Source organism: Janthinobacterium sp. PLB04 (assembly GCF_021165895.1).
GTDB classification, from domain to species: domain Bacteria; phylum Pseudomonadota; class Gammaproteobacteria; order Burkholderiales; family Burkholderiaceae_D; genus Janthinobacterium; species Janthinobacterium lividum.
On sequence record NZ_CP088968.1, the window covers coordinates 5,650,819 to 5,766,161 of the forward strand.

A 115,343-nucleotide genomic window follows, 5' to 3' on the forward strand; every position below is an offset into this window, starting at 1 on the left:
CACTGGGTTAACAAAAGAATACGCAAGGGGTTCCTTTTCCGTGAACGGGCTTATGCCTTCTTCCACACCACGCGATTAACGTAGTCGGTATAGCTATGAATAATGCGCAGCACTTTTTCCGATACGTTTGGCATGCTGTAATCGGCAATCTGGCGCAAATTGCGCTGCGCGCCACGAGATTGCGTTTCCAGAATCGCCAATGCCTGCAAGATACGCTCGCCATCCAGGCCGGTCATCATCACCGACGCTTCTTCCATGCCTTCGGGACGTTCATGAGCCTCACGAATATTGAGCGCAGGGAAGTTCAGGATCGAAGACTCTTCGGTAATAGTGCCGCTATCAGACAATACAGCACGCGCACGTGCCTGCAGATGGACATAGTCCTTGAAGCCCAGCGGCTTGAGCAAGCGCACCAGCGGATGAAAGACAAAACCCTTGGCATCAATGCGCTTTTGCGTGCGCGGATGCGTCGATACAATGACAGGCAACTGATAGGTTTCCGCCACCAGATTCAGTGCCTGCATCAGCTTGAGAAAATTGACATCCGAATCGATATTTTCCTCACGATGTGCGCTGACCACAAAATACTGTCCCTCCTCCAGGTCGAGGCGTGCCAACGCGTTCGAGGCATCGATGCCCGGCATATAATGGTGCAGGACCTCAAACATCGGGCTGCCAGTCTTGATGATGCGGTCGGGCGGCAAACCTTCGCGTAACAGGTACTCGCGTGCGATATCGCTATAGGTCATATTAATATCGGCAGTATGGTCGACAATCTTGCGATTCGTCTCTTCTGGTACCCGCTGATCGAAACAGCGATTACCCGCCTCCATATGAAAAATAGGGATCTTGCGACGCTTAGCAGGAATCGCAGCCAGACAACTATTCGTATCTCCTAAGATCAACACGGCATCCGGTCGTTCCTGCTCCAGCACCGCGTCCACCGCGATGATGACTTTTCCGATGGTTTCTGCCGCGTTGCTTCCTGCAGCATTCAAAAAATGATCGGGCTTGCGCACTTCCAGATCCTGGAAAAAAATCTCATTTAGCTCGTAATCATAATTCTGTCCAGTATGCGCGATCACATGATCGCAATGCCGATCCAGTACGGCCATGACACGCGACAAGCGAATGATTTCCGGACGTGTGCCAACCACTGTCATTACTTTTAATTTTTTCATCTTTAAACCTTGTACGTGATAGTGTCTGGATGTGCCCGGTCAAATATCTCATTCGCCCACAGCATCACGATCATTTCCTCCTCACCGATATTGGTAATATCGTGCGACCATCCAGGAATGGTTTCCACAACTTGCGGAGTCTCGCCGTCCGTGAGCAGCGTGTAGGTTTCGCCAGTATCGATCTGACGGAATCCAAACCGTGCACGTCCTTTTATGACAAGAAATTTTTCTGTCTTGGTATGGTGATAATGTCCACCACGGGTAATCCCGGGATGTGCCGTGAAGTAGGAAAATTGCCCAGCATCGCGGGTTTTGAGCATCTCGACGAATACGCCGCGCGGATCCGCATGGCGGACCAAAGGATATGCAAACTGCTCCGGGGTGAAATAACTGATATAGGTGGAATACAAGGCGCGTATCAGACCTGTTCCCACAGCCTCGATGACCATGGACGTACGGCTGTCACGAAACGCCTGCAGCTGTTGAGCAAGTGCACCCACAGTAATTGCATAGACAGGCGCGACCTCGCGCTCCCCGGCCCCTGGCTGAGTATCGAGTACGCGCAAAAAGTCAGTAATCACATCATCGACATACACCAGCTGCAACGGCACGGCCGGGTCATTGATCTGAATCGGCAAACCATGCGCAATATTGTACGAAAATGTCGCGACAGCAGAATTGTAATTAGGGCGGCACCATTTACCGAACACATTCGGCAAGCGATATATATAGATTCGCGCCAAGCCCTCAGACGACAGCGTCCGCAACGCATCTTCCGCGCTACGCTTGCTGACGCCATACGGATTGTCGCGGCTGGCCTGGGAAGACGAGGTATACAGGACAGGGACACCACGTCCATCAGCGCGTACGATTTCGCAAAGGCGCTGCGTCAGGTCGGCATTTCCCTCGACAAACTCGGCTTCATTTTGTGGCCGATTTACGCCAGCCAAGTGAAAAATGAAGTCGGCCTCGGCCACCTTCTCTGCCAAGGAAGACAGCACTTCCCCACGTACGAAAGTGAGGACATCAATGTCGCCGCGCTCGCGCAAGCGGATCAACAAATTCTTGCCGATAAACCCATTTGCGCCAGTAACAAGTACTTTCATGGCATCAGCTTTCTGCAACAGCATTTTCGCCGCGGACAATACTCTTGATGAATTCCAGTTTCATCAGGAGTGCCTGCATGCCCTTCACGTCAAGGCGGTGCGTATTGTGCGAGTTATAGTCCTCTGCGGTCGAAATCTTCTGCTCGCCGTGCTCGACAAATTTTCCGTAATTCAAATCCCTTAAATCAGGGGGAACACGGAAATAATCTCCCCGATCCTCCGCCGCAGCCATTTCTTCACGGCTGAGTAAAGTTTCGTAAAGCTTCTCTCCATGGCGCGTGCCGATGATATCCACCTGATGGCCAGCCTTGTCCAGCAATCCCAACAATGCTTGCACGAGTGTATCAACTGTGGCAGCTGGCGCCTTTTGCACAAAAATGTCACCATTGCTGCCATGCTCGAAAGCGTACAGCACCAAATCAACGGCATCTTCCAGGGTCATCATAAAACGCGTCATCGCCGGGTCAGTAATCGTGAGCGCGGCCCCGGCCCGTATTTGATCGACAAACAACGGAATAACGGAACCGCGCGATGCCATCACATTGCCGTAGCGGGTACCGCAAATGACCGTCTTGGCATCATCCACATTGCGAGACTTGGCTACCATGACCTTTTCCATCATGGCTTTGGAGATGCCCATGGCATTAATCGGGTAGGCAGCCTTGTCCGTGCTGAGACAGACTACGCGGCGTACGCCATTCTGAATTGCCGCCTCCAGCAAGTTTTCAGTTCCGATGATATTGGTCTTGACAGCTTCCATTGGATGAAATTCACACGATGGAACCTGCTTTAATGCCGCAGCATGAAAAATAAAATCAACCCCACGCGTGGCATTGAGAACACTGGAATAGTCACGCACATCGCCAATATAAAATTTCAGCTTCGGATGATTGTACTTCTTACGCATGTCATCCTGCTTCTTTTCATCTCGGCTGAAAATCCGTATCTCACCGATAGACGTATCCAAAAAACGCTTCAACACAGCGTTTCCGAATGAACCCGTTCCGCCAGTAATCAACAAAACCTTGTCTTTAAACATAATATTTTTCTCTATAAATAATTAACATGACACGTCAGGTACGGTTGCGCATACGCGCCACATATATCACCGACACCCATAAAATAATCGCAATCACTGGCTGGAAAAAATTCCCACTTGCAAAAAGCATATTCAGCATGGACATGAGGAAAATCAGCACTGTCGCTTTTCGATCTACATCAGCGCTCATCAACGTGTCGAAGTAATAAGTTGCTTTATAAATCAACGTGATGAAATAAATCAACAAGGCACTAAACAAAGGCAATCCTGCAATTGAAATTATATCAAAATATGCATTATGCATCATTGGCAAATCGGGATAACCGAGAGAGCCGGAACCACCAAATACACCCATGCCCCAGAACAGCCTGTTCAAGCCGTAAAAATCGAAGACAATACCAGGCAATTCAATGATGCGATCAAATGCACTTTGCAAGAGGGATACGTCGGATTGAACGTCCTCACCAGCGGCACCTAGCGAACTCTTAAATCCTACTTCAGCAATATCATATAGTCCTGTGCTCCACAAAACAACTGCACCAATAACTAATACAATCACGCCAATCTTAAACAGCTGCTTAAAGGAAACTTTTTCAATTATCGCAATACCTACCGCTGCGATGAAAATATTTGCAATCGCAGCTTTCTGCAGAGAAATAAAGCCGCCAGAAACAATTATGGCTATCAGCAATATTCTTTTCCATCCCTGAAAATAAAAATAGCTCGATATTATGGCCATCCCACAAATTACTCCGTACACGGTCAGGCTTCCTGCGAGTGATGCATATCGAGAAAAACCAGCTCGCTCACTTGACTCAGCAAACCAGTCAATGGGACCGAAGATAAATTGAAAATATAATGACAGGGCGCACAATGCCATGAACTGACTAAAAATCATCCAAAACACATCGACTTTATCGCTCCGGACAACCATTAATGCACTCAAAAATGCCATAATCAAGCTTGAGAAACGGAATATACCGAGTGCAGCACCACCATAATCATCATTGTAAATAACGGACAATAACAAAACATAAAAGAATACACAGCAAAGTATCGCAATAGCAATAACATCACTCTTTGTCAACTTATAGCTCACATAAAACCAGGCACAAGTCGCAAAAAAAATAATGCCCTGAATTGCAACATATGCACTATTTACGTTTCTCAATAAATGAAGGAAAAATGACCATATGAGCAACGATATCAATACATTATAGACTTTAGTCATACCATCCCGCCCCAACACTGGCCTGCGTCAGGCGATCCTCACGCGACCTGACTCCGGCGAGATAATTGCATAGCAACACATAACGATATGCTCGTGAAAAATAGAAATTTCTTTTTGCATCTGTTTTTTTCAAAAATAACTCAACGGCACGACAAAAATATCGATTAAACAGAATCGAGAAAAGGGTTCTTGCCAATACAGTCGAAATTCCTTTTACAGAATAGATCGTCTCGATCATCCTCAGTTTTCGATGCGAATGCACGATTTCTGGTGCCAAGCATGAGAGCATGTACATTCCATCACGTGCCGTGCAAAATATTTTTCGTTTATATTTGACAATATCACCATCATATTCGTGATGATCAATACAAAACCTTCCCATCCTGATTTTCATCCCGGCCTTGAGTATACGCCATGGAAATTCGTGATCCTCGCAACCGTAACCGATAAAACGCTCATCATAAAACAAACCTGCCTGTATCAAATCTGTCTTTTTTGCCACCATATTCATGGAAACAAAACTCCACTGATCCAGCTCCCGAAATGGCCGAGATGAAAAAGTAGGATGCTTTGAATCCCGATAACGATAATAATTACTGCCTCCTACCAGACTGGCAGGGAATCGAATTTCGCCACACAATATGACGCCTGGATTGTTACCCACATCAAGAAAAACATTCTTCAAGTAGTCAGCTTGCGGAACACAGTCATCATCAAGAAAAATCAACAAATCATGACGAGCCTCGCGGATGCCGACATTTCTTTTTTGGGCAACAATATTTTCACATTGCAAATGACGGATATTCAAACACGGATGAACTTCCTGGGCGCGCATGATGATTTCTTCAATTTGTCCGCCACTATGGCTGTCACATACCAAGACTTCAGCCTCTACGCCGGACGGTATCTGTTCAGCCAGACTGGAAAACATCAGTTCTATCTGTTTTTCACGTTTCCAGTAAGGAATAATTATTGATATATTCATTTTCCTTGCTAATTCCTAATTTTTATAGCTGCGTATGCGTAATGCCATACAGATGCCCACTACCAGTTCTACCGCCAGCAATGTCACAGCGCCACCCGTTTCTTTGAGATAGTATGCCGCCGGCGCCACAATTACCAAACTCACTGCTGCTCCAGAAAAAATCGATCCCAGATAACCTTTCATATCGCCGCGAGGAATCATGAACAACAATCCCATCACCGAATTTATCAGAATAAAAAGTGGTGCAAAGGCAAGCACTTTTAATGCCGGGATAGCAGCCAAATACTTCACTCCAAATGCTTTTTCAATGAGAATTTCCGATATGAAAAATAAAACCAAAGAAATCACAAGCAGCATCAATGCCATCCACTTTAATATCTTTGTCGCCAGCGCTCGAGACACCTCCGGCTGATCAATATATAAGGCGTTCACTTTGGGGAAATATGCTTGCAAAATGGGAGAAAATAATCCACACACCGCCTGCTTGACGGTATTTGCGACATTCAAGTAGCCGACCGATTCCGGTCCGGCAACAAATCCGACTACTACCGGCGTCATCAGCGTATACATACTGGTTAACAGTGTCGATGAAAATACCTGGACACCTTCCAAAAATGATTTCCGAATTTCCAGAAATGAAAATTTCACCCAAAACACAAGACGTTCATTATATATCGTCAAGATCGCAAATATTCCGGCCAGTACATTAGGAACAGCCAGCAAGAACATCGCCATATTGATGTCGCCTTCGCCGTTCACCAAGAAATAAAATGATATCAATACGCATGCACGTGACAAGATGGAAAAAGCGGTAATTGAACCCATCTTTTCCAGCCCTTGAAATAACCAAATGGGGTATATTACTGTGCCAATTACCGCTATAAAATTTATAAACAGCAACTCTTTGATTGCACTGTAAGCATCAAATACCGCAATCAAAAACAGCATCACAAATAATGAAATGACACTTAATATTGCTTTCGCCCACATGGTGCGAAAAAAGACATCCGAAATAATACGCTTGTCTTTTCCCGCTATTGAAATACTTTTTGTCGCGCTATAATTAAAACCAAAGTCGGTCAACAAGATCAAAAACTGCATTGTAGCCAAAGAAAAACTAAGAATACCGAATTTCAATGGCCCCAACGTATGCATCAAAAATGGGAAAACCAAAAGCGGCATCAAATAATTAACGCCCTGATTCCCCATAAGGTATACAACATTCAACTTCTGTCGGGAAATCACATCCAATCCCCGTAAAAAAAAGAAATCATTAATTTTATTTTTTTCTAAATGCAAAACCGAATCATCAACACTAGAAAATCACTCTATTTATAATGACTTGGTGTTGCGTAATATGTTACGGGCTCTTGATGAATTTCCGACACGAAAATCGTAATTGCCTTTGGGTATAAACCATTGCCGCTTTAGTGCATCCCATACCTGCAAACGCTCCCGCGCAATTGTCAACTCCACAGTTCGTTGCTGGCCGCTCTGCAAATGCACCTTCTCCCACCCTACCAGACGCTGCGGCGGTTCACCATCGAAGGGGATGGATGCATAAATTTGCATGACTTCAGCGCCGCTGCGACTGCCAGTATTTTTCAGACTAAAGCTGATCTTCACGTCACCATTCTGAGCTAACTCAGTTTTCAGATCCGTATAATCAAAGCTGGTGTATGACAATCCGTAACCAAATTCGAACAATGGTTCGATCTTGTGATGATCGTACCATCGATACCCCATCATCAGCCCTTCGTTATATCTGACACTTAAATTGCTTGATGAAATATTTTTCTGAGGTAAATCTTGTTCCATCTTGGGGAAAGAGATAGGTAACTTTCCCGAGGGGTTAACATCACCAAACAAGATATCAGCGATGGACTCGCCTCCGCTATCTCCTGGATACCACGAAGCCAGCACCGCAGAAACGCTATTCAGCCATGGCATAGTCACTGCGGTACCGTTTTCCAGTACGACCACAGTACGAGGATTCTTTTTCGCCACAGCCTCGATCAATGCGCGTTGATCGTAAGATTGATTGGCGGGATCGGTATGCTGGTCAGGCAACGCCAACGAAACCAGATCCCGCCCTTCGCCGCTGAACTGTGAAGCAAAAATAATTGCCACGTCAGCAGTCGCCGCGGCATCCGAGGCCGCACGAGTATCATTGCCATCAAAATAACGAACTTGAGCAAGCCCAGCCTTGGCCTTGATTGCCTGCAATGGCGATGAGGACGAATATGGAGCACACTCCGAAAACATTTTTTCAGGCAATAAGCAGGCCACAGGATTGTTCACTGAGGCAAAAGGACCACCGGAGCCACCTCCTGCCATTACGCCCACAGAAGCGTGCGCACCGATGACGACGATAGATTTGACAGCCTTGCTATCAAGCGGAAGAAGTCTTTTGGCCTCACCATTTTCGCCTTGATTTTTTAACAAAACAATAGAAGCGTCGGCCACTTTTTTGGCGACTGTACGTCCATCGGCGCGATTTATGATGCCACCAGGAACGGGTGGAGAATCCATAATGCCGACCTGAAACAGCGTTCGCAGCTTCCGTGTCACCATATTATCCAGCCTGCTCATGGAGACGAGGTCAGCAGCAATTGCAGATTTCAGTTTCTGATTAAAGTACGTAGGCTCTCCACCAGCGCCTACAGCATCATCCAGCGAGCCTGGTTGCTCTTCATCCAATCCAGCGTTAGCCGCCCTCACGGTATCACTGACAGCGAAACTCCAGTCGGACTGCACGTATCCCTTGAATCCCCATTCATTTTTCAACACGGAATTCAGGAGATAAGAATTTTCACATGCCTTGACCCCATTGACATAGTTATAAGCACACATGACATTGCCAGGCTGCCCATCCTTGATCGCTATTTCAAATCCGAGCAGGTATAGTTGCCGCATAGTCCGCTCATCGACCACCGAGTCCGAAGTAAACCGGTTTGTTTCCTGGTTATTCAATGCAAAATGCTTGACCGTAGCGATAACCTTCTGCTGCTGCGTACCTAGCGTGCGCTGAGCCAAAAGATACCCAGCCAGTACGGGATCCTCGCCCAAATATTCAAAAGTACGACCGTTCCTTGGCTCCCGGATCAAGTTAATGCCGCCCCCAAGCCCCTCAGCGAAGCCCAACGTCCGCAACTCTCGCCCGATTAAAGCGCCGTACTCAAATGCCATATCCCGATCCCAGCTGGCAGCGAGAGCCAATGTCGATGGCATCACCGTCGCATTCACATTGGCAACCCGGACGCTGGTCGAAGAATCAGCTATGTTGATATCTGGAATACCAAGGCGCTTGATACCAGGAATATAGCCCGCGCCATTCAACGGCGAGGCACCGGGCCCGACCCCATGAACCAATTGGATTTTCTCTTCAATCGTCATTTTCTGTACCAGAGCGGTAGCCCGAGCATCAGGGTTCCCTTCCGCCACACGAGGAACTTCAGCATTATTGTTGCCACACCCCAGGAGAAAGGTAGCAATAAAAAAAACGGCTGACGAAGAAAAACCCGAGGACTGCATTGTTGTTTAACCCTTCTCTATTATTAGTATTGACAATACACATGAAAATTCAATCTCACGCTATGTCCTCCGATGACGGCATTTCAAGTACTCGTTGATCTCTCGAATTTCAATAAAAATAGCTTCAAACGGCAATAAATAGCAGGTCTCGAAGCGGGTAACGGAGGCGACATGAGGAACATAAGGGCATGCAAATGATTGAAACGTCGCTGCTCACCCTTGACAAGAAAACCTCAAAATTGAAGGGCTTGACATTTTATACGAAAATACAGACCCCGATCACAAGCGATTTACATTATTGTATTATTTCCAAAATGGCAAGAAAAATACATAAACAATAAAAGCTTGAAAATAGAATCTCAATAATATCAATAAAATACTGGAATATAATGACAGGAATTATTGATAAAAGTTATTACAAATGAAACTATCGAGGTGCAAATCATACTACCTGCATAATATCATGCAGGATAAACATGATTAGCAAACGCAAAGATAAATCTTACAATTGGATATATTTGTTACAAAGTGGGTTGGCACCGACGCAAACAATCCATACAGAAAATGCAGGCTCAAGTGGCGCATAGGCAGGCAAACTGAAAGTGGCTAGAACACCGATCAAACCGGCTGCGCGTCGTGGTTTGTAGCCAGCGATGCTCACTGTCTCGACGGCTGCGTACATTCGCACAGCTGCGCTTCTCTGCTACAGCTCACTGCCGCTTATCACGGTGCCATTAGGCGCTGCAAATCGATATGGCAGGAAAATATAGCAAATCCACTCTTTCCTGCCACTACCCACATAAAATGAGGACGAAAAGGAACTCAATGGAATAGCCGTATGGAAATACGGTTCCAAAAGATATCAGCTCTTCAACAACCCACCCAGCAACGCTGCCACCTTCTGCTTCGGCTTGGCCGCGACAGGCGCCATGCTGGCGGCAGCCGGGGCTGCTGCCTTGGCAGGCTCATATGGCTTCAGGAACCAGGGATCGGCCTTTTCGCGGCGGGCGCCAGGACCAAAGGCGGGACGCGCACCGCGCTCGGCGGAACGACTGTCGCGGCTGCTGTCGCCAGCATGGCGGCTCTCCGGGGCACGCGCGGGACGCGCCTCGCCACCTTCGCTGCGGCGCGGCGGACGGCGCTCGCTGTCGCTGCTGCGGGCGGGCGCGGGGTTGAAGCCCGTCAATTCACCGCGCTTGATGCTTTGCTTGATGAGTTTCTCGATGTCGGCCAGCAAGCGCTCGTCTTTATCCGAGTAGATCGAAATGGCGTCGCCAGAGGCGCCGGCGCGGCCCGTGCGGCCGATGCGGTGCACATAATCTTCCGCGTTGTACGGCAAGTCGAAGTTGATGACGCAAGGCAAATCGGAAATATCCAGGCCGCGCGCCGCCACGTCGGTGGCGACCAGCACGTCGATCTCGCCCTTCTTGAACGCTTCCAGCGCCGCCATGCGCTCCTGCTGGCTCTTGTCGCCGTGAATCGCCGTGGCGCTCATGCCTTCCTGTTCCAGCACGCGGGCCAGGCGCGAGGCCCCGATCTTGGTATTCGAGAATACGATGACCTGCTTCAGGTCGCGTTGGCGCAGAAGATGGGCGACCAGGGCATGCTTCTGGTCTTCCGTCACTTTATAGACCACTTGCGTGACCTTGTCGGCCGTCTGGTTGCTGCGCGCCACTTCGATCGTCAGCGGATCGTTGAGGAACGTGGCAGCCAGCTTCTTGATTTCTGGCGAGAACGTGGCCGAGAACATCAGGTTCTGGCGTTGCTTCGGCAGCAAGTTGATGATGCGTTGCAAGTCCGGCAGGAAGCCCATGTCCAGCATGCGATCGGCCTCATCCATGACCAGCATCTGCACCTGGCTCAGGCTGATGTTCTTTTGCTCGATATGGTCGAGCAAGCGGCCCGGCGTGGCGATGACGATTTCCACGCCGCCACGCAGGATGACGGTTTGCGGCTTCATGTCCATGCCGCCGAAGACGACGGTCGAGCGCAGCGGCGTGTGCTTGGCGTAAGCCTTGACGTTTTCGGCCACCTGCACCGCCAGCTCACGGGTCGGCGTCAGGATCAGCGCGCGCACCGGGTGGCGTGCCGGCGACATGCTGCTGCTGGCATGCGCCATCAGCAACTGGATGATCGGCAAGGAAAAACCGGCCGTCTTGCCGGTGCCCGTTTGCGCGGCACCCATCACATCGCGGCCTTGCAGCACCACGGGGATCGCTTGTTCCTGGATCGGTGTCGGATGGGTGTAGCCCTGGTCGGTCAGTGCGCGCTGGATTTCAGGCGCGAGGCCAAAGTCGGCAAAGGTCAGGCTGGGAGCAGCGGATACGGTAGGTGCTGGTGCAGGCGCAGCGGCGACGGGCGCCGCTTCAGGGGCAATCGCCGGGCTGGGCGTAGGAGTCGATTCGGTTTCAGACATAAATTTTCTGGTGTGCCTCCGCACTGCGGAAGCCATGCTTTCTCAATAAACAACATTTCGGGGCACAGGCAGCTCCGTCTTGCAAGCCATGGATCATTGTTCTTGCGGCACCTCCGTGCTCCGGGACATGCTGTATGGCGTATGCGGGAGCGTCGAAGAGATGTGCTGCGATGGCGGCGGAGATCGCGCCGGCGGAACATCGCGCGCAGAAGATACAATATCAGTGCTGTAAACGATACCCTAATTCACCGCAACTGTACACGGAAACCGTGATTTTTGAGCAAAAAGCGTTCCAGCAACGGCACGCCGGGATGCCGTATGATGGCAACTGCGATGCCAGCTCCGATACCTCTTCCGCCGCCCCCTGCCCTCACCATGCCCACCCCGCCTTTACCCCACGATCCGCAACCGCAAGCGCCCAGCAAACCGGGCAATGACGAATGTTGCCACAGCGGTTGCACCTTTTGCGTACTGGAAATGTACCAGGAAGACCTGGCCGCCTACGAAGAGGCCCTGAGGGCGTGGCAACAGCGCCAGCAAGCCGCTACCGCGCCCACCACTAAGGGCGTCAAAAAACCGCGCAAGCGCGCTTAATCAAAAGCTTTCCCACTCATCCACTGGCGCCGTGCGACGCGCCGTGTCGGCCAATTGACGCGGCGCCGCTGCCGGCGTCACGGCGGCCGGCGCCTTGCCGAGGACTGGCGCGCGCGGCCGGGTTGCGGCGGCACTGGCCACGTCGAGCTTGAAGATGCTGACCACTTCACTCAGGCTGGCGGCCTGCTCCTGCATCGATTCGGCCGCTGCCGCCGCCTCTTCCACCAGGGCCGCATTTTGCTGCGTCACCTGGTCCATCTGGGCAATCGCCTGGTTAACCTGCTCGATACCGGCGCTCTGCTCGCTGCTGGCGGCCGTGATCTCGCTCATGATATCCGTCACGCGGGTGATGCTGGCCACGATGTCATCCATCGTGCGGCCCGCCTGGTCCACCAGTTTTGACCCCGCCTCGACTTTCTCGACCGAATCGCCGATCAGGACCTTGATATCCTTGGCCGCGGCGGCCGAGCGTTGCGCCAGGTTGCGCACTTCCGTGGCCACGACGGCAAAGCCGCGCCCCTGCTCGCCTGCGCGCGCCGCCTCGACGGCTGCATTCAGGGCCAGGATATTGGTCTGGAAAGCAATGCCGTCGATGACGGCAATGATATCGACGATCTTGCGCGACGAGGCATTGATCGACGCCATCGTGCCCACCACTTCGCCGACGACCTTGCCGCCCTCGATGGCGATGCTCGACGAGGTCAGCGCCATGGTGTTGGCCTGGCGCGCATTGTCCGCATTCTGCTTCACGGTCGAGGTCAGCTCCTCCATCGACGAAGCCGTTTCTTCCAGCGAACTGGCCTGCTCTTCCGTGCGCGACGACAAATCCTGGTTGCCGGCGGCAATCTGGCTCGACGCCGTGGCAATCGTATCGGTGCCGCTGCGCACCTGGCCCACCAGTTTTTGCAAGCTGGCATTCATGTCTTTCAGGGCCTGCATCAATTGCCCCGTTTCGTCTTGCGATTGCACAACGATATGCGCCGTCAAATCGCCAGCCGCCACCTGGCGCGCCACGCCGACGGCCTCGATCAGCGGACGCGCCACGCTGCGCGCCACCCACAGCGCCAGCAGCATGCCGATGACGACGCTGCCCACCAGCAGGCCGATCAGGCTGGCACGCGAGGCCGCATACGTTGCATCAGCGCTGGCGCTCGAGCGCACGCCGCCATCCGTGTTAATCGACACCAGCTTATCGAGGGTCGCCATCATGTCCGCCATGACCTTGGCGGACGGCCCCACGGCCAGCGCGCGCGCCTCTTCCTTCTTCATCTCGCGCGACAGGCTCAGCATGGTTGCATGCAGGCGCATGAATTCATCGTTGAGCGCCAGGAAGCGCTCGAATACTTCCCGCTCGCCCGGTTCGGAAATCAGGCTGCGGTACTTGTCGCCGTCCACCTTCAGCTTGGCCTGGGTTTCCGTCATGCGCGTTTCGTTCTGCGCCATGTCGGCATCCTGCGCGGCCAGCATGTGCGCCAGTTCCCAGCGGCGGAAATCGCTGACATCGCTGCGCATGGACATGGCCGCCAGCACGCTGGGCATCCAGTTGGCGGACAGGTCCGTCGACGCGGTATTGATGCGCGCCATGGAAAAGATCGCCGACACGCCCAGCGCGGCCGTCAACAGCAGCACGGCGCCAAACGACAAGATCAGCTTGGTGGCAATTTTCAGATCAAAAAACCATTTCATGCGTTGCGTTCCTTCATTAGACGGGTAAACGGGACAAGATGGCCGCGCTCCGGCAAATGCACGGCGCGGGCAGTGAGGGCAGGCTGCAGCGGAAGTAAACAGTGATGGAGGGCAAGGACAGCAGCGCATCCCGAAACACCAGTCGAATTTCCGCAGCGCAACATCTTATCACCGTCGTACTGCAGTGCAGAGGGGTTTGATCAAGGTATGCGGCCAAAGTTCACGGGTAGCGGGCAAGGCGGCGTATTTTTTCCAGGCAACGTTGTTTCTACAGGGAAAAATGCAGCAGCAGGCGTAGGAGTCGGATGACACGAGGCAATGTTCCTAGCCTACATAAGCGCGTCGGCTCATCCGATGCCCGTCCGCGGCCCCTGGTCCTATAGTGGATACAAGATTCAGCACAACGCTAGCAAGCCAGAAAAGCAGCGCCATCCAACAAAATCAGAAGACGAGGCCCTACCATGTACAAAGCTTATAGCAACCTGACCCCAGCAACGAATAACCACGCCGCCGCCCAGCACAACTGGCAAGCCGCTCCCGCCACCCCGATGATCAGCATCACGGGCGCACAACAGAACGAATTGCTGCGCGCCTTGTCGCGCACCGATCTGGAGCGCCTGTTCTGCCAACTGGAATTGGTCGCTTTGCCTGCCGGCAAGCACCTGTTCGATTGCGGCGGCAAGATTGAATACACGTACTTCCCCACCAACGCCATCGTTTCCCTGTTGTATGTGATGGAAGACGGCGCCACCACGGAGATCGCCGTCATCGGCCGCGAAGGCGTGGCTGGCGTGGTGCTCTACGAAGCCGAGCGCGCCACCTGCACGGCCATCGTGCAAACGGCCGGCTACGGCTACCGCCTGAAAACAGCCTTCCTGCGCGAAGTGTTCAATGAAGGCGGCGCGCTGGCACAATTGCTGATGCGCTACACCAGCGCCATGTTCGCGCAAATGGCACAGAACGTGGTGGGCGGCCGTCATTGCAGCATCGAACAAAAACTGTGCCGCTGGCTGCTGGACCGCCTCGACCGTTCGCTGTCGAACGAATTAAAAGTGACGCAAGACACCATGGCCAACATGCTGGGCGTGCGCCGCGAAAGCGTCACCGTCACGGCCCGCAAACTGCAGGACGAAGGCTTGATCCAGTACCGCCGCGGCACGGTCGAAGTGCTCGACCGCGAAGGCCTGGAAGCGGCCGCCGGCAATTGCTACAAGGCAGCGCGCGCCGGTTTTGAACAGTTCCGCAGCGGCATCAGCGCACACAATTAAGCACGACGCTGGCAAACGGGCAGGCAAGCGGGTATCGTAGATATTCCTGACTACCCCGGAGACTGGCCATGAAACTGATCGGCATGCTCGACTCGCCCTATGTGCGCAGGGTCGCCGTCTGTTTGCAACTGCAGGGAATTTCCTACGAGCACTTGCCGCTATCCGTGTTCCGCAACATGGATGCCGTGCGCGAGATCAACCCCGTCATCAAGGTGCCGACCTTGGTACTGGACGACGGGCAAGTGCTGATGGATTCCACCTTGATACTCCACTATCTATCGCTGCTGCGTCCGGGCACCACCGTCCCCGCCCTCGCCGACAGCGTGCGCGCGCTGCGCCTGACGGGCCTGGCGCTGGCCGCCTATGAAAAAGCCGTGCAAATCGTCTACGAACGCAAGCTGCGTCCGCTCGACAAGCAACATGCGCCGTGGCTGGAACGGGTCAGCATGCAGCTGCATGCCGCCTGGAACGCGCTGGAACAGGAATGCGCGCACCTGCCCCTGCCTGGCGAGACTGGCAGTATCGACCAGGCGGGCGTGACCATCGCCGTCGGATGGAGCTTCGCCCAGCTGGAAACGCCCGATATCGTCAAACCCAGCGATTACCCGGCCATCCACGCCTACACGCGCTCGGCGGAAACCTTGCCCGCCTTCCTGGCCACGCCGCCAGTCTGACGCGCCGCAGGCTATTTGCCTGCGGCGCCCGGCCCGGGTACAGCGGCGGCTGGATCGAAGTGCCACCAGCCCGGCCTGACATCGTCAAACGAGTGATATTCGGGTGCAAAGGCCGCCTGGGCAGGATCGTCAAAACTGCCCACCAGCAAGGCCACCGTGGGCGCATCGTCGATGGCACCGATGGAACTGCCGCAAGCGGCACAGAAGGCCCGGCTGGAATATTCGGAAGAACGGTAGGTGGCAGGCACACCGGCCGACCCCGTCCAGCGCACTTGATCGCGCGCAAACTCCACCCAGGCCACCGTCGGCGCGCCCGTATGCTGCTGGCAATTTCGGCAGGAACAGCTGTGCGGATTGCCGCCCTCGCCTGTCACTTCAAAGCGCACGGCGCCACATAAACAGCCGCCTGTTTGCACCACATTCTCCATCGCATCTCCTCGTTTGCAGCGTTGCATGCCCTGCCTGCAGATACGTACCCGGTACAATATTGCCATAAACCCACCCTGGCGCAGCCCAATGTGCGTGGCGCCGGCACTATGAAAGAATGAATGGAAGACATCAATTGCGAAGGCTTGCCGCACATCCGCGTACTGGCAGGCGAAAACACCAAGGGTCCCGTGTATGAAACCCTGCCTGCGCGCCAGATCGACGAGCACGTCTACGAACTGCTGGCCTCGCCCGGCCTGACCCTGAACCTGGCGCGCGGCGACATCATCAACATTGCCAACCCGTTGGCCCCTGCCGAAGTACTGAAGCGCGGCGGTAACTTCTGCATCCAGATCTATGCCGACGACGTGTCGCAAGAGGCAGTGGACCAGCTCGAACGCGACGTGCAAAGCCAGTTGGGCGGCACGATGGATGGCCAGTACAAGGGCAACCTCACCTTCAGCGTGCCGGGACATCACGGCATCTACAACGTCAACGGCCCCTTCGACGCCTTCCGCGAAGCGACGGGCGTCGAATGGTACTTCGCCAATATCTACGTCAACCTCGACGACGACGATGATGAAACCTTGCTCAACTGGTGGGTGGATATGTAAGCCTATCAGAACCTGCGGCAGGGCAACCATGCGGCGCTCTTCATGCGCCAGGTACCTGGCGGCATTGAAATTTTCGGCCAATGGCGCAATCACAAACCCGGCGCCCGCGTGATCTACTTCGGCCGTTCGGCGGCGGGCATCGGATGAAGCCGCTGGCATTAGCCATGGCGGCCACGACGATGCGGCCCGTTGCCGCCGTTTCTTGTCCACAAGCAGCTCCCTCGACCTGGAACCTGCCCGCCGCCAGGCTCGACGGTGTGCGCATACTGTCCCATCCCGCGAATCAGCCGCCGGAGACCGCCGAAGCCTTGCCTATCCGCCCAGCGAAGGGACACGTGCCGGCACCTTGTATCAACGCTGGGCTATCAATTTTGATGCACCCCGCTATCTGTTTCTGGTGGACTGCCTGTATGCCGGTACCGAGCGCTACCTGCGCATGGATTTGCCAAGAGTCAAACAGTGCATCGAGGCCCTTGAACAGCGAACGAAAATGGTCAGGTTTCAGTGCAAATAGACGACTCGCTAGTACTCCTCAGCGCAACCGAACTCATCGCTACGTGCTACGATGCAAGACAAGTTCCTTTCAATGACACGCCATGAAATACAAGCTATTCCTGTTTGACCTCGACGATACCCTGCTCGACTTCCGGGCATCCGAAAAACGCTCGTTCCTGCACACCATGGACCAACTGGGCTTGCACGAGGGCATCGACGCGCTGTTTTCCCAATACCAGGCGATCAACATCGACCTGTGGAAACGTTTCGAAACGGGCGACGTGAGCAAGGATTTCCTGAAGGTAGAACGTTTCCGCAAGACGTTTGCATTGAACGGCATCGCCATCGATCCGGAACTGGCCAGCCGGCTGTATCTTGACTCCCTACCGGACACGGTCGTGCTCATCGACGGCGCCAAACAAGTGTGCGAAACCCTGTCGCGCATCGGCGAAGTGGGTATCATCACCAATGGCGTCGAATCCATCCAGAACCGCCGCATCGCCGCCTCCGGCCTGAGCGACTGCATCTCCTTCGTCGCCACCTCCGAAGCGTGCGGCCACGCCAAGCCGGACGTGCGCTTCTTCGAATACGCGGCCAACATGGCGCGCGCATGCAGCAAGGACGCGACCATCATCATCGGCGACCGGCTGGACGCCGACATCTTCGGCGCCAACCGCTACGGCATCGACAGTTGCTGGTTCAATCCGGATAGCATGGCCAATACCTCGACTGCCATCCCCACCTGTGAAGTGGCCAGCCTGCATGACATCGTACCAATGCTGGACATGATGCAAGTCAAACTGAAACAGGCTTGATCTACCACAAGCGCACCACCTGAAATACGCTGATAGCGGCACGAAAATACATCGCTGTTCGCGTACCATCAGGACTCGTCCATCCTGATACCTGCCCATGCCTTCCTGCACCGTCTTGCTCGCCATCGAGGCATTGACCCTGTTCTTTGCCATGCTGGCCAGGCGCCAGGCGGGCAAGCCCAGGCTGGTCGGCTACCTGGCCTTTCGCGATGCCACCGCCCACACACAGCAGGCGCTGCGCGCCGATGTCGGACAACTGCTCGCGCAAAAAACCGACGTCGTATCTGTCTGATTACGCCATCCAGACATCAATCGCGCGTCAGCACTTCCAGCAACTCAATCTCGAAGAGCAAGTTGGAGTTTGGTGGAATCAAGCCCACCTGCCGTTCGCCATACGCCAGTGCAGCCGGCACCCACAGCTTGCGCGTGCCACCGACCTGCATGCCATGCAAACCCAGAATCCAGCCCTGGATGACCTTGTTATTGCTCAACACACAGCGGAACGGTTCGCCCCGCTTGTGCGACGAGTCAAACTCCGTGCCATCTTCCAGCCAGCCCCGGTAATGGGCAGTCACCAGCGCGCCACGCGCCGCCGCCTTGCCGTCACCAACGACGATGTCTTCAATCTTCACTTCAGCCGTCATCTTGTTTCATCCTTCATCAATCGCAATGCAGCGATTGTACGACAGCATAAAAAAAGCCCCGGCAGTGGCCCGCCGGGGCTTCGATCACTACTGCAAATTCTGGTGGGCCTCCCGTGAGTCGAACACGGCACCAACGGATTATGAGTCCGCTGCTCTAACCAAGCATGAGCTAGAGGCCCGGGGACTGCGGCGTGGCGGCGCTGTTGAAGCCCGCCTCGCGCGGCCGTTTTGGAAACGGACACGCGAGGATAGGGGTATCAGGGGCGCGCGTCAAGCCCTATTGGCTTCTAGTTGCCTTCCAAGAAGCTTTTCAGCTTGTCGGAGCGCGATGGGTGGCGCAGCTTGCGCAGCGCCTTGGCTTCGATCTGGCGGATGCGCTCGCGCGTCACGTCAAATTGCTTGCCCACTTCTTCCAAGGTGTGGTCGGTGGACATCTCGATGCCGAAACGCATGCGCAGCACTTTCGCTTCGCGTGGCGTCAGGGAATCGAGCACGTCCTTAACCACGCCGCGCATGGAGGCGTGCAGGGCCGCGTCGGCCGGCGCCAGGGTGTTGTTGTCCTCGATGAAGTCGCCCAGGTGGGAATCGTCGTCGTCGCCGATCGGCGTTTCCATCGAGATCGGTTCCTTGGCGATTTTCATGATCTTGCGGATCTTGTCCTCGGGCATCTCCATCTTGATCGCCAGGGTAGCCGGATCGGGTTCCGCGCCCGTTTCCTGCAGGATCTGGCGGGAAATCCGGTTCATCTTGTTGATCGTCTCGATCATGTGCACGGGAATCCGGATCGTGCGCGCCTGGTCGGCGATCGAGCGCGTGATGGCCTGGCGAATCCACCATGTCGCATACGTGGAGAACTTGTAGCCGCGGCGGTACTCGAACTTGTCGACGGCCTTCATCAGGCCGATATTGCCCTCCTGGATCAGGTCGAGGAATTGCAGGCCACGGTTCGTGTATTTCTTGGCGATCGAAATGACCAGGCGCAAGTTGGCCTCCGTCATTTCGCGCTTGGCCTTGCGCGCCTTCATTTCACCGGCCGCCATCTGGCGGTTGATGTTGCGCAAGTCCGGCAACGGCAAGACGACGCGCGCCTGCAGGTCGATCAGGCGCTGCTGCAGTTCCTTGACGGTCGGAATGTTGCGGCCCAGGATGGCGCTGTACGCGTGTCCTGCGTTGACTTCGCCATCGACCCAGTCGAGGTTGGTTTCATTGCCCGGGAAGACCTTGATGAAGTGGGCGCGCGGCATGCCGCAGCGGTTCACGGCCACATCGAGAATCTGCTTTTCGATATGGCGCACTTCGTCGACCTGGCCGCGCAGGGTGTCGCACAGCTTTTCCACGACCTTGGCCGTGAAGCGGATGCCCAGCAACTCTTGTGAAATGGCTTCCTGCGCCTTGGCGTAGGGTTTCGAGTTGTAGCCTTCTTTCTCGAAGGCGCGGCGCATCTTGTCGAATTGCTGCGAAATGATGGCGAATTTTTCCAGCGCCGTGCGCTTCAGGGTTTCCAGCTGCTCGGCCGAGAAACCGGCTGCGCCGGAAGCGCTCGCCTCTTCCTCTTCTTCGACTTCCTCTTCTTCCGCTTCGCCTTCTTCCTCGTCTTCTTCGACGGGAGCAGCCACGACAGGCGCGGCGGCGACCGGTTCGTTTTCATCGACGAGGCCGTCGACGATTTCGTCGATCTTGATCTCTTCGTTGGCGATGCGGTCCGCGGCGGCGATGATCTCGGCGATCGTCACGGGACAGGCGGAAATGGCCTGGATCATGTCTTTCAAGCCATCTTCGATCCGCTTGGCAATCTCGATCTCGCCTTCGCGCGTCAGCAGCTCGACCGAGCCCATCTCGCGCATGTACATGCGCACGGGGTCGGTGGTGCGGCCAAAGTCGGAGTCGACGGTCGACAATGCGGCCTCGGCTGCCGCTTCCGCCTCGTCATCGCTGGTGACCACGGCAACGTTATCGGACAGCAACAACGTTTCCGCATCGGGCGCGTGCTCGTAGACGGCGATGCCCATGTCATTGAAGGTACCAATGATGCCTTCGATGGCTTCCGGATCGACGATGTTTTCGGGCAAGTGATCATTGATTTCCGCATAGGTCAGGAAACCGCGCTCCTTGCCGAACTTGATCAGGGTCTTGAGTTTCTGGCGCCGACGCTCGAGTTCTTCCTCGCTCGCTTCCGTGTCGGACGAGAAAGCGTCCTTCAGCAGCGCGCGCTCTTTCGCCTTGCGATCCTTCGCCTTGGCCTTGTCGACGGCCTTCAGTTCGGCCCGCTCGACGGCGTTCAGGGCGGCGACTTCATCATTTTCTGGCTGGAATTCTTTTGGCTTGCGGCCGCGGCGGCCTGGCACTTTTACCGACGGCAAGACATAACCGGACGTATCGATCGCCGCCAAGGTGGCGGCATCGGTGGTCTGGCTGACCACGGGCGCGCTGGTGACGCGCGCTTCTGGCCGGTCGAGCGCCTTTTCGGCTTTCGTGGTAACTTTAGTGGGCTTTACAGCCGCTTTGGATTCGGGTTTCTTGATTGGCACAGGCGCTTTCGATTACACAACGACTTGCTTTACGGTGGATTAGGATAAAGTTTGCTGCCAGTTCCCTGTCTACCTGCGGGAACCACCATCTTCGAACCTGCCGACAACGCAAATTCGACACTGTTACGTTACTTACACCTCATCGGCCACGATCCGCGGGAAGCGCAGCAATTCCTGTCCACCGGCTGTTGCCAGCCGTCTCGGCAAAAATTCCTGCATCGACCGCGTTGGGAGCGAGAGCCTGGCGCGGCTTGCCAGCGTCTGCGAGCCCTTGCCCGCAACGCCGAAAACGCCAGTTGGCTCTGGCTGCCGACACGATCCACCGCGCCGATCAAGAGCCTAACTTACTGAAAACAAATACTATTTACGAAACAGAACTAGCTTGCCAAAGCACACAATACTTAGCATTTAATTATAGCACGCGAAAAATGTTTTTCCAGTGCGCGCCATACCCTCAGAGCAAGGTTAGCGATTCACCAACTCGGCATCGCGCTCGCGCTCCAGGTCGCCTTGCTCCTGCATGATTTCGCGGTAGCGTACACCAATTTTCTCCGATGGCAAACCCGACGCGAACAATTGCTGCAATTCCGCCTTCAAGGCATTCAATTTGATCTCGCGGATGGTGCTTACCAGCCACGACAATTCGCTGTCGTAATCGGATTCCGTGCCGGCCGCGATCTCGCCGATGATCTCGTCGTATTCGCTGCCCAGCTCCTTCAACTGCTGCGCCAGCGCGGCGAAACTGCCGTGCTCGCCCAGCGCCTGGCCCACGGCCACCAGTTGCCCCAGGCTGTGCGCCGCATCGGGCCCCAGGTGCTGGAAGGCGGTGAGAGCGGCCTCGTCGATGCGCATGGTCAGGGGCGGATGCGCCACCAGCATGCGCATGATCTTCAATTCCAGGCCCACGGGAACAGGGCGGCCCGATTTCGGCGGCGCGCGGCGCGCCACGGCAACGGGTTTCGCCAGTTCGAACAGGGCTTCGATCTCGGCCGGCGTGGACTGCGTCAGCTGCGCCAGGCCGCGCACGATCTGCAGGCGCAGCGACGATGGCGCCATCAGCTGCAGCAGGGGCTTGGCGTCGAACTGCACGCGGGCGCGCCCTTCCGGTTCCGACAGATCATGCTCGCCCGATACTTCTTTCAGCAAGAATTGCGACAGCGGCATGGCTTCATGCACTTGCTGTTCAAAACCTTCGGCGCCGAATTCGCGGATGTAGCTGTCCGGATCGTGTTCCGACGGCAAGAACAGGAATTTGATGGTTTTATTGTCCGACACATGGGCCAGGCTCGCCTCCAGCGCGCGGCGGGCGGCGCGGCGGCCGGCCTTGTCGCCGTCGAAGCTGAAAATCACGTTATCGGTCTGGCGCAACAGTTTTTGCACGTGGGTGGGCGTGCACGCCGTACCCAGGGTCGCCACCGCTTGCGGGAAACCCATCTGCGCCAGCGCCACCACGTCCATGTAGCCTTCCGTCACCAGCACATAGCCGGCGTCGCGGATGGCCTGGCGCGCCTCGAACAGCCCATATAGTTCGAAACCCTTGGAAAACAAGGGGGTTTCTGGCGAGTTCAGGTATTTCGGTTCGCCATGGTCGAGCACGCGGCCGCCAAAGGCGATCACTTGCCCCTTGGTATTGCGGATCGGGAACATGATGCGCTCGCGGAAACGGTCGTAGCGCTTGCGGTTATTGCCCTCTTCATCAACCTTGTCGATCACGAGACCAGCCTCGGCCAATGCCACCACGTCGTAATCGGGGAAGACGGAGCGCAGGTTATCCCAGCCGCCTGGCGCAAAACCCATGCCGAAGCGAGCGGCCACTTCACCCGTCAAGCCCCGGTTCTTCAGGTAGGCGATGGCTTCCGGCGCGTGGCGCAATTGTCCGCGGTAATAATCGCACGCCTGCGTCATGGCGTCGGACAGGGCCATGCTTTGCGCCTGGATCTGCGCGCGCTGGGCCGGCGGGATCTTGTCATCCGCTTCCGGCACAACCATGCCCACGTTCTGCGCCAGGTCCTTGACGGCGTCGACAAAGCCCATGCCCGAGTATTCGATCAAAAAGCCGATCGAGGTGCCATGCGCGCCACAGCCGAAGCAGTGATAGAACTGCTTGGTGGGGCTGACGGTAAAACTGGGCGATTTTTCACTGTGGAACGGGCACAAGCCCATGAAATTGGCGCCACCTTTTTTCAGTTGCACATAGCGCCCCACGACATCGACGATATCGACGCGGTTGAGCAAATCGGAAATGAAGGATTGAGGTATCACTGGCTAGGGCGGGTCTTGTTATAGGTCAGACTATACTACCGCACGCGGCCTGAGGTTGAGCCAGGTCAACGTGTGGGCTGTTAACAGGCTGCCAGCGCGATGGCTGGCAGCCCTTGCTACTATTGTATGCTTACGCTGCCGGCGTCAAGGCTTTCTTGACCAGGGCGGACACCACGGTCATGTCGGCGCGGCCCGCCAGCTTCGGCTTGACGATGGCCATGACCTTGCCCATGTCTTGCGGACCGGCGGCGCCCGAGGCGGCCACGGCGGCAGCCACTTCGGCCGCCACTTCTTCGTCGGACAGGCCGGCAGGCATGTAGCCCGTCAGGTGCACCAGCTCGGCTTTTTCGATGTCGGCCAGATCGGCACGGCCACCGGCCTCGAACTGGGTGATCGAATCCTTGCGCTGCTTGATCATCTTTTCCACGATGGCCGTCACGTGGGCGTCTGTCAATTCGATGCGCTCGTCGACTTCCTTGCGCTTGATTTCCGCCAGCAACAGGCGAATCGTGCCCAGCTTGCCCGCTTCCTTGGCGCGCATGGCGTTTTTCATGTCTTCGGTAATTTGTTCTTTCAAGCTCATGGCAATCCTCGTGTTGGTAAGTGGGGTTCGATGCTCATGTGTGAACCAAGCAGGCGGCCACAAAAGCGAAAACCCGCTGCGGCGAACCGGAGCGGGTATGCGACTCATCTGAAGTATCACTCCAGGCGAATCAAAACAAAACCCGTGGCGAACAATGCGCCGAACTACCCGGGTTGGTTCTGACTGAACAGTCTTAGAATAATTTTTTCGGCAGTTGTTGGCTGCGGATGCGTTTGTAATGACGCTTTACAGCAGCTGCCAGCTTGCGCTTGCGCTCAGCTGTTGGCTTTTCGTAGAATTCGCGAGCGCGCAATTCGGTCAGCAGACCCGTTTTTTCGATGGTGCGTTTGAAGCGACGCATTGCGACTTCGAACGGCTCGTTTTCTTTAAGGCGAATAGTGGTCATGTAAAATTCAAACCGTTGAGGTGGTGTATAGGAAGAGATAGATAGTAGCAGCTTTTAATCGGAAAGGGAAGCCCCTCCCCCACTTGCGTGCGGCATGCAGCCTGAGATTGCTGCCCGGCTGTGGTGTAAACCACGCATCCTGGCAGCAGTTTACCTCAAATGGCGCTCTTGCGGCGGCGCGCCATGAAGCCCAGCAGGCCCAAGCCCGCCAGCAGCATGGCGTACGTGCCCGGTTCCGGCACGGCGCTGACGTTCATGCTGACGCCATCGAGGAAGGCCGAGGTATCGTAGGCATTGTTCGGGTTGATGCCGGCAAAGCTCAGGGTATGGCTGCCGGCACCGATGTTGAGCGCGTTCACGTTGAAGCTGGTCCAGCCCGTGCTGGTCACCGCGTACTGGCCCAGCAGGCTGCCATCGAGGCTGACCGTCACGGCCTGGCCCTGATCGTAGCCGGGACGCAGCGCCAGGTTGAAGGCGAACGAGTAGTCGGCGGCGCCCGAGCTGACGAAGCTTTGCGAGATCGATGCCGTATTTTGCAGGAAAGCAAAGGCGTTGCCCTCCTGCGCCACGCCATTCCACGCCGTGTAGCTGGCCGACACGCCGGCGCCGCCCGTGAAGCTCCAGCCCGGCGCCACATTGCCATAGACGTAGCCGCCACCGACGGAATTGTTTTCAAAGCCACCGTTGCTCAGCACGGGGGTGCTGGCAAAGGCGGCGCTGGTGAGTACGGTTGCTGCGACGGTGGCGATCAGGCGTTTCATGGCGACTCCAGGGCATGGTCAGGGGAATGCCTGACTAATTACCACCAGGCATGAAAAATGTCTAAAAATTAATTTACATGCCAAGTATTCAACATCACTTGATCGAAGTCAAGAACATTGTCACCAATAATCACTTGCCGCGCCAAAATGACAACTGATTATTACTGCAAGGCAATACCTGCCGCCACGCCGGAAGCCCAGGCCCACTGGAAGTTGTAGCCGCCCAGCCAGCCCGTCACGTCAACCGCTTCGCCGATGAAATACAGGCCCGGCACTTTATTGGCCATCATGGTCTGCTGCGACAGTTCGCGCGTGTCGATGCCGCCGCGCGTCACTTCCGCCTTGCGGTAGCCTTCGGAACCGTTCGGCACGATGGACCAGGCGTTGATGGCCAGCCCCAGCTTGCGCAGCTGCGCGTCGGGCATGTCGGCGATGCGCGCATCCGGCGCCAGGCCGTTGACGGCCAGCAAACAGTCGGCCAGGCGCTGCGGCAGCCATTGCGCGACGATATTGCCCAGCTGCTTCTTCAGGGTGCCCTTGCCTTCGATCAAGGTCTGCGCCACGTCCACTTCCGGCAGCAGATTGATGACGATGGGTTCGCCCGGCAGCCAGTAGCTGGAAATCTGCAGGATCGCCGGGCCCGACAGGCCGCGGTGGGTGAACAGCAAATCTTCGCGGAAACGCGCGCCCGTTGCCTTGCGGCCTTTCAGGCTGCCCGTCTCCACATCGACTTCCAGGGCGATGCCGGACAGTTCCGCGAACGGCGCCCAGCTGGCCGCATCGAACGTCAGCGGCACCAGGGCCGGACGGGGTTCGACCATCGTCAAATCGAATTGCCTGGCGATGCGGTAGGCAAAATCCGTCGCGCCGATCTTCGGGATCGACAGGCCGCCCGTGGCGATGACGATGCTGGCCGTCTCGATGTCGCCGCTATCGGTCTGCAGCACAAAGCCACCGTCATCTTGCTGGGCAACATTGTCGATCTTGCACGGCATGCGCCAGTGCACGCCGCCTGCGGCACATTCGTCCTTGAGCATGTCGATGATCTGCTCGGCCGATTCATTGCAGAATTGCTGGCCTTTGTGCTTCTCGTGGTAGCCGATGCGGTATTTTTTCACCAGCGCGAGGAAATCCTGCGGCGTGTAGCGCGACAGCGCGCTCTTGCAGAAGTGCGGATTTTCCGAGAGGAAATTTTGCGGCGTGGCGTTAATATTGGTGAAATTGCACCGTCCACCACCCGAGATGCGGATCTTTTCGGCCAGCTTGGCCGCGTGATCGATCAGCACTACGCGCTTACCTTGCTGGGCGGCAACAGCCGCACACATCATGCCGGCCGCGCCCGCGCCGATCACTGCCACATCAAATTGTTTTGCCATAAGAATTCCGGTCACCGCTGATTACAAAGACGCCATTGTAAACTGCGGCGACGCGGCTAGCGCGGCCGTGCTGCAATCTGCCGCGATGCCATCAGGCATTGCTCTACCTGCTCGGCGATCGATGGCGGCACGGGCACCTCACCGCGCAGCACGGCAGCGATCCAGGCGGCCGTGGTGGCCGCATCGCGCTCGGCCGGCAAATGCGGCAACTCTTCCACCAGCAACTGCTTTTCCACCAGCACCGTGCGCTCCACGCCATGGAACCAGTCGATCTGCTGCGCCTTGTTGGCGTTGGCTACCGTCTCGCCTTCCGTGCCGCGCATCAGGAATGCGTCGCCGCATGCAGGATCAGAGGCAGTCAGGAAATATTCACCCAGCATTTCCAGGTACTCCGGATGCGTGTACGACACCAGGCGCAGGGCCGGCCCGGCGAACGGCTGCATGATTTTCACCAGGGTATGCGTGGAATTGCGCACGCCCAGCACGCGCCGCAGGGACAGCATGTGCGCCAGGCGCGGCGCCAGCGCGGCGATGGGCAGGAAGACGGCTTCCCCGCGCGCCATGGCGGCCTCGGCTTGCGCATGGTCCGGCGAGGCGGGCACGCCCAGCGCGGCCAGCACTTCGGCCGTGGTGATGCGGCCCGGATCGCCGGTCACGCCATGCACGAGCACGGGTGCGCCCGCGCGCGCCAGCAGCAGCGCCAGCAACGCCGTCAGGTTGGCCATCTTGCGGGCGCCGTTGTAGCTGGGAATGATGATCGGGGCAAATTCGCCGGCCGGCGCGGCCAGCGGCGCGAACGATGCTTCGGCAGCGTCGAGGAAGCCGGCGATCTCATCCACGGACTCGCCCTTGATACGCATGGATAACAAAATGCCGCCCAGTTCCAGGTCCGACACGCGGCCCTCAAGCATGGCGCGGTACAGGGCGCAGGCGTCGTCGCGCGTCATGCTGCGCGCACCGTTCTTGCCGCGTCCTATTTCTTTGATGAAACGTGCAGCGGGAAATGGCTCACCGGCCACATCGGTATGGGGGATGGAAACAGTCGTCATGGCGCCAGCTTACACGGATTTTTCCCCTTGCAGAGGGGCTGGGAGACGCCATAGGCGCCAATGCAACAGTCTTTCACGCTATTTTGGGGACGAATTTGGATGAATTTACATCACGACTGCATCCAAACGCGCCACCGCTGCGTATATGACTGCACAGGGGGGGACTCATCATGGAACACGCAAGCAAAAGGGAAAGCGCCTTCGTCGGCATCGAGACGAGCAAGCTGCAGCTGAAAGCCGTGCTGCTCTCGGGCGGCGAAATGCTGTGCAAGGTGCTGGAAAACGACGTGGCCGGCTACCGCTGGCTGCGCAGCTGGCTGCAAAGGAACGACGTGCCCGTCATGGGCTTGCGCGTCTGCATGCGCCTCGATATGCCGTACAGCGAGGCGCCAGCCCGCATGCTGGCCGACATGGGCATGCTGGTCTGCGATGCCCAGCCCGCGCAGCTGGAAGAATATATCCGCAGCCATGGCTTGCCCGGGGACGCGGCGCACAGCGCCGCGGTGCTGGCCCACTACTGCCAGCACAGGCGCCCCGCGCGCTGGACGCCGCCCTCGCCCGCCTATGTGGAGCTACGGCTGTGGCTGCGCCGCCTGCACGCCATGGAAGGCGTGCGCCGGCAGGAATCGGCGCGCCTCGATGCGCACCTGCAGGCCGGCCAGCATGCGCTGCACGCCCTCGTGCGCCTGCAGGTCGCCTGCCTGGACGCACAGATACGCCAGCACGAAAGCGCCATCCTCGACCATGTGCGGCGCCATCCCGGCCTGCCCCGGCCGCCCGAGCTGGCCGGCAACTACCAGCGCATCGCCCGCTATACCTTTGGCGCCAGCCTGGCCGGCGGCCATTGAGCGCACAGGGGGCCGGCGGCGTGCCGGCCCTGCCATAAAAACAACTGAGGCATTCCCGTTTTGGCGCCATCCCCGCCGCCAGGCCGCATTTCCGCTACACTATTGCCTCTTAAAGAACGCAATAGCGAAAGCCGAGCCAGAATCATGAATACGCCAGACATCGAAAATATCAACGTCACCTCCTTCGCGCCCATGCCGACACCGGCTGAACTGCACGCCAAGCTGCCCCTGTCGGAAAGCGCCTTCGACACCGTCAGCCGCGGCCGCGAAGCGCTGCGCAACATCATCGACCGCAAGGACCAGCGCCTGTTCGTCGTCGTCGGCCCCTGCTCCATCCACGACCCCGTCGCCGGCCTCGATTACGCGCGCCGCCTGAAAGCGCTGCAAGAGGAAGTCAAGGACACGATGCTGCTGGTGATGCGCGTGTATTTCGAAAAACCGCGTACCACCACGGGCTGGAAAGGCTATATCAACGATCCGTACATGGACGACTCGTTCAAGGTCAACGAAGGCATGGAAAAGGCGCGCCAGTTCCTGCTCGACGTGTGCGAACTGGGCCTGCCCACCGCCACCGAAGCGCTGGACCCGATCTCGCCGCAATACCTGGGCGACCTGATCGCCTGGACCGCCATCGGCGCACGCACCACGGAATCGCAGACGCACCGCGAAATGTCGTCGGGCCTGTCGACCCCGGTCGGCTTCAAGAACGGCACCGATGGCGACATCAGCATCGCCGTCAACGCGATTCTGTCGTCGGCGCACCCGCACTCCTTCCTCGGCATTAACGGCGAAGGCAATGTGGCCATCGTGCGCACGCGCGGCAACGCGTATGGCCACGTCGTGCTGCGCGGCGGCGACGGCCGTCCGAACTACGATTCGGTGTCGATCGCCATCGCCGAACAGGCACTGGCCAAGGCCAAGCTGCCGGCCAACCTGGTGGTCGACTGCTCGCACGCGAACAGCTACAAGAAGCCGGAACTGCAACCGCTGGTGATGGCCGACGTGGTCAACCAGATCCGCCAGGGCAACCGCTCGCTGGTGGGCGTGATGATCGAATCGAACATCGTCGGCGGCAACCAGAAGATCCCGCAAGACCTGTCGCAACTGACCTACGGCTGCTCCGTCACCGACGGCTGCATCGACTGGGACACGACGGCGACCATGCTGCGCGACGCGCATGCGCACCTCGTCAATCGCCCGGCGTAAAATATTACGGCCAACAATGTTGTCGGATTACGACCCTGTGGGCCTGATCCGACCTACCCGACGGGCGCGTCAATGCGCAGGTCGGCTTAGCGCACAGCGCGTAAGCCGACACCACCAAGAGACATATCAAGCCATCTGCACATGCGGCAGCACGGCGAACGATCCCGCCAGCGCCTGTTCCGCCTTGCTGGCCGGGATATTGAGTTCATTGACATCCAGGTAGATGCGCCCGTCCATGATACGCACGGCGTACAGGCGCGCCATGCCCTGCACGGGCGCCACCAGGCGGCCCGAATCGAGTTCGATGATCCAGCTGTTTTTCGGTCCCATCAGGTTTTTCTCCATCAGCACCCCATGCGCCAGCGGGCCGCCCAGACAAGGCACCGTGTCGAGCAAGGCATACACCGTATCGTCAGCCGCGCGGAACAGCGCCACGCCCGGCAAATCCTGCCAGGCCAGGCCCCGTTGCACCATGCGCGCGCCCGCCAGCGGCATGTCCTTCAGGCGGCAAATCATTTTCCATTGTTCCGACATCGCTAGCTCCCTCGAGAAAGGCACATGCACCTCTAAGCAAGAGCGGTGCCAGTGCCGCACAGGCGAAGAATGGCCAAAAACCGGGGAAAACCGGCCCGCGGCGCACTGCGCAAGTGCACACTGCCGCCGAAATGGTGCGCCGGCCGCACGGTGAACTGCCCGGCTTTCCTTTACAATGGCGGATTACTCCTCCCTATTCAGTACCTTCATGATTGTTCTTGGCGTCGAATCCTCCTGTGACGAAACCGGCCTGGCCTTGTACGACACGCAACGCGGCCTGCTGTCGCACGCCCTCTATTCGCAAGTCGCCATGCACGAGCAATATGGCGGCGTGGTGCCGGAACTGGCGTCGCGCGACCATATCCGCCGCGCCATTCCGCTGCTGGAAGAAACCCTGGCCAAGGCCGGCATCACCCTGCCCGAGATCGACGCCATCGCCTACACGCAGGGGCCGGGCCTGGCCGGCGCGCTGCTGGTCGGATCGTCCGTCGCCTGCAGCCTGGGCCTGGCCATCAACAAGCCGGTGCTGGGCATCCACCACCTGGAAGGCCATCTGCTCTCCCCCTTGCTGGCGTCCGAGCCGCCGGAATTCCCCTTCATCGCCCTGCTGGTGTCGGGCGGCCACACGCAGCTGATGCGCGTCGATGGCGTGGGCCAGTACACGATGCTGGGCGAAACGCTCGATGATGCGGCCGGCGAAGCGTTCGACAAGTCGGCCAAGCTGCTGGGTCTCGGTTATCCGGGCGGCCCCGCCATTTCGCGCCTGGCCGAATTCGGCGATCCGCTGGCCTACAAGCTGCCGCGCCCCATGCTGCACTCGAAGGATTTCAACTTCAGCTTTTCCGGCCTGAAGACGGCCGTGCTGACGGTGGTGAAGAACCATGAAGAAAAAGTCATCGCGAATATCTGCGAACAGGACAAGGCGAATATCGCGCGCGGCTTCGTCGACGCCATCGTCGACGTGCTGACAGCCAAGTGTGTCTCGGCCCTCAAGCACACGGGCTTGAAACGCCTGGTGATCGCCGGCGGCGTGGGCGCCAACGCGCAACTGCGCGCCTCGCTCAACGCGGCGGCCGCCAAGAAGCGTTTTAAAGTGTATTACCCGGAGCTGGAATTCTGCACCGACAACGGCGCCATGATCGCCTTTGCCGGCGCCATGCGCCTGCAAATCAATCCCGACGCCGCCAAGCACGATTACTCGTTCAACGTGCGCCCGCGCTGGCCGCTGGACGAAATCCGCGAAGTCTGATCACACCAGCAGGAAGTTGCGCGCGCCCGCCAGGGCCGCGCCTTCCGCCACCGTTTCATCCTTCAAGCCCACGCCCGACAGCTGCCGGCTGAACGCCTGCGACAGCAGGTAGTGCATCCGGTATGCGGCCTGCGCATACGCCAGCCCCTCGGGGCGCACGTTCGAAATGCAGTTGCGGCGCTCGTCCAGCAAACCTGCTTCGGGCGCCCACGTCAGGTACAGGCCAAGGCTGTCGGGAGAACTCAAGCCCGGCCGCTCGCCGATCAGCACCAGCACGGCGCGCGCCTTCAATAATTCCCCCACCTCGTCGCCGATGGCCACCCGTCCCTGCGCCACGATGTGTACCGGCGACAGCGTCCACGCTTCCAGCGCCAGCCGTTCGCGCAAGGACGCCAGGAAGGGTGCCGCATGGCGCTGCACGGCCAGCGCCGACAGGCCATCGGCCGCCACCAGCGCCAGGTCGGCTCCCGTGTCACCGGCGGCCAGGCGCAGGCGTGAAGCGTCGTCGAGGCGGCGTCCCAGGTCGGGGCGTTGCAGATAGTCGGCGCGCGTGGCGGCCGCGCTGTGCAGCTGCACGCTGGCCAGCCCCCGCTCCGCCAGCGCCTGCGCCAGGGCCTCGCCATCGAGCGCCAGGTGCACGGCGTCGCGTGCCTGCGCGTGGGCCAGCTGGAACGCCAGCTGCGCGCGGGTCGGCACGCTCACGCCGCGGCGCCCCAGCGCGATGCGCGCCGCCGTGTACCTGCGCAGCGCCTGCCACGGATCGGTATCGCCCATGCTGCCTCCCTAGGTATCCAGGCGCAGCAGGGCCGCCTGGAAGGCGGGCGCCAGCGCCGTATTCAGGCGACCCTGCGCATCCGTGATCCGCATGCGTGCCAGCCAGGCTTCGAATTCCGGCGCGGGACGCAGGCCCAGCACCCGGCGCGCATACAGGGCGTCGTGGAACGAGGTGCTCTGGTAGCCGAGCATGATGTCGTCCGCGCCCGGCACGCCCATGATGAAATTGCAGCCAGCCACGCCCAGCATGGTCAGCAAGGCATCCATGTCGTCCTGGTCCGCTTCCGCATGGTTGGTGTAGCACACGTCGCAGCCCATGGGCAGTCCCAGCAGCTTGGCGCAGAAATGGTCTTCCAGCCCCGCGCGCATGATCTGCTTGCCGTCGTACAGATACTCGGGGCCGATGAAGCCCACCACCGAATTGACCAGCAGCGGCTGATAGGCGCGTGCCACCGCATACGCGCGCGCTTCGCACGTTTGCTGGTCCATGCCGTGGTGCGCGCCGGCCGACAGGGCGCTGCCCTGCCCCGTCTCGAAATACATGACGTTGTTGCCCACCGTGCCGCGCCCCAGCGACAGGGCCGCCGCCTGCCCCTCGGCCAGCAGGGACAAGTCGATGCCGAAGCTGCGGTTGGCCGCCTGCGTGCCCGCCACCGACTGAAATACCAGGTCGACGGGCGCGCCGCGGCGGATCGCTTCGAGGGTGTTGGTGATGTGGGTGAGCACGCACGACTGCGTGGGAATCTGATATTGATCAATGACGGCGTCGAGCAGGTGCAGCAATGACACCACTTGCGCCACATTGTCAGTGGCGGGGTTGATGCCGATCACGGCGTCGCCGCTGCCCAGCAGCAGGCCATCAAGGAGGGAGGCGGCAATGCCCGTGGCATCGTCCTTCGGATGATTCGGCTGCAAGCGCGTGGATAGCCGGCTCTCCAGGCCCAGGGTATTGCGGAACGATGTGACGACCCGGCACTTGCGGGCCACCAGCACCAGGTCCTGCAGGCGCATGATTTTTGAGACGGCGGCCGCCATTTCCGGCGTGATGCCGGCGGCGACCTCGGACAGCGTTTGCGTATCCGTCGCGTCATCGAGCAGCCAGTCGCGAAAGTCGCCCACGCACAGGTGGGAAATCGGCGCAAACGCGGCGCGCTCGTGGGTGTCGATAATCAGGCGCGTGACTTCATCGTCTTCATACGGCACCAGCGCCTCGTTGAGAAACAGCGACAGCGGCACGTCCGCCAGCGCCAGCTGCGCCGCCACCCGCTCGCGCGCGCTGACTGCCGCCACGCCCGCCAGCACATCGCCCGAACGGGGCGGCGTGGCCTTCGCCAGCAGCGTTTTCAGGCTGGCGAACTGGTAAATATGGCTGTCTATCGTATGGCTGAAGCGGGGCATGGTTCGGTTCCTCCAATCCCCATCTTACGCCAACTTATAAACTGCGCAGCGCCCCTTCCAGCTGCGGATAGCGGAAGGCAAATCCCTCGGCCAGCAGGCGGCGCGGCGCCACCCGCTGGCCTTCCACCAGCAAGTCGGCCTGCTCGCCCAGCAAGGCGCGCATGACGAAGGCCGGCGTAGGCATGACGCTGGGGCGGTGCAGCACGGCGCCCGCCACCTGGGCGAAGCGGCGCTGCTCGATGGCTTCCGGCGCGCAAAAGTTATACGCGCCGCTGACCATGCCCTGCTCACTGCGGCGCGCCAGATGGGCCATGCCGCGGATCACGTCGCGCACATGTACCCACGTGACCCACTGCTTGCCGCTGCCCAGCGGGCCGCCCACGCCGAAGCGGATCGGCAAGAGCATCTGCGGCAGCGAACCCTGGTGGCCGAAGACGAGGCCGAAGCGCATGCAGCCCACCTGTACGCCAAATCTCTCCGCCTGGCGCGCGGCCGCTTCCCATTCCTGGCACAGCTGCGACATGAAGATGGCTTGCGGCGCGCTGTCTTCATCGAGCTGCGTCGCATCGCCCTGCGGCTGCACACCGTAATAGCCGATGGCCGACGCCGACAGCAGCACCCGTGGCTTATGCTGCGTGCGGGCGATCCACGCCACCAGGGCCTGCGTCAGCGCTACGCGGCTGCGGCGCAAAGTGGCTTTGCGCGCGTCCGTCCAGCGCTTCCCGACGATGCGCGCCCCGGCCAGGTTGACGACCATGTCGATGCGCTGCGCATCCGGCAATGCGTCCAGCGAGTCGATGCAGCGCACCTGGCCATTGAACGTCCATGCAGCCTGCTTGGGCTGGCGCGTCAGCACCGTCACCGCATGGCCGTCGGCCAGCAGGGCGCTGACCAACTGCTGGCCGATGAAACCCGTGGCGCCCGTCACCAGCACGGACTGCGGCGCGGCGGCAAAGCTCAGGCGCTCCTCCTGCTCTGCCGTCTCCTGCACCTTGCGCCGGCCCAGCTGCCACACGGCATACGCATCGCGCAGGCCGGACAGGCCCACGCCCACGCCGCACAGGGCCAGGAAGACGCTGAGCCAGCCATACGGCTGCCACACGAGGGCCGTCGGCAAGCTGGCCCACTCGCTGCTATTGAGCGCCAACAGCGCGATAAAGGCGCCCGCATTGATCGCCAGCACCGTATGCGTGACCCGCTCCGTGGCGGGCAAGAGACGGGTCTGGTCTTCCACCACGAAATCCCACAGGGTCAGCACGATTTCCACGCCAAAGACGATCACCAGCACCCAGGCCCAGGCGCCATGCCACTCCCAGGCGGCCAGGCCCACGAACAGCAGACTGTAGATCAGGGCGCGCGTCGCATGGATGGCCAATTCGAGGCGCGCGGAGGCCTTTTGCGGCAGCGCCTCCGTGATTTCATGGTGATAGATGGTGTCGAAGGCGCCCAGGCAGCCTTGCGCCGCCATCAGTTGCAGGGCCAGCAAATGCGTATTCATGGTGTCTCCTTCATTTCCGGCGCGGCGGACTCGCGGAACACGCCCGCCTGGGTGAACGTGGTGCCGAACAGGGCGTGGCGAATCTCGATGCGGATATTGAACTGCTGCGGCGTGTCGTTCCGGTGGCACAGATAGGTCTTGCCGGGCGTGAGCACGCCGGGCAGCGGCATGCGCCAGCCGAAAAGATCCCAAAAATAGCCGTCGCTGGTGAAGTGCAGGTTGCCATCCTCGACGTGGAGCAGCAGCTTCATGCCCAGGCCCATGCCCACGTATTCGAGCACTTCGCCCTTTGCGCTTTCGGCCATATAGGAGGTGAAGCGGATCGGTGCGCGCCCGTGCAGGCGGTACGTGCGCTGCTTGAAGATGAAGGGGCAGCCGGGGCGCGAATAGACTTCGATATCCACTGGGAAGCCGTGGTCGTCGTACGGGATCAACGCGCCATCGATGAAAGGGCGCGTGAGCCAGCCCAGCACCTTGCCCAGGCGCGAGCTGGTGAGTTCACTGAGTTCGCCCCGGTAGTACAGGGGCTGGCCCGGCGCGGGATTTTTCTCGAAGCGGCGGCGGATATCCGGGTGCAGCGCGAGCCACTGTGCGCCCATCACCTTCTTGAACAGTTCTCCTTCCGAGGGGCCGTTCATGATTTGCCACGCTTGCCCGGTTTGTCTTCCGGGCTGAGGAACTTGGCCACCTTGCCGCCCATCGACAGCATGCGCTGCAGGGTGGCCGGCGGCAGGTTTTTATAATCGCTGTAGGTGCTGCTGAGCATCTCCAAAAACGCCAGCACTTCGCCCATGCGTTCCAAAGTAGCCGGTGGAATGGCCGCATCGTGCTCGCCCTCGATCGCGCACTCGCGCAGCACCGTCAGGGTGGGGTCGATCTCGCGCCGCTTGCGCTCTTCCATGATGACGCGGAAGATTTCCCACACATCCTGCAGGGCGACGAAATGGTCGCGCCGGTCCCCCATCACATGCGTGATGCGCACCAGGCCCCAGCTTTGCAATTCCTTCAGGCTGTTGCTGACGTTGGACCTGGCCACGTTCAGGCTGGCCGCGATGTCTTCCGCCGTCAGCGGTTCATTCGCCAGGAACAGCAGCGCGTGGATTTGCGCCACCGTGCGGTTGACGCCCCAGCGGGTACCCATCTCGCCCCAATGGAGAATGTACTTTTGCGTAGTTGGACTCAGTTCCATTGCTTTCTCTCATTTCTGTCGTTACAGAAATTTAAGACGAAACGGAAACCGAGTCAAGCGCGATTCGTCAGGGCTTTGCCGGTGGCTGGCCCATGGCGCGCAGGAATTGCTGCTGCGAGGCGTGCAGCTGGCCGTAACCGAGTTCGCGGTACACGAGGCCGTGGCGCGGCGCCAGTTCGGCCAGGATGCGCGCCAACGCCGGGTAATGGCGGTGGTTCCAGGTGGGGAACAAATGGTGCGTCAGATGCAGATTCAAGCCGCCCAGCCAGTAGCCGAGCCAGCGCAGGGCACGCGGCCTCGGCGTCCAGTCGCAAGCCGTATAAAACGTGTGCTGGTACCAGTCGTGCGGCAGGGTGCCGTCCTGCCCCGGCTGGAAAAACTCGACTTCGGCCCAGTGCGTCCCGAGGATCAGCGCCACCAGCGCGCACGAGGCGAGCATCTGTCCCAGAAAATACGCGCCCAGCACCACGCCCCAGCCGATGCCATGCTGCTGTAGCGCCCACATGGGCAGCGCCAGCACCAGCGCCACGTGGCCCAGCTTCCAGCCCAGGAACGACAGCCAGCCGCGCCAGCCCTGCAGCCGGCTGTGCGCAGCCACGGGCGTCTTGCCGAAACGGTCCAGCCAGTCGCCATACCAGTTCAGATACGGCAGCGACAGGGCCGCGACCACGGGCCAGTACAGGTATTGATAGCGGTACTGGGGCGACCAGCGTTGGAACGGCGTCTGGCGCAGGAAGGGATTCGGTTCCGTGTCGAGGTCATAGCCTTCCACGTTGGCGTAGGTGTGATGGAAGTGCACATGGCGGATGGTCCAGAAATCCGTGTCCACGCCCACGGGCAAGCCCACCAGGCGGATCAGCACGCGGTTCCAGGCTCCCTGGCGGAAGATGGCGCTGTGGGCCGCGTCGTGCAGGGTATTCATGGCCAGCGCCATGGCCGCGACCAGGCAAGCCACATAACTGGCGACGAACGGCCAGGTGCCGCCGGCATTCAAGGCCAGCACATACAGCCCCACCGTCAGCGCGGCCAGAAACACGGTTTTCGCATGCAGGCGCGCGTCGCCGAAGCGGTGTCCTCCTTCGTCCGCCAGGTAAGCGTCGGCGCGCGCGCGCAATTCGCGGCGGAAGGCGGAATCGCGGGCGGGCTGGAAGCGCAGCGGCGGCAGCGAAGGTACAGGCTGCGTCACGCGCGCGTCCCGGCCGCTGCCGGCCACCACAGGCGGCGCGCGCCGTCGAGGCCATGCGCCAGCAGCGCAGCCAGGAAGACCATGCCCCACGCATCGCGCGCGCCATACCAGCCCAGGAACAGCAGCGGCATGGCCAGCGCGATGGCCACCCAGGCGATGGCGCCCCAGCGGCGCGCATCCGACAGGCCGCCCAGCGCCAGGGTGCCGCCAAAGATCAGCGCAAACAGGATGGCCTGCTGCGCGCCGGCCAGCACCGCTTCGTGATTGACGTAATAGATCACCAGGCCAAACAGGATCACGCCGCCGATGCCGATGAACAGCTCGGGCACGTGGAAAGTGCCGCGCGACTGCCAGTGGGGAAAGCGCGCGCGCAGCCATGTGAACAGTTTGCCGTTGCTGGCCAGCAGCGGGTTGTGCGTGGGTGTCATGCCCTTCACGCCATAGCGCATTTCCACGCCCTCGAGTTCGGGCTGGAAGCTGCCGAACAGCCTGTCCCACAGCAGCAGGGTGCCGCCGAAATTGCGGTTGATATAGCGTTTGTCGGTGCCGTGGTGCACGCGGTGGTGCGACGGCGTGACCATGAATTTATCGAGGATGCCGGACTTGTTCACCAGCGCATTGTGGTTATAGAACTGTACCGTGTAATGCAGGGACGAAACGACAAGGAAGATTTCCAGCGGCACGCCCAGCACGGCCAGGATGGCGATGAAGGGGAAATTCGTCAGCGACGAATACCAGGAATTGCGCACACCCAGCGACAGGTTGAAATGCTCGCCCTGGTGGTGCACCACGTGCACGGCCCACAGCAAAGGGATTTTGTGATGCAGCCGGTGCATCCAGTAAAAGCACAAATCCCAGGCAAAAAAAGCGAAGACCCATTGCGCCGCCACGGGCCACTGGTCGACGATGTGCAGGTTCACATGGCGCAGCAGCAGGGCGAACGCCGCCACTTCCACGCCGCGGAACACCCACATCAGGATGTGTCCTGAATTGAGGTTGAAGATCACGTCCTTCCATGGCACGGGCGTCTTGCGCACCCATTTCAGGATCAGCAGTTCGGCCAGCACGAAGGCCAGCATGATCAAAAACGACAGGGCAAATGGATTCATCATGGTGCGGTTTTTATGGAAACGGCGCGGCGGGCAGCCAAGGATACCTGCATTTTGGCCAGCATGCCGCCAGCGATGCCAACGGCCAGGCCGGCGGCCAGGTCGATGCTCACGTGCCGGCGCAGCGCGATGATGGCGTAGCAGATGGCCACGCCCAGTACCACGGCCAGCGCGGAGCGCAGCAGGTGGCGCTTGTCGCACAAGGCCCACACGCACAGCAGGGTCAGGGCGCCGTGCAGCGACGGCAGGCAGTTTTGCGTGGAGTCCGCCGCCTGCAGCAGGCGCAGCGCCTGCGTGCTCCAGGCATTGCCTGCACCGACGGGCGGATACGCGAGGGTGGTCGGATACAGCAGGAAGACCACGCCGCACATGACGGCGGAAAGCGCCATGGCGCGCGCCAGCCAGCGCACCCGCGCCGCATCGGCCGCCATGTAGGCGTAGGGGATCAGGATGAAGAAGGACAGGTACAGCCAGATGGCGGCATCCGTATAGGGGATGGCGCGGTCGATGGCCGTTTCAGGCAAAAGTACCCCCTGCCCTTGCAGCAGGTCGCTGGAAAAATACACGAGGCCGACGCTGCCCCAGCCGGCCAGCAAATGCAGCAGGCGGCCGCGTACGGTCATGGAGGAAGGGTTCATGCGGTCGCAAGGCGCCGGATGCGGCGCCGTTTCATGGTGGGATCAAAAGGAGGCAGTTCTGCGCTCGTCGTCCAGGCCAGGCCGTCGACGGCCACGCCGAGGCCCAGCAGCACCGCTGCCAGGTGCGCGCGCAGGGCGGCCAGTCCTGCCTCGTCGAGCGCTGCATGCAATTGCAGGGACGCGTCGCCCGACTGCACCAGGCGGTAATCGGCGTCGGGCGGCAAGGCTTGCGCAAAGGCCCGCGTCAGCACATCGGCAAACACGGCGACGGGTGCACCGCCGTTCGCCGATGGCAAAGATGGCAAGAACAGCATGTCGTCGCAGCGTCCTTCGATGCCATCGATGGCGCGCGTGGCGCGGCCGCATGGGCATGGCGTGGCGCGCGCGATCAGGATGTCGTCCAGGCGGTAGCGCACGATGGGCTGCGTGATGCGCGTAAAGTCCGTAATCACGGGGACGAAGCGCCGCTGCTCTCCATCGAGCCACTGCGGCTCGATATGCACGTACTCTTCGTTCAGGTGCAGCACGCCGTGCTCGCAGCTGCTGGCGAGAAAACCCTCGGTGGCCTGGTAGATTTCATGCACGGCGCCAAATGCCTGCACGATCAGCGCGCGGTCCTGCGCTTCCAGCACTTCGGCCACCGAGATGACTTTTTTCGGCGCCAGCGCCAGGCTGCCATCGATGACGCGCAAGGCCAGCTGGCGCAGCACCTGGGCCGGCGCGACGATGACGGAAGGCCGATATTGCGCCAGCTGCCCGCACAGGCTGTCGAACGGTTCGAACAAATCGTAAAAGGCAAAGGTGAGCCACGGCGAGCGCACGGCCGTGTACAGATTGCTGTTCGCGCGCAGGAACAGGGCGACCCGCTCGCCGGAAAACAGGCCGTCGGGCAGCGCCTTGGCCAGCATCACGCCCGCCCATTGGGCCTTTTCGCGGGGGCTGACGGTAAACACGGCGCGCCGCGACGAGGTACCGGACGACAGGCCCACCGTGATGTCGCCGACGGCCGGCGTAAAGTCGCGGCTCTGCTCGGCCGCCATGGCTGCCGCCATCGCTTGCGCCAAAGTCACCCCTTGCGTATTCATGGCGTCGAAATGCTCGAGCATCAGCGCCTTGTTCATCGTCGGCCACTGCGCCAGCGGCAGATCTCGGTACGGGGCGAAATAAGCGCTGCGCGCGCACAGCACCGCAATGAAACGGGCCAGTTGCCGCTGCTGGTATGCGTGCAGCTGCGCGCGGTCCGCAAAGCGCAGGCGGCGCGTACGCCAGTACGACAGCAACAGCCAGACAATACGCTTCACGGGCGGCCCGCCACAGGAACATAGTCCGCCGTGTCTTCATGCGTGATGCGGATCTGCGCATTGCCCGACTGGTGCAACTGGTGCAGCCGGTTCAGGGTGGCGTAGTACGGCGCGCGCTTGTGCTGGATGATAAACGACAGTTCGGACGGTCCGCGCAGCTGCTGGAAACTTTCCGGCACCCAGGCCGCGTCGGACGCCAGCAAGGTCCAGCCGCTCTCCTGCAGCACGAAGGCGCCCAGGTGGCCGATGGCGTGGCCGGGCAGGTCGACGATGTAGATCTCGCCCGTGCCGCTGACGTCGCGCCCGTGCGTAAATGGCAGCAGGGCGGCCGGCAAGGCCGTCTCGGGCACGCTTTCCACGAAATCCAGGCGGTCGGCTATATCGTTTGGCAGCAGCTCGGGCACGAAGGCCTGGCGCACGGCGGCCACGCCGGACAGGCCGCGCACGGCGTCCCAGCCCGTTTTGGAGGCCATCAGCCGCGCGCCGGGAAAGTCGCGCAGGCCCGCGATATGGTCGGCGTGGAAGTGCGACAGCAGCAAGGTATGGATATCGCCGGGCGAGACGCCATGCGCGCGCAACTGGCCCTGCAACGATTCACGCTCATCGAAGGAAATCGGCGTCACCCACGCATACATGCGGTACACGCCTTTCGACGTGGCGGCGCGGAAGTGCTCGGCGTAACCCGTGTCCCACAGGTACAGGCCCACGCGCGTCGCTATCAGGTAGGCGCGCGACGGGAAGCAGCGGCTGGCCAGTCCGCTGCCTTTCAAGACCATGCACGAAGGATGCGTACAGTGGCCGACGCGAAACGCGGTGATGCTAGCCATTGCGCTCCTTGCCCACCTTGTGCGCCGCCGCTTCCTGGCGCATCCACTGCGCCGTGCGGGCAATGCCGTCCTGCAGGCTGACGATGGGACGGTAGCCGAGCACCTTGCGCGCCTTGGCGCTGTCGAGCGTCATGTCGAAGCTGAGCGCACCGATGCTGTAGGGCGTGAGCGCCGGTTCGCGGCGCGTGAAGCGCGAGGCGAACTGCATCAGGCGCGCCACCAGCGCCAGCACGCGGTACGGCACGCTGACGATCTCGAACGGCTGCTGCAGATGATCGCAGAACAGGGTGCGCAAAATGTCGCACAAGCGCGCCGGCTCGCCATTCGTGATGTTGAAGGCGGCGCCGGAAGCGATGGTCTTGTGCACGGTGGCCAGCCACATCGCATGCACGACATTGTCGACATAGGTGATGTCGATGGTGGCCGTGCCGCCATTGGGCAGCGGCAGCTTGCCGCCGCGCTGTTCCAGTACCCTCGCCAAGCGCGGAATCAGCACCTGGTCGTGCGGGCCGAAGATGGCGCGCGGGCGCAGGATCACGCACGTCATGCCGCGGTGGCGGTCGACGCAATCCTGCACCAGTTTTTCCGCCATCGCCTTGCTGCGCGCGTAGGCGTTGACGAAGGCGTCGGGGCGGAAGGTTTCCGGCACGTCGTAGCGGTTGCGATAATCGAAATAGATGGCTGGCGTGGAGATGTGCACGAAGCGCGCCACGTGCAGGCTGGCGGCCGCGCGCAGCAGCTGGGCCGTGGCCGTGACGTTGGCGGCGATGAAATCGCGCTCGGGGCCCCATGGCGACGACAGCGCGGCGCAGTGCCAGACGGTATCCATGCCGCGCACCAGCTCATCGACCTGGCGCGGCGATGCTTGCGCCAGATCAAGCGCGACGAATTGCGCGCCCATGCGCTCCAGTTCGCGGCCCACGGCGGCGTTGCGGCCCGTGGCGCGCACTTCCACGCCCTGCGCCAGCAGGGTGCGCACGGCATTGCGCCCCAGCCCGCCCGTCGCTCCCGTGACCAGTATCCGCCTCATCACACCACCTTCACAGGTCAAGAATCATGCCGCCGATGGTCAGGCCCGCGGCCGTGCCCATCATCAGCAAACGCTGGCCTGCCACGGCCCGCCCCGTCATCACCGCCTCGTGCAGGGCGGTAGGCAAGGACGCGGCCACCTGGTTGCCGTGCGTTTCAAAGATCTTGATGATTTTAGCATCGGGAACGTCAAGGATGCGCGCCGCATGCGCGAGCCCCAATGGGCTGGCCTGGTGCGGCACGACCACGTCGACTCTTTCCAGTCCCGCGCCCGATTCCAGCATTAGTTCCGCCAGGAAATCCGGCATCACCTTGACGGCCAGGCGGAACACGGCCTTGCCATCCATGCGGAACAGATAATCGCCCGGTTCGCAGCCATTGCGCGGGTTGCGTTCGGTGCCGCCGCCGCGGATTTCACAGTAGCGCCGCCCTTCCGGATACGTGCCCATCTTGTAGGCGCGGATGCCGGCGCTGCCATCGCCCCGCTCGACGATGACGGCGGCGGCGCCGTCGCCAAAGATCATCGACGCTTCCGGCTCGCTCCAGTCGACGCCGCGCGAGGCGAGGTCGGACGAAACGATGGCGATACGGCGGTAGGCGCTCCCCGCCAGCATGGAGGCGGCCACGCGGAAGGCGGCCATGAAGCTGAGGCAGCTGGCATTGACGTCGAAGCTTTGCGTGCCTGGCGGCAAGCCTGCATGTTCGGCAACGAAGCAGGCCGTATTCGGCAAGGCTTGCTCGGGCACGCCGTTGGCGCAGATCAGCAGGTCGATGTCGGCCGGACGCAGGCTGGCGTTCTTCAGCGCGTCGAGCAGGGCGGCGGCGCCCAGCTGGCTTTGCGATTCATCGGGCGCGGCGACAAAGCGCGACAGCACGCCGCTCTTGCGCAGGGTGTAGCCAGCTGGATGGCCCAATGTCAGGTCCAGGCTTGCGGAAGTCACGCTATGCGACGGCACGGCCTTGCCCGTCGCGATCAGGCGAACTGGAATCATGTTGGCCTTAAAAAAGTAAAGTAAATACGGTTGATGTATGGTCTATGCGCTAATCGCGTGCCAGCGGCGGCAAATCGACGCCGCAGTTCTTGCAGAAATTGGCATCGTCATCGAGCCCTTCTTTCAGGCACGTGGGGCAGGTACGCGTGGTCACCAGCTTGGAACTGCGCTGTACCGTCATTTCCGCGCTGATAATGCCGGTAGGCACTGCCAGGATGCCCCAGCCGAGCAACATCATCAGCGAAGCGATGGTGCGCCCGATGTCGGTGCGCGGCGTGATATCGCCGAAACCGACCGTGGTCATGGTGCTGATGGCCCAGTATATCGACGTGGGGATACTGCTGAAACCGTTTTCCGGCCCTTCCACGACGTACATCACAGTACCCAGCAGAAAGACCACCATCATGACAAAAGACAAGAAAATGAGAATCTTGCGCCGGCTGGCCAGCAAGGCCCGCCCCAGCACCGTGTACTCATGCACATACGACGTGAGCTTGAGGATACGGAACATGCGCAGCAGGCGCAAAATGCGCACGTCGATCAGCACGTGCGCGCCCGGCAGCAGCAAGCCGATGTAGGTCGGCACGATGGCCAGCAAGTCGATAATGCCGAAAAAACTCTTGGCGTAGCGCACAGGATGCTGCAGGCACGACAGGCGGGCGAAATATTCGATGGTAAATAAAATGGTGAAAAACCATTCCAGCGCCGTCAGCCAGGTGCCATAGCGCTCGGCCACGGAGGCGACACTGCTGAGCACGACCACCGTCACGCTGATCAGGATGGCGGCGATCAGCAGCAGGTCGAAGGCGCGACCCGTGCGCGTTTCCGCCTCGAAAATGACGGTGTACACCTGCTCGCGCCAGCCCCGCTCGGGCTTGCCATATTTCTGCTGCGTTTCCTGCGCCGCCAGTTGCTGCGGCGTCAGGGGCGCCGCGCCGCTCTTCGTCGCGGCTTTCATGTGGGTAGTGTGCTCATATACTATTATTGTATAGATAATTGACAAAGCACGGCGACACGCACGGTTGGGCTACAGGTTTCATTACAACAACACTACGATAGCTTTTTCGCCAGCAGCACGGCATTGCGCCGGTCGCGCTCGGCCTGCACGATGTCCGTCGTGCGTGCTTCCGAGATGCCCACCGTGTGCAGCACGGTGGCCGTCAGCTGCAGCGCCGATTCCAGCGCCTCGGGCACGACCACGGTAGCGCCCGCCTGTATCAGAGCCACGGCATGCGCCTCGTCGCGGGCCCGCGCATACACGGGCAGCTGCGGATATTCGCGGCGGATCGATTTCACGGCATGCAGCACGGACGCCGCATGGTCCATGGTCAGCACCACGGCGGCGGCCCGGTCCGCATTGACCTTTTGCAACAGTTCCGCGCGCGACGCATCGCCGAAATACACGGGGAAACCGCGCGGATGCAGGGTCGTCACCAGGCGCGCATCGTTTTCAATCGCCACATACGCGATATCCTGCTCCGTCAGCACCTTGGCCAGCAACTGCCCCACCCGGCCGAAGCCGGCGATGATGACGGTGTTGCCCTGCGGCGGCAGCGCGCCGTGCGCCAGGTCGGCCAGCTGATGGTGGTGACGCTGTTCCCACCAGTTGCCGAAAGCGCGCGCCGCCTTGGCCAGCGCCGGCGTGGCGAACAGGCTCAGGCCCACCACCAGCATGACGAACTGCGCCACCTGCGGGCCAATCAGTTTCGTGCCGAGCGCATACGCGACGACGATGAAGGCGAATTCGCCGCCCTGCCCCAGCAGCACGCCCGTTTCCACGGCGCGCCCCCAGTGAAAGCCGCCGATGCGGAAAATCACGCTGATGACCAGGGTTTTCAAGGCAAACAGGCTCAGCACGGCCAGCGGAATCAAGATCGGCGACTTGAGGATTTCGCGCACGTCGATCTGCATGCCCACCGACATGAAGAACAGGCCCATCAGCAAACCTTTAAAAGGCTCGATCGTCACTTCCACTTCGTGGCGAAATTCCGTTTCCGCCAGCAGCAGGCCGGCCAGCAAGGCGCCCAGCGCCATCGACAGGCCTGCCAGGTAGGTCAGGCCCGCGATGCCCAGCGTGCTGAGCAGGGTCAATGCCATGAACACGTCGGGCTGGCGTTTCTTGACGAAAAACTGGAATAGCGGGCGAATGACCCTGCGCCCCAGCAGATAGATCAGCAGGATGGCGCCGGCCGATTTCACGGCCGCAAAGCTGAGCAGATACGCGAGGTCGTCGCTGCGCCCGCTGGCGAACACGTCGATCAGGATGAACAGCGGCACCACCATCAAATCCTGGAACATCAAAATGGAAAAACCCGCCTGCCCGGCAGGCGTCTGCAGGGAACGCTGGTCGGTCAGCAACTGCATCACCACGGCCGTGGACGACAGCGACAGCACCAGGCCCAGCACGATGGATGCTTCCAGCGACAAGCCAAAGTAATACGCCACGCCGCCGATCAGGCAGGCGCTGACCGCCACCTGCCCCACGCCCGCGCCAAATACCCAGCGCCGCAACGCCCACAGCCGTTCCGTCGACAGTTCCAGCCCGATCATGAACATCAAGAACATCACGCCCAGCTCGGCCAGGCCGCTGACCTGCTCGGCACGCACGAACGAGAAATATGTCAGCCACGTGAAGTCGCCAGCCCACAGGCCAAAACCGAACGGGCCGAACAGGGCGCCGACGGCCAGGAAACCGAGGACCTGGTTGACCTTCAGGCGTTGCAATAGCGGAATAAAAATCCCGGCCAGGGCGAGAAACAGCAGGGTTTCCCGCAGATACGGTAAGGCGTGTTGCTCTTCCAAGATAATCCTAATTGAATGGCATTCATGCTGAATTTACAATTGTCGCATGCTGAGCAAGGGCACAGCAGGCGCATCCGCGATATTTTTTCCACAAGGCAACATAACCGCTACTTGCCATCCGCTTTCGGCGGCGCCAGCATGTCGGCGCGGGGGCGGTCCCAGCCCGGCACGTAGGCGGGGCATGGCCGGCCACGGAACTGCTGCAATTCGACCGTGGTGAAATTGGGCAACATGCCGGGATTGAAGCGCACGTCCGTCAGCTTGTCCGCGTTCAATCGGGGCATGCGGGCAAAGCGGAACCAGGCGTCGACATAGCAATTGTCTTCCTGCAGCGCGCGCAAGGTGGCCAGGCTGCCTTCCGCCTTGGCCGACACGGCGATGCCGGGCGCCAATTGCTGGCCTTGCTTACCCGTTTCCACCAGGCCGGCCGGGCAGGCGGCGGGCGCCAGCGCATCCGGCAGCAGGCTCAGGGTGCCGCGTCGCAAGGTGTACATGTCCGTTTTGCTGTCGAGCGAGACATAGATCCAGCACAGCGGGTTGCTGGGAAACGCCGTCATCGCCACATCCCACACGCGCGTGCCGGGATCCAGGCGCTGCACGGCCGCCTCGATGCGCGCGCGGCCGAGGGCCGAGGCCACGCCCTGCGTGCCGATGAACGTGGCGGCCAGCGCGAAGGCCAGCAGCAACGGTCCGCGTCCCCGCTCGCCGGCCCGTCCCTGCAGCACGGCCAGGACCACGCCCAGCCCCAGCAGCATGGCCAGCGAAGCGGGCGCCAGGTAGGTTTTATAGGTGAAGAAACACAGGGCCGCCGCCAGTCCCGCCAGCAGCACGCTTTTGACGATGCCGTAGTGCAAGGACATGATCACGGGCACGCCCAGCAGCACCCAGAACATGGGCTCGATAATGAAGACCATGTCGCCATACAGCCAGCGGCTGTCAAACGGGTAAAACGGGTGCAAGCCATAGGAATTGAGGAAATCCATGCCCATGTGCAAACAGAATCCCAGCAACAGGCAAGCCGCCAGGCCGATGCGGGCGGGCACGCTGCTTTTCAGCAACCGGCGCGCACCGGGCCATAGCAGCCACAACAGGGCCAGCAACAGCAGCGCCTGCGGCAAGGCCAGCAGCAAGGTATGCGTGTGGCCGCGGTGGTGCAGCATGTAGCCGAACGGGCGCGGCAGCAATCGGGTGAGCACCAGGTCCAGGTCCGGCGCGTTGCTGGCAAACCAGGCCGAAAATAAAAACAGCGCGCGCCGGGTGCGCTGGGCGGGGGCCTGCGGCTCGGGCGGCAGGCTGCGGTGTACCAGTTCGCCGACCCCGAGGCCGATGACCGAATGCGTAATATTATCCATCGGGCAATTTTACAGGACGTGCGCGTGCGCTACAGCTTTTCCAGCTCCGGCCCGCGCATGCCGACCAGCAAGGCGCGCCCGTCCGGCATCACGCGGAACTCGCCATAACGGGCTTTTTCCCAGCGCGCCGCCTCGCCTTCCTTGAAGAACCAGGCATCGCTGACCAGCACCCAGTTGCCATCCTTCGGCGTCAGCTCGAGCAGGAATTCGCCGGGCGCAAGGGCTTCCCTGGTGTACGGGCGCAGCAGTTCCGCCACGCCGCGCGCATCGCGCGTGGCCACGACGAGGGGCCGGCCAGGCGCCCGGTCCACGCTGGCCAGCGTGCTCAGGACGCCAAGGTTGACGAAATTGAGGCGCATGTAGTCGCCCTGCATCAGCGAGCGGGGATCGACGGGTTCCAGCGCCACGAAGATCGCTTGTCCTTTGGCAATCAGCTGCTCTTTTTGCCAGATGCCGCCATTAGCGACCAGCAACACCAGCAGCAAGCCGCCCAGCACGCCCAGGCGCGCGGCGCGGTGTTCGGTGGCCACGCCCGCCGGTTTGCTTTCCACCAGGTGCAGCACGGCGCCGCGCATGGCCAGCCACGACAGGGCGCACAGCACGGCGCCAGCCACGGCCAGCAACGCCGCCTTGCTGGCCAGCGGCCAGGCCAGCTGATAATAAAAGCTGCCGAGTATCCATGCGGCGGCCAGCGCGGCCGCCACGGCCACGCGGGAGCGCCCGCTCGTCAGGCAATACGCGAGGATCAGCAGCACGGGCCCCAGCGCCGGCATGAACCAGGACAGCACGACCAGCACCAGCGCCACGCCGATGGCGGGCAACTGGCGCAACGCCGGCCAGCGCCATCCCGTCCAGGCGGCAGCCGCCATGGCCAGCACGAGCGACACACCATTCAAGGCTTGCACATACCAGGCGCCGGCCTGGTGCCGGGTCACTTCGCGCGCCACTTCGCCGGCAAAACCACCGCCCAAGGCGCCGCCCAGCATGAAGGTCATGCCGGACCAGAAAACCAGTCCCAGCAAGATTGCCAGGACCCACCCCGTCGACAGCGATTCCAGGAAGGCGGCGACGGACGCGCCGCGGCCATCGTTGAAGGCTTGCTTCTGCAGCCAGTGGGCGCCCAGCCAGAGGGCCAGGGCCAGCATCCAGGCCAGATACAGCTGCGTGGGGTCATTTTCGAAAATAAAGTCGCGCGTGCTATCGACGATGCCCAGCCCCAGCAAGCCGCAGGCGACCAAGCCCAGCAGCACCCGCAGCCAGTCGCGCGGCAAGGCGGCGGCCACCACCAGGCATGCCAGGCACAGCAGCAGCGACGCCGTCTGCGTGGAATAGTCGCGGTACAGGGCATAACCGAGCAAGCCGCCGCCCACCAGCAGGCATGGCACGGCCAGCTGTTCGACGAACAGCACCACGCCGCGCGTGCGGATCAGCAGCACCGCCGCCACCAGCACGATGGCGGCGACGACATACGCGCCGGGTCCGTGGCGCACGACGCTTTCCAGGCCCACGCCCAGCGCAATAATCAGGGGAATGGCGGCCAGCCAGGCGCCGAAGGCCGTCATCAGCACCAGCGGCCACGGCCGTACATCCTGCACGGGACGGGTGGCGTTGGGCGGCAGCAGGCCGGCGCGCGTGGCGTCGTCGATCAGGGTGGCGAGCGCATCGGCTCGTTGACCATGGATAGTGTTCATGCCGCCTCCCGGCGCGTGCGCCACAGGATGCCTTGCACGGTCAGCGCCAGCAGCACGGCGGCCAGCAAACCCAGCATGGCCAGCGCGCCGACGCCATCGCCATGGCCGTTGAACAGCACGTGCGTCAGCCCTCCCACCAGCAAGGTGTTGATACCGAGCGCGACGGCGCTCAGGCCGAACACATCAAAGAACCGGCCGGTGGCCAGCAGGACGCCGGCGACGGCCAGCAAGCCCAATCCCGCCCAGTACGGCGACTCGATATCATTGCCGAACAGGGCGCTGACGCCCGTGCCCGTGATAAGGATGGTGGCCAGTACCAGGCCCAGGCGCAAGGCCCAGCTGCCCGCGCCCGTCCAGCGCGCCAGCAGGGGCGAGACAAACGCACAGGCAAGCAGCACGGCCAGCCAGCCGCTGACGAAAATGGACAGATCGGCCGAATCGATGCGCCAGCTGTGGCGCGCCTGCGCCTGCATCCACAGGGTGGCAGCCGTCGACAGTATCAGCATCCATGGCGTCCACAGCACGTCGCTGCGCGCGACCAGGCACAGGGGCAAGGCCAGCACGGCCCACAAGGCGAACAGCTGCCACGGGTCGGCGCCCGTCTGGTACGTCTGGCCGAAATACGCAAACAGGCCGCCGATGGCCAGCAAGGCCAGCAGCAGCAAGGGCACGCGCGCCTTGGGCACGGCGAAAGCGCCCACGCAGGCGGCGGCCAGCACCCCTTGCAGCAGGGCAAAGCGGCCCATGCGGCCCAGCTCTTCCCAGTTGGCGGCCACCCAGCAGATCAAGCCCATGCCCAGCAGTGCGGCGCCCAGCACGGCCACGCCGCGCGGCAGCCAGTAGGCCAGGCGCGCGGGTTCGCGCTGAAAGCCGGCCACTTCCTGCAACTGCCGGGTTTGTAGGGCATCGAGCGCATGGTCCGAGGCGAGTTGGTACACGGCGAGGCGTAAATCCATCGTCTGCTTTCTTTGTCAGGAAATTGGGGGAGTCAGGTCAGCGCTCGACGCTCACGCCGCGCCAGAAGGCGACGTGGCCGGCAATTTGCTTGGCGGCATCCTTGGGCTGGGGGTAATACCAGGCCGCGTTGGCATTCGTCTGGCCACCGACGACGAGGTCGTAATAGCTGGCCGCGCCCTTCCACGGGCAGATGCTCGTGTGGCTGCTGGGACGCAGGTATTCCTGCGTCACCGACGATAAAGGAAAATATACATTGTTTTCAACGACTTGCACCTGCGCATCGGTGGCTTGCGCGATGACAGCGCCATTCCAGCTGGCTGTTGGCATTTGACTATCCTCCTTCTGCGCCGAGTGTAGCGCAAAAAGTCTGCCATGGCGCGCGCCATTGGCGCCCCGCTCAAGCGCCGGCGATGATCTGGCGCAAGGCTTGCTCGAACACTTCAGGCGGCTGGCCCCCGGAAATCAGGTGGCGCTCGTTGATGATGACGGCAGGCACCGAGTTGATGCCGTTCTGCTGGTAGAACTGTTCCTGCGCGCGCACCTCGTCCGCGTAGGCGTTTGATGCCAGCACCTCGGCCGCCTTGACGGTGTCCAATCCCACCTTGCCGGCCACGGCCAGCAGCACCGCATGCGAGGATGGATCCTGTCCCTGCGTGAAATAGGCATCGAACAGCGCCATCTTGAGTTGCTTCTGACGCCCTTCCAGCCCGGCCCAGTGCAGCAGACGGTGCGCATCGAAGGTGTTGTAGATGCGGCCGCGCTTGTCCATGGCAAAGGTAAAGCCCAGCTGCTCGCCGCGCGCGCGGATCGCTTCGCGCGACTGCGCCATCTGTTCCGGGGTGGAGCCGTATTTGCGGGCAATGTGTTCGCCGATATCCTCGCCTTCGGGCGGCATATTGGCGTTCAACTCGAAAGGCTGGAAGTGGATGTCGGCCTGGACGGTGTCTTGCAGCTTGTCCAGCGCCTGCTCCAGCGATTTCAGGCCCACCACGCACCAGGGGCAGGAAACGTCGGACACGAAATCGATACGGATGGGGGTGGGTGTGGCGGGAGTGGAACTCATGGTGGGCAGCCTTTGCGCGAGTCGGTGGCGGCCGCACCGCGCGGCGCCGCAAGCACAGCATATGCGTGCGGGCCGCGGGAAATCAAGCGCTTACTTCTTCTTGACGGTCGCCTTGGCCGCATCCTTCTTGCCGCCGATCTTGCTTTCCTTACCGGAGAGCAAGTTCGCGATGTTCTGGCTGTGGCGGTAAGCCAGCAGCACGCTCATGACAATGACGGACAGCAAGATGGAATCGACGCCGAACAGCAAGCCATAGTAAAACGGCGCGAACAGGGCCGCCACCAGCGCTGCCAGCGAGGAATAGCGGAAGGCATAGGCGATGATCAGCCAGGTAGCCAGGGTTGCCAGGCCCAGCCATGGATTGATGCCCAGCAGCACACCGAGAGCCGTGGCCACGCCCTTGCCGCCGACAAAGCGGAAGAACACGGGCCACAAATGGCCGAGGAAAACGGCGATGGCCACCAGGGCCACGGCCGTGTCGCCCACGCCCAGCGCAGTGGCAAAATGGTCGGCCAGGAACACGGCCAGCCAGCCCTTGGCGCCATCGCCCAGCAGGGTCATGATGGCTGCACCCTTGTTGCCGCTGCGCAGCACGTTGGTGGCGCCCGGATTTTTCGAGCCATAGGTGCGCGGATCGGCAATGCCGTAGACCTTGCTCATCACCACGGCAAACGATATCGAGCCGAGCAAGTAAGCGGCCACTGTCATTGCCACGGTTGTGATTACTGGATTCATTTCTTCCCTTTATTGTGTTTATTACACCAGCATCGAGGCTGGCGCAGCAGAATATACACCATGGCCGATGCCCGGTAACAGCCTGTCGTCCATTTCATTAATCCTGCAGGGCGCACTGCACCGGCTTGGCTTGCAACAAATCAACAAGCACCTGCGGCGCCAGCGAGACGAGGAAGCCGCGCCGCCCGCCATTGATATAGATGCGTTCAAGCGCCAGGATCGATTGCTCCACGTACACGGGCATGGCCTTTTTCGTGCCGAACGGCGACGTGCCGCCGATCATGTAGCCCGAATGGCGCTGCGCCACCTCGGGCTTGCACGGCTCGACGGACTTGCAGCCGATGCCACGCGCCAGATTCTTGGTCGACACCTTGCAATCGCCATGCATGAGCACGATCATCGGCTTGGCCGCCTCATCCTGCATCACCAGGGTCTTGATCACCGCATGCTCGGGCACGTTCAATTCGCGCGCCGAGACGCTGGTGCCGCCGTGCTCCTCGTACGGATACGGGTGTTCATCGAAGGAAACTTGATGCTTGCGCAGCAACTGCGTCGCCTGGGTCTCGGAAATATGCTCTTTTTTAGCCATGCGTGATACGCTGATCGTTCAGTGAGGAGTGCTAATTATGCAGGAAGAAATCCGCTTTGCCACATTCAATGTCTGCAACCTGGCCCCCGCCGGGGCGAAATTGTATGACAACTTGGAACCGTTGAGCCCGGCGCAATACGCGGCCAAGGCGGAGTGGACGGCGCGGCAGATCGACCTGCTCGACGCCGACGTGATCGGTTTCCAGGAAATTTTCTCGCAAGCGGCCTTGCGCGACGTACTGTCGCGCACGCGCCATTACCGCGAAGCCACCCTGGCCGGCTACGATGCGATGGATGCCGCCGGACGCATATTGCCCACGGTGGCGCTGGTGTCGCGCCTGCCGCTGGCCGGCGCTGGTGTTGCCTGGGCGAATTTTCCTGCCGGCGTGAGCGTGCCTGCCGACAGCCATGTCCTGGATGACAATGCTTGCCGCTTCGCCCGCGCGCCCCTGCACGTCCAGGTCATCTTGCCTGGCGGACAACTCACGGACGTGGTCGTCGTGCATTTGAAATCACGCCGGCCCGACTACCGCCATGGCGACGGCAACGATGCCATCGCCTACGCGCTGGCCAACCTGCGCTCGCTGCAGCGGCGCGGCGCGGAAGCCGTGGCCCTGCGCGTGCTGGCAAGCGAACTTGGCCACAGCGGCCGCCCCCGCATCGTGCTGGGCGACTTCAACGACATCGCCAATGCCGTCACCACGGCCATCGTCATGGGGGCGGGCGGGCCGTGCGAACCACATGGCGACATGCCGGAAATGCGCGCGCGCCTGTACGACGCCAATGCCATCCAGCTGCGCCAGGATGCCCTGCGCCACGTGGGCTACACGAATATCCACGACAGCACCTACATGACGATCGACCACATCCTTGTGTCCGAACATTTCCACGCCGCCTCGCCGCGCGCCATCGGCGTGGTGCAGGAAGTGGGTTATCTCAACGACCATTTGCTGCTGGGCTTGCCGCATGCATCCGACCATGGCCAGGTGCTGGCACGCATCAAGCTGCTGGGAAATATCCACTAATGCAGCAACCTCGCCAGCGCGCTGCCCTCGACTTGCGCGCTGGCATAGCGGCCCTGGTATTGCTGGCAGCCCTGCCCCCGCAGATACGCCAGCTGCTGCGCCGTTTCCACGCCTTCGGCAATCACCGTCAATTGCAGCGCGCGCGCCATGGCGATGATGGTGGCGGCGACGACCGTGTCGGACTCGCCTGCCGCGCCGTTCGCGGCGGCGGGCAGGAACGATGGATCGATCTTGAGTTTATCCACCGGGTAATGGCGCAGATTGGCCAGGCGCGAATAGCCGGTGCCGAAGTCATCGATGGCCAGCCTGGCGCCCAGCGCGCGCAGCTGCGCCAGCACCCCGGCCAGGCGGGCGCCGCCCTTCATCAGCAAGGACTCCGTCACTTCCAGTTCCAGGCAGCCGGCAGGCAAACCCGACGCGGTCAGTGCCTCTTGTACGCCAAGCAATAAATTATTGTGCAGGCATTGCGCCGGCGACAGATTCACAGCCACGTGCCAGGCATGGCCCGCATCGTGCCAGACCCGCGCGCGCAGGCAGGCGTGGCGCAGCACCCAGTTGCCAATCGACACCATCAAGCCGCATTCCTCGGCCACGGCGATAAAGCGCTCGGGCGGCAGCACACCCAACTGCGGGTGGCGCCAGCGCAGCAGCGCTTCGGCGCCAACGATCTGCCCGCTGGCAACATCGAGCGCGGGCTGGAACTCCAGCACGAATTCATCGCGTCCCAGCGCTTCGCGCAAGCCCTGCTCGAGGCTGGCCCGCTCGACGATTTGCGCATTCATCTCGGCATTGAAAAACTGGAAATTGTTGCGCCCGCTTTCCTTGGCATGGTACATCGCGATGTCGGCGTTATGCACGAGGGTATCGATGCTGTCGCCATCGCTGGGAAAGATGGCCACGCCGATCGAGGTCGACACATGCAGTTCGTATTCGCCCAGCTGGTACACCTGCGTCACGGCATGCAGCAGGCTGGACGCCACATGGGCCACCTGGTCGATGCCGCCCACCTCGGCCAGGATGATGACAAACTCGTCGCCGCCATGCCGGCTGACCGTATCGACGCCGCGCACGCAGCGCACCAGGCGCCGCGCCACTTCCTTGAGCAGCAAGTCGCCCACGTGGTGGCCCATGCTGTCATTGATGTGCTTGAAATGATCGAGATCCAGGTACAGGATGGCCAGCATGCTCAGCTTGCGCCGCGCGGCCGCCAGGGCCAGCGACAGCCGGTCCAGCAGCAGCACCCGGTTCGGCAAGTCGGTAAGGAAATCGTGCTCGGCCAGGTGGCGCGTGTGCTCCTCGTTTTTCTTGCGCTCGCTGATATCGCTGAGAATGGCCAGGTAATTGCTCAATTGCCCTTGCGAGTCGCGGATGGCCGTCAGCGACAGCCAGGCCGGGTAGCGCCCGTCCGCCTTGCGCTGGCCCATGATATCGCCTTGCCAATAGCCATTCGCATCGACCTCGTCCCACACGTGGTCGAAAAACGCCGGCGCATCCGGCTCCACGCCGTGCAGGACGAAGGGCTTGCCCAGCATGTCGTCCAGGCTGTAGCCGCTGATCTCGCTGTACGCGGGATTCATGCTGACGACCCGCTGCTGCGGGTCCATCACGACGATGGCGACACTTGCATGCTCGATGACCTGCATCGACAGGTACAGGGCCCGCTCGGCAAGTTTGCGCGAGGAAATATCACGGATCACGGCGTAAAACAGATAGGTATGGTCGAGCGTGACGGAAGTGAGCAGCACTTCGCCCCAGAACAGCTCGCCGCTGCACGTCTGATAGCGCCAGTCAAAGCGGCAATTGCCGTCGGCGTGGGCCTGCGCCGCCAGTTGCGTGCCGCTCAACGATGACAATTCGCCATCGGGCTGGCGCAAGGGCGAAAAGTCGCTGAGGCGGCGCCCCAGCAGGCGTTGCCGGTCTTCACATTGAAACAGGGCAATGGCGGCCGGGTTCGCCTCGGCGATATGCTCGTCGCGCAGCAGCAGGATGGCATCGGCGGATTTCTGGTACAGCTGGCGGAAATTGTCGCCCATCAGCAACAGTGCGCCCTGCGCGGCGCCATCCTGGCCGCTGGCCGTGATGTCGACATCGATGCAGACCACTTGCCGCACTCTTCCGGACTGGATGACAGGAAACACGGTGGAACAGATGCAGCGCGGCGCGGCCCCATCGGCATCCAGCTTCCACAGGCGCGTGCTGCGCGCCTTGCCGCTGTCCCACACGGCCGCCAATTCACCGGCAACCTCCTCGGCCATGGTGGCGGCGTCCGGCAGCGAAGCGGCCACCCTGGCCCACGGCTGACCCAGCGCCAGCTCCGCCGTCACGCCATACAGGCGCGCCGCGCCAAAGCTCCAGTAGCGCACGATGCCATCGCGGTCGATGCCGCGCACGGCCAGGCCGGGCGCCTGTTCGACGGCGGCAACAATGATGGACAGCAAATCGAGCGCCTTGCCGGCCGGCCCCGCCTGCGGTTCGGCAGCGGCCAGCAAACGGCCCGGCGACGGGGCGGCTCCGACAATCCGATCAGACATCAGGCCCCCCGTGGCGCGGCAGCGCGGCAACCGGCGGGCGGATGGCCTGTCCGGTGGCGCAACCATCCCGACCATTCTTGCGCGCCCGCGAATCGGCTTCTTGAGGATGCGCAAGCATCGTGACGCGCACCGCGGGCATGCCGGCAGTGGTTCCGGTCGCCGTTTTTTGCATTCCAGCCCCGATTTTGTGCAATCTGTCGCACGGCGATGGCGGCCAGACTTGAATCTTCCTAAAGTGGCAACATGCGCATCGCCGTGAACGACCGCAGCGGCAGGCGTGCTGCCTGCGGCCGCCACGGTGATGCGCTACCCGAATTCTCCCGGCCAGCGACAGGCCGGGTCCGCACCGAGACCTGGCGCCGAACCCCTGCGCCGCTCCTGACTAAAAAACCTATGAAAAACGAGACCCTGCCCCCCGCCTCCCCCCTTGCCGCCACGCGCCGCCGGCGCTGGCGCACCCCCGTGCTGATCCTGGTCGTGCTGGCCCTGGCCGGCGGCGGCTGGACGGTGATGCAATCGAAGCAGCAAGCCGCCAAGGCTGCCGAACTGCAAGCGAGCAAGAAGAAGGAGCAGGACAAGACGCCCGTGCATGAACTGGCGCAGGGCGACGTGGCCGCCATCGATGCGCGCGCGCTGGCAATCAGCCTGCCCCTGTCCGGCTCGCTGGCGCCCTTGACCCAGGCCACCATCAAGGCCAAGGTTTCCGGCGTGATCCAGGAAACGACCTTGCAGGAAGGCCAGCATGTGGCGGACGGGCAAATCCTCGTGCGCCTGGATGCGGCCGACCAGCGCGCCCGCCTGACGCAGCAGCAAGCCATGCTCGACGAAGCGCAGGCGCGCCTGTCGATGGCAAGCAAAAACGAGGCCAATAGCCAGGCCTTGCTCAAGCAAAAATACATTTCGCAAACGGCCTACGACACGACGCAAAACTCCGTCGACCTGGCGCGCGCCAGCGTCAAGTCCGCCGCTGCCATGGTCGACATCGCCCGCATCGCGCTGGCCGACACGGTGATCCGTGCGCCCATGGCCGGCATCGTCAGCAAGCGCCACCTGCAGGCCGGCGAAAAAGTCTCGCCCGACATGCCCGTCTACACCATCGTCAACCTGGCGCAGCTGACCCTGGAAGCGCCCGTGCCCAGCGCGGAAATCCCCCGCATCAAGCTGGGCCAGGACGTGCACTTCAAGGTCGACGGCTTCGGCGCGCGCGACTTCGCCGGCAAGGTCACGCGCATCAACCCCACCACCGAGAGCGGCTCGCGCGCCATGCTCGTCTACATCGCCGTCGACAATGGCGATGGCGCGCTGCGCGGCGGCATGTTCGCCAAAGGCAGCATCGTCACCGAGCGCTCATCCGTGGCGCCGCTGGTGCCATTGACGGCCGTGCGCAATGAAAAGCAGGGTCCCGTCGTGTATGCGCTGGTGAACAACAAGGTGGTCGCCCAGCCCGTCACGCTGGGACTGCGCAACGAGGATGAAGGCTATGCGGAAGTGACGTCCGGCCTGGTGCCGGGCGCGAAAGTCATCATCGCCAAGCTCGATGGCGTCAAGCCGGGCCACAGCGTGACCTTCGCCGCACCGGCTGCCGCCCCTGCCGCGCCGGCAGCCGTGCTGGCACGGAAGGACTGAGCCATGTGGATGACCAAAGTCAGTATTCAAAATCCCGTCTTCGCCACCATGGTCATGGTGGCGCTGGTGGTGCTGGGCATCTTCTCCTACCGGGGCCTGGGCGTGGAGAGCATGCCCAGCGTGCAGTTCCCGTTCGCCGCCATTGAAGTGAACTACCCGGGCGCCTCGCCCGAAGCCGTGGAAAACGACATCACGCGCCCCATCGAGGACGCCGTCAACACCGTCAGCGGCATCAAGACCATCCGCGCCAACTCGTGGGAAGGACGCGCCGGCGTCTACCTGGAATTCGAACTGTCGACGAACATGGACAAGGCCATGCAGGACTTGCGCGACAAGGTGGCCCTGGTGCGCCCCCGCTTCCCGAAAGAAGCCAAGGACCCGTTCATCGCCCGCGCCGAAGGCGACAACGAACGCCCCATCGCCACCATCGTGCTGACCTCGACCGGGCATGACCTGCGCTCGCTGTCGACCATGACGGAACAGATCATCAGCAAGCGCTTCCAGGGCGTGGCCGGCGTGGGGCAAGTCAAGCTGCGCGGCTTGCGCGCGCGCCAGATCCTCATCAGCATGAAACCGATCGAACTCAATGCCCAGGGCATCGGCGTCGATGAAGTGATCCGCGCCATCCAGGCGACGAATACCAATTTGCCGGCCGGCTCGATCAGCCATGGCGCGGCCGAACAGCTGGTGCGCGTGGAAGGCAAGATCAAGGATGCGCGCGAATTCGGCAAGATCATCGTCGCGCGGCGCGCCATCGGCCCCGTCTACCTGGACCAGGTGGCCACCGTGGTCGACGGTGAACAGGAAGAACTGTCGATCTCGCGCATGAACGGCCAGCAAGCCGTGACCATGGAAATCACCAAGGTGCAGGATGCCAACGTGGTCGAAGTGGGTACCGGCATCCTGAAAGTGGCGGCGGACCTGCAAAAGACGCTGCCGCCCGATATCAAGCTGCGCGTGCTGGACGACGAATCGGAACGCGTGCAAAGCCAGCTCAATAACGTCAAGCGCACCATCATCGAAGGCGCCGTGCTGACCATGGTGATCGTCTTCCTGTTCCTGCACTCGTGGCGCTCGACCATCATCACGGGATTGACCTTGCCGATCTCCGTGCTGGCCAGCTTCATCGCCATGAAGGCCTTCGGCTTTACCCTGAACTTTTTGACCCTGATGGCGCTGTCCTTGTGCATTGGCCTGTTGATCGATGACGCCATCGTCGTGCGCGAAAACATCGTGCGCCACCTGGGCATGGGCAAGAACCACTACAAGGCTGCCAACGACGGCACCAATGAAATCGGCCTGGCCGTGATGGCCACCACGTTCGCCATCGTCGCCGTGTTCGTGCCGGTCGCCTTCATGGACGGCATCATCGGCCGCTTCTTCCTGCAGTTCGGCATCACCGTGGCGGTCGCCGTTCTCGTCTCCCTGTTCGTCAGCTTCACGCTCGACCCCATGCTGTCGTCCGTCTGGCGCGACCCCGTCAAGGACCGCTTCAAGTATGCGCCGTGGCTGGGCCGCTTCATGGCATGGATCGAGACGGGCATCGACCGCCTGCACGTCTGGTACGGCAAGGTGCTGGCAGTGGCCCTGCGCTGGCGCAAGACCACCCTGGCCACGGCCGTGGCCCTGTTCGCGGGCAGCCTGATGCTCGTGCCGATGATCGGCGGCGAGATGTTCCCCGAGACGGACCAGGGCTGGGTCAACCTGCGTTTCAAGACGCCTGTCGGCTCCAGCCTCGAATACACGGACAGCAAAGTGCGCCAGATCGAAACGGCCCTGAAGGAGTTTCCCGAGATCGACAGCCTGGTGGCCAATATCGGCACGCCCGATGGACGCAACGCGGCCGAGGTGAACCTGAAACTGACGGACCTCAAGACGCACAAGCGCCGCTCGCAGCAGGAACTGGAAAAGCTGATCCGCGAGCGCCTGGCGCCGATCGCCGGCATCACCCTGTCGGTCGGCAACCGTCCCATCTTCATCGCCATCCTCGGCACGGATGAAGGCAAGCTCGATGCGGTGGCGCACCGCCTGATGGACAAGATGCGCACCATCAAGGGCCTGGCCGACATGGAGTACAGCCAGGAAGGCGCCAATCCGTCGACCACCGTGAAGATCAATAACGAGCTGGCCAGCGACCTGGGTTTGTCGGTGCAGCAGATCGGCAATGCCCTGCGGCCTTTTGTTGCGGGCGACACGGTCAGCCACTGGTTAGCCAGCGATGGACAAAACTATGACGTCAACGTGCAGCTGCCGAAATCGGGCCGCCAGAAAGTGGCCGACCTGGCCGACCTGTCGCTGGCGTCCAGCAAGTTTGACGCGAACGGCAAGCCCGTGATGATTCCGCTGCGTCAGGTGGTCGAATTCGTGCCGTCATCGAGCCCGCAAGTGCTGAAACGCCAGGCCTTGCAGCGCCGGGTCGCCATCTATGCGGGCGTGCAGGGCCGCCCTGCCGGCGACGTCGACGCCGACGTGCAGAAAGCCATCAAGTCCATCGACCTGCCGCCCGGCGTGCGCTTCGACGTGGCCGGCAATGCGCAGCAGATGGCCGAAACCATGGGCGGCGCGATGATGGCGCTGGGCATTGCCGTGATCTTCATCTACCTGGTGCTGGCGTCGCAGTTCGGCAGCTTCCTGCAGCCGATCGCCATCATGGTGTCCTTGCCGCTGTCGCTGATCGGCGTGCTGGCCGCCCTGCTGATCACGGGCAGCACCCTGAACATCTTCTCCGTGATCGGCTTCATCATGCTCATGGGCCTGGTCACCAAGAATGCGATCTTGCTGGTCGACTTCACCAACCAGCGCCAGCGCGAAGGCCTGGGACAGTTCGAGGCACTGATGGAAGCGGGGCAAGTACGTTTGCGCCCCATCCTGATGACGACCCTGGCGATGGTCTTCGGCATGCTGCCGATGGCCATCGGCATGGGCGACGGCGGCGAATCGCAGGCGCCGATGGGCCGCGCCGTCATCGGCGGCGTCATCACCTCGACCTTGCTGACCTTGGTGGTGGTGCCCGTCGCCTACACCTACCTCGATAGCCTGGGCAAGCGCGCCGCGCGCTTCTTTGGCGGCAGCGGCGGCGAGCATGCCGCATCCGCCGACGACGGCAAGGCACACGCCCACTGATAGACCGGTCGCCTTCACCGTCCCCGCATTGGCGGGGACGACGCGGCGGCTTTCTGAAGAGAGCTTCAGTTGACCAAAGCTGCCCCACTGGCTAGACTGTCCCCGTTATCAATGATATGGAGTGACTCGTGGGTGCTTGTTCCAGTGACAGTAGTCGATTGACCATCGGCGATCGGCCTTAGGCAAGACGCGCGCATTCCGCCCGCCCTGCCCATGGCAAGGTGCGGTTATACCAGCGGCGATGTCCATTCGCCGCACTTCCCTCCTCATCGTTCCACCGTTATCGTCTGCTGCCCCCTTTACCGGGCGTTTTCCGCACGCCCTGGCACTCGCCTGTTCCTCCCCAGCCGGGAGAAACTATGGTGGTATTTGACTTTGCGCTGCGCGTTGCCGCGGCATTGACCCTGGGCGCCATGATCGGCGCCGAACGCCAGCTGCGCCAGCGCATGGCGGGCTTGCGCACGAATGCGCTGGTGTCCGTCGGCGCCTCGCTGTTCGTGATGGTTTCCGTGCTCGAAGGCGATGCCTCGGGCCACATGCGCATCGCCGCGCAGGTGGTCTCGGGCATCGGCTTTCTTGGCGCCGGCGTCATCATGCGAGAAGGCATGACGGTGCGCGGCCTGAACACGGCCGCCACCCTGTGGTGCTCGGCCGCCATCGGCATCCTGTGCGGCCTGGGCTTCGCGCTGGAGGCGGCCATCGGCACGGGCTTCGTGCTGATCGCCAACCTGGTGCTGCGCCATCTGGCCCAGCGCATCAACGCGCATGGCAGCGAAGCGGGCATCGAAACGGAGAGCATCTACCGCGTGACGGCCGTGTGCGAGGCGGAGCAGGAAGTCCAGGTGCGCAAGCTGATGCTGCGCTTGATCAGCGGCATGCCGGCGCTGATGCTGCAATCGCTGCACAGCGAGGATGCCGCGCACGCGGGGCGCATCGAAGTGCGCGCCGACCTGCTCACGCCCTTGTCCAGCCTGGGATTGCTGGAGCAGATCGTCAGCCAGGTGAGCCTGGAAGGCAGCGTTTCGGCCGTGCGCTGGGCGCTGGTGAACAACGCGGAATTTGTCGCCGAGCGGGGGGTATGATGATGAAAAAGTTCTTCCATTGGTTTGCCAGGCAAGCGCCTGTCGTGGCCACCTACCGCCTGACCGTCACCTGCCCCGCAGCGCAAGCCGACCACGTGGTGCGCCTGCTGCTGGCCGAACTCAAGGGCGCAGGCCTGGCGCCGTCGCAGATGCTGCGCAGCTGGGACGACGCCAGGCAGGTGGTGCAACTGATCGCCACGGTGCTGTGCCAGGCCGTGCAGCGCGCCGTGCTGGTACGCTTCGTCAACCGCGCGGGCGCCTGGCCGCAAGTGCGGCAAGTGCGCTGGGAAGGCGTCGCACCGTCAATCTGAGGCGGGCAGGCGCATGATGAACAGCGCGCCTCCTTCCGGACGGTTGCGCGCCTCGATACTGCCGCCATACGCGTGCACGATGGCTTGCGACAGGGCCAGGCCCAGGCCGAAGCCGGGCGCCTCGCCCGCACGCGCCTGGGCGCCCCGGTAAAAGCGCTCGAACAGATGCGGCAAATCGTCCACGCCGATGCCCGGCCCCGCATCCGCCACGCCCACAAACGCCTGTTCGCCATCGCGCACCACGCGCACCGTGATGACGCTGTCTGACGGCGAAAACTTCACCGCGTTATCGAGGAGATTGGCCAGCACCAGGTCCACCGGGCCGGCTGCCACTCTGGCCTGGACGGTCACACTTTCATCAAAGACGATGCGGATGCCGCGCTGCGCCGCCGCCTTTTCCAGGCGCTGCGCGGCCGCCCGCACGAGGGGATTGAGCGCGATGGTTTCCACCGCATTGCGCTCCTGGCCCACATCCAGGCGGGTGAGCATCAGCAATTCTTCCACCAGGGTCGTCAGGCGCTGCACTTCGTCGAGGCAGGACGCCAGCGCATCGACATATTCGGACGACTCGCGCGGGCGGCGCAGGGTGATTTCAATTTCCGTGCGCAGGCGCGACAGGGGCGAACGCAATTCGTGCGAGGCGTCCGCCGTGAAGCGGCGCTGCGCATCATAGCCATGCTCCAGTCGGTCCAGCATGGCGTTCAGGGTATCGACCAGGCGGCCGATTTCGTCCTGCGTGCCGGGATGTGGCAGGCGCTGGTGCAGACTGGCTTCGCCGATCGAATGCGCCTGGTCCACCACGTCGTCGATGGCGCCCAACACGCGGCGCGTGAGCATTTCGCCGGCCAAGCCCACGGCCGCCAGCAAGGCCAGCGCCATGGCGGCAAACAGCACCGTGGCTGCGGCCAGCACGTGGTTGGCGTCGTCGAGCGAACCGGCCACCTGCACCGCCAGGCCCGCGCCGGAAGATGGCACGGGAATCGAGACCATGCGCAGCGGCTCTTCGCCAAACTTGGGCAGGGTCTCGAAGACAGTCTCGCCGGCCGCCAGGCGCGCCAGCAGGGCGGGCGGCGCCGGCAGCTGCGCCGCCTCCAGGTTGCGGCTGCGCGCCAGCACGCGGCCTTCGCCATCGATGATCTGCACCAGGCGGTCCAGGCGCGTCAACGAGGGTTGCGCCAGGCCCGGCGCCACCTCGTGCACCTGCACGGGCTGGCGCGGCGCGGCCGGCAGCATGGCCATTTCCGTCTCGGCCAGCGCCAGCAGGGCCGCATCGAGCTGGCCATGCACGGCGCGCGACAGGCCCCAGTAGCCGGCCAGCGCCGTGCAGGCGACGATGGCGAGGATGACGGCCAGGTGCACCAGCAGCAGGCGCTTGCGAAAGCTAGCCACCGTTGTTTTCCGCCAGGCGGAAGCCGCGCCCGCGCACCGTATGGATCAATGGCGGCAAGCCCGGCGTATCCACTTTTCCCCGCAGGTTGCGCACGTGGACGTCGATCAGGTTGTCGATGCCGATCAGGTCCGCCTGCCATATCTGCTCGGCCAGGCGCGCACGGCTGACCACTTCGCCGGCCTGGCGCAGCAGGATCAGCAGAATCGCGTATTCCTTGGGCGTGAGCACCAGCGGCGCACCGGCCCGTGTCGCCTGGTGGCTGACGGGATCGAGCGTCAAATCGGCCAGCGCCAGCACCAGCGGGCGGCTGATGTCGGAGCGGCGCAGCAAGGCGCGGATGCGCGCCAGCAGTTCCTCGAATTCGAACGGCTTGGTCAGGTAATCGTCGGCGCCCGTGTTCAGGCCCGCCACCCGGTCGGCCGTGGCGTCGCGCGCCGTGAGCATCAGCACGGGCGTCTGGATGCCGCGCGCGCGCAAGTCGCGGCAAAAATCGATGCCCTGCTTGCCCGGCAACATCCAGTCCAGCACGATTGCGTCGTAGTCGACGGCGTAGCTTTCATCCTCGCCTTCCTCGGCGCTATGCGCCACGTCGACAACAAAGCCTTCTTCCTGCAAGCCGCGGGCCAGCAGGCGCGCCGCCTTGCGGTCGTCTTCCACCAGGAGGATTCTCATGCCTGCCTTTCGCGTCGCGCCCTGTTTTCCATGCTGGCATTTTACCGCGCTCCACCGCACGCACACCGAACCTGAAGAATGATTCAGGCATTCTTGGGCGCTTCTTCAGGACCATATTGCTATGCTTTTCCGGCGCTGTCATATCTCTGCCCGCGCCCCCTTCTGACCGCCCGTCTGGGCACGGCATCCACGCATGCCCCATCACCATCAATAACAAGGAAACACGGGATGAACACGACCACCCGCAACGCCCTGGGCGCCAGCTGCGCCCTCGCTCTCGCCTGTTCGGCCCTGGCCGGCTGCGCCAAACCGACGGCGGCAGCCACGCCGCCCGCCCAATCGAGGCACCTGGACGACGGCAGCATCGCCGTCGACAAGATGTCGCCGCTGCGCCAGCGCCTGCAGGTCGCCGCCGTGCAGGAACAGGAGATCGCCACGCAGACGGATGCGCCAGGCAGCATCGAAGCGATGCCGGAAAAACTGGTGAAAATCACGCCGCCGCTGGCTGGCCGGATCACGCGTTTGCAGCGCGCCTTGGGCGACAGCGTGAAGGCGGGCGATCCGCTGTTCACGCTCGATTCGGCGGAACTGAGCGCCGCCTACGCGGACGACAGCAAGGCGAAGTCCGCCCTGCTGCAGGCGCGCCAGGAACTCGAGCGCCAGAAAACGCTGTTCGAGGCGGAAATCGCCGCGCGCAAGGAGTACGAAGCGGCGCAGGCAGTTTTTGCGCAGGCTGGCAGCGATGCCCAGGCCAGCGCCGACAAGCTGGCCCAGTACGGCGCCGGCGCGCGCGGTTCGCGCCGCGATTATGTGCTGCGTTCGCCGATCGCCGGCACCGTGATCGCCATGGAAGGCGCCCAGGGCGGCTACTGGAACGATATCAACGCGCCCGTCATGACGGTGGCCGACCTGTCCACCGTGTGGCTGTCGGCCAACGTGGCCGAGAGGGACCTGGCGCACGTGGCCGTGGGACAAAAGACCAGCATCGCCGTCGACGCCTGGCCCGGCAAAACCTTCGAGGGCAAGGTCGCGTATGTGGGCGCCGTGCTCGATCCCGAGACGCGCACGGTGAAGGTGCGCGTGGCCATCGACAACCGCGCCGGCGCCTTCAAGCCGGGCATGTTCGCCCACGCGGGATTCGCCGGCGCTTCCCGCCGCGTCCTCCTCGTGCCGGCGTCGGCCGTGCTGCAAAGCGGGCCATCGACGCGCGTGATGGTGGAGCGCAGCCCGCTGGTGTTCTCGCCGCGCACGGTGGAAGTGGGCGCCAGCCATGGCGGGCAGGTGGAAATCGTCTCGGGCTTGCGCGCGGGCGAACGCATCGTCGTCAAGGAAGGAGTGCTGCTCAATGATTGACCGTTTCATCGCCACCTGCTGCCAGCGGCGCGGCATCGTCTGGCTGGTACTGCTGTTTGTCGCCGTCTACGGCGTCTATTGCTGGAAGCAGCTGCCCATCGAAGCCTACCCCGACATCGCCGACGTCACGTCGCAAATCGTCACGCAGGTGCCGGGCCTGGGCGCCGAGGAAATCGAGCAGCAGATCACCATTCCACTGGAACGCGCCCTGCTCGGCACACCGGGCATGCACGTGCTGCGCACGCGCAGCCTGTTCGCCCTGTCGCTGATCACGGTGGTGTTCGAGGATGGCAGCGATGGCTACTTCACGCGCGAGCGGCTGCAGGAACGCCTGGCCAGCGTCAACCTGCCGTACGAGGCCAAGCCGGGACTCGATCCCTATACCTCGCCCACTGGCGAGATCTACCGCTACACGCTGGAATCGAAAACACGCTCGCTGCGCGAACTGTCCGAGCTGCAGTTCTGGACCGTGATTCCGCGCCTGCAGCAGGTGCGCGGCGTGGCCGACGTCAGCAATTTCGGTGGCCTGACGACGCAGTTCATGCTGGAACTCGATCCCGCAAAACTCGACAGCTACGGCTTCTCGCTGGCGCAGGTCAAGGACGCCATCAACGCCAACAATATCAGCGGCGGCGGCAGCGTCATCGACCGTGGCCAGCAATCGTACGTGGTGCGCGGCGTGGGCTTGCTGCATTCACTCGACGACATGGGCAACGTCGTCGTCAGCAGCAAGGACGGCGTGCCCGTGCTGGTGAAGGACCTGGGCAAGCTCGCCTATGGCAACGTGGAGCGGCGCGGCATCCTCGGCAAGGACGACAACCCCGACACCATCGAAGGCATCACCCTGCTGCTGAAGGATTTCAATCCGTCCGAGGCGCTGGCCGGCATCCACGCGGCCGTCGATGACTTGAATGCCAACCTGCTGCCGAAAGATGTGAAAGTGGCGCCCTACCTGGACCGCAGTTCGCTGATCGAAGCCACCCTGCACACGGTCAGTTATACCTTGGGCGAAGGCATGCTGCTGGTCGCCCTCGTACTGCTGCTGTATCTGGGCAGCCCGCGCGCAGCCGCCATCGTCGCGCTGACGATTCCTCTGGCCCTGCTGATCGCCTTCATCTTCATGCACCACTTTAGAATTCCCGCCAATTTGCTGTCCCTGGGGGCGATCGACTTCGGCATCCTCGTCGACGGTTCCGTGGTAGTGCTGGAAAACATGCTGCGCCGCCGCGAGCGGGAGCAGGAGCGGCCCCTCACCCTGCAGGACGCCATCGACGCGACCCTGCAGGTGGCGCGTCCCATCATGTTCGGCATGGCCGTCATCATCGCCGCTTATTTACCCCTGTTCGCCTTCCAGCGCATCGAGTACAAACTGTTCTCGCCGATGGCGTATGCGGTGGGCTCGGCGCTGGTCGGCGCGCTGGTGGTGGCGCTGGTGCTGATCCCCGGCCTGGCCTGGCTGGCCTTGCGCAAGCCGCGCCGCACCTTCCATAACCGCGCGCTGGACAAGCTGGCGGGCGCGTATGGCCGCTTCCTCGAGCGCATGGTGGGCAGAAAGCGCTGGGTGGCGATGGTGTGCGCCGCCTCGCTGGCGTGCCTGGCTTTGCTGGGCACTACCATCGGACGCGATTTCCTGCCCTACCTCGATGAAGGCTCGTTATGGCTGCAGGTGCAGATGCCGCCCGGGATCACGCTCGACAAGGCGTCCGACATGGCCAGCGAACTGCGGCGCGCCGCGCTGGAGTTCCCGGAAGTGTCGACCATCGTCACGCAGACGGGACGCAACGACGACGGCACCGATTACTGGACGCCGTCGCACATCGAGGCGAGCGTGGGCCTGCATCCATATACCAGCTGGAAATCGGGCATGAGCAAGCAGCAGCTGATCGCGAAAATGAATGAGCGCTTCGCGCGCATGCCCGGCTTTACGGTGGCCTTCATGCAGCCGATGATCGATGGCGTGCAGGATAAATTGTCGGGTGCGCACAGCGACCTGACGGTGAAAATCTTCGGCAACGACCTCGATGAAGTGCGCGCCATCGCCGGCAAGGTGGCGCACGTATTGAAAGGTGTCCCCGGCGCCTCCGACGTGGCCGTGGACGTGGAACCGCCGCTGCCCAACCTGAAGGTGGAACTGGACCGCGCAAAGGCGGCCCGCTACGGCATCAATGCGGCCGACGTGGCCGACCTGATTGCCACCGGCATCGGCGGCGCGCCCATCGGCCAGGTGTACGTGGGCGAGAAAAGCTACGACATCGCCGTGCGCTTCCCGCCCGCTACGCGTTCCAGCCCGGACGCCATCGCCAACCTGAAAATCACGGCGGCGAATGGCGCGAAGATCCCGCTGGCGCAGGTGGCCAGCATCAGCACCACCTCGGGCGAGAGCGTCATCGTGCGTGAAATGGGCCGGCGCCACATCATCGTGCGCCTGAATGCCCGCGGACGCGACCTGGCCGGCTTCCTGGCCGAAGCGCGCCCGCTGGTGGCGCAAGCCGTGGCAGGCGAGCACCAGCGCATCAGCGTCGAATGGGGCGGCCAGTTCGAGAACCTGCAGCGCGCGCAAAGCCGTTTAACCCTGATCCTGCCGATGACGCTGGGCGCCATGTTCCTGCTGCTGTTTGGCCAGTTCCGCAACCTGCGCCAGCCCGCGCTGGTCTTGCTGGCCGTGCCGCTGGCCATGCTCGGTGGCCTGGCCGCGCTGCACCTGCGCGGCATGACCTTGAACGTGTCGAGCGCCGTCGGCTTCATCGCCCTGTTCGGCGTGGCCGTCCTGAACGCCGTGCTGATGCTGGCACAGATCAACCGCTTGCGCGCCGACGAAGGCCGCAGTTTGCGCGACGCCGTGCTGGAAGGGGCCCGCGACCGCATGCGCCCCGTCCTGATGACGGCCACCGTGGCCGCCCTGGGCTTGACGCCGGCCATGCTGGCCACGGGTCTGGGCAGCGACGTGCAGCGCCCGCTGGCCACCGTGGTGGTGGGCGGCCTGGTGACGGCGACGGCGCTGACCCTGCTGCTGTTGCCGGCCCTGTATTACCTGATCGAGGCGCACGTACACAAACACCAGACCGATACCGAAGGAGAGACCCATGACACGTTTTAACGTACTGCTGGCGACCTGGCTGATCGCCCCTTGCGCCATCGCCGCCCCCCTGAGCTTTGAAACCTATTTGTCCGCTGTGGAAAGCCACAGCCTGGAGCTGCAGTCGCAGCAGGAAGGCATCACCTCGGCCAAGGCCGGCATCGGCATCGCCGGCCTGCGTCCCGATCCCGAGTTTACCCTGGGCGCCACGCGCGAAAGCGTGCGCAGCGTCGAACACCGTCCCGTCACGTGGAACCCGGCCATCAGCATGGCTATCGAGACGGGCGGCAAGCGCGCCGCGCGCGTCAAAGCCGCACACAGCAATGTCGCGCTGGCCGAGGAAACGGTGGCCGGTTTCAGGAGCGAACTGTATGGCACGGCCGCCGCCGCGTTCACGGAAGCGTGCCGCACGCGCGAGGTCCTCGCGCGCAAGGAGCAGACCATGGCGGCCCTGTCGCAAGTCGTGGAAGCGAACGCCGTGCGGCGCAAGGCGGGCGACGTGGGCGGCATCGAGCTGCTGCAGTCGCGCGTGGAACGCGACCAGTTCCAGGCCGAGCTGGCGCAGGCGCGCAGCGAGTCGGACAGCGCCATGCTGGCCCTGTCGCCGCCGCTGGGACGCCAGTTCGACGCGCTGTTTCCGGAGGCGCAGCTGGTATGCGATTTCGCCGCGTTTGAGAACCAGGATGCCGGTGTGCTGGTGCCGCAAGCGCTCGACGCCCGCAGCGACGTGCGCATCGCCCGCGCCACCCTGGACAACCTGCGCGACGGCGCGGCGCTGGTGCGCGCCAACCGCGCCGTCGACCCGACCATCACAGTGGGCCTGGCCGCCGCGCGCGGCTACCATGACGGCATCGACGCCAGCGGCAATCCCGTCGAAGGCGCGCCCCGCTCCCGTGCGCTGTCCATCTCGCTGGCCATCCCCATTCCCCTGTCGCGGCGCGACAAGGGCGACATCGTACAAGCGGAAGCGGGCGTGACACAGGCGATGCTGGCCCTGCGCCAGGCGGAACTGACAGCGGAAACGCAAGTGCGCACGGCCCAGCGGCAGCTGCGGGCGGCGCAGGACAGGCTGGCGCGCTACCGTGACGGCGTGCTGGTCGATGCGCAAAAGGTGGTCGATGGCATGCGCCTGTCGTACTTCAGCGGCAATGCCTCGCTGCTGGAATGGCTGGCGGCGCAGCGCTCGGCCGATGAGGCGTACCAGGGCTATGTGCAGGCGCGCGCCGATGCGGCCATCGCCAGCACGCAGCTGCAACTGGCGATCGGCCAGCGGCCGCGCTTGTAGCGGGGAAGGAGAGAACGAGGAGATACCGGCGCGGCCATGCCGCACCGGTCGTCAGGAACGGGGAATTACTGGGGCTGGGCGGGAGCGTCGCCTTCGGCGGCCGGATCGGCGTCGACGTCGGCGTCGTCCGCTTCCGGCTCATCGCCCTCGCCACCGTCGGCCGGCTTCGGATTGTTTTTCGCTTCCAGCTTGCGCCTGGCTTTTTCCTCGGCTTTCTTCTTCTTTTCCAGCTCTTTTTGCCGTTTTTCGTATTGGAAATTTGTCTTGGCCATTTACTACCTCTTTAGTTTTTAGATGTTACAGATAAGCATATAAGCCACATTATGACGTAGTTGGACCAAACACCAAATGTTTAGCCTCGCGGATGATGCTGCGCATGCAGCAGTTTCAGCCGTTCGCGAGCCACATGCGTGTAAATCTGCGTGGTGGAAATATCGGAGTGCCCCAGTAACAATTGCACAACACGCAAGTCCGCGCCATGGTTCAGCAAATGGGTGGCGAACGCGTGGCGCAGGGTGTGCGGCGACAGCGGCGCCGTGATGCCGGCGTTCAGCGCGTGTTTCTTGATGATGACCCAGAACATTTGCCGCGTCATGGCGCCGCCGCGCCGCGTGACGAACAGCGCATCGTCCATCTGGCCGTCGAGAATCACGCCGCGCGCTTCCTTCAGGTAGCGCTCGATCCACAGCCGCGCCTGCTCACCGAACGGCACCAGCCGCGTCTTGCTACCCTTGCCCGTGATGCGCAGCACGCCATCGTTCAGGCTCAGCTCCACGGATTGCAAGTCCACCAGTTCCGACACGCGCAAGCCGCTCGCATACATGAGCTCCAGCATGGTGCGCTCGCGCAAGCCCAGCGGCGTGCTGACGTCGGGCGCCGCCAATAGCGCTTCCACCTGCGCTTCGCTCAAGGTATGCACGAAGCGCGCCGGCTGCTTGGCCGAGACCATCTTCAGGCACGGGTCGGCCGCGATATGCTTGTGCCGCAGGGCCAGCTGGTAAAAACGCTTGAGCACGGACAGGCGCCGGTTCGACGACGTGGCCTTGCTCTCGTCGCGGCGGGCCGCGAAATACGCCTCGATATCGGCCGTGGACACGTCGTACAGGCCCTCGCGCCCGGGCCGCGCCACTTCCAGCCAGCGCGAAAACAGCCGCATGTCGCGCCGGTAGGCGTCCAGCGAGTTTTTCGACAGGCCGTCTTCCAGCCACAGGCTGTCGCAGAATTCATCGATCAGGGTAGTGTTGTCGGGCGCCAGCAGGCTGTTCATCATCGTGTTGACCACCCCATGCCCGCCACGCCTTCATGCGCCAGCAGCCAGCGCTTCACGCCCAGGTGGAAGCCCGTCGCATCGTCGTGGTGGGCAAAGCCGCCCAGGCCGCCAGCGGCCGTGACCCGGTGACAGGGTATGACCACGGGAAACCAGTTGGCGCCGCAGGCCTGGCCCACGGCGCGCGGCGCCGAGCCGATCAGGCGCGCCACGTCGCCATAGGTGCGCACCTGGCCGCGCGGGATGCCGGCGATCGCCGTCCATACCCGTTGCTGGTAGGCGCTGCCCGCGCCTGCCAGCGGCAAGTCGAAGACCTGATCGGGATCGATAAAATAGCGCGCCAGTTGCTGGCACGCCCGCTCGGAGACGGCATCCTGCGCGTCTTTTTCCGCAAAGTGCGGCGGCAGATACACCAGCTCGCATACCTGGCCATCCTGCGCGCGCACGCCCATGGCGCCGAACGGCGCGGCCACGATGGCGCTGAACAGTTCACTGCCCTGTTGTTTTTTCATCTGCTGATCATTATTCAAGTGTGGCATATATGCAACCTGCCGGCGCCGGAAACAGCGCCACGGGAATTATGCACCGACTTTGGGCGTGCCGGCGGACGTTTCCCGGGGACGAAAAAAAAGCGCACCAGTCGGTGCGCTTCAAATATTGCTTCACGTTCCCGGTCGTTTGGGTCCGCCGGTGCCGGCTTGTGGCCGCAGACAGCTATGACTCAACAACTTCTGTGAAACGTGTGTCTCCTCAATATATCCCCGGTATCAATACCGTTTTTATAGACCACTCCCCCACTAACCTTGTTGCCAATTCTGTATTTCAGCCTTGCTACCTGGGCGTATATGCATATACGTGTTTCCCCTTAAGGCTGCCCATCATAGCGCATTTATTCGGCCGGATCGACTTTTTTTGCACCATGACGGGGACAACTGTTTTAGTTGTAAATTAAATTTGGCAGCCACAGCGAGATTTGTGGTACGTAGGTAATCAGCACCAGGAAGCCCAGCATCGTCAGCAGCCACGGCATCACGGCCACGGTCAGCTCCGAAATGCCCATCTTGGTAATGCCGGACGCCACGTACAGGTTCAAGCCCACGGGTGGATGGCACATGCCCACTTCCATATTGACCACGATCAAGATGCCGAAGTGCACAGGATCGATGCCCAGCTTCATGGCGACGGGGAACAAAATCGGCGCCATGATCAGCACGATGGACGACGGTTCCATGACGTTACCAGCCAACAACAACAGCACGTTGACCACCAACAGGAAGCTGATCACGCCCAGGCCTTTGCCCGTGATCCATTCGGCCATCGCTTGCGGGATGTTTTCGCTGGTCATCAGGAACGAGAACAGCACGGCATTCGTGATGATGTACAACAGCATCGCCGACATGGCGGCCGAGTCGAGCAAGACCTTGCCCACTTGCTTGATCTTCAAGTCCTTGTAGACGAAGACGGCGATGATGAAGGCGTACACGGCTGCCATGGCGGCCGCTTCCGTCGGCGTGAAGGCGCCCGAGTAGATGCCGCCCATGACGATGACGATCAAGAGCAGGCCCCAGGCGCTCTTCTTGAACGTGACGAAGCGCTCGCCCCAGCTGGCCTTTTTCATGCGTGGATAATTGTGCTTGCGCGCCAAGAACCACGTGGTCAGGCCCAGCAGCATGGCCAGCATCATGCCGGGAATCACGCCCGCCATGAACAGCTTGCCCACCGAGGTATTCGTGCTGACGGAATACATCACCATCACGATCGATGGCGGAATCAGGATGCCCAGCGCGCCCGAGGTGGTGATGACGCCAGCGCCGAAACCGCGCGGGTAGCCCTGCTTGACCATGGCCGGCAGGATGATGGAGCCGATCGCCACCACGGTGGCGGGGCTGGAGCCGGAGACGGCCGCAAACAGCGCACACGCCATCACGCCGGCCAGCGCCAGGCCGCCATGCCAGTGGCCCACCATGGAACTGGCGAAGTTGATCATGCGCCGCGCCACGCCGCCATGCGTGAGGAAGTTGCCCGCCAAAATGAAGAACGGGATGGCCATGATCTCGAACTTCTCGATGCCCGTGAAAATCTTCAGGGCCACCGATTCGATGGGTACGCTCGTCATGGTAAACAGGAACGTGAGTACCGTCAGGCCCAGCGAAATGGAAATCGGCATGCCGGTCAGCATCAGCGCCAGCAGCAACACAAAAATGATCAGCGCGTTCATGCCTTGGCTCCTTTTTCTTCAGCCGTCAGTTCGTCTTCCAGGCCCTCGACGTGCGAATGGTCGTGTTTCGGCAAGGCGCCCGTCTTGATGAAATGCACCATCACTTGCAGGAAGCGGAAGCACATCAGGTAGGAACCGAGCGGCACGGCTAGGTAGACCAGCCACATCGGCACTTCCATGTCGGCCGAGGTCTGGTCCGTGTGGCCGATCGACCACACGAAGCTGGCACCCAGGGTCCCCACGACACCCGTAAACAGGGCGCCGGCCCCCAGGCCGAAGACGATGAAACGGTCGCGCCAGCGCGGGTTCATGCGGTTGATCAAGACATCGACGCCCACGTGGATGCCCGTGCGCACGCCATACGCGGCGCCGAACTTGGCCATCCAGACGAACATGTAGATGCACAGTTCCTGGGCCCAGCTGGTATTGATTTGAATCAGGAAGTCTTGCACGACCGGTATCGGCAAGCCTGCCAGGTAGCGGTGCACGACCGCGACGAAGATGATGAAGGTGGCCGCGCCCATCAGGGTCGCGATCAGCCACTCTTCCAGGTGATCCAGAAATTTCATGGTGGACTTTCAAAGAATGCGGGTACGCTGACACCCGCGCAGGACGCGCAGGTGCCGTTGCTGCAGAAAGACAGGGATGCCCCTGAAAGCCGCACCGGGTGGCGCGGCCAGCGCTATTACTTCGCGCTTTCCTTGTTGATGGCCGAGATCAGGTCCTTGCCGATGCGCGCTTCCATGGTCTTTTGCACGGGCGCCAGCGCCTTGCGCCACTCGGCCTGTTCCTGCACCGTCAAGGTGTAGATCTGCGTCCTGCCCGCTTTCTTGATGGCGTCGAGGGCCTGGTCGTTGTCGCGCTGGGCGATGGCTTTTTCAAACGTGGTGGCTTCGCGCATGGCTTTTTCCAGCTGGGCGCGGATATCGGGCGGCAAGCCATCCCAGAATTTCTTGTTGACGATGACGGCATAGCCCAGGTAGCCGTGGTTCGACACGGTCACGTGCTTTTGCACTTCATGCATCTTTTGCGTGTACATATTCGACGGCGGATTTTCCGTGCCGTCGACCACGCCCGTCTGCAGCGCCTGATACACTTCCGAGAAGGCCAGCACCTGCGGATTGGCGCCCAGCGCGCGCATCTGCGCGTCGAGCACCTTGGACGACTGGATGCGCATTTTCAGGCCCTTGAAGTCGGCCGGGCTGTGCAGCGGCTTGTTGGCCGACATCACCTTGAAGCCATTGTCCCAGTAAGCCAGGCCCGTGATACCCTTGGGTTCCAGTTTTTTCAGCAGGCTCTTGCCGATTTCGCCTTCGGTAACGTTGTACAGCGCCGTCTTGGTGGGGAAAATGTAGGGCAGGTCGAACGCTTCGAACTCCTTCACGCCCAGCGGGCCGAACTTGGCCAGCGAGGGCGCCAGCATCTGCACGGCGCCCAGCTGCAGGGCTTCGAGTTCTTCCTTGTCCTTGTACAGCTGGCTGTTCGGGTACAGTTCGACCTTGACCTTGCCATTCGTGGCTTTCTCGGCCAGCTGCTTGAAGCGCTCGGCGGCCTGGCCTTTCGGCGTGTCCGTCGCCACGACGTGGCTGAACTTGATGACGATGGGGGCTTGCGCGTAAGCGTGCACGCCGGCGGTGGCGCCGATGGCCGCGCACAGCGCGACGAACATGGTTTTCATCTGCATTTTTGTCTCCTGGATGGTTTTTAGAAAAACTTTATTATTTGTCTACTTGGATATTGTGCCAAAGAAACTGCTTCGGCTATTGTGGTTAACCACAATAGCCGGCTCCCGATAAGCCGCTACCCTGCCAGCCATGCCGACTCCCCCCACCCTTGCACGCCGCTTCAAGCTATCGAGCCCGATGCGCTGGCTGCTGCCCGTCATCCTGCTGCTGCTGTTCCTGTCCATCCTGTTCTGGCTGCCCTGGCAGGCGCGCCAGATGGAAAGCAACGAGCGCCAGGAGCAATTGATCGCCGACACCCTGTGGGTGGAGCAGACCATCCGCTTCCAGCTGGCGCGCAACGAGGAAAGCCTGTTCAACCTGGGTGTCGATATCGCCAGCGCCTCGCTGGGTGCGGAAAAAGTGCACGAACGGCTGCAGCAGATGCTGCGCAATGGCCGCGAACTGCAACGCGTGCTGTGGCTCGACACCAGCGGCAAGGTGCTGGCCACCAGCGACAACAGCCTGCCGCATGCCTTGTCGTTTTCACCGGCCTCGCTGACGGCGGCCGACAATGCGCGCCGCCTGCACCGGGGCCAGTACGCCCAGCCTTCGCAGCAGAGCGGTTTTCCCGACGCGCCGCCGGGCGCCATGCTGATGGATTACCACCAGCCCCTGTTCGATGGCCAGCGCTATGTCGGCAGCCTGGTGGCCACCTACCAGATCAGCAGCCTGCTCGATGAAATGGTGCCGTGGTGGTTTGCGCAGGATAACCAGATTTCGCTGATCGACCGCGACGACAAGGTGCTGGCGCGGCGCGCCGCCGCCGGTCCCGGCCACGGCGTGTACACGCACAAGCGCGCGCTCGACGTGCCCGGCGCCACCATCACCCTGTTTACCGACAGCGTGAAAAGCCAGCCCAAGCTGCTGCCCAATCTGCTGGTCGGCTCCGTCATCGCCCTGTCGCTGGGTTTATTATGGAGCCTGCTGGCCCTGTGGCGGCACATCTCGCGCCGCCTGGTGGCCGAGGGCGCGCTGCGCCAGCAGATGCTGTTTCGCACGGCGATGGAAAACTCGCTGGTGACGGGCATGCGCGCACGCGACCTCGAAGGAAGAGTCACGTATGTGAATCCCGCGTTTTGCCAGATCGTCGGCTATCCGCCCGAGGAAATCCTGGGGCGCCTGCCGCCCATGCCCTACTGGGTGCCCGAGGCGCTGGAGGAATACCAGCAGCGCTTCGTCAAGGCCCTGGCCGGCAACCCCACGCCGCAGTTCGAAACCTATTTCCAGCGCCCCGACGGCACGCGCGTGGCGGTGCTGATCTTCGAAGCGCCGCTGGTGGACAAGAACGGCCAGCAGACGGGCTGGATGGGTTCCGTGCTCGATATCTCGGACCGCAAGCGGGTCGAGGAACTGAATCGCCAGCAGCAGGAAAAACTGCAAACGAGTTCGCGCCTGGCCACCATGGGCGAGCTGGCGTCGATGCTGGCGCACGAATTGAATCAGCCGCTGGCGGCCATTTCCAGCTACACCACGGGCGCGCTGAACCTGATCCGCCGCGCCATCGAGCATGACGCCCCCGTCGATCCTGGCACCTTGAAACCGGCGCTGGAGCAAGCCAGCGCGCAGGCGCAGCGGGCCGGCCAGATCATCCGCAGCGTGCACGATTTCGTGCGCAAGAGCGAGCCGCAGCGCCAGGATATCGCCATCCGCACCCTGATCGACGGCATCCGCGCGCTGATCGACCTGCAGGCCCGCAAATACTATGTCACCATCCAGGAAGAGCTGCCGCCGGACTTGCCGCTGCTGCGCGCCGACCCCGTGATGATCGAGCAGGTGCTGCTGAACCTGACGCGCAACGCCATCGAGGCCATGCAGGATGCGGCGCCGGGACGGCGTATCATGCGCCTGCGGGCCAGCCACGACGCGCAGCAGGGCATGGTGACGGTGGACGTGATCGACCATGGACATGGCATTCCCCAGGACGTGGCCGAGCGGCTGTTTTCGCCGTTTTTCTCGACCAAGTCCGAAGGCATGGGCATGGGCTTGAACATCTGCCGCACCGCCATCGAATTTCATGGCGGCGCGCTGACCTTCGGCGCCAACCCCGCTGGCGGTACCATCTTTACCTTCAGCGTGCCGGCCGCGCCGCGCGCGCCGCACTCGCATTAACGAATAACGCATAACGACAAGCCGGAGACCCCATGCTACACATTATCGACGACGAAGAGGTCGTACGCGACTCCCTTTCCTGGCTGGCCGCCTCGCGCAGCATCGAGGCGCGCAACTATGCCAGCGCGCAGCAATTCCTCGATAGCCTGGACGGCAGTTTCGACGCCGCCGGCGACTGCGTGCTGCTCGACGTGCGCATGCCCGACATGAACGGCATCGCCCTGTTCGACCAGCTGGTCAAGCGCGACCTGACGGCGCGCCTGCCCGTGATTTTCCTCACCGGCCACGGCGACGTGCCGATGGCCGTGGACAGCCTGAAACGGGGCGCCTTCGATTTCTTTGAAAAGCCGTTCAACGACAACGACCTGATGGACCGCGTGCAGCAGGGACTGGCCAACTCGCGCCAGGCGGGCGAACTGGCCGCCGTGCATGCGCGCCTGGCCACCCTGTCGACGCGCGAACGCGAAGTGCTGGACCTGATTTTGGCGGGCAAGATGAACAAGGTGGTGGCCGACAAGCTGGGCATCAGCATGCGCACCGTGGAAGTCCACCGCGCGCATATCTTCGACAAGATGCAGGTCAAGACGGCGGTGGAGCTGGCGGGGTTGTTGAAGTAATGCAGCAATGTTGGATTACGCGGCGCTGGCGCGCCGCTAATCCAACCTACATTGCAATGTAGGTCGGGTAGGTCGGGTTAGCGCGCAGCGCGTAACCCGACACCACCGCCATCACGCATCATGGTGCTCGTGATGCTCCGCCGCCCCATGCTTCCAGTAACTGGCCACGTGCAGGTGCTGCTTCGGCACGCCGGCATCGATGAAATGTCCGCGCAAGCCCTGCACCTGCGCATGCTCGCACGCCACCCACACATAGCCATCGCCATCCTGCGGCAAGGCGACCTGCGCCAATTCTTCCAGCAGCAGCGGCCCCTTGCGGCCATGGCGCGCTACCCAGCGCACGTCCAGCTGCGCGGCGCACTCCAACGCGATCTGTTCGCCGTCTTCGACGATCTCGATCACGGCAATCGCCCGCGCCGTGGCCGGCAACTGCTCCAGGCGGCGGGCAATGGCCGGCAAGGCCGTCTGGTCGCCCACCAGCACATACCAGTCGAAGTCAAGCGGCACCAGCATGGAGCCGCGCGGTCCGCCCACGCCCAGGGTCTGGCCGGGCGCCGCTTGCGCCGCCCAGCTGGCCGCGGGGCCGTCGCCATGCAGCACGAAGTCGATTTCCAGCTCGCGCCGCGCGGCGTCATAGCGGCGCGGCGTGTAGTTACGGGCGATGGGACGCGCGCCTTCCGCGTACTGGATGGGATTCGGGCCATTGCCCAGCACGGGAAACACGGGCGCTGTCTCGCCCGGGGCGGGGAAGAACAGCTTGACGTGATCGTCGTGCGCCGGCGAGACAAAGCCATCCAGGTCGTCGCCCGCCAGGGTGATGCGGCGCATGTGCGGCGTCAGCTGCTCCGTTCGCACGACGGTGAGCACGCGCAGTTTCAAGTCATGCCGCACGCGCTCGATGGCATGCGGACGTGGTGCTGCAGGTGATGCAGTAGTCATTGCTTATCCTTGTAAAGTAGGCTCAGTGGCCGTCGACGATGGCATTCGCCGCCTGCTCCAGCACGGCGGAGACGCGCTCGGCTTCGGCGTCGTTCCAGCTGGTCTTGTTCAGCAACAGCGCATGCTTGAGGGTGTGCATGGCCTGGCGCACGCGCTCGGGCAAGGCGTTGCGCGCCTGGACGCGGGCAAACATGTCGAGGCGGGCCAGGATGCCATCCACCTGGGCGCGGTTCTCGTCGAGATACGCGCGCCCCAGGTCCGTGATCGTGTAGAGCTTCTTGCCGCTGGCGCTCTCGCTTGAGGTGACGTGATCCTGCTCTTCCAGCAGGGTCAGGGTCGGGTACACGGCGCCCGGGCTGGGGGCGTAGGCGCCGCCGCAACGCTCTTCGATGGCCTTGATGATTTCATAGCCGTGGCGCGGGCTGATCTCGATCAGCGCCAGCACGATCAGCGGCAGGTCGCCGCGGCCGAAGACGCGCTCGGCCCGTTCGCCGCGCCCACGTCCACCTGGGCCACCGGGGCCGCCATGGCCCATGCCGTCGCCGCGCTCGTCGAAACCGCGCGGGCCGCGGCCATGCATGGCGTATTCGCTGCGGTGCTCTTGGCGGTGTTCGCCGTGATGGTGATGCTGCTGACCGCAATGGCCGTGATGATGGTGATGGCCGTGATGGCCGTGATGGCCGTGATGGCCGTGATGGCCGTGATGGCCGTGATGGCCGTGTTCTGCGTGGTGTGAGTTTCTCATGTTTTCTCTTTAAAGATATATCGTTAGTAGGTATCGCCATTTTATAACGATATATCGATAAGTCAAGGAGAAATTTGTTATGCTCGTCTTTCCGCAATCGACACGCCCTTGCCATGCCTGAAAAAACTGTCCCAGAAAAAATGTATGTGAAAAATGCCACGGCCCTGGCCGTGCTCAATGACGGCGGCGAGCATGGGGAATTGCTGGCGCAGTTGCCGCCAGAGCGGCTGGTGCGGGAAGGTGAAAATGCCGACTGGATATTGCTGTTTGCGCGCAGCCGCGCGGAACTGGAGCAGTACCTGCCGGCGTCGCGGGCGCGCCTGGCGCCCGGCGGCGCGGTCTGGGTGGCATACCGCAAGGGCGGAATCAAAGCGGGCAGCGACATCCACCGCGACGATATCCGCGACTTTGCGCAAACCGTGGGGTTGGACAGCGTGGCCATGGTCGCCATCGATGGCGAGTGGTCGGCGCTGCGCCTGAAGCAGGTTTAAACGCAGATCAGTCGATGCCGTGCAGCGCCAGCGCCCATTCGACGTGTTCGCGCACGATGGCCGACGGGTGCTCGCGGCGCGACAGCAGGGCCGCGACGATGTCGGCCTGGCCCCGGGCCTTGGTCGCCGCGTTGCCCATGCCGACGGCCAGGTTGCGCAGCCAGCGTTCGTGGCCGATGCGGCGGATCGCGCTGCCTTCCATGCGGCGGTTGAATTCCTCTTCCGTCCAGGCGAACAGTTCCACCATGCCGGCGCTGCCCAGGCTGTGGCGCTCGTCGAAGTCCGGCACGACGGCGCGCTGGGCGAACTTGTTCCACGGGCAGACGGTCTGGCAATCGTCACAGCCATACACCTTGTTGCCGATCAAGGGGCGCATCTCGACGGGAATGGCCCCCTTCAATTCGATCGTCAGGTAGGAGATGCAGCGGCGCGCGTCAAGCTTGTACGGCCCCAGGATGGCTTGCGTCGGGCACACCGTGATGCACGCCGAGCACTGGCCGCAGCGCGGGGTCTCCGGCGGGTCGACGGGTAGAGGCACGTCGATGAGGATCTCGCCGAGGAAAAAGAAGGAACCGCCCTGGCGGTTGATCAGCAAGGTATGCTTGCCGCGCCAGCCCAGCCCGCCCTTTTGCGCCAGCTCGACTTCCATCACGGGCGCCGAATCGCTGAAGACGCGGTAGCCGAAGTCGCCGATCTCGCCCTTGATGCGCTCGGCCAGCTGCTGCAGGCGCGAACGCATGACCTTGTGATAGTCGCGGCCGCGCGCATACACGGAGATCACGGCCGCCGCGGGATCGGCATCGCGCGCCGCCTCGTGCTCACGCCAGTCGGGCCCCAGCGCCGGCGGCAGATAATTCATGCGCGCGCTGATGGCGCGCACCGTGCCCGGCACCAGTTCGGCCGGGCGCGCGCGCTTCATGCCGTGGCTGGCCATGTAATCCATTTCGCCGTGATACCCTGCATCGAGCCAGGCTTGCAAGGGCGCTTCCATGTGGGACAGGTCCACGTTGGCGATACGCACCTCGGCAAAACCCAGCTCGCGCCCCCATTCTTTAATGGTGCGCGCCAAGGCGGCGAGATCGGTGACGGTGGCGGACATAGGGGACTTTACGGAAAACGGCAGGCGCGCGGGCGGTTACAATGACAGCAGCCTCCATTTTATGCGATACCGAAGATAATGACCGAACACTTCAAAGCCCACCTCCACGACGAAGCCGGCACCGCAGCGCTGGGCGCCGCGCTGGCGCGCGCACTGGCGCCGGGCCTGGCGATCTACCTGCACGGCGACCTTGGCGCCGGCAAGACGGCCCTCACGCGCGCCCTGCTGCACGCGGCCGGCCATGCGGGCCACGTGAAAAGCCCCACCTACACCTTGTCCGAACCATACACGGTGCAGCTCGATGGCCAGAGCGTCAACGTCATCCATTTCGACCTGTACCGCATGGGCAGCGCCGAGGAATTCCTCGACGCGGGTTTTCGCGAAGACTTCGACGGCCGCAATATCTGCATCGTCGAATGGCCGGAGAAAGCCGAGCCGGTGCTGCCGCCGGCCGACCTGAATATTTATTTGAACGTTGCGGGTACAGGACGTGATGTAGAATTGCAAGCGTCTTCTGAATTGGGTCTGTCATGCCTTCACCGTCTCAAATTCGCCCCGAACCTTTGATCTCCTCGCCCATCACCCGGCGCACGGTCCTCAAGGCCGGCGGCACCCTGCTGCTGTCCGTGTTCGCGCCCATGTCGGCGATGGCGGCGCAAATTCTCGCCGTGCGCGTCTGGCCGGCCGAGGACTATACCCGCGTCACGCTGGAAAACGACAGCATCCTCAAGGCGACCCACTTCATCGTCAAGGACCCGGAACGCCTGGTGGTCGACATCGAAGGACTGGAACTCAATCCAACGCTCAAGGGCCTGGTGGCGAAGATCCAGTCGAACGATCCGTACATCAAGCAGGTGCGCGTAGGCCAGAACCGGCCCAACGTCGTGCGCCTGGTGTTCGACCTGAAGGAAGAGGTCACGCCGCAGCTGTTTACGCTGCCGCCGGCCGGCTCCTACAACCACCGTTTGATTTTCGACCTGTATCCCGTGCGCGAGCCGGACCTGATCGCGCAAATGATCGAAAAGGGCGACTGGTCGAGCGACCCCGCCAAGCCGCCGATGGCCGGCACGCATACACCGCCGCCCGCGCTGCCCCTGCCCGAGAGCGGCAAGCCGCCCGTGGCCGCCGTCGTGCCACCGGTAGCGCCCATCGTGCCGCCCGTGCCCGATATCCGCCCGGAACAGCGTCCCGAAGCGCGGCCCCTGCCGGGCCAGAAAGTGGTGCGCATGATTACCATCGCGCTCGATCCCGGCCACGGCGGCGAAGATCCTGGCGCCATGGGCAGCCGGGGCAGCCGCGAAAAAGACGTGGTGCTGGCCATTGCCAAGCGCCTCAAGACCAAGCTGGAACTGCAGCCCAACATGCGCGTCATGCTCACGCGCGACGCCGATTTCTTCGTCCCGCTGGGCATGCGCGTGGAAAAGGCGCGCAAGGTGCAGGCCGACCTGTTCGTCTCGATCCACGCCGACGCCTTCATCCAGCCGACGGCACGCGGCTCGTCCGTCTTCGTGCTGTCCGAAAAGGGCGCCACCTCGACGGCCGCGCGCTGGCTGGCCAACAAGGAAAACCAGGCCGACCTGATCGGCGGCGTGAACGTAAAGAACCATGACAAGCAGCTGGCCAGCGTGCTGCTCGACCTGTCGACGACGGCGCAGATCAATGACAGCATGAAGCTGGGCAAGGCCGTGCTGCGCGAAATCGGCGGCATCAACCGTCTGCACAAGGGTTCCGTCGAGCAGGCCGGCTTCGCCGTGCTGAAAGCGCCGGACATTCCCTCCATCCTGATCGAGACGGCGTTCATCTCCAATCCGGAAGAAGAAGCCAAGCTGACCGACAACGGCTACCAGGACCAGATGGCCGACGCCATCGTCACGGGCATCAAGAATTATTTTGCCAAGAATCCGCCGCTGGCGAAAAGCCGCCTGACCTGACCTGACATGAAAGCCTAGCATGAGCAAGAGTATCTTTGGCGAGCTGCCGGCCGTGACCATCCGCGCCGCCGACGGCGCGCAGGCGACCGTCACCCTGTACGGCGGCCACCTGGTCTCGTGGCAGACCAGCGATGGCCAGGAGCGCCTGTTCTGCAGCCGGGATTCCGCGCTCGATGGCAGCCGCGCCATCCGTGGCGGCGTGCCCGTGATCTTTCCCCAGTTCGGCGCGCGCGGCACGGGCATGCGCCACGGCTTTGCGCGCGTGGCGACCTGGCAGCTGGAATCGAGCGGCGACACCGATGGCGCCGCATGGGCGCAATTTGTCCTGACCCAGGCTGACTTGCCGGAAGCGATCGCCGCCACCTGGGCCTATGCCTTCACTTTGCGCCTGCGCGTGGCCGTCAAGGCGCAGACGCTGGAACTGAACCTGTCCGTGCATAACACGGGCGAGCAGGCGTTCCCGTTCTCGGCGGCCCTGCACAGCTATTTTTCGATAGATCAATTGAGCGAGGCGCGCGTCGGCGGCTTGCAGCGCGTGCGCTATTCGGACGAAACGCCGCAAGATGCCTTGCAGGCGGAAGAGGTGCTGCAATTCGCGGACAAGCTGGACCGCATCTACTACCAGCTGCCGGGCGCCTTGAGCCTGCAGTCCGGCGGCCATACGCTGCGCCTGGAACAGCAGGGCTTTACGGACGCCGTCGTGTGGAACCCGGGCGCGCAAGACGCGGCCGCCCTGCCCGACCTGGCCGACGGTGAATACCAGCGCTTCATCTGCATCGAGCCAGCCCTGATCCAGCCAGACCTGCTGGCCGCCGGCGCCGAATGGACGGGCCGCCAGCATCTCGCATTTACATAAGAGCGACTGAAAAAGTCCAGGGCTAGGCGCCTTGCCGAAGGCAGTACGCATGTACGACGAGGCAAGGCAGCAACGCCATGGGCTTTTCTCAGGCGCTGTTAATTCGATTCCTTGATGATGCGGCCGTTGGCAGGCTGGATCGGGCGCGCATTCAAGGGATACAAGCGGCTGAACAGCGCCATCTGCGCCGGCGAAGCCTGCACCGGCTGCTTCATCACCAGCCACAACACGCCTTCGCTGCAAGGCGGCTCCGTCATCGATCCCATGTACGTGTAGTAATCGCGCCGCGTGGGCAGCATCTCGGCCGGGTCGAGCAGGATGGTCGGCTGCATGGTCTCGAATTTTTCCAGCGGCAGGTTGTTCCACACGGTCTGGATGGTCGCCTGCGGCGCGCCCCGCTCCAGCAGCAGCGCCAGCACGGCTTGCCGGCCTTCCGCATCGCGGTGCACCAGGTGCACCACCATCTCGAATGCCTTGCCATTGATGCGCTCTTCGGACGGGCGATGGAAATGGAATTGCTGCAGCTCGAACATGCGGTTCTGCACCGTGATGTAATTACCGCCGCTCACGCCCACCTGCACCGTGTGGCCATTGTCGACCACATTGAACGACGACGGATGGTAGTCAAAACTGATCTGCTCGAGTTCCACCTTCATGCCGTCGCGGATATCGATCGGCGACTGCCGGCTGCCATTGCCGCACTTGGCCCAGTCGACATTGATCTTGCTCCAGTGGGCCGGGCCGCTGTCGCCCTCGTACGACCAGTGCGTGCCGCGCGGCACGGGCGGTGGTGGCGGCGGCGCGGCCTTCACCACGGCGGCGCGCTTGGCGCGGGCGGCGGCGCGGGCCGCCTGGGTCGCGCGCATTTCCGCCAGGCGCGCCGCGATGCGTTCGGACAGGTCGACTTCGGCCGCTTCTTCCTTTTCGCGCGCCGTGGGCGCGACGACGACAGGCGCCTTGGCCTCCTTGCCCTTCACCGATTCGGTCAGGGTTTTCATGGCGGCCGCGCGCGCCGACGCCGACATGGGCGCGGATGCGGCGGCGCTCGCCGGGGCGGGGGCATCTTTGGCGCTTGCCATGGCCGTCATCGCGGCAAGGCTGCAAGCTAACAGGGCGCTCAAATGTCGCATGGAAATCCAGAAAGTGAGAATACCCTCTGGTTTACGGCTGGAAAGCAACAAAACTTGAATCAGCGCGGGAGTAAAACAGAAACAAGGCAGAGAAAAACGGGATCCGGGGCCGGCTGCGGGCTGTGCCGCAGCGCGCTTGCCCCGGATCCATGCGGCCTTACGCCGACTTGCCGACCATGCGCTTGTAGAGTTTCCACAAGCCGCCCAGTACCACCGGCACGACGGCGGCGCCGACACCGATCAGCACGATCAAGGTCAGGTGGTCGCGGATCCACGGGATATTGCCGAAGAAGTAACCCGCCGTCACCAGACCGACTACCCACAACAGGGCGCCCGTCACGTTGTACATCTGGAAGCGCGCATGCGTCATGTCGGAAATGCCAGCCACGAACGGCGCGAAGGTACGCACCACTGGCACGAAACGGGCCAGGATGATGGTCTTGCCGCCGTGCTTTTCAAAGAATTCGTGCGTGCGGCGCATGGCATCCTTGTTGATCCAGCGGTAATCGTGGGTAAACACCCTTTGCCCGATGGCCTCGCCTATCCAGTAATTGAGCGTGTTGCCCGTGATGGCCGCCGTGACAAGCAGGAAGATCAGCAAGCCCAGGTGCATCTGTCCCGTCGCGCAGAACGCGCCGGCGATAAACAGCAAGGTATCCCCAGGGAAGAAAAACAGCACCACGAGGCCTGTCTCGCAAAAAATAATGGCGAACAGCACCGCATACACGAGGGTACCGTACTGCTCGATCAAGAGACCCAGCGTCTTGTCGACATGCACGATCATGTCGAGGAATTGCACAAAATCCATATATTTTTCCCTAAAGGTAGCGGCGGAATCATACACCACCCGGCCAGCGCAACGGCAGTCCCCGGCCCGATATTTCAGGATTAATTATGCGGTGCCCGTGCGCGTGTGGCATTTTAAGGAAAGGTTAAGGAATTACCGACGCCAACTCGCTCAGGCCAGTTTTCCTGCTGGCATACCATGTTCGGCCCGCGCAACGTTTTTTCAGCGAAATATTGCCATTCCGGTATACACTTTCTGACCGGCGCAACCCGCGCCGACCAGGAGAAAACATGTATCGATACCCACTGAGCGGCCTGACCATGGCCACCGTACTGGGCCTTGCGCATCTGACTGCCCACGCGGCGCCTGTGCAGATCAAGGCGCCCGCCGAACTGCCCGCCAAAGCGGGCTTGGCCGACGTGATCAAGGCTTCGAAACCGTCCGACTGGCGTCCGCTGGATCCGGACAACACCCTGTACCTGGACATTCCCGCTGGCCGCGTGGTGATCGAGCTGGCGCCAGACTTCGCACCGAAGCACGTGGCCAACATCAAGGCCCTGGTGGCCGAACAGTATTACGACGGCCTGGCCATTACGCGCGCGCAGGACAACTGGGTGGCGCAGTGGGGCGATCCGAACGAGAAAAATCCCAAGCCGATCCAGCATGCGCAGCGCACCCTGCCCGGTGAATTCACCGTGCCCTTGAAAAACGTCAAGAGCTTCACGCGCCTGCCGGACGTCGATGGCTATGCGCCGCAAGTGGGGCATTCGAACGGCTTCCCGTCCGCGCGCGACCCGAAAACCGGCACGGCCTGGCTCACGCATTGCTACGCCACCGTGGGCGTGGGCCGCGACAGCGCCAGCGACAGTGGCGGCGGCACGGAACTGTACGCCGTCATCGGCCAGTCGCCGCGCCACCTGGACCGCGACATCACGGTCGTCGGCAGAGTCGTCTCCGGCATGCCATTGCTATCGACCCTGCCGCGCGGCACTGGCCCCATGGGCTTTTATGACAGCCCCGAGAAAAACGTGCCGATCAAGTCCATCCGCCTGGCCGCCAGCGTGCCCTTGGCACAGCGCGCAAACCTGGAAGTGATGCGCACCGACAGCGCCGCCTACCAGGCCGTGCTGGACGCCCAGCGCCACCGCGGCGGCCCGTGGAGCAAGGTCACGGCCGGCCATATTGACTTGTGCAATGCGCCGATACCGGTACGGGAGGTGGCGAAGTAGCCGATGCCCGGCAATTCGCAACCCGTTATAATCAGGGCATGAACGCTCCCATTACGCCCCACCGCCCGATCCAGGCCTTGCCTGACCAGTTGATTTCGCAAATCGCCGCCGGCGAGGTGGTCGAGCGGCCGTCCGCCGTCGTCAAGGAGTTGCTGGAAAACGCGCTCGACTCGGGCGCCACGCAGATCACCGTGCGGCTGGAAGAAGGGGGCGTGAAACGCATCGCGATCACCGACAACGGCCGCGGCATCGACAAGGACCAGCTGCCGCTGGCCCTGGCGCGCCACGCCACCTCGAAGATCGCGTCCCTGCACGACCTGGAAAACGTGGGCACGCTGGGCTTTCGCGGCGAGGCGCTGGCCTCGATCGCTTCCGTGGCTGCCGTTACCGTGACGTCGCGCACGGCGGACGCGGCCCACGCGTGGGAAATCGTCGGCTCGCACAATGGCAGCGTCTCGCCGTCGTCCGGCGCGCATGGCACCACGGTCGACGTGCAAGACCTGTATTTCAACACGCCCGCGCGGCGCAAATTCCTCAAGTCCGAGCAGACGGAGTACGGCCACTGCGCCGAAGTCGTGCGCCGCATCGCGCTGGCGCGGCCGGACGTATCGTTCTCGCTGTCGCACAATGGCCGCACCATCGATCAGTGGAATATCAGCGAACTGGCCAAGCGCAGCGCCCACATCCTGGGCAACGACTTCGCCGAAGCGCGCCTGGCGCTGGACGAATCGGCCGGCACCTTGCGCATTCACGGCTTTGCCGGCTTGCCGACGGCGTCCAAGGCGCGCGCCGACGGCCAGTTCTTTTATGTCAACGGCCGCTTCGTGCGCGACAAGCTGCTGGTGCACGCCGTGCGCATGGCCTACCAGGACGTGCTGCATGGCGACCGTTTTCCATCCTACGTGCTGGCGCTCGACCTCGACCCGGCCCTGGTGGACGTCAACGTGCACCCCTCGAAGATCGAAGTGCGCTTCCGCGACAGCCGTTCCGTGCACCAGTTCGTCTTCCACGCGGTGCAGCGCGCCCTGGCGCAGACGTCGGCCACGGCGTTTGGCAGCGTGCCGGCGCCCCTGCCGGCTGCCTCCAGCCTCGGCGGTGATACCGCGGGCGCGGGTTTGGGTGGACCTGGCATCTGGCGCCGCGAGCAGACGCAGACCTCGTTCGGCGCACAATTCACGAATACCTTCGCGCCTGCCTCGCCCGGCGCGGCCCGTCCCTTCTTTGCCGATGCTCCAGGCGTGGCGCAGGACACGTCCGCCTACGGCGCCCTGTTCGGCGGCGGCGCATCCTCGCCGATCACGCAGGTGGAACCGTACATCGCCTCGCCCGAAGCGATGGCGCGCGAAGAATATCCGCTGGGCTTTGCCCTGGCCCAGCTGCATGGCATCTACATTCTGGCGCAGAACACCAAGGGCCTGGTGCTGGTCGACATGCACGCGGCGCACGAGCGCATCCTGTACGAGCAGCTGAAAAACGCGCTGCAGGCGCAAGTCTCCGGCCAGGACATGCAGGTGCAATCGCTGCTGATACCCGTGACGTTCTACGCGGACGCCATCGAAGTGTCGACGGCGAATGAAAACCAGGACACATTGAAGGCGCTGGGCTTCGACATCGCCGCCCTGTCCCCCACCACCCTGGCCGTGCGCTCCGTGCCGACCCTGCTCAAAAACGCGGACGCGCAAACTCTGGCGCGCGACGTGCTGCGCGACGTGCGCGAATACGGCGGCTCGCGCGTGCTGATCGAGCGCCAGAACGAATTGCTGGGCACCCTGGCCTGCCACACAGCCGTGCGCGCCAACCGGATTTTATCGGTGCAGGAAATGAACGCCCTGCTGCGCCAGATGGAGAGCACGGAACGCGCCGACCAGTGCAACCATGGCCGGCCGACATGGGTGCAGGTCGAGATCAACGCGCTCGATAAACTGTTCCTGCGCGGCCAATAGACAGTAGGTCGGATTAGCGCAGCGTAATCCGACACTGCGGCGGCGGCATCACGTCGGATTACGCTTGCGCTAATCCGACTTACGCATCATCTTACAAAAGTCAACATGCAAAACACCCCACACCTCCCCCTGGCCGTCGCCATCATGGGCCCCACGGCCAGCGGCAAGACGGCCAGTGCGCTGGCCATCGCGCAAGCCATTCCATCCGAGATCATCTCCGTCGATTCCGCCCTCGTTTACCGGGGCATGGATATCGGCACGGCCAAGCCGTCGAAGGAAGAACTGGCCCAGGTACCGCATCATTTGATCGACATCATCGACCCGCTCGACGCGTATTCCGTGGCGCAGTTCCGCAATGACACCCTGCGCCTGGTGGCGGAGATCACGGCGCGCGGCAGGCTGCCGCTGCTCGTCGGCGGCACCATGCTGTACTTCAAGGGCCTGGCCGATGGCCTCGATGACTTGCCCGGCGCCGATCCCGTCCTGCGCGCCCGGCTGGAAGAAGACGCGGCCGCCATCGGCTGGCCCGCCATGCATGCGCGCCTGGCGGAGCAGGACCCCGTCACGGCCGCGCGCCTGGCGCCGCAGGATGCGCAGCGCATCGGCCGCGCGCTGGAAATCATCGCCCTGTCCGGCCAGCCCATGTCGGCCCTGCTGGCCCGGCGCGAAAAGACCGTGCTGCCATTTCAATTGCAATCGTTCGCGCTGGAACCGTCGGACCGCGCCGTGCTGCATGCACGCATCGCCACGCGCTTCGACCTCATGCTGAAAGACGACGCCCTGCTCGATGAAGTGGAGCAGCTGCGCCGACGCGGCGACCTGCACCCGGGTTTGCCCTCGATGCGCTGCGTGGGCTACCGCCAGGCCTGGGAGTATCTCGATGGCCGCATCGACCGCGCCGCCCTGCGCGAGACGGGCATCATCGCCACGCGCCAGCTGGCCAAGCGCCAGCTCACCTGGCTGCGCTCGATGCCGGAACGCATCGTCATCGATTGCCTGGGCGCTGATCCGGCCTCGTCCATGCTGGCGCAGATCCAGCCCTTGCTGACGCCGTTACAAAAATAATCATGCCTGTGCTGGCGCGTGAAAAATCCGCACATTTTTCTGCGCCGGCATTGACAAGGAAATGGGAAGACTGGATAATGCTCGGCTGTTGGGTGATATAGCTCAGTTGGTTAGAGCACAGCATTCATAATGCTGGGGTCGGTGGTTCAAGTCCACCTATCACCACCAAAGAACAAGGATCATGGTATTACCATGATCGCAACCAGCATCCGGTCTGACCGGTCTGTTTGGTGATATAGCTCAGTTGGTTAGAGCACAGCATTCATAATGCTGGGGTCGGTGGTTCAAGTCCACCTATCACCACCAAGAATTTGCAGCACTGATAAACCCGCCCTGCCCCGTGCAGCGGCGGGTTTTTTCATTTCCGCCATCATCGCGCATGCGGCCTGCACGCAACACCTGCCCTCTGCGCATGCATTGGGGATTGTGGCAAGCGGCCCCTGCGGCTTACAATGAGAATAATTCTCATTTATATTATTCATCATCCATGTCCGCTATCCAGCCCAGCCTGCAACAGCAAGTGCATTCGCTCTACAGCGAGCATCACGGCTGGCTGGTCGGCTGGCTGCGCAAAAAACTCAGCTGTCCGCATGGCGCGGCCGACGTGGCGCAAGATACGTTCGTGCGCATCATCGCCTCGCGCGACGCCCTGTTCGGCATGCGCGAGCCGCGCGCCTATCTGTCCACCACGGCAAAGCGATTGCTGCTCGACCGCGCGCGCCGCCAGATACTCGAGCGCAGCTACCTGGCGGAACTGGCCCTGCTGGCCGACAGCCTGCCCGGCGCACCTTCGCCGGACGAGATCCTGATGGCCGTGCAGGCGCTCGAGCAGATCGCCACGGCACTGGATGGCTTGTCCGCCAAGGCGCGCGACGCTTTTTTGCTGCACTACCTGGAAGAACAGCCGCAGGCCGCCGTCGCCGCGCAGCTGAACGTCTCCACGCGCATGGTACAGAAATACCTGGTGCAAGCCTTGCTGGCCTGCCGCCACGCCTACCCGGCCATGGCGGCATGAACAGCACGCGCACCGAAGTGGCGGCCGAGCAGGCCGCACGGTGGATCGTGCGCCTGAGCGCCGACGACCCGTCCGAACGCGACACGGCGCGGGCCGGCTTCGCCGCATGGAAAGCGGCCGACCCGCTGCACGCGACAGTCGCCGCCGGCATGGAAAACCTGCTGCTTCAATTGAGCGCCGTGCGCGAGCCGGCCGGCGGCGACCATCGCCCCGCGCGCGCCGCCCTGGCCGCCCTCGCTCCAAAGCGCCAGCGTCTGCGCCAGCTGGCCGCCGCCAGCGCCGTGGCCGTACTGGCGCTGACCGGCGCGCTGGTCATCAGCGAGCGCCCCGCCTACCTGCTGGCCGACCTGCGCAGCCCCACGGGACAATGGCAGACGCACACCCTGGCCGATGGCAGCCGCCTGACCCTGGGCAGCCACAGCGCCGTCAACGTGCATTTCAATGCGGGCGAGCGGCATGTGGAACTGGTACGCGGCGACATCCTCGTCGACGTGGCCAAGGATGCGCAGCGCCCTTTCATCGTCGACAGCAACCAGGCGGCGATCCGCGCGCTGGGCACGCGCTTCAGCGTCCGCAAGGAAGGCGGCAGCACCACCTTGAGCATGCTGGAGTCCAAAGTGCTGGCACAGGTGCCGCAACATCCGGCCGTCGTGGTGCAGGCGGGCCAGCGCGCGCGCATCACGGACGATGGCGTGGGACCTATCGTGGCCATCGATGCGGCCAGCGTGCAGGAAGCGTGGCGCGCGCACCAGCTGGTGGTCGACGACTTGCCGCTGACCGAAGTACTCGACGAGCTGGCGCGCCACCGCCCCGGCCAGCTGCATTACGACCGCGCGCAGATCGCCGGTATCCGCGTGGCCGCCGTGCTGCCGCTGGACGACACGGACAAGGCGCTGCAACTGCTGATCGACAATTTCCCGCAACTGCGCATCCGCATGCTGACGCGCTATCTCGTGATGGTCGACGCCCCCGCCAGCGGCGCCGCAAAAAATAAATAGAGAATTTTTTGCGTTCGCGGTTCCACTGTGCGCATCTCGTGCGTCAAGGCAGCTGAGATCATTCAAAAAAGGCTGTCACATGTACGCTCAAGTCGTTGCCGTTTCCTCCCCGAACACCCTGCGCACGCGTCTGCGCCCGCTGGCTCTGGCCGCCATGCTGCTCGCTGGCGCCGGCCTGCACGCCCAGGCAGTCGCCCAGGCCGTGCCGGCTGTCGCCAGCTACGCCATCCCCGCCGGCCCGCTGGCCGGCGCCCTGAACCGCTATGCGCAGCAGGCGGGCGTCTCCATCGTCATCGACGCCGCCAAGGTGCAAGGCTTGCAAAGCGCCGGACTGCAGGGCAGCTATGCCATCGATGACGGTTTCGCCGTGCTGCTGCGCGGCAGCGGCTACGCCATCGGCAAGACCCCGACCGGCTATGTGCTGGTGGCCGCGCCGGCAACCGCGCCCACAGCGGCCGCTACCTCCGCCTCGGCTGCCGAGCGCACCATGCCCTCGATTACCATCGTCGGCCAGGCCGAACAAGGCGCCACCACCGAAGGCAGCGGCTCCTACACGGCACGCAAGATCACCATCGGCAAGGGCGAGCAGTCGATGAAGGACATCCCCCAATCGGTGAGCGTGCTGACGCGCCAGCGCCTGGACGACCAGGGCATCACGGACTTGCGCGAAGCCGTCAATAACGTCACGGGCGTGGTGGGCGTGCATGGCGTGGGGCCGGGCGTGGTGATCACGGCGCGCGGCTTCCAGATCGACCAATGGCAGTACGACGGCGTGCCGATCGACCGCAACACCTATGCGCTGGGCAACTGGGGCCAGGAAAACATGGTCATCTACGACCGCCTGGAAGTGCTGCGCGGCGCCTCGAGCATGCTGGTCGGCACGGGCAGCCCCGGTGGTTCAGTCAATCTGGTGCGCAAGCGTCCACTGGCCACGCGCGCGATCACGCTGACGGGCCGCGCCGGTTCCTGGGACCATTATGGCGCCCAGGTCGACATCAGCACCCCCCTGAATGCGGAAGGCACCCTGCGCGGACGCGCCATCGTCGATGAAGACGATAGCCACTCCTTCATCGACCAAGTGTGGAGCAAGAACCGCACCCTGTACGCGGCGCTCGACTACGACCTGGCGCCCGCCACCACCGTGGGCCTTGCCGCCAGCCATGTCAAGGCCCACGGCCGTCCCACTTTCATCGGCCTGCCCCGCTACAAGGACGGCAGCGCACTGCCACTGCCGCGCTCTACCTTCACGGGCGCCGACTGGAACCGCAGCCAAGTTGAGCAGAGCACCGTCTACCTGGATCTGGAACACCATTTCAATACGCAATGGAGCCTGAAAGCCTCGGCGCTGGGCACGAATGAAAGCACCAGCTCCACGCACCAGCGCACGGCCTTTGAAATCAATCCCGATGGCAGCGGCGCGCGCTATGGCGACTTTTCCACCGATTTCGACAACCGCAAGCGCGGCATCGACGCTTTCGTGCGCGGCAAATTCAATGGCCTGGGCATCGCGCAGGAAGTCGTCGTCGGCGCCAGCTATGCCAGCTTCACGTCGACCGACCGCTATGCGCGCGCGTGGGAAACAGGTGCGGATATCTTCAATATCAACCACCATCGCCCGTGGCAGGACTTCGACACCATCGCCGCGCGCCCAGCGGGCGTGACCAGCTACAGCACCTACGACATGCGCCAGAAAGGCCTGTACGCCACCTGGAACGGCCAGCTGACGAGCAATCTGAAGGTCCTGCTGGGCGGGCGCTTCAACTGGTACGACTTCCTGTATGCCACGCCGGACGGCTACCGCGACGCCACCAGCGCCACGGCAAAGTTCACGCCATCGGTGGGCCTGATCTATGCACTGACGCCGCAATGGTCGGCCTATGCCAGCTATGCGGACGTGTTCCAGCCGCAGACGAACCACGATGTGGCAGGCCGGACCCTCAAACCGATCACGGGCAGCAGCTACGAAGGCGGCATCAAGGGTGAACTGCTGGACGGCAAGCTCAACACCTCGCTGGCCGTGTTCCGCTATGACCACAAGGACCGCGCCGTCACCGATTACGCCGCCGGTTTCGCCTGCGATGGCTGGTACTGCTCGCGCGCCTCGGGCAAGGTGCGCAGCCAGGGTCTGGAAGCGGAAATGTCGGGCGAAGTGGCGCGCGGCCTGCAACTGTCGGCCGGCTACGCCTATACGACGACGACCTACCTCGACGATCCGGACAACAAGGGCCAGGTCTTCTCGACGTGGACGCCCAAGCACATGCTGCGCCTTTGGTCGAACTACACCCTGCCTGGCGATTGGGACAAATTCAGCGTGGGCGCCGGCGCCAACCTGCAAAGCCATACGGTCGATACCGGATACACGTTCAAGGTTGCCGGTTTCTCGATCTGGAACGCGCGCCTGGGCTGGCAAGCCACACCGCAAGTGGCCCTGTCGCTCAACGTCAACAACGTGTTCGACAAGCGCTACATCATCCCGTCCTACAACACCACCGGTTCGAACAACTACTATGGCGACCCGCGCAACGTGCAGTTCACCCTGAAGTACACGCCGAAGTGGTAAGACGCTTGAGAAGCTGAGCACCGGCACGCTGGCCATGGCGCGGGACTGGCATTCAGTTCGCGCTGCGGCCGGGATTTTCGGCTAAGATGATGGCGCGGCATTGCGCCGCACCGCATCGTGCATCAGCCTCTCATTCATCTACACCGTCAATGGAACAAAAAGACAAGTCTTGGGTCACTTCGGTGGACGTCGCCAAACGGGCCGGCGTCTCCCGCTCCGCCGTCTCGCGCACGTTCACGCCCGGCGCCAGCGTGGCGCCCGAAACGCGGGCCCGCGTGATGGAAGCGGCGCAGTCGCTGGGCTACCAGGTCAACATCCTGGCGCGCAGCATGAACCAGGGACAAAGCAACCTGGTGGGCGTCGTCATCACGGGCTTCACGGACCCGTTCCGCGTGGCCCTGCTCGGCGAAATCACGCGCAGCCTGAGCGAACATGCGCTGGTGCCGCTGCTGATGAATGCGGAAGACCCCGAGCGCCTCAGCGAATTGCTGCGCATCCTCCTCAGCTACAAGATTTCCGGCGTCATCATGACGTCCGGCTCGCCGCCGTCCGCCGTCGCCACGGAATACCTGCAGCGGCAAGTGCCGGTGGCCATGATCAACCGCGCGCGCGACCTGAAAGGCGTGGACGTGGTCAACAGCGACAATCGTCATGGCGGCGAACTGGCGGCCAGCACTCTGCTCGACAGCGGAGCCAAACGGCTGGCCTTCGTCAACACGCGCGCCAGCAGTTTCAGCGGCATCGCGCGCGGCAAGGCCTTCCTCGACCACCTGGCGCCGGCCGTGGCGAAGAAACGCTGCACGGCCGGCGAATACCTGGCCGACGCCATCGGCTACCAGGCGGGCCAGGAAGCTGCCGACGCCCTGCTCGCATCAAGCAAGTTGCCCGACGGCGTCTTTTGCGCCACCGACCTGATCGCCTGCGGCTTCATCGATGCGGCGCGCAGCAAGTACGGAATCGACGTGCCCGCGCAACTGCAGGTGATCGGCTTCGACGACATTCCCATGGCGGCGCTGGACGCCTACCAGCTGACCACCATCCGCCAGGATGCGGGCGAACTGGCGCGCCGCGCCGTCAAGAGCCTGGTCGAGCGCATGGAAAAATTTGCCATGCCGGGCCGCCTGAAGGAAGTGCCCGTCACCCTGGTGCGGCGCGGCACGACGCGCTAAGCGATGCAACACGGCAGATGGCGCCGCGCCGTCTGCCCGCCCGCCACGGCCCGCCGTTCCCCGTTTTCCACATTTTTTCATCCCTCACCTGTACTTGTTGACATCAAAAAAAATCCGGGTTACTGTTTGCACACGCGTGCTGCACACGTGTGCAATTTCTTCAAACAGGCCAGTTCTGGCCACACCATTAAAAAAGCGCCCCGTCCGCGGAGGCGTATCAGGAGACTGTTATGTTGAACCACGTTCTAAGAATCGCCCTGTTCGGCGCCGGGGCCATCGGCCTGGCGGCCTGCACCACCCCCACCGCCACGCGGCAAGATATGGCCGCCACGGTCGCCGCCGATCCGAAGCTGGCGAAGATCGGCCAGATCGTCGTCGTGTACATGGAAAACCGCAGCTTCGACCATCTGTTCGGCACCTTCCCCGGCGCCGACGGCATCGCCAATGGCCACGCGCCCGACACCACCACGCAGATAGGCCCCGATGGCAAGCCGTACCGCCTGCTGCCCGCCGTGGCGTTCGACAAGGGCGGCCTGGACCCGCGCTTCAAGGGCGACATCGGCAACCAGCCGTTCCGCATGGAGCCGAGCGTCTCGCTGGGCGACAAGACGGCCAGTCCCGTGCATGCCTTCTGGACGCACAAGCGCCAGATCAACGACGGCAAGAATGACCGCTTCGTCGTCGAGGGCAATACGGGCGCCCTGCCCATGGGCTATTTCGACGGCAGCAAGCTCAAACTGTGGACGCTGGCGCAGCGCTACACCTTGGCCGACCGCTTCTTCCAGTCCGCCTACGGCGGCTCCTTCCTCAACCACATGTGGCTGACCTGCGCCTGCACGCCCGTGTTCCCGAACGCCCCCAAGTCCATCGTCGCCCAGGATGAGCGGGGCACGGGGCACAAGAAGGGCGAGGAAGCGGAGGTGACGCAGGACGGCTACGCCGTCAACACCATGCAAGGCCCGCTGCTGTTCGACCCCACCAAGAAACAGACCTTCCTGCCGCCGCAAACCATGCCCACCATCGGCGACCGCCTGACGGACAAGGGCATTTCCTGGGTCTACTATGCCGACGGCTACGACATCGCCGTCGCCTCGACCAAGTCGGGCAAGAAGGCCGAGGATTTCTCGTACCACCACCAGCCGTTCACCTACTTCAAACGCTTCATCGACAGTCCGCAGCAGCGCGCCACGCACCTGAAGGACCGCTCCGACATGATCGCCGACATCAAGGCCGGCAAGCTGCCGCCCGTCTCGTTCTACAAGCCGATGGGCAAGAAGAACATGCACCCGGGGATGGAAAAATCGAGCGTGGCGGCCGGCGACGACGAGGGTGTGGCCATCATCAGCGCCATCATGGAAGGCCCGCAATGGAAGGACACCGTCGTCATCGTCACCACCGATGAAAACGGCGGCTTCTGGGACCACGTCTCGCCACCGAAAGGCGACCGCTTCGGCCCTGCCACGCGCATCCCCGCACTGGTGATCTCGCCCTTCAGCGAAGGCGGGCATATCGACCATACCGAATATGAAACCGTGTCGATCCTGAAGTTCATCGAGGAACGGCACGGCCTGGCGCCATTGAGCGAGCGCGATGCGCGTGCCAACAGCCTGGCCAAGGCCCTCAAGCTGTAACTCCCCCCTGCCTGTCTACCCTGGGTACGCCGTCCTGCGCGGAGCACCCGGGCTAACCACACCTGAAGGAAACGCCATGCTGCACGCACGCCATCTTCCCCTGTCCCTCCTGATGCTCGCCCTGGCCGCCTGTGGCGGCGGCGATGATACGCCGCCCCCTGTCACGCCACCGGTCACGCCACCGGTAACGCCGCCGGTGACGCCCCCGGTGACGCCACCGCCCGCCACCTACTACCAGACCAAGACGCCATACACGCCACAACAGGAAGCCGCCACCTACGAAGCCGCGCCAGCCGGCTACGCGCCGGTGTTCACCGAACTGGTGGCGCGCCACGGCTCGCGCGGCCTGTCGAGCATGAAGTACGACGCCGCCTTCTACAACGTCTGGCAAAGGGCCGCCGCCGACGATGCGCTCACGCCGCTGGGACAAAAACTGGGCGCCGATATCCTGAAACTGATGAAGGCCAACGCCCTGCTCGGCTACGGCGTGGACGGCATCACGGCGCCCGGCTACGGCAACCTGTCGCAGACGGGCATCAATGAACACAAGCAACTGGCCGTGCGCATGCTGGCGCGCCTGCCCGCCCTGTTCACGCAACTGGGTAGCAATGCTACCAGCGCGCCGCGCCAGATCGTCACCGTCAGTTCCGGCGTGGACCGCGCCAAGGACAGCGCCGCGTATTTCGCGCAGTCGCTGGCCAGCACTGCGCCGGCCGTCGCCCCGCTGATCACCCTGCCGCCCGCTCCCGCCGGCTACCCGGCCGGCAAGCCTGTGGCGCAGCCGGCCGGTACCAACCGCTTCCTGCTGTATGCGCACAAGCTGGTGCCGAAGACGGACCTGGTCACCGATGCCCTCGACCGCTACTACCAGACCTACCAGGACAGCCAGGCCTACCAGACCTACCTGAAAAGCCCCGACTTCGTGGCCAAATACACGGCCATCGACACGGATGCCACGGCGCGCACCCTGGGTCGCGAAGTGCTGGAACGCCTGTTTACCAAGGCGTTTGTGGACAAGATCGACAACGGCACCTACAGCTTCGCCAATACGGGTACTTACAGCTTCACCAGCGACGACGGCAAGTTCACCAACACCGTCACGGGCGACGGCGAGACCACCATCAAGGGCCTGGCCGATGCCGCTTCCGTGCTGTACAACCTGTACGCCATCATGGCCGGCATGACGAACGAGGTCAAAGCCGATTTCGTACAGTACATGCCGTCGGACGCGGCCAAGTACCAGGCCTTCGTGCAGGACTACCAGGATTTTTACAACAAGGGTCCCGGCACCACGGAGAGCGTCAACGTCACCTGGAACTACGTGCGCGCGCTGCGCGAAGACTTCTTCACGGAAGTGGACGCCATCGCGCGCGGCGACCTGTCGCACGGTGCCAAGCTGCGCTTCACGCACGCCGAAGCCATCATCCCGCTGGCCACGGCCATGGGACTGAAGACCGTCGTCGGCACGCTGCCGGCGGCGCAAACCTACAGCTATGACAACAGCAGCTGGCGCGGCCTGTATGTGGCGCCGATGGCCGCCAACATGCAGTGGGATGTGTACCGCGACGGCAGCGGCAATGTGCTGGTGAAGATGCTGTACAACGAAAAGGAAACGGACTTCCAGGCCGCCTGCGATGGCGCCCGCTTTGCCGCCGGCAGCCATTTCTATGTGTACGCGAAGCTGAAGACCTGCTACGGCCACGTGGGACAGTAAGCAGGGAACGCAGGCGGGCATCCGTGCCCGCCTGTTTCACGTTTGGTGCTAGGCTTGCACGTAGGAAATTAAACTCAGCTACGGACTTCCATGCGCCCACTACTTACCCCTACCAGCAAGATGCTGGCCCTGGCACTCGCCATCTGCGCCAGCCCCGCCCTGGCCGTCGAAGGCTATTACCAGACCAAGACGCCGTATGCGCCGCAGCAGGACCCGGCCACCTATGCCGCGCCGCCGGATGGCTTCCAGCCCATCTTCACGCAGCTGGTGGCGCGCCACGGCTCGCGGGGGCTCACCAGCATGAAAAACGATGCGGCCCTGTATGCGATGTGGCAGCAAGCCGCCGCCCAGGATGCGCTCACGCCCCTGGGACGCGAACTGGGTCCCGACATCCTGGCCCTGATGAAGGCAAATGCCTTGCTCGGCTATGGCGTGGCCGGCATCGAGCAAGCCGGCTATGGCAATCTGTCGCAGACGGGCATCGACGAACACCGGCAGCTGGCCGCGCGCATGCTGGCGCGCCTGCCCGCCCTGTTCGCGCAAGTGGGGCAGGCGGCGACGGCGCCGCGCCAGCTCGTCACCATCAACTCGGGCGTGGACCGCGCGCGCGACAGTTCGCGCTTCTTCACGCGATCGCTGCTCGAGCGCGCACCCGCGCTGGCGCCCTTGTTGTACCTGCCGCCCGCGCCGGCACCTTACCCGCAAGGACGCAAGGCAGTGGCGCAGCCCGATGGCGTGAACCGCTTCCTGCTGTATGCGCACAAGCTGGCGCCGCAGACGGATCTTGTCACCGATCGGGCCAACCCGCATTACGCCACCTATGCCGCCAGCCAGGCCTACCAGTACTATGAAAGAACCAAGCAGCTGCATGCGCTGATGGATGCACCAGCACGGCAGCCGGAAGCGGCCGCGCATGCGCGCCACGTGCTCGAACGGCTGTTTGCGCCCGCCTTCCTCGACCAGTTTGAAGGCGGCCGCACCAGCTATGCGGACACGGGCAGCTACACCTTCACCAGCGCGGACGGCAAGCTCACGCGCACCATGACGGGCAGCGGCAAGACCGTCATCCGCAGCCTGAATGCGGCCGCCACGAAACTGTATGAGCTGTATGCGATCGCCGCCGGCATGCGGCATGAAGTGCCGGCCGATTTCAGCCGCTACATGCCCGTCGAAGATGCGCGCTACTACGCGTATGTCGCCGACTACGAGGATTTTTACCAGAAGGGACCGGCCACCACGGAAAGCAGCGGCGTGACCTGGCGTTTCGCGCTGGCCTTGCGCGAGGATTTTTTCAAGGAAGTCGATGCGCTGGCCAGGGGAGACTTGCGCCACGCGGCCAAGCTGCGCTTCACGCACGCCGAGATGCTCATTCCGCTCGCTTCGGCCATGGGCTTGAAGCAGGTGCTGGCGCCCTTGCCGGCATCGGCCAGCTACAGCTATGAGACGAATCCGTGGCGCGGCCAGAGTGTCTCGCCGCTGGCCGCCAACATGCAGTGGGATGTGTACCGCAACGGCGAAGGCCAGCTGATCGTGCGCCTGCTGTACAACGAAAAGGAAACCGACTTTCAGGCCGCCTGCGACGGTGCCCGCATCGCGCCCGGCAGCGTCTTCTACGACTATGCGAAACTGAAAACCTGCTACGGCCACGTGGCGGCGCGCTGACGCGCTGATGCTGCGCGCCGCCATCGCACCTTACTTCAATGTCGGCATGGCAAATTCCGCCCCGGCCGCCGTCGATGCCGGCCAGCGTTGCGTCACGGCCTTCTGCTTCGTGTAGAACCGCACGGATTCCGGACCATGCGCGTGGTGGTCGCCGAACAGGCTGCGCTTCCAGCCGCCGAAGCTGTGGAAAGCCATCGGCACGGGGATCGGCACGTTGACGCCCACCATCCCCACCTGCACCCGGTGCGTGTATTCGCGCGCCGTATTCCCATCGCGCGTGTAGATCGCCGTGCCGTTGCCGTATTCGTGCGCATTGACGAGGTCCAGCGCGCTGGCGAAATCGGGCACGCGCACGATGCACAACACGGGGCCGAAAATCTCTTCCTTGTAGATCGTCATCTCGGGCGTGACGTGATCGAACAGGCTGCCGCCGAGGAAAAATCCCTGTTCATGGCCGGGCAAGACGAAACCGCGCCCATCGGCCACCAGCTTGGCGCCTTCCTTGACACCCGTGGCGATGTAGCCGGCGATCTTCTCCTTGTGCACCTGCGTCACCACCGGTCCCATCTCGGCCGACAGATCCATGCCTTGCGTAATCTTTAACGCCGCGATGCGCGGCACCAGCGCTTCGACCAATTGATCGGCCACATTGCCCACCGCCACGACGACGGAAATGGCCATGCAGCGCTCGCCGGCCGAGCCGAAGGCCGCGCCCATCAGGGCGTCCACCGTCTGCGGGATATCCGCGTCTGGCATGACGACCATGTGGTTTTTCGCGCCGCCCAAGGCTTGCACGCGCTTGCCCTGCGCGCAGCCGGTGGCGTAGATGTATTCGGCGATCGGCGTGGAACCGACGAAGCTGACGGCGCGCACGTCCGGGTGGTGCAGCAAGCCATCCACGGCTTCCTTGTCTCCCTGCACGACGTTGAAGACGCCATCGGGCAAACCCGCATCCGTCAACAGCTGCGCCAGCAGCAGGCTGGCCGATGGGTCGCGTTCCGACGGCTTCAAGACGAAGGTATTGCCGCAGGCAATTGCCATCGGGAACATCCACATCGGCACCATGACGGGAAAATTGAAGGGCGTGATTCCGACGCACACGCCGAGCGCCTGGCGGATGGACCAGGCGTCGATGCCGCCGGCCACCTGCTCCGAATACTCCCCCTTCATCATTTGCGGGATGCCGCAGGCAAATTCCACTACTTCGATGCCACGCGTCACTTCCCCTTTGGCATCCGTGAACACCTTGCCGTGCTCGCTTGTGATCAGCGCGGCCAGCTTGTCGGCGTTTTGCTCCAGCAATTCCTTGAACTTGAACATGACCCTGGCGCGGCGCAGGGGCGAGGTCTGCGACCAGGCGGGAAAGGCCGCGTGGGCGGCGGCCACGGCCGCGTTCAATTCGGAAGGCGTCGCCAGCGCCACCTTCGCCGTCACGGCGCCCGTAGCGGGATTGAAGACGTCGCTCATGCGCTCGGAGCGCGAAGCCATCGGGTTGCCACCGATAAAGTGGCCAATCTGTTGCGTTGTCATTGGAGTTCCTTTATTTGCTATTCATCAGCCACTCATGGGCCGGGTCATTTTTAAAGTGCCACACGCGTTTCGGGCCGGCCATCACGTTCAGGTAATAGCCATCGTAGCCATACGGCACGGTGACGGGGTGGTAACCCCTGGGCACCATCACCACGTCGTGGTTTTCCACGGCCATGGCCTCGTCGATGGAACGGTCGTCCGTGTAGACCCGCTGGAAGGCAAAGCCCTGCTCCGGGTTCAGGCGGTGGTAATAGGTTTCCTCGAGCGAACTTTCCAGCGGCACATTGTCGCTGTCGTGTTTATGCGGCGGATAGCTCGACGAATGACCGGATGGCGTCACCACCTCCACCACCAGCAAGCCGTCGGCCTCGGCCGTCTGCGGCAGGATGTCGCACACATAACGCGTGTTGGCACCCTTGCCGCGCACGGAGCGCGTCATTGACAATGGCTCGATCAGGCGTGCCGGACGCTGGGTCGTGGCCGGTGCGCTGCACAGGGCCACTTCCGCATTGCTCACGGCCGTGATGCCGACCGTGGTTTCCAGCGGCACATACACGGCATACGGCGATACATCGTCAAACACGCTCTGGCGATTGCCGATGGCTTCCCACATCTGTTCACCGGCCCGCACCGTCACCATGCCCGTCAGCACGACGATGCACAGTTCGCGGCGGCCCGTGTCCAGGCTGAGGCTCTCGCCTGCTTGCAACCGATGCGCGGCGAAGCCCACGTGCGTCCAGCCGGCCGACGCGGGCGTGACCTCGACGATCTTGCCGCCGGTCTTGGCCGCTTTGACCAGCAGCGGGCTCATGCCGCCTCCCTGCCCAGGCGGGGAATGGCCTCGACCAGATGCGCCAGGTAATCGTGGCCCATCTTCGCATACTGATAGCTGGGCGCGACGGCCGGGTCCTGCTCCGCCTCCACCACCAGCCAGCCCGCGTAGCCGTGCAGATACAGCCGCGTCAGGATGGCCGGAAAGTCGATGCAGCCGTCGCCGGGCACGCTGAAGGCGCCATTGATGACGGCTTGCAGAAAACTCCAATGGCCATTTCTCGCCAGTTTCACCACGTTGGGGCGCACGTCCTTGCAATGCACGTGGCAGATGCGATCGATATGCTTGTTAAGCACCGCCAGCGCGTCGCCGCCGGCAAAGGTGATGTGACCCGTGTCGAACAGCAAGCCCACTTCCTGCCCCGTCAAGGCCATCAACTGGTCCACGTCGGCCGGCGTTTCCACGTAGGCGCCCATGTGGTGGTGGTAGGCCAGGCGCACGCCGTGGTCGAGCAAGTGTTTCGCAAACGCCGTCAGCTTGTCGGCGTAGTCCTGCCATTGCTGCTGCGACTGGAAACGCGGGCGCTTATACAAAGGCCGGGCTTCGCCCTGGATGGCATCGGCCACTTCGCCGTAGACCATGACGGTGGCGCCGCTGTCGGCCAGCAGCCGCAGATGCGGGCCAACGGAGGCGATCTCTTCTTCGACGGAGCGATGGGCCAGGCGGCCCGAATACCAGCCGGACACGCAGGCCAGACCATATTTGCCCAGCACGGCGTTCAGGGACGGGGCGTCCTTGGGAAACTTGTTGCCCAGCTCAAAACCCACGTAGCCGATCTCGGCGCCCTCCTTCAAGGCCGTTTCCAGCGGGGTTTCTCCCCCGAGCGACGGCAAATCGTCGTTCATCCACGAGATCGGGTTGATGCCGATCTTCACGTTCCATGTTGGTGCGTTCATTGTTGTTGTCCTTGGCGGTCGAGTTCATAACGGGCGCGCGCAGCTTGCACGCCGGCTTGCGTGGAAACCTCGGGCACGGCCACTTCCCACCAGCAGCCGCCCTCCTGCGTCGTGCGCGTGTCGTCCGTGTCGATGCAGATCAGATAGGTACGCGCGGCGGCGCGGGCGCGCAGCATCGCCTGTTCCAGTTCGGCAACGTTGGCCACGTGTTCGGACAGCGCGCCCAAGGATCGCGCATGCAGGGCGAAGTCGATACGCGGGGCGCTGTCGGGCAACATATTGTTGAACGAGGCATTGCCGCAGGCCTGCTGCAATCGGTTGATGCAGCCGTAGCCCCGGTTGTCGAGCACGACGATGATGAGTTTTTTGTCGAGCATGACGGAGGTGGCGATTTCCGAATTCATCATCAGATAACTGCCGTCACCGACCATGACGATCACCTCGGCATCGGGTTTGGCCATCTTGACGCCGAGGCCGCCCGCGATTTCATAGCCCATGCACGAGTAGCCGTATTCCATGTGGTAGCCACCCGGTGTTTCCGTTCGCCACAGTTTGTGCAGTTCGGCCGGCAGAGTCCCCGCCGCGCAGACGACGATGTCGCGGCTGGTGGAATCGGGAGCGGAACGCTGCACGGCGCCGATGACTTCGCCGTCGTACGGCAAGCCGGCCACCTCGCGTTTGCCGGTGATGGCGGCCACCGTCGCGCGCCAGGCGTTGCCCGCCTGCTGCGCGCGGTCCATCCATTGCCCAGCGCTGTTCCAGCTGCCAAGCAGCCGCGACAGGCCTTGCAAGCCCAGCGTCGCGTCCGCCTGCAAGCCCAGGCCACGACGTTTCAGCACGTCAAAACTGTTGACGTTCAAGCTGACCAGCTGCGCCTGCGCAAACAGGGAATTCGAGCCGGTGGTGAAATCCTGCAGGCGCGTACCGATGGCCAGCACCACGTCCGCATCCGCCGCCAGCGCGTTCGCGGCAGGCGAGCCCGTCACGCCGATGGCGCCCAGCTGCAGCGGATGGTCCCATGGCAGGGAACTTTTACCGGCCTGGGTTTCCGCCACGGGAATGCCATGGCGCTCGGCAAACGCCTGCAAGGCGGCGCTGGCCTGGCCGTACAGCACACCGCCACCAGCCACGATCAGCGGCTGCTTGGCGTTTTTCAACAGCGACACCGCTTCTTCCAGTTCCTGCTCGACAGGCGGCAAGGCACGGAAACGCACGACTCTCGGTTCGAAAAAGCTGGCAGGATAGTCATACGCCATGGTCTGCACGTCTTGCGGCAAAGATAAAGTGACGGGGCCGCAGGCGGCCGGGTCCGTCAAGGCGGCGATGGCACGCGGCAAGGCGGTGAGCAATTGCTCCGGATAGACGATGCGGTCGAAATAACGCGATAAAGGTTTGAACGCATCGTTGACGGAAACGCTGCCATCCGTGCCGTCTTCCAGCTGCTGCAGCACGGGATCCGGGGCGCGCGAGACGAACACATCGCCAGGCAACAGCAATACCGGCAAGCGGTTCACGTGCGCCAGGGCGGCGGCCGTCAGCAAGTTGGTGGCGCCGGGACCGATGGAACTGGTCACCGCCATCATGCGCTGGCGCATGTGCGCTTTTGCGTAAGCGATGGCCGCGTGCGCCATCGCCTGCTCGTTGTGGGCGCGATAAGTCGGGAAACTGTCACGGTACTGGTACAACGCCTCGCCCAATCCCGCCACGTTGCCGTGGCCAAAGATGGCGAAGGCGCCGCCGAACAAGGGTTCGCCCCCTTCCACCCGCAACGCGGCCAGATAGCGCACCAGCGCCTGCGCCATGGTCAATCTGATCGTGGCGCTCATGCTGCACGCTCCAGGCGATTGCGCGTACGCTGCCACAGGGCGATGAGCTGCTCGAAGTTGGCGCGCACTGCGGCGATCAGGCCCGCGTCGTCGAGTTCGCCCGCCAGCCAGCGGCGGCTCGGTTCCTGGAAGATGGTGCGGCCCACCATGAAGCCGCGGCACGTCGTGCTGGCACTGGCTTGCTCAAAACTGTCGGCCAGGGCGGCAATCGGCGCGTTCAAACCCAGCAGGACGACGCCACGGCAATACGGATCGCGCTCATGCACGAGGGCGTCGATCGCTTGCCATTGCTTGGCCGACATGCTTTCCAGCTTCCACCATTCCGGATAGATGCCCAGGTTGTACAGGCGCTTGACGGCGCGATACACGGTATCGTCGTGCTGCGGCAGCGACTTGGCGGGAATAATTTCCAGCAGCAATTCATGGCCCGTGATTTGCGCCGCGTCGTACAAGCCCTTGATCTGTGCTTCCTGTTCCAGGCGGTTTTCCGGCGTATCGTCGGGGTGCAACTGCACCAGGCACTTGATCACATGTTCCTTCGGCCACTGCGTCAGGCGCGACGCGAGCGAGCGGCCCCAGTCGAACTGCAGCGGATTCGAGCCCGGCATCTCGACGGGACGGCCGATCCACCAGCCGCGCCCCGTCGCATCGTTGAGCGCATCGGCGCCATAGCGGTCATCGATCAGAACACCCGTGCCGCCCTGCAAGCTACGCGCCGACTCCGTCTGGCCCACAGCTTGCACGAACAGTTGCTTCAGCTTTGCAATCCGCGCTTCATCGCTGGCTCCCTGCTGGGCCAGCTCAAAGAATTGCGTGCGGTGATCAAACGCAAACACGCACAGCTCATTCCACTCCTTGCGCGCCACCGTCGTGCGGTGCAAGCGCGCCAGCGTGGCGTCCTGGTCGGGACGGCTCAGTTTGGCCGCGTTGGCCAGGAAATAGTCGAGCTCAACGGGCGACGGCATGGCCGGCGCGCAGCCATGGCGCGACACGACCAAGGCGCCGCAGCCATTCGCATAGCGGCAGCACGCCGCGTAATCCTCGCCGCGCAGCCAGCCTTTCAGGAAACCGGAAAGGAAAGCGTCGCCCGCGCCCAGCACGTTCAGCACGTCCACGCGCACGCCCTGATAATTGAATGCCGCATCGAGGCTGGCAGGAATGCCCGCCTCGATGACGGCGCAGCCCAGCGGCCCGCGCTTGACGACCAGGGTGGCACCGCTCACGGCCCGCACGGCGCGCAGGGACGCCATGATGTCCGCGCCGCCACCGGCGATCATGAATTCCTCTTCCGTGCCGACGATCAAATCAAATTGCGGCAGGATCGCCTGCAAGTGGCTGGTCACGCCTTCGTTCGAGACGAAACGCGTTTCGCCATCGGCCTTGCCCGACAAGCCCCACAGCACGGGCCGGTAATCGATGTCGAGCACGGTGCGCACGTTGCTGGCACGGGCCAACTTCAGGGCCTGCGTGCTGACGGCGTGCATGGCGGATGTGGAAAAATGCGTGCCGGTGATCAATAGCGCCTTGCTGGAGGCGATAAAGGCGGCGTCGACGGCGGATGGCTCGATGGCCATGTCGGCGCAATTTTCACGGTAAAAAATCAGGGGAAACGTGTTTTTATCCTTGATGCCCAGCATCACCAGGGCCGTGAGGCGCTCGCGGTCGATGCCGACGTGGCTGACGTCGCAACCCTCCTGCGACAAGGTGTCCGTCAAGAAACGGCCCATATGGTCGTCGCCCACCTTCGACAGCATGGCCGACTTCAAGCCCAGGCGCGCCGTGCCGAAGGCGATGTTCGCCGACGAGCCGCCCAGGTATTTGGCGAAACTGGTCGCGTCTTCCAGGGTGCTGCCGATCTGCTGCGCGTACAGGTCCACCGCCAGGCGGCCCAGGCAGATCACGTCCAGCGCGCGGCCCTGGGCAAATTCAGTCGTATTCTTCATGGCATTGCTTCCTTATGACAGTTGCACGATACGCTGCTCGCGCCACGACACGGTGGCCGCTTCGGCCAGTTCCAGGGCCTTCAAGCCGTCGTGGACGGTGGTGCGCAGGGGCGCGCCATGGGCAAAGGCATCGAAAAAGTGCGCCATCTCGCTGGCGTAGGCGGCGCGGTAGCGTTCCAGGAAAAAATCTTCCGGACGGTCCACGCTGACGTTGACGGCACCATACGCCGTCACTTCCGTCGGTTTGTGGTTGCCTGCCTGCAGCATGCCGGCGCTGCCCAGCACTTCGAAGCGCTGGTCGTAGCCATAGGCGGCGCGGCGCGTGGTGTTGATCTGGCACAAGCGGCCTTGTGCCGTGCGGATGGTCACGGCCGTGCAATCGAGGTCGCCCGCCGCGCCGATGGCCGGGTCGACCAGGCAGCTGCCCGTCGCGTGCACGCTGACGGCTTCGTCATCGAGTATCCAGCGGAAGATGTCGAAATCGTGGATCAGCATATCCTTGAAGATGCCGCCCGACACCTGGATGTAGCTGACGGGTGGCGGGCCCGGATCGCGGCTGGTAACGATAAGCAACTCCGGCGTGCCGATCTCGCCCGCCGCGATGCGCTGCTTGACGGCGGCGAACGTGGGATCGTAGCGGCGCTGGAAGCCGATCATGCACAGCACGCCCGCTTCCTTGACGGCGGCGGCGGCGGCGCGCGCGCGTTCCAGCGTCAGGTCGACGGGTTTCTCGCAAAAGATGGCCTTGCCGGCGGCGGCCGCGCGCACGATCAGGTCCGCATGCGTGTCCGTACTCGACGCGATCAGCACGGCCTTGACTTCGGGGTCGGCCAGCACGGCTTCCACGCTGGCGACGCTGGCGCCATGCAGGGCCGCCACTTCCGCCGCCGCGCCCGCATGCACGTCGACCACGTATTTCAGGCGCACGCCGGGCTGGCGCACCAGATTGCCAGCGTGAATACGGCCGATGCGGCCGGCGCCGAACAATGCCACTTGAATCATTTCCATCTCCTTGATAGTCGGAAGTACGTTGCCCGAAAATGCACACGTGTGCAAATTCAGGCAAAAAAGGTTAAAACAAGTGAATGACGCCCAGCATAACGCCGCTGAGCTTGGCACCCTTCTTGGTGGCGGCGAAGGCATTGCCGCCAAATGTGTAGTTGGCATTCTTGTCATTATTCGTTTGCGTGTAGTAGGCGTACACGGTGCTGCGCTTGGACAAGTAATACTCGTAGCCCAGGGTGGCCTGCTTGGCGCCGCTGTCATCGCCGCGCACCAGGGTGGTCGCCTTGATGGTCACGCTGCTGCCGTTGGGCGCGCTGCCGGACACATCGCCAGCCACACCGAACCGGCCGATGAAGGAACCGCCGCCCGCCTTGTAGGCACCCGTGATGGTGAAATAGTCCCGCTGCAAGTCGCCGCCGGCCACGTCATACACCAGGCGGTTCCAGGCCACGCCCACATCGCCGCCGCCGAAGTTGTAATTGCCCACGGCGCGGAACATTTTTTCGCTGAAACCGGGACGCAAATCCTTGTGCTTTTCATAGCCGACGGCTCCCTTGACGGGACCGTTCACGTATTGAACGATGCCCGAATAGATGCGGTCGCCATTCGACGCCTCGTTTTCGCTGGCGCGGTAGATCGTGGCGCTGAATCCCTGCACCACGGGCGTGCGATAGCTGACGGCGTTCGAACTGCGGCGGTTGAAGCCTTCGCCCCCAAGCTGGGAAATGTTGGCGTCGTCCTGGATGCCTTCGCCCACGAAACGGTTGGTGTAGCCGTTGATCTGGCGGATCGGCGTGGCGAAGCGGCCCAGCGCGATACGGCCATAGGCGGGGTTTTCCAGGCCGACAAAGGTATCCTTGCTATTGATGGCGCCCGTGCCATCGTCGAGCTTGGCGTTGCCCTCGATCTGGAAGAAGGCCGTGTTGCCACTGCCCAAATCTTCGCGTCCCCGGAAACCGATCTTCGAGGAATTGTCCGACACACGCGACACGGACTCGCCATTCGGCGCCGTGGCCGAACTCGACGTTTCGATACGGTCGAAGCCCGCATGGATACGACCATACACGACGACGCTCGATTCGGCCAGGACGCAGCCTGAGGCGGCCAGCAGCAATACTGCGGCGGCGATCTTGTTCAACTGCATGGTGTTCATCTCGTTTTTCATCCCGTTTTTCATTCTTGTCTCCTGCTTGTTTTTATGGTGGTGGATTACTCATGATGCTCAACAGTGTGTTGCTCCTGCGCGCGCCCGCCGCTGGACGCCTTCCCTCCCTTTCAAAGTAGATGATTTATTGGCAGCGCGGCAATGCCAGCGCTTCCAGTTGCGGATACAAACGGGGACCGCCCACGAGGATGGGGTTGCCCTTTTCCAGGCCGTTATCGGCGAGAAAATCATTGCAGCGCCCGCCCGCCTCGTTGACGAGCACGATGCCCGCCAGGCAATCCCAGGAATTGATGTGCGGCTCGAAATAGCCGATCAGGCGCCCGGCCGCCACGTAGGCGATCATCAAGGCGCCGGAACCGTTGCGGATGAACATGCCGCCCACTTCCAGCACGTCGAGCAGGAACGGTAAAAAGGTGTCGGTGCCCACGCGGTGCGAAAAGCCCACGCCCAGCACGCCGCCCTGCAAGCTGGCCACGTCGTTCACGCGCAGCCGCGTTTCGCCCGCCTTCGCGGTCACGTGCGCGCCCTGCCCCAGGCAAGCATGGAACAGCTCGTCCGCATTCGGGTCGTACACGGCGCCGATGGCGGGCTGGCCGTCGACCAGCACGCCGATCGACACGCACCAGGCCAGCATGCCGTTGACGAAGCAGGCAGTGCCGTCGATGGGATCGATGACCCACACGCAGCGCGCATCGGACGCGCCGCCGCCGCGCTCCTCGCCCACCACGGCGTCTTCCGGGAAGCGCTCGGCGATCTGCGCGCGCAGGAAATCCTCCACCATGCGGTCGGCGATGCTGACCATGTCCTGCAAGCCCTTTTCCTCGATCACCAGCTCCGTGCGGCGCAGGAACATGCCCAGCGCAATCTCGCCCGCCTGGCGGATGATGTGCCGCGCATAGGCATAGCGTTCCAGCGTGGCCGCATCGGCCAGTGCTGCCTGTGTCATATCTGTCATGCTTGTCCTCCAATGATGGCTGCGCCATGTTCGTGTACGGTCATGGCGACCGATGTGCCTTGCGTGAAAACCTGGCTCAAGTCGTGCGAGACGGCAAACAGTTCGCCGACGGGCGTGTCGAGCGTGTATTGCATTTCGCGTCCCAGGTAGGTGGCGCGCGCCACGCGCACCACCATGGCGCTGTCGGGCTGCGCGGGCGACAGCAGGATGGCTTCCGGGCGCACGGCGAAACTGGCTTCGCCGCTGCGCTGGCCGCGGCATGGCAGGCGCAGCCGCAGCTTGCCCATCACGCAGACGGCCTTGCCGTCGGCCACCGATTCGATCACGCCATCGACGATGTTCGCGTTGCAGATGAAGTCGGCGACGAACTTGTCGGCGGGCGACTCGAACAGCTCGTGCGGCGTGCCCTTTTGCGCGATCACTTGCCGGTTCATGACGATGATCTGGTCGGAAATGGCCAGCGCCTCTTCCTGGTCATGCGTGACGTACACGGCCGTCAAGCCCAGCTTGACCTGGATGTCGCGGATCTCGTCGCGCACGCGGCGGCGCAGTTTCGTGTCGAGGTTGGAGAGCGGCTCGTCCAGCAGCAGCACCTTGGGCTGCAGCACCAGCGAGCGGGCCACGGCCACGCGCTGCTGCTGGCCGCCCGACAGTTCGTTCGGGAAGCGCGCGGCGAAGTCGGCCAGGCCCACCAGGCGCAGACTTTCCTGCGCCCGTTCGATGGCGCGCGGCTTGGTCTCGCCCGAGACGGTCAAGCCGTAGCACACGTTGTCGAGCACCGTCATGTGCGGAAACAGCGCATACGACTGGAACACCATGCTGACGTCGCGCTCGGCGGCGGAGGTCAAGGTGACGTCCTCGCCGGCCAGCAGGATGCGCCCGGCGCTGACGCGTTCCAGGCCGGCGATCAGGCGCAGGGTCGAGGTCTTGCCGCAGCCGCTGGGCCCCAGCAGGGTGACCATGGTGCGCGGCGCGATGGTGAACGAGACGTCGTTCACGGCCAGGGCCTTGCCGTAGCGCTTGGTGACGCCGTCGAATTCCAGCGCAGCGATGGCTGTTTCATGGGTAGTAAAGTGGTTCATGCGTAGCTCTTTTCCAGGTTGGGAACGGCGGCCGGCAGCGTTTTTTCGGCGCTGACGCGGCGAAGGCGGCGCTTGCCAACCAGCAGGTGGATCAATTGGATGCACAGCAGGATGACGACGATCAAGACCGTGGCGTAGGCGATCGCCGTGCCGTAGTTGCCGTTCGACACCAGGCCGATGATGTAGGACGTGGCCATGTCATAGTCGGCGCTGACGAGGAAGACGACGGCCGAGATCGACGTGATCGAGCGCACGAAGCCATACACGAGGGCCGAGGCGATGGCCGGACGCAGCAGCGGCAGGATGACCTTGCGCATGGTGGTCCAGCTGCTGGCGCCCAGGGTGATCGAGGCCTCGTCTAGGCTGCCGTCGAGCTGGCGCATGGCGGCGATGCCCGTGCGCAGTCCCATCGGCATGTTGCGGAAGACAAAGCACAGGATCAAAATCGTCGCCGTGCCCGTCAACTCGATCGGCGCCGAGTTGAACGCGAGGATGTAGCTGATGCCGATGACGGTGCCGGGAATGGCAAAGCTGAGCATGGTGCCGAACTCGAACGCGCTCTTCAGGGCGAATTGCTGGCGCACCAGCAGCCAGGCCGAGAGGATGCCGACAAAGGCCGTCAAGGGCGCGGCGATGGCCGAGATCGTCAGGGTGGTGAACAGCGATGGCCAGGCCTGGCCCGTCCAGTGCCAGCCGGAAGCGCCCGCCGTGATGCCGAAGGCGTCGATGTAGTGGCGCAAGGTGAAGGCATTGTCCTGGCCCCAGTTATTCACGAAGCCGCCCGCCACTACCGTACCGTACACCAGGGCCGTGAAGGCGAACCATGGCAGGGCGATGGTCCACAGGGTGGTCTTCAGGCGCGGGTTGAGCGAGGCGTGGCCGCCATGGTCGGCCTTGCCCGTCACCGTCACATACGATTTCTTGCCCAGCCACAGGTTCTGGATGAAGAAGGCGCCCACGGCAAAGGTCAGCAGCACGATGGCCAACGTCGCGGCGCGGCCCTGGTCGTTCGAGGCGCCCACCACGGAAAAGAAGATTTCCGTCGACAGCACGTGGAAGTTGCCGCCCAAGACCATCGGGTTGCCGAAGTCGGCCATGCTTTCGATAAAGCACAACAGGAAGGCGTTGGCGATGCCGGGACGCATCAAGGGCAGCGACACCTTGACGAAGGTTTGCCAGCTGCTCGCGCCCAGGGTGCCCGACGCCTCTTCCAGCGAAGGGCTGACGCCTTCCACCACGCCTATCAATGTCATGAAGGCGATCGGCGCAAAGGCCAGCATCTGCGACAGCCACACGCCCGTCATGCCGTACAGCCAGCGGCTTTGTTCGATGCCAAACAGGTCGCCGACCAGGCCCGTGATGGCGCCGTTGCGGCCGAACAGCAGGATCAGCGCCAGGCCCAGCACGAACGGCGGCGTGACGATGGGGAGTATCGTGATGGCGCGCATCGGACGCACCCAGCGGCCATTGGTGCGCGTCACCAGCAGGGCGAACACGAGACCGAGGAAGGTGGCCGACACGCCCGTCAGCAAGGCCAGCGCCAGGGTGTTCCAGGCCACGCCGCAGCGGCCGGGACCGGACACGCAATTGAGGCTCCAGATGCCCGGATCCGCCAGGCGGCGCGCCAGGGCGGCGGCGCCCGTGCCGCCATCGTCCATCGGCTGGCCGGCGCTGACGAGGATCAGCGCGACGGGGAACAGCACGAACAGGGAAATCAGGCAAATGATGAGGCCGATGGCGCCGGCGACGAAGGCGTCGCCGCGGCACACGCCGCAGGCGGCCGCGCCGGACGTGAGGAGGAACAGCAGGCACAGCGCCAGCAGCAGCGCGCCGAAACCCAGGCCGGTGCCGGCGGCCAGCGGGCCCCAGCCCAGCCATGCCAGCCACAGCATGCCGGTGCCGCCGATGGCGATCTGGCCCAGGCCCAGGGTCTTGCGGTGGGGATTGGCGGCCACCAGCGCGGCGCTGGCGGCGAGCAGAGCGAAGAACACGCCCAGCGGCCAGGCGCCGAACGACAGCAGGTGCAGCACGGCCGGTGCGCCACGCTCCGCGAAGAACTGGCCGTCGCGCAGCCATTCACCGGCGAACAGTCCCGCTTCCTGCTGCTGCCAGGGCAACAGGCACAACGCTGCCAGGGCGGCCAGCAGCCAGCCGTAAAATATTTTTTTCATGAGTTTCATCCAACTATGGACGTCTGAAATTCTGTTGCGCGGTGCGCCTTGATTTCCAGACGTTTTGAACAATTTATATAGGTTTAACGCCTGCCAAAACTGTAGCGAGCGGCAGTGAGTTGTAGCCGAGACGCGCAGCTGTGCGCTAGCACAGTGAGCATCGCAGGCTGCAAATCGCGACGCGCAGTAAGTTTTGGCGCGCGTTAATTGCCGGCAGAATAAATCTGCGTCGTCCAGCGTTGTAATAAGCGCTTGCGCGTGTCCGACGCGCCATACTTGGCGAAATCGTAGTTGATAGTCTTGATGTTTTCCAGGCGCGGCGAGGCGGCGGGAATGGTGGCGGCCACGTTGGACGGGATCTGGAAGGCCAGCGCCTTGACGGCCTCGCTCTGCACGTCGGGACGCAGGGCGAATTCATAGAATTTCTTTGCCTGCTCCATGTTTTTCGCGCCCTTGACGATGCTCATCGAGCCGATCTCGTAACCCGTGCCTTCGCAAGGCGGCAAGACTTTCACGGGAAAGCCTGCCACGGTGAGTTTCATCAGGTCATGCATGAAGCCGATGGCCACGCCCGCTTCGCCGCGGCCCACGTCCTCGCCGGGCGCCACGCCCGCGTTCGGATACTTGCTGACATTCTGGCCCATTTTCGCCAGGAAATCGAAGGCTTCCTCTTCACCGAACAGCTGCACCACGGTGGCCAGCGCGTTGTAGGCGGCACCCGAGGAGTTCGGGTTGGCCATCTCGATCTCGCCCTTGTAGGCGGGCTTGACGAGGTCTTTCCAGCATTGCGGCGGCGGCAGGTTTTTCTTCTTCAGCACGTTTTCGTTGTAGGCCAGGCCCAGGATGCCGATGTAGATGCCGACGGTGCGGTATTTGGCCGTCTCTGCCTGCTTGAGCGCCCACGGCTGCAGCTTGGGCAGGGTAGG

Annotated in this window: 101 protein-coding genes and 3 tRNA genes (2 of these 104 only partly in view); 37 read left to right on the forward strand and 67 right to left on the reverse strand. The window is 62.6% G+C overall.

Annotated elements, in window-relative coordinates:
* The 9 genes from LSO07_RS24945 to LSO07_RS24985 form a co-directional block, all read right to left on the reverse strand.
* Positions 1 to 26, reverse strand: partial view of a glycosyltransferase family 4 protein gene (locus LSO07_RS24945; RefSeq protein ID WP_151096886.1) — the 5' end (the start) only. The gene continues 1,210 nt to the left of window position 1, outside the view; 26 of the gene's 1,236 nt are visible here — the first part of the coding sequence; the start codon lies at positions 24 to 26; the stop codon falls past the left edge of the window.
* A gap of 24 nt (positions 27 to 50) precedes the next feature.
* Positions 51 to 1,181 carry a non-hydrolyzing UDP-N-acetylglucosamine 2-epimerase gene (wecB, locus tag LSO07_RS24950; RefSeq protein WP_099378153.1) on the reverse strand — a complete coding sequence of 377 codons (1,131 nt, stop codon included), beginning with the start codon at positions 1,179 to 1,181 and terminating at the stop codon, positions 51 to 53.
* A 2-nt stretch (positions 1,182 to 1,183) separates the two neighbouring features.
* Complete coding sequence (gene wbjC / locus LSO07_RS24955; RefSeq protein WP_225317415.1) at positions 1,184 to 2,311, reverse strand: UDP-2-acetamido-2,6-beta-L-arabino-hexul-4-ose reductase; 1,128 nt, start codon at positions 2,309 to 2,311, stop codon at positions 1,184 to 1,186.
* Positions 2,292 to 3,326, reverse strand: coding sequence for a polysaccharide biosynthesis protein (locus LSO07_RS24960; protein WP_151096887.1), 1,035 nt, complete (start codon positions 3,324 to 3,326; stop codon positions 2,292 to 2,294). The genes wbjC and LSO07_RS24960 overlap by 20 nt, the downstream gene beginning before the upstream one ends.
* Before the next feature lie 34 nt (positions 3,327 to 3,360).
* Positions 3,361 to 4,557, reverse strand: a complete 1,197-nt coding sequence (locus tag LSO07_RS24965; RefSeq protein WP_151096888.1) for a hypothetical protein — start codon at positions 4,555 to 4,557, stop codon at positions 3,361 to 3,363.
* Positions 4,550 to 5,542, reverse strand: a complete 993-nt coding sequence (locus LSO07_RS24970; protein ID WP_151096889.1) for a glycosyltransferase — start codon at positions 5,540 to 5,542, stop codon at positions 4,550 to 4,552. The genes LSO07_RS24965 and LSO07_RS24970 overlap by 8 nt, the downstream gene beginning before the upstream one ends.
* A 15-nt stretch (positions 5,543 to 5,557) precedes the next feature.
* Positions 5,558 to 6,841: an oligosaccharide flippase family protein gene (locus LSO07_RS24975; protein WP_151096890.1), complete on the reverse strand. Its 1,284-nt coding sequence runs from the start codon at positions 6,839 to 6,841 to the stop codon at positions 5,558 to 5,560.
* A gap of 33 nt (positions 6,842 to 6,874) precedes the next feature.
* Positions 6,875 to 8,938, reverse strand: a complete 2,064-nt coding sequence (locus LSO07_RS24980) for a beta-glucosidase family protein (protein ID WP_191909759.1) — start codon at positions 8,936 to 8,938, stop codon at positions 6,875 to 6,877.
* 1,000 nt (positions 8,939 to 9,938) lie between these two features.
* Positions 9,939 to 11,492, reverse strand: coding sequence for a DEAD/DEAH box helicase (locus LSO07_RS24985; protein WP_151096892.1), 1,554 nt, complete (start codon positions 11,490 to 11,492; stop codon positions 9,939 to 9,941).
* Between the two features lie 375 nt (positions 11,493 to 11,867).
* Here LSO07_RS24985 and LSO07_RS24990 point away from each other — a divergent pair, with 375 nt between their 5' ends.
* Positions 11,868 to 12,086 carry an oxidoreductase-like domain-containing protein gene (locus LSO07_RS24990; RefSeq protein ID WP_099394780.1) on the forward strand — a complete coding sequence of 73 codons (219 nt, stop codon included), beginning with the start codon at positions 11,868 to 11,870 and terminating at the stop codon, positions 12,084 to 12,086.
* Here LSO07_RS24990 and LSO07_RS24995 read toward each other — a convergent pair whose 3' ends face one another.
* Positions 12,087 to 13,772 (reverse strand): methyl-accepting chemotaxis protein, encoded by a 1,686-nt coding sequence (locus LSO07_RS24995; RefSeq protein ID WP_151096893.1) that lies wholly within the window; start codon positions 13,770 to 13,772, stop codon positions 12,087 to 12,089.
* Positions 13,773 to 14,320: 548 nt separating this feature from the next.
* Here LSO07_RS24995 and LSO07_RS25000 point away from each other — a divergent pair.
* Both LSO07_RS25000 and LSO07_RS25005 read left to right on the forward strand, forming a co-directional pair.
* The gene (locus tag LSO07_RS25000) at positions 14,321 to 15,040 is read left to right on the forward strand and encodes a Crp/Fnr family transcriptional regulator (RefSeq protein ID WP_034779829.1); all 720 of its coding nucleotides are present in this window, start codon (positions 14,321 to 14,323) and stop codon (positions 15,038 to 15,040) included.
* A gap of 68 nt (positions 15,041 to 15,108) precedes the next feature.
* Positions 15,109 to 15,714 carry a glutathione S-transferase gene (locus LSO07_RS25005; RefSeq protein ID WP_151096894.1) on the forward strand — a complete coding sequence of 202 codons (606 nt, stop codon included), beginning with the start codon at positions 15,109 to 15,111 and terminating at the stop codon, positions 15,712 to 15,714.
* A gap of 11 nt (positions 15,715 to 15,725) precedes the next feature.
* Here the strand turns inward: LSO07_RS25005 and LSO07_RS25010 are convergent, their stop codons facing one another.
* On the reverse strand, positions 15,726 to 16,142 hold the full coding sequence (locus tag LSO07_RS25010) for a GFA family protein (RefSeq protein ID WP_151096895.1): 417 nt from the start codon (positions 16,140 to 16,142) through the stop codon (positions 15,726 to 15,728).
* Positions 16,143 to 16,262: 120 nt separating this feature from the next.
* Between LSO07_RS25010 and LSO07_RS25015 the strand changes: the two genes are divergently transcribed.
* From LSO07_RS25015 to LSO07_RS25025, 4 genes are all read left to right on the forward strand, one after another.
* On the forward strand, positions 16,263 to 16,754 hold the full coding sequence (locus LSO07_RS25015; protein ID WP_151096896.1) for a DUF4265 domain-containing protein: 492 nt from the start codon (positions 16,263 to 16,265) through the stop codon (positions 16,752 to 16,754).
* A 42-nt stretch (positions 16,755 to 16,796) separates the two neighbouring features.
* Positions 16,797 to 16,901, forward strand: a complete 105-nt coding sequence (locus tag LSO07_RS28480; RefSeq protein ID WP_191909760.1) for a hypothetical protein — start codon at positions 16,797 to 16,799, stop codon at positions 16,899 to 16,901.
* Between the two features lie 449 nt (positions 16,902 to 17,350).
* Positions 17,351 to 18,064: a YjjG family noncanonical pyrimidine nucleotidase gene (locus LSO07_RS25020; protein ID WP_151096897.1), complete on the forward strand. Its 714-nt coding sequence runs from the start codon at positions 17,351 to 17,353 to the stop codon at positions 18,062 to 18,064.
* A gap of 97 nt (positions 18,065 to 18,161) precedes the next feature.
* A complete protein-coding gene (locus LSO07_RS25025; protein ID WP_151096898.1) occupies positions 18,162 to 18,356 on the forward strand; it encodes a hypothetical protein in 195 nt (64 codons plus the stop codon).
* 16 nt (positions 18,357 to 18,372) lie between these two features.
* On the opposite strand, the gene LSO07_RS25030 is transcribed toward LSO07_RS25025, so the two are convergent.
* The 9 genes from LSO07_RS25030 to ybiB all read right to left on the reverse strand — a co-directional run bounded on the left by LSO07_RS25030 (position 18,373) and on the right by ybiB (position 27,673).
* Complete coding sequence (locus tag LSO07_RS25030) at positions 18,373 to 18,708, reverse strand: FKBP-type peptidyl-prolyl cis-trans isomerase (protein ID WP_151096899.1); 336 nt, start codon at positions 18,706 to 18,708, stop codon at positions 18,373 to 18,375.
* Between the two features lie 100 nt (positions 18,709 to 18,808).
* Positions 18,809 to 18,887 (reverse strand) — tRNA-Ile (locus LSO07_RS25035).
* Positions 18,888 to 18,995: 108 nt separating this feature from the next.
* Complete coding sequence (rpoD, locus tag LSO07_RS25040; protein ID WP_034779848.1) at positions 18,996 to 21,236, reverse strand: RNA polymerase sigma factor RpoD; 2,241 nt, start codon at positions 21,234 to 21,236, stop codon at positions 18,996 to 18,998.
* A 465-nt stretch (positions 21,237 to 21,701) separates the two neighbouring features.
* Entirely contained in the window at positions 21,702 to 23,498 is a 1,797-nt protein-coding gene (dnaG, locus tag LSO07_RS25045) for a DNA primase (RefSeq protein ID WP_070254315.1), read from the reverse strand.
* Between the two features lie 130 nt (positions 23,499 to 23,628).
* The gene (locus tag LSO07_RS25050) at positions 23,629 to 24,081 is read right to left on the reverse strand and encodes a GatB/YqeY domain-containing protein (RefSeq protein ID WP_034746974.1); all 453 of its coding nucleotides are present in this window, start codon (positions 24,079 to 24,081) and stop codon (positions 23,629 to 23,631) included.
* Positions 24,082 to 24,274: 193 nt separating this feature from the next.
* Positions 24,275 to 24,487, reverse strand: coding sequence for a 30S ribosomal protein S21 (gene rpsU / locus LSO07_RS25055; RefSeq protein WP_008451879.1), 213 nt, complete (start codon positions 24,485 to 24,487; stop codon positions 24,275 to 24,277).
* Positions 24,488 to 24,642: 155 nt separating this feature from the next.
* Positions 24,643 to 25,248 carry an FxDxF family PEP-CTERM protein gene (locus LSO07_RS25060; RefSeq protein ID WP_092608033.1) on the reverse strand — a complete coding sequence of 202 codons (606 nt, stop codon included), beginning with the start codon at positions 25,246 to 25,248 and terminating at the stop codon, positions 24,643 to 24,645.
* 161 nt (positions 25,249 to 25,409) lie between these two features.
* Entirely contained in the window at positions 25,410 to 26,624 is a 1,215-nt protein-coding gene (locus LSO07_RS25065) for an NAD(P)/FAD-dependent oxidoreductase (protein ID WP_151096900.1), read from the reverse strand.
* Between the two features lie 56 nt (positions 26,625 to 26,680).
* Positions 26,681 to 27,673 (reverse strand): DNA-binding protein YbiB, encoded by a 993-nt coding sequence (gene ybiB, locus LSO07_RS25070; protein ID WP_151096901.1) that lies wholly within the window; start codon positions 27,671 to 27,673, stop codon positions 26,681 to 26,683.
* 170 nt (positions 27,674 to 27,843) lie between these two features.
* Between ybiB and LSO07_RS25075 the strand changes: the two genes are divergently transcribed.
* Together LSO07_RS25075 and LSO07_RS25080 are read left to right on the forward strand one after the other, a co-directional pair.
* A complete protein-coding gene (locus LSO07_RS25075; protein ID WP_151096902.1) occupies positions 27,844 to 28,521 on the forward strand; it encodes a hypothetical protein in 678 nt (225 codons plus the stop codon).
* Positions 28,522 to 28,665: 144 nt separating this feature from the next.
* Positions 28,666 to 29,727 (forward strand): 3-deoxy-7-phosphoheptulonate synthase, encoded by a 1,062-nt coding sequence (locus tag LSO07_RS25080; protein ID WP_070254320.1) that lies wholly within the window; start codon positions 28,666 to 28,668, stop codon positions 29,725 to 29,727.
* A gap of 126 nt (positions 29,728 to 29,853) precedes the next feature.
* Here LSO07_RS25080 and LSO07_RS25085 read toward each other — a convergent pair whose 3' ends face one another.
* The gene (locus tag LSO07_RS25085; protein ID WP_034779878.1) at positions 29,854 to 30,261 is read right to left on the reverse strand and encodes a nitrite reductase (NAD(P)H) small subunit; all 408 of its coding nucleotides are present in this window, start codon (positions 30,259 to 30,261) and stop codon (positions 29,854 to 29,856) included.
* A 208-nt stretch (positions 30,262 to 30,469) separates the two neighbouring features.
* Between LSO07_RS25085 and tsaD the strand changes: the two genes are divergently transcribed.
* The gene (tsaD, locus tag LSO07_RS25090; protein WP_034779881.1) at positions 30,470 to 31,510 is read left to right on the forward strand and encodes a tRNA (adenosine(37)-N6)-threonylcarbamoyltransferase complex transferase subunit TsaD; all 1,041 of its coding nucleotides are present in this window, start codon (positions 30,470 to 30,472) and stop codon (positions 31,508 to 31,510) included.
* On the opposite strand, the gene eutC is transcribed toward tsaD, so the two are convergent.
* The 21 genes from eutC to ybaK all read right to left on the reverse strand — a co-directional run bounded on the left by eutC (position 31,511) and on the right by ybaK (position 52,640).
* Entirely contained in the window at positions 31,511 to 32,284 is a 774-nt protein-coding gene (eutC, locus tag LSO07_RS25095) for an ethanolamine ammonia-lyase subunit EutC (protein ID WP_151096903.1), read from the reverse strand. It abuts the gene before it with no gap.
* A 9-nt stretch (positions 32,285 to 32,293) separates the two neighbouring features.
* Complete coding sequence (locus tag LSO07_RS25100; protein WP_151096904.1) at positions 32,294 to 33,682, reverse strand: ethanolamine ammonia-lyase subunit EutB; 1,389 nt, start codon at positions 33,680 to 33,682, stop codon at positions 32,294 to 32,296.
* Positions 33,683 to 33,716: 34 nt separating this feature from the next.
* Positions 33,717 to 35,180, reverse strand: a complete 1,464-nt coding sequence (locus tag LSO07_RS25105) for a TIGR01777 family oxidoreductase (protein WP_151096905.1) — start codon at positions 35,178 to 35,180, stop codon at positions 33,717 to 33,719.
* Positions 35,177 to 35,818, reverse strand: coding sequence for a DUF4166 domain-containing protein (locus tag LSO07_RS25110; protein WP_151096906.1), 642 nt, complete (start codon positions 35,816 to 35,818; stop codon positions 35,177 to 35,179). The genes LSO07_RS25105 and LSO07_RS25110 overlap by 4 nt, the downstream gene beginning before the upstream one ends.
* Positions 35,815 to 36,369 (reverse strand): GbsR/MarR family transcriptional regulator, encoded by a 555-nt coding sequence (locus tag LSO07_RS25115; RefSeq protein ID WP_151096907.1) that lies wholly within the window; start codon positions 36,367 to 36,369, stop codon positions 35,815 to 35,817. Before LSO07_RS25115 ends, LSO07_RS25110 begins: the two co-directional genes overlap by 4 nt.
* 67 nt (positions 36,370 to 36,436) lie before the next feature.
* Positions 36,437 to 37,555 (reverse strand): fatty acid desaturase family protein, encoded by a 1,119-nt coding sequence (locus tag LSO07_RS25120; RefSeq protein ID WP_225317416.1) that lies wholly within the window; start codon positions 37,553 to 37,555, stop codon positions 36,437 to 36,439.
* Complete coding sequence (locus LSO07_RS25125) at positions 37,552 to 38,667, reverse strand: sterol desaturase family protein (RefSeq protein ID WP_151096909.1); 1,116 nt, start codon at positions 38,665 to 38,667, stop codon at positions 37,552 to 37,554. Before LSO07_RS25125 ends, LSO07_RS25120 begins: the two co-directional genes overlap by 4 nt.
* Positions 38,664 to 39,302 carry a phosphatase PAP2 family protein gene (locus LSO07_RS25130; protein ID WP_151096910.1) on the reverse strand — a complete coding sequence of 213 codons (639 nt, stop codon included), beginning with the start codon at positions 39,300 to 39,302 and terminating at the stop codon, positions 38,664 to 38,666. The genes LSO07_RS25125 and LSO07_RS25130 overlap by 4 nt, the downstream gene beginning before the upstream one ends.
* Positions 39,299 to 40,603: a F390 synthetase-related protein gene (locus LSO07_RS25135; protein WP_151096911.1), complete on the reverse strand. Its 1,305-nt coding sequence runs from the start codon at positions 40,601 to 40,603 to the stop codon at positions 39,299 to 39,301. The genes LSO07_RS25130 and LSO07_RS25135 overlap by 4 nt, the downstream gene beginning before the upstream one ends.
* The gene (locus tag LSO07_RS25140) at positions 40,600 to 41,430 is read right to left on the reverse strand and encodes an MBL fold metallo-hydrolase (RefSeq protein ID WP_151096912.1); all 831 of its coding nucleotides are present in this window, start codon (positions 41,428 to 41,430) and stop codon (positions 40,600 to 40,602) included. Before LSO07_RS25140 ends, LSO07_RS25135 begins: the two co-directional genes overlap by 4 nt.
* Positions 41,423 to 42,460 (reverse strand): NAD-dependent epimerase/dehydratase family protein, encoded by a 1,038-nt coding sequence (locus LSO07_RS25145; RefSeq protein WP_151096913.1) that lies wholly within the window; start codon positions 42,458 to 42,460, stop codon positions 41,423 to 41,425. Before LSO07_RS25145 ends, LSO07_RS25140 begins: the two co-directional genes overlap by 8 nt.
* A 10-nt stretch (positions 42,461 to 42,470) precedes the next feature.
* Positions 42,471 to 43,451: a 3-oxoacyl-[acyl-carrier-protein] synthase III C-terminal domain-containing protein gene (locus LSO07_RS25150; protein ID WP_070281491.1), complete on the reverse strand. Its 981-nt coding sequence runs from the start codon at positions 43,449 to 43,451 to the stop codon at positions 42,471 to 42,473.
* 49 nt (positions 43,452 to 43,500) lie between these two features.
* Positions 43,501 to 44,409: an ion transporter gene (locus tag LSO07_RS25155; protein WP_034779933.1), complete on the reverse strand. Its 909-nt coding sequence runs from the start codon at positions 44,407 to 44,409 to the stop codon at positions 43,501 to 43,503.
* Between the two features lie 92 nt (positions 44,410 to 44,501).
* Positions 44,502 to 46,253 (reverse strand): cation:proton antiporter domain-containing protein, encoded by a 1,752-nt coding sequence (locus tag LSO07_RS25160; RefSeq protein ID WP_151096914.1) that lies wholly within the window; start codon positions 46,251 to 46,253, stop codon positions 44,502 to 44,504.
* Between the two features lie 107 nt (positions 46,254 to 46,360).
* The gene (locus LSO07_RS25165; RefSeq protein ID WP_151096915.1) at positions 46,361 to 47,605 is read right to left on the reverse strand and encodes a metal-dependent hydrolase; all 1,245 of its coding nucleotides are present in this window, start codon (positions 47,603 to 47,605) and stop codon (positions 46,361 to 46,363) included.
* Between the two features lie 29 nt (positions 47,606 to 47,634).
* Positions 47,635 to 49,296: a GDYXXLXY domain-containing protein gene (locus tag LSO07_RS25170; RefSeq protein WP_151096916.1), complete on the reverse strand. Its 1,662-nt coding sequence runs from the start codon at positions 49,294 to 49,296 to the stop codon at positions 47,635 to 47,637.
* Positions 49,293 to 50,252: a DUF2157 domain-containing protein gene (locus LSO07_RS25175; protein ID WP_151096917.1), complete on the reverse strand. Its 960-nt coding sequence runs from the start codon at positions 50,250 to 50,252 to the stop codon at positions 49,293 to 49,295. The genes LSO07_RS25170 and LSO07_RS25175 overlap by 4 nt, the downstream gene beginning before the upstream one ends.
* A gap of 37 nt (positions 50,253 to 50,289) precedes the next feature.
* Positions 50,290 to 50,580, reverse strand: a complete 291-nt coding sequence (locus LSO07_RS25180) for a DUF427 domain-containing protein (protein WP_151096918.1) — start codon at positions 50,578 to 50,580, stop codon at positions 50,290 to 50,292.
* 70 nt (positions 50,581 to 50,650) lie between these two features.
* On the reverse strand, positions 50,651 to 51,316 hold the full coding sequence (locus tag LSO07_RS25185; protein WP_070254336.1) for a DsbA family oxidoreductase: 666 nt from the start codon (positions 51,314 to 51,316) through the stop codon (positions 50,651 to 50,653).
* A 90-nt stretch (positions 51,317 to 51,406) separates the two neighbouring features.
* A complete protein-coding gene (plsY, locus tag LSO07_RS25190; RefSeq protein WP_225317417.1) occupies positions 51,407 to 52,051 on the reverse strand; it encodes a glycerol-3-phosphate 1-O-acyltransferase PlsY in 645 nt (214 codons plus the stop codon).
* Between the two features lie 97 nt (positions 52,052 to 52,148).
* Complete coding sequence (gene ybaK / locus LSO07_RS25195; protein WP_151096919.1) at positions 52,149 to 52,640, reverse strand: Cys-tRNA(Pro) deacylase; 492 nt, start codon at positions 52,638 to 52,640, stop codon at positions 52,149 to 52,151.
* 37 nt (positions 52,641 to 52,677) lie between these two features.
* On the opposite strand from ybaK, the gene LSO07_RS25200 reads away from it, so the two are divergent.
* On the forward strand, positions 52,678 to 53,664 hold the full coding sequence (locus tag LSO07_RS25200) for an endonuclease/exonuclease/phosphatase family protein (protein WP_099388985.1): 987 nt from the start codon (positions 52,678 to 52,680) through the stop codon (positions 53,662 to 53,664).
* Here the strand turns inward: LSO07_RS25200 and LSO07_RS25205 are convergent.
* Positions 53,661 to 56,195, reverse strand: coding sequence for a sensor domain-containing protein (locus tag LSO07_RS25205; protein ID WP_151096920.1), 2,535 nt, complete (start codon positions 56,193 to 56,195; stop codon positions 53,661 to 53,663). The two genes, LSO07_RS25200 and LSO07_RS25205, sit on opposite strands and share 4 nt — an antisense overlap.
* Positions 56,196 to 56,588: 393 nt before the next feature.
* Here LSO07_RS25205 and LSO07_RS25210 point away from each other — a divergent pair, with 393 nt between their 5' ends.
* The 4 genes from LSO07_RS25210 (at position 56,589) to LSO07_RS25225 (ending at position 62,337) form a co-directional block, all read left to right on the forward strand.
* Complete coding sequence (locus LSO07_RS25210; protein ID WP_034779962.1) at positions 56,589 to 57,821, forward strand: efflux RND transporter periplasmic adaptor subunit; 1,233 nt, start codon at positions 56,589 to 56,591, stop codon at positions 57,819 to 57,821.
* Positions 57,822 to 57,824: 3 nt separating this feature from the next.
* Complete coding sequence (locus LSO07_RS25215) at positions 57,825 to 60,944, forward strand: efflux RND transporter permease subunit (RefSeq protein ID WP_151096921.1); 3,120 nt, start codon at positions 57,825 to 57,827, stop codon at positions 60,942 to 60,944.
* Between the two features lie 362 nt (positions 60,945 to 61,306).
* On the forward strand, positions 61,307 to 62,026 hold the full coding sequence (locus LSO07_RS25220; RefSeq protein WP_205412515.1) for an MgtC/SapB family protein: 720 nt from the start codon (positions 61,307 to 61,309) through the stop codon (positions 62,024 to 62,026).
* On the forward strand, positions 62,023 to 62,337 hold the full coding sequence (locus LSO07_RS25225; RefSeq protein WP_092607970.1) for a hypothetical protein: 315 nt from the start codon (positions 62,023 to 62,025) through the stop codon (positions 62,335 to 62,337). Before LSO07_RS25220 ends, LSO07_RS25225 begins: the two co-directional genes overlap by 4 nt.
* Here LSO07_RS25225 and LSO07_RS25230 read toward each other — a convergent pair.
* Both LSO07_RS25230 and LSO07_RS25235 read right to left on the reverse strand, forming a co-directional pair.
* Positions 62,329 to 63,726: a sensor histidine kinase gene (locus LSO07_RS25230; protein ID WP_151096922.1), complete on the reverse strand. Its 1,398-nt coding sequence runs from the start codon at positions 63,724 to 63,726 to the stop codon at positions 62,329 to 62,331. The genes LSO07_RS25225 and LSO07_RS25230 overlap by 9 nt on opposite strands.
* Positions 63,719 to 64,399 (reverse strand): response regulator transcription factor, encoded by a 681-nt coding sequence (locus LSO07_RS25235; protein WP_034779983.1) that lies wholly within the window; start codon positions 64,397 to 64,399, stop codon positions 63,719 to 63,721. Before LSO07_RS25235 ends, LSO07_RS25230 begins: the two co-directional genes overlap by 8 nt.
* 228 nt (positions 64,400 to 64,627) lie before the next feature.
* On the opposite strand from LSO07_RS25235, the gene LSO07_RS25240 reads away from it, so the two are divergent.
* Genes LSO07_RS25240 through LSO07_RS25250 form a run of 3 tightly spaced genes read left to right on the forward strand, consistent with a single transcriptional unit; the run spans position 64,628 to position 70,113 of the window.
* Positions 64,628 to 65,752 carry an efflux RND transporter periplasmic adaptor subunit gene (locus tag LSO07_RS25240; protein ID WP_151096923.1) on the forward strand — a complete coding sequence of 375 codons (1,125 nt, stop codon included), beginning with the start codon at positions 64,628 to 64,630 and terminating at the stop codon, positions 65,750 to 65,752.
* A complete protein-coding gene (locus tag LSO07_RS25245; RefSeq protein WP_151096924.1) occupies positions 65,745 to 68,849 on the forward strand; it encodes an efflux RND transporter permease subunit in 3,105 nt (1,034 codons plus the stop codon). Before LSO07_RS25240 ends, LSO07_RS25245 begins: the two co-directional genes overlap by 8 nt.
* The gene (locus tag LSO07_RS25250; protein WP_151096925.1) at positions 68,836 to 70,113 is read left to right on the forward strand and encodes a TolC family protein; all 1,278 of its coding nucleotides are present in this window, start codon (positions 68,836 to 68,838) and stop codon (positions 70,111 to 70,113) included. Before LSO07_RS25245 ends, LSO07_RS25250 begins: the two co-directional genes overlap by 14 nt.
* A gap of 65 nt (positions 70,114 to 70,178) precedes the next feature.
* Here LSO07_RS25250 and LSO07_RS25255 read toward each other — a convergent pair whose 3' ends face one another.
* The 6 genes from LSO07_RS25255 to LSO07_RS25280 all read right to left on the reverse strand — a co-directional run bounded on the left by LSO07_RS25255 (position 70,179) and on the right by LSO07_RS25280 (position 75,276).
* Complete coding sequence (locus LSO07_RS25255) at positions 70,179 to 70,385, reverse strand: hypothetical protein (protein WP_070257461.1); 207 nt, start codon at positions 70,383 to 70,385, stop codon at positions 70,179 to 70,181.
* Positions 70,386 to 70,465: 80 nt separating this feature from the next.
* Complete coding sequence (gene xerD, locus LSO07_RS25260) at positions 70,466 to 71,383, reverse strand: site-specific tyrosine recombinase XerD (protein ID WP_225317418.1); 918 nt, start codon at positions 71,381 to 71,383, stop codon at positions 70,466 to 70,468.
* Complete coding sequence (locus LSO07_RS25265; protein ID WP_151096926.1) at positions 71,380 to 71,892, reverse strand: methylated-DNA--[protein]-cysteine S-methyltransferase; 513 nt, start codon at positions 71,890 to 71,892, stop codon at positions 71,380 to 71,382. The genes xerD and LSO07_RS25265 overlap by 4 nt, the downstream gene beginning before the upstream one ends.
* A gap of 425 nt (positions 71,893 to 72,317) precedes the next feature.
* Complete coding sequence (locus tag LSO07_RS25270; RefSeq protein WP_070257459.1) at positions 72,318 to 73,598, reverse strand: TRAP transporter large permease; 1,281 nt, start codon at positions 73,596 to 73,598, stop codon at positions 72,318 to 72,320.
* Positions 73,595 to 74,167 carry a TRAP transporter small permease gene (locus tag LSO07_RS25275; protein WP_034780017.1) on the reverse strand — a complete coding sequence of 191 codons (573 nt, stop codon included), beginning with the start codon at positions 74,165 to 74,167 and terminating at the stop codon, positions 73,595 to 73,597. Before LSO07_RS25275 ends, LSO07_RS25270 begins: the two co-directional genes overlap by 4 nt.
* Positions 74,168 to 74,283: 116 nt before the next feature.
* Entirely contained in the window at positions 74,284 to 75,276 is a 993-nt protein-coding gene (locus LSO07_RS25280) for a TRAP transporter substrate-binding protein (protein WP_404811521.1), read from the reverse strand.
* 136 nt (positions 75,277 to 75,412) lie between these two features.
* On the opposite strand from LSO07_RS25280, the gene LSO07_RS25285 reads away from it, so the two are divergent.
* Positions 75,413 to 77,431 (forward strand): sensor histidine kinase, encoded by a 2,019-nt coding sequence (locus LSO07_RS25285; RefSeq protein ID WP_070257457.1) that lies wholly within the window; start codon positions 75,413 to 75,415, stop codon positions 77,429 to 77,431.
* 32 nt (positions 77,432 to 77,463) lie between these two features.
* The gene (locus LSO07_RS25290) at positions 77,464 to 78,048 is read left to right on the forward strand and encodes a response regulator transcription factor (RefSeq protein WP_034780029.1); all 585 of its coding nucleotides are present in this window, start codon (positions 77,464 to 77,466) and stop codon (positions 78,046 to 78,048) included.
* A gap of 111 nt (positions 78,049 to 78,159) precedes the next feature.
* Here the strand turns inward: LSO07_RS25290 and LSO07_RS25295 are convergent, their stop codons facing one another.
* Positions 78,160 to 78,987: a siderophore-interacting protein gene (locus tag LSO07_RS25295; protein ID WP_151096928.1), complete on the reverse strand. Its 828-nt coding sequence runs from the start codon at positions 78,985 to 78,987 to the stop codon at positions 78,160 to 78,162.
* A 22-nt stretch (positions 78,988 to 79,009) separates the two neighbouring features.
* On the reverse strand, positions 79,010 to 79,567 hold the full coding sequence (locus LSO07_RS25300) for a PadR family transcriptional regulator (protein ID WP_225317419.1): 558 nt from the start codon (positions 79,565 to 79,567) through the stop codon (positions 79,010 to 79,012).
* On the opposite strand from LSO07_RS25300, the gene LSO07_RS25305 reads away from it, so the two are divergent.
* Together LSO07_RS25305 and LSO07_RS25310 are read left to right on the forward strand one after the other, a co-directional pair.
* Complete coding sequence (locus tag LSO07_RS25305) at positions 79,562 to 79,723, forward strand: hypothetical protein (protein WP_208672433.1); 162 nt, start codon at positions 79,562 to 79,564, stop codon at positions 79,721 to 79,723. The genes LSO07_RS25300 and LSO07_RS25305 overlap by 6 nt on opposite strands.
* 155 nt (positions 79,724 to 79,878) lie before the next feature.
* A complete protein-coding gene (locus LSO07_RS25310; RefSeq protein WP_191909761.1) occupies positions 79,879 to 80,223 on the forward strand; it encodes a DUF3052 family protein in 345 nt (114 codons plus the stop codon).
* A 7-nt stretch (positions 80,224 to 80,230) separates the two neighbouring features.
* On the opposite strand, the gene queG is transcribed toward LSO07_RS25310, so the two are convergent.
* Positions 80,231 to 81,322, reverse strand: coding sequence for a tRNA epoxyqueuosine(34) reductase QueG (queG, locus tag LSO07_RS25315; RefSeq protein ID WP_151096931.1), 1,092 nt, complete (start codon positions 81,320 to 81,322; stop codon positions 80,231 to 80,233).
* A gap of 78 nt (positions 81,323 to 81,400) precedes the next feature.
* On the opposite strand from queG, the gene tsaE reads away from it, so the two are divergent.
* Genes tsaE through LSO07_RS25330 form a run of 3 tightly spaced genes read left to right on the forward strand, consistent with a single transcriptional unit; the run spans position 81,401 to position 84,109 of the window.
* A complete protein-coding gene (gene tsaE / locus LSO07_RS25320; protein WP_034780043.1) occupies positions 81,401 to 81,889 on the forward strand; it encodes a tRNA (adenosine(37)-N6)-threonylcarbamoyltransferase complex ATPase subunit type 1 TsaE in 489 nt (162 codons plus the stop codon).
* Positions 81,853 to 83,253: an N-acetylmuramoyl-L-alanine amidase gene (locus LSO07_RS25325; protein WP_099394820.1), complete on the forward strand. Its 1,401-nt coding sequence runs from the start codon at positions 81,853 to 81,855 to the stop codon at positions 83,251 to 83,253. Before tsaE ends, LSO07_RS25325 begins: the two co-directional genes overlap by 37 nt.
* Before the next feature lie 19 nt (positions 83,254 to 83,272).
* Positions 83,273 to 84,109 (forward strand): D-hexose-6-phosphate mutarotase, encoded by an 837-nt coding sequence (locus LSO07_RS25330; RefSeq protein ID WP_151096932.1) that lies wholly within the window; start codon positions 83,273 to 83,275, stop codon positions 84,107 to 84,109.
* A gap of 98 nt (positions 84,110 to 84,207) precedes the next feature.
* Here the strand turns inward: LSO07_RS25330 and LSO07_RS25335 are convergent, their stop codons facing one another.
* A complete protein-coding gene (locus LSO07_RS25335; protein ID WP_370452827.1) occupies positions 84,208 to 85,188 on the reverse strand; it encodes a carbonic anhydrase in 981 nt (326 codons plus the stop codon).
* 208 nt (positions 85,189 to 85,396) lie between these two features.
* The gene (locus LSO07_RS25340) at positions 85,397 to 86,047 is read right to left on the reverse strand and encodes a VTT domain-containing protein (RefSeq protein WP_034780059.1); all 651 of its coding nucleotides are present in this window, start codon (positions 86,045 to 86,047) and stop codon (positions 85,397 to 85,399) included.
* 269 nt (positions 86,048 to 86,316) lie between these two features.
* Here LSO07_RS25340 and LSO07_RS25345 point away from each other — a divergent pair, with 269 nt between their 5' ends.
* The 12 genes from LSO07_RS25345 (at position 86,317) to LSO07_RS25400 (ending at position 101,012) form a co-directional block, all read left to right on the forward strand.
* Positions 86,317 to 87,255 (forward strand): peptidylprolyl isomerase, encoded by a 939-nt coding sequence (locus tag LSO07_RS25345; protein WP_151096933.1) that lies wholly within the window; start codon positions 86,317 to 86,319, stop codon positions 87,253 to 87,255.
* A 38-nt stretch (positions 87,256 to 87,293) separates the two neighbouring features.
* The gene (gene mutL, locus LSO07_RS25350; protein ID WP_151096934.1) at positions 87,294 to 89,198 is read left to right on the forward strand and encodes a DNA mismatch repair endonuclease MutL; all 1,905 of its coding nucleotides are present in this window, start codon (positions 87,294 to 87,296) and stop codon (positions 89,196 to 89,198) included.
* Positions 89,199 to 89,303: 105 nt separating this feature from the next.
* Positions 89,304 to 90,263, forward strand: coding sequence for a tRNA (adenosine(37)-N6)-dimethylallyltransferase MiaA (gene miaA, locus LSO07_RS25355; RefSeq protein ID WP_151096935.1), 960 nt, complete (start codon positions 89,304 to 89,306; stop codon positions 90,261 to 90,263).
* Positions 90,264 to 90,354: 91 nt separating this feature from the next.
* Positions 90,355 to 90,431, forward strand: a tRNA-Met gene (locus tag LSO07_RS25360).
* Between the two features lie 61 nt (positions 90,432 to 90,492).
* Positions 90,493 to 90,569 (forward strand) — tRNA-Met (locus tag LSO07_RS25365).
* A 181-nt stretch (positions 90,570 to 90,750) separates the two neighbouring features.
* Complete coding sequence (locus LSO07_RS25370) at positions 90,751 to 91,278, forward strand: sigma-70 family RNA polymerase sigma factor (RefSeq protein ID WP_151096936.1); 528 nt, start codon at positions 90,751 to 90,753, stop codon at positions 91,276 to 91,278.
* Complete coding sequence (locus tag LSO07_RS25375) at positions 91,275 to 92,276, forward strand: FecR family protein (protein ID WP_151096937.1); 1,002 nt, start codon at positions 91,275 to 91,277, stop codon at positions 92,274 to 92,276. The genes LSO07_RS25370 and LSO07_RS25375 overlap by 4 nt, the downstream gene beginning before the upstream one ends.
* 79 nt (positions 92,277 to 92,355) lie before the next feature.
* Positions 92,356 to 94,836, forward strand: a complete 2,481-nt coding sequence (locus tag LSO07_RS25380; RefSeq protein WP_151096938.1) for a TonB-dependent siderophore receptor — start codon at positions 92,356 to 92,358, stop codon at positions 94,834 to 94,836.
* A gap of 182 nt (positions 94,837 to 95,018) precedes the next feature.
* On the forward strand, positions 95,019 to 96,005 hold the full coding sequence (locus LSO07_RS25385) for a LacI family DNA-binding transcriptional regulator (RefSeq protein WP_318526607.1): 987 nt from the start codon (positions 95,019 to 95,021) through the stop codon (positions 96,003 to 96,005).
* A 230-nt stretch (positions 96,006 to 96,235) separates the two neighbouring features.
* On the forward strand, positions 96,236 to 97,636 hold the full coding sequence (gene acpA, locus LSO07_RS25390; protein WP_151096940.1) for an acid phosphatase: 1,401 nt from the start codon (positions 96,236 to 96,238) through the stop codon (positions 97,634 to 97,636).
* A 76-nt stretch (positions 97,637 to 97,712) separates the two neighbouring features.
* Entirely contained in the window at positions 97,713 to 99,350 is a 1,638-nt protein-coding gene (locus LSO07_RS25395; RefSeq protein WP_151096941.1) for a histidine-type phosphatase, read from the forward strand.
* A gap of 90 nt (positions 99,351 to 99,440) precedes the next feature.
* Positions 99,441 to 101,012 carry a histidine-type phosphatase gene (locus LSO07_RS25400; RefSeq protein WP_151096942.1) on the forward strand — a complete coding sequence of 524 codons (1,572 nt, stop codon included), beginning with the start codon at positions 99,441 to 99,443 and terminating at the stop codon, positions 101,010 to 101,012.
* Between the two features lie 30 nt (positions 101,013 to 101,042).
* Here LSO07_RS25400 and LSO07_RS25405 read toward each other — a convergent pair whose 3' ends face one another.
* From LSO07_RS25405 to LSO07_RS25455, 11 genes are all read right to left on the reverse strand, one after another.
* Positions 101,043 to 102,542, reverse strand: a complete 1,500-nt coding sequence (locus LSO07_RS25405; RefSeq protein ID WP_151096943.1) for a CoA-acylating methylmalonate-semialdehyde dehydrogenase — start codon at positions 102,540 to 102,542, stop codon at positions 101,043 to 101,045.
* Positions 102,543 to 102,552: 10 nt separating this feature from the next.
* On the reverse strand, positions 102,553 to 103,353 hold the full coding sequence (gene iolB / locus LSO07_RS25410; protein ID WP_231772996.1) for a 5-deoxy-glucuronate isomerase: 801 nt from the start codon (positions 103,351 to 103,353) through the stop codon (positions 102,553 to 102,555).
* Complete coding sequence (gene iolE / locus LSO07_RS25415; protein WP_151096944.1) at positions 103,350 to 104,270, reverse strand: myo-inosose-2 dehydratase; 921 nt, start codon at positions 104,268 to 104,270, stop codon at positions 103,350 to 103,352. Before iolE ends, iolB begins: the two co-directional genes overlap by 4 nt.
* Positions 104,267 to 106,096, reverse strand: a complete 1,830-nt coding sequence (gene iolD / locus LSO07_RS25420) for a 3D-(3,5/4)-trihydroxycyclohexane-1,2-dione acylhydrolase (decyclizing) (RefSeq protein ID WP_151096945.1) — start codon at positions 106,094 to 106,096, stop codon at positions 104,267 to 104,269. The genes iolE and iolD overlap by 4 nt, the downstream gene beginning before the upstream one ends.
* The gene (locus LSO07_RS25425) at positions 106,093 to 108,039 is read right to left on the reverse strand and encodes a bifunctional 5-dehydro-2-deoxygluconokinase/5-dehydro-2-deoxyphosphogluconate aldolase (protein ID WP_151096946.1); all 1,947 of its coding nucleotides are present in this window, start codon (positions 108,037 to 108,039) and stop codon (positions 106,093 to 106,095) included. The genes iolD and LSO07_RS25425 overlap by 4 nt, the downstream gene beginning before the upstream one ends.
* Positions 108,040 to 108,051: 12 nt before the next feature.
* Positions 108,052 to 109,041, reverse strand: coding sequence for an inositol 2-dehydrogenase (iolG, locus tag LSO07_RS25430; RefSeq protein WP_151096947.1), 990 nt, complete (start codon positions 109,039 to 109,041; stop codon positions 108,052 to 108,054).
* A 70-nt stretch (positions 109,042 to 109,111) separates the two neighbouring features.
* Positions 109,112 to 110,221: a porin gene (locus tag LSO07_RS25435; RefSeq protein ID WP_151096948.1), complete on the reverse strand. Its 1,110-nt coding sequence runs from the start codon at positions 110,219 to 110,221 to the stop codon at positions 109,112 to 109,114.
* A 112-nt stretch (positions 110,222 to 110,333) separates the two neighbouring features.
* Positions 110,334 to 111,164 (reverse strand): inositol monophosphatase family protein, encoded by an 831-nt coding sequence (locus LSO07_RS25440; RefSeq protein ID WP_208672434.1) that lies wholly within the window; start codon positions 111,162 to 111,164, stop codon positions 110,334 to 110,336.
* The gene (locus LSO07_RS25445) at positions 111,161 to 112,246 is read right to left on the reverse strand and encodes an ABC transporter ATP-binding protein (protein WP_151096949.1); all 1,086 of its coding nucleotides are present in this window, start codon (positions 112,244 to 112,246) and stop codon (positions 111,161 to 111,163) included. The genes LSO07_RS25440 and LSO07_RS25445 overlap by 4 nt, the downstream gene beginning before the upstream one ends.
* Positions 112,243 to 114,417 (reverse strand): ABC transporter permease, encoded by a 2,175-nt coding sequence (locus LSO07_RS25450; protein WP_225317420.1) that lies wholly within the window; start codon positions 114,415 to 114,417, stop codon positions 112,243 to 112,245. Before LSO07_RS25450 ends, LSO07_RS25445 begins: the two co-directional genes overlap by 4 nt.
* A gap of 203 nt (positions 114,418 to 114,620) precedes the next feature.
* A protein-coding gene (locus LSO07_RS25455) for an ABC transporter substrate-binding protein (protein WP_151096952.1) crosses the window boundary here: on the reverse strand, positions 114,621 to 115,343 show its 3' portion. It continues 297 nt past the right edge of the window; only the last 723 of its 1,020 coding nucleotides appear in the window; the start codon falls outside the window, past its right edge; it ends in the stop codon at positions 114,621 to 114,623.

Bases quoted from the DNA above. Each gene is read 5' to 3' on its own strand.
- LSO07_RS25270 (WP_070257459.1), bottom strand. From the start codon at position 73,598: ATGAACGCGCTGATCATTTTTGTGTTGCTGCTGGCGCTGATGCTGACC.
- LSO07_RS25330 (WP_151096932.1), top strand. From the start codon at position 83,273: ATGAGCAAGAGTATCTTTGGCGAGCTGCCGGCCGTGACCATCCGCGCC.
- LSO07_RS25175 (WP_151096917.1), bottom strand. From the start codon at position 50,252: ATGGATTTACGCCTCGCCGTGTACCAACTCGCCTCGGACCATGCGCTC.
- LSO07_RS25000 (WP_034779829.1), top strand. From the start codon at position 14,321: ATGATCAGCATCACGGGCGCACAACAGAACGAATTGCTGCGCGCCTTG.
- LSO07_RS25210 (WP_034779962.1), top strand. From the start codon at position 56,589: ATGAAAAACGAGACCCTGCCCCCCGCCTCCCCCCTTGCCGCCACGCGC.
- LSO07_RS25025 (WP_151096898.1), top strand. From the start codon at position 18,162: ATGCCTTCCTGCACCGTCTTGCTCGCCATCGAGGCATTGACCCTGTTC.
- LSO07_RS25155 (WP_034779933.1), bottom strand. From the start codon at position 44,409: ATGAAAGCCGCGACGAAGAGCGGCGCGGCGCCCCTGACGCCGCAGCAA.
- LSO07_RS25085 (WP_034779878.1), bottom strand. From the start codon at position 30,261: ATGTCGGAACAATGGAAAATGATTTGCCGCCTGAAGGACATGCCGCTG.
- LSO07_RS25380 (WP_151096938.1), top strand. From the start codon at position 92,356: ATGTACGCTCAAGTCGTTGCCGTTTCCTCCCCGAACACCCTGCGCACG.
- LSO07_RS24995 (WP_151096893.1), bottom strand. From the start codon at position 13,772: ATGAAATGGTTTTTTGATCTGAAAATTGCCACCAAGCTGATCTTGTCG.
- LSO07_RS25075 (WP_151096902.1), top strand. From the start codon at position 27,844: ATGGAACACGCAAGCAAAAGGGAAAGCGCCTTCGTCGGCATCGAGACG.
- LSO07_RS25130 (WP_151096910.1), bottom strand. From the start codon at position 39,302: ATGAACCCTTCCTCCATGACCGTACGCGGCCGCCTGCTGCATTTGCTG.
- LSO07_RS25325 (WP_099394820.1), top strand. From the start codon at position 81,853: ATGCCTTCACCGTCTCAAATTCGCCCCGAACCTTTGATCTCCTCGCCC.
- LSO07_RS25215 (WP_151096921.1), top strand. From the start codon at position 57,825: ATGTGGATGACCAAAGTCAGTATTCAAAATCCCGTCTTCGCCACCATG.
- LSO07_RS25205 (WP_151096920.1), bottom strand. From the start codon at position 56,195: ATGTCTGATCGGATTGTCGGAGCCGCCCCGTCGCCGGGCCGTTTGCTG.
- iolG (WP_151096947.1), bottom strand. From the start codon at position 109,041: ATGATTCAAGTGGCATTGTTCGGCGCCGGCCGCATCGGCCGTATTCAC.
- LSO07_RS25280 (WP_404811521.1), bottom strand. From the start codon at position 75,276: ATGAAAACCATGTTCGTCGCGCTGTGCGCGGCCATCGGCGCCACCGCC.
- LSO07_RS25020 (WP_151096897.1), top strand. From the start codon at position 17,351: ATGAAATACAAGCTATTCCTGTTTGACCTCGACGATACCCTGCTCGAC.
- iolD (WP_151096945.1), bottom strand. From the start codon at position 106,096: ATGAGCGCCACGATCAGATTGACCATGGCGCAGGCGCTGGTGCGCTAT.
- iolE (WP_151096944.1), bottom strand. From the start codon at position 104,270: ATGAACGCACCAACATGGAACGTGAAGATCGGCATCAACCCGATCTCG.
- LSO07_RS25275 (WP_034780017.1), bottom strand. From the start codon at position 74,167: ATGAAATTTCTGGATCACCTGGAAGAGTGGCTGATCGCGACCCTGATG.
- LSO07_RS25400 (WP_151096942.1), top strand. From the start codon at position 99,441: ATGCGCCCACTACTTACCCCTACCAGCAAGATGCTGGCCCTGGCACTC.
- LSO07_RS25440 (WP_208672434.1), bottom strand. From the start codon at position 111,164: ATGACAGATATGACACAGGCAGCACTGGCCGATGCGGCCACGCTGGAA.
- LSO07_RS25115 (WP_151096907.1), bottom strand. From the start codon at position 36,369: ATGGAACTGAGTCCAACTACGCAAAAGTACATTCTCCATTGGGGCGAG.
- LSO07_RS25290 (WP_034780029.1), top strand. From the start codon at position 77,464: ATGCTACACATTATCGACGACGAAGAGGTCGTACGCGACTCCCTTTCC.
- LSO07_RS25050 (WP_034746974.1), bottom strand. From the start codon at position 24,081: ATGAGCTTGAAAGAACAAATTACCGAAGACATGAAAAACGCCATGCGC.
- miaA (WP_151096935.1), top strand. From the start codon at position 89,304: ATGCAAAACACCCCACACCTCCCCCTGGCCGTCGCCATCATGGGCCCC.
- LSO07_RS25105 (WP_151096905.1), bottom strand. From the start codon at position 35,180: ATGAATACGCATTTGCTGGCCCTGCAACTGATGGCGGCGCAAGGCTGC.
- LSO07_RS25030 (WP_151096899.1), bottom strand. From the start codon at position 18,708: ATGACGGCTGAAGTGAAGATTGAAGACATCGTCGTTGGTGACGGCAAG.
- LSO07_RS25065 (WP_151096900.1), bottom strand. From the start codon at position 26,624: ATGGCAAAACAATTTGATGTGGCAGTGATCGGCGCGGGCGCGGCCGGC.
- LSO07_RS24965 (WP_151096888.1), bottom strand. From the start codon at position 4,557: ATGACTAAAGTCTATAATGTATTGATATCGTTGCTCATATGGTCATTT.
- LSO07_RS25140 (WP_151096912.1), bottom strand. From the start codon at position 41,430: ATGGCTAGCATCACCGCGTTTCGCGTCGGCCACTGTACGCATCCTTCG.
- LSO07_RS25435 (WP_151096948.1), bottom strand. From the start codon at position 110,221: ATGAAAAACGGGATGAAAAACGAGATGAACACCATGCAGTTGAACAAG.
- LSO07_RS24980 (WP_191909759.1), bottom strand. From the start codon at position 8,938: ATGACGATTGAAGAGAAAATCCAATTGGTTCATGGGGTCGGGCCCGGT.
- LSO07_RS25225 (WP_092607970.1), top strand. From the start codon at position 62,023: ATGATGATGAAAAAGTTCTTCCATTGGTTTGCCAGGCAAGCGCCTGTC.
- LSO07_RS25005 (WP_151096894.1), top strand. From the start codon at position 15,109: ATGAAACTGATCGGCATGCTCGACTCGCCCTATGTGCGCAGGGTCGCC.
- rpsU (WP_008451879.1), bottom strand. From the start codon at position 24,487: ATGACCACTATTCGCCTTAAAGAAAACGAGCCGTTCGAAGTCGCAATG.
- LSO07_RS25110 (WP_151096906.1), bottom strand. From the start codon at position 35,818: ATGAACGGCCCCTCGGAAGGAGAACTGTTCAAGAAGGTGATGGGCGCA.
- LSO07_RS25285 (WP_070257457.1), top strand. From the start codon at position 75,413: ATGCCGACTCCCCCCACCCTTGCACGCCGCTTCAAGCTATCGAGCCCG.
- LSO07_RS25060 (WP_092608033.1), bottom strand. From the start codon at position 25,248: ATGAAACGCCTGATCGCCACCGTCGCAGCAACCGTACTCACCAGCGCC.
- LSO07_RS28480 (WP_191909760.1), top strand. From the start codon at position 16,797: ATGCGCCAGGTACCTGGCGGCATTGAAATTTTCGGCCAATGGCGCAAT.
- LSO07_RS25265 (WP_151096926.1), bottom strand. From the start codon at position 71,892: ATGAAAAAACAACAGGGCAGTGAACTGTTCAGCGCCATCGTGGCCGCG.
- LSO07_RS25450 (WP_225317420.1), bottom strand. From the start codon at position 114,417: ATGAAAAAAATATTTTACGGCTGGCTGCTGGCCGCCCTGGCAGCGTTG.
- tsaE (WP_034780043.1), top strand. From the start codon at position 81,401: ATGACCGAACACTTCAAAGCCCACCTCCACGACGAAGCCGGCACCGCA.
- LSO07_RS25395 (WP_151096941.1), top strand. From the start codon at position 97,713: ATGCTGCACGCACGCCATCTTCCCCTGTCCCTCCTGATGCTCGCCCTG.
- LSO07_RS25445 (WP_151096949.1), bottom strand. From the start codon at position 112,246: ATGAACCACTTTACTACCCATGAAACAGCCATCGCTGCGCTGGAATTC.
- acpA (WP_151096940.1), top strand. From the start codon at position 96,236: ATGTTGAACCACGTTCTAAGAATCGCCCTGTTCGGCGCCGGGGCCATC.
- plsY (WP_225317417.1), bottom strand. From the start codon at position 52,051: ATGAATCCAGTAATCACAACCGTGGCAATGACAGTGGCCGCTTACTTG.
- LSO07_RS25185 (WP_070254336.1), bottom strand. From the start codon at position 51,316: ATGAGTTCCACTCCCGCCACACCCACCCCCATCCGTATCGATTTCGTG.
- LSO07_RS25180 (WP_151096918.1), bottom strand. From the start codon at position 50,580: ATGCCAACAGCCAGCTGGAATGGCGCTGTCATCGCGCAAGCCACCGAT.
- LSO07_RS24990 (WP_099394780.1), top strand. From the start codon at position 11,868: ATGCCCACCCCGCCTTTACCCCACGATCCGCAACCGCAAGCGCCCAGC.
- wbjC (WP_225317415.1), bottom strand. From the start codon at position 2,311: ATGCTGTTGCAGAAAGCTGATGCCATGAAAGTACTTGTTACTGGCGCA.
- LSO07_RS25010 (WP_151096895.1), bottom strand. From the start codon at position 16,142: ATGGAGAATGTGGTGCAAACAGGCGGCTGTTTATGTGGCGCCGTGCGC.
- LSO07_RS25345 (WP_151096933.1), top strand. From the start codon at position 86,317: ATGTATCGATACCCACTGAGCGGCCTGACCATGGCCACCGTACTGGGC.
- LSO07_RS25405 (WP_151096943.1), bottom strand. From the start codon at position 102,542: ATGACAACGCAACAGATTGGCCACTTTATCGGTGGCAACCCGATGGCT.
- LSO07_RS25335 (WP_370452827.1), bottom strand. From the start codon at position 85,188: ATGGCAAGCGCCAAAGATGCCCCCGCCCCGGCGAGCGCCGCCGCATCC.
- LSO07_RS25255 (WP_070257461.1), bottom strand. From the start codon at position 70,385: ATGGCCAAGACAAATTTCCAATACGAAAAACGGCAAAAAGAGCTGGAA.
- LSO07_RS24960 (WP_151096887.1), bottom strand. From the start codon at position 3,326: ATGTTTAAAGACAAGGTTTTGTTGATTACTGGCGGAACGGGTTCATTC.
- mutL (WP_151096934.1), top strand. From the start codon at position 87,294: ATGAACGCTCCCATTACGCCCCACCGCCCGATCCAGGCCTTGCCTGAC.
- LSO07_RS25125 (WP_151096909.1), bottom strand. From the start codon at position 38,667: ATGATGAATCCATTTGCCCTGTCGTTTTTGATCATGCTGGCCTTCGTG.
- queG (WP_151096931.1), bottom strand. From the start codon at position 81,322: ATGTCCGCCACCGTCACCGATCTCGCCGCCTTGGCGCGCACCATTAAA.
- ybaK (WP_151096919.1), bottom strand. From the start codon at position 52,640: ATGGCTAAAAAAGAGCATATTTCCGAGACCCAGGCGACGCAGTTGCTG.
- LSO07_RS25100 (WP_151096904.1), bottom strand. From the start codon at position 33,682: ATGCCCCGCTTCAGCCATACGATAGACAGCCATATTTACCAGTTCGCC.
- LSO07_RS25375 (WP_151096937.1), top strand. From the start codon at position 91,275: ATGAACAGCACGCGCACCGAAGTGGCGGCCGAGCAGGCCGCACGGTGG.
- tsaD (WP_034779881.1), top strand. From the start codon at position 30,470: ATGATTGTTCTTGGCGTCGAATCCTCCTGTGACGAAACCGGCCTGGCC.
- LSO07_RS25200 (WP_099388985.1), top strand. From the start codon at position 52,678: ATGCAGGAAGAAATCCGCTTTGCCACATTCAATGTCTGCAACCTGGCC.
- LSO07_RS25300 (WP_225317419.1), bottom strand. From the start codon at position 79,567: ATGCATGGCCGCGGCCCGCGCGGTTTCGACGAGCGCGGCGACGGCATG.
- xerD (WP_225317418.1), bottom strand. From the start codon at position 71,383: ATGATGAACAGCCTGCTGGCGCCCGACAACACTACCCTGATCGATGAA.
- LSO07_RS24985 (WP_151096892.1), bottom strand. From the start codon at position 11,492: ATGTCTGAAACCGAATCGACTCCTACGCCCAGCCCGGCGATTGCCCCT.
- LSO07_RS25305 (WP_208672433.1), top strand. From the start codon at position 79,562: ATGCATGGCGTATTCGCTGCGGTGCTCTTGGCGGTGTTCGCCGTGATG.
- LSO07_RS25240 (WP_151096923.1), top strand. From the start codon at position 64,628: ATGAACACGACCACCCGCAACGCCCTGGGCGCCAGCTGCGCCCTCGCT.
- LSO07_RS25340 (WP_034780059.1), bottom strand. From the start codon at position 86,047: ATGGATTTTGTGCAATTCCTCGACATGATCGTGCATGTCGACAAGACG.
- LSO07_RS25245 (WP_151096924.1), top strand. From the start codon at position 65,745: ATGATTGACCGTTTCATCGCCACCTGCTGCCAGCGGCGCGGCATCGTC.
- ybiB (WP_151096901.1), bottom strand. From the start codon at position 27,673: ATGACGACTGTTTCCATCCCCCATACCGATGTGGCCGGTGAGCCATTT.
- iolB (WP_231772996.1), bottom strand. From the start codon at position 103,353: ATGAGCCCGCTGCTGGTCAAAGCGGCCAAGACCGGCGGCAAGATCGTC.
- LSO07_RS25015 (WP_151096896.1), top strand. From the start codon at position 16,263: ATGGAAGACATCAATTGCGAAGGCTTGCCGCACATCCGCGTACTGGCA.
- LSO07_RS25295 (WP_151096928.1), bottom strand. From the start codon at position 78,987: ATGACTACTGCATCACCTGCAGCACCACGTCCGCATGCCATCGAGCGC.
- LSO07_RS25145 (WP_151096913.1), bottom strand. From the start codon at position 42,460: ATGAGGCGGATACTGGTCACGGGAGCGACGGGCGGGCTGGGGCGCAAT.
- LSO07_RS25425 (WP_151096946.1), bottom strand. From the start codon at position 108,039: ATGAAGAATACGACTGAATTTGCCCAGGGCCGCGCGCTGGACGTGATC.
- LSO07_RS25165 (WP_151096915.1), bottom strand. From the start codon at position 47,605: ATGGATAATATTACGCATTCGGTCATCGGCCTCGGGGTCGGCGAACTG.
- LSO07_RS25370 (WP_151096936.1), top strand. From the start codon at position 90,751: ATGTCCGCTATCCAGCCCAGCCTGCAACAGCAAGTGCATTCGCTCTAC.
- LSO07_RS25250 (WP_151096925.1), top strand. From the start codon at position 68,836: ATGACACGTTTTAACGTACTGCTGGCGACCTGGCTGATCGCCCCTTGC.
- LSO07_RS25235 (WP_034779983.1), bottom strand. From the start codon at position 64,399: ATGAGAATCCTCCTGGTGGAAGACGACCGCAAGGCGGCGCGCCTGCTG.
- LSO07_RS25080 (WP_070254320.1), top strand. From the start codon at position 28,666: ATGAATACGCCAGACATCGAAAATATCAACGTCACCTCCTTCGCGCCC.
- eutC (WP_151096903.1), bottom strand. From the start codon at position 32,284: ATGGGCGATACCGATCCGTGGCAGGCGCTGCGCAGGTACACGGCGGCG.
- LSO07_RS25170 (WP_151096916.1), bottom strand. From the start codon at position 49,296: ATGAACACTATCCATGGTCAACGAGCCGATGCGCTCGCCACCCTGATC.
- LSO07_RS24970 (WP_151096889.1), bottom strand. From the start codon at position 5,542: ATGAATATATCAATAATTATTCCTTACTGGAAACGTGAAAAACAGATA.
- LSO07_RS25150 (WP_070281491.1), bottom strand. From the start codon at position 43,451: ATGATTCCAGTTCGCCTGATCGCGACGGGCAAGGCCGTGCCGTCGCAT.
- wecB (WP_099378153.1), bottom strand. From the start codon at position 1,181: ATGAAAAAATTAAAAGTAATGACAGTGGTTGGCACACGTCCGGAAATC.